This is a genomic window from Streptomyces fildesensis, from assembly GCF_016107395.1.
Classification (GTDB): Bacteria; Actinomycetota; Actinomycetes; order Streptomycetales; family Streptomycetaceae; genus Actinacidiphila; species Actinacidiphila fildesensis.
The window spans coordinates 1-87,554 of sequence record NZ_JAAIKO010000037.1 but is presented as its reverse complement, the minus strand read 5'-3'; the positions used below and the strand labels follow the sequence as shown (position 1 = coordinate 87,554).

General features: G+C 71.0%; 76 protein-coding genes and 2 pseudogenes. 29 read left to right on the top strand and 49 right to left on the bottom strand.

From position 1 onward, the window contains the following. Window positions 1-777: SAM-dependent methyltransferase (locus tag C6N31_RS32690; protein WP_198358831.1), on the top strand; the 777-nt coding region annotated here is incomplete at its 5' end. Window positions 778-822: 45 nt separating this feature from the next. Beyond that, a complete protein-coding gene (locus C6N31_RS32685) occupies window positions 823-1,974 on the top strand; it encodes an NADH-quinone oxidoreductase subunit D (protein ID WP_138355892.1) in 1,152 nt (383 codons plus the stop codon). A gap of 42 nt (window positions 1,975-2,016) precedes the next feature. On the opposite strand, the gene C6N31_RS32680 is transcribed toward C6N31_RS32685, so the two are convergent. The 4 genes from C6N31_RS32680 to C6N31_RS32665 form a co-directional block, all read right to left on the bottom strand. Further along, window positions 2,017-3,021: a hypothetical protein gene (locus C6N31_RS32680; RefSeq protein WP_138355891.1), complete on the bottom strand. Its 1,005-nt coding sequence runs from the start codon at window positions 3,019-3,021 to the stop codon at window positions 2,017-2,019. Between the two features lie 243 nt (window positions 3,022-3,264). Beyond that, the gene (locus tag C6N31_RS32675) at window positions 3,265-4,209 is read right to left on the bottom strand and encodes an ABC transporter substrate-binding protein (RefSeq protein WP_138355922.1); all 945 of its coding nucleotides are present in this window, start codon (window positions 4,207-4,209) and stop codon (window positions 3,265-3,267) included. Between the two features lie 61 nt (window positions 4,210-4,270). Then, a complete protein-coding gene (locus C6N31_RS32670) occupies window positions 4,271-4,993 on the bottom strand; it encodes an ABC transporter permease (protein ID WP_138355890.1) in 723 nt (240 codons plus the stop codon). Then, window positions 4,993-5,670: an ABC transporter permease gene (locus C6N31_RS32665; protein ID WP_138355889.1), complete on the bottom strand. Its 678-nt coding sequence runs from the start codon at window positions 5,668-5,670 to the stop codon at window positions 4,993-4,995. Before C6N31_RS32665 ends, C6N31_RS32670 begins: the two co-directional genes overlap by 1 nt. A 197-nt stretch (window positions 5,671-5,867) precedes the next feature. On the opposite strand from C6N31_RS32665, the gene C6N31_RS32660 reads away from it, so the two are divergent. After that, window positions 5,868-7,028: a betaine/proline/choline family ABC transporter ATP-binding protein gene (locus C6N31_RS32660; protein ID WP_138355888.1), complete on the top strand. Its 1,161-nt coding sequence runs from the start codon at window positions 5,868-5,870 to the stop codon at window positions 7,026-7,028. Here C6N31_RS32660 and C6N31_RS32655 read toward each other — a convergent pair. The 8 genes from C6N31_RS32655 to C6N31_RS32620 all read right to left on the bottom strand — a co-directional run bounded on the left by C6N31_RS32655 (window position 6,997) and on the right by C6N31_RS32620 (window position 12,607). Continuing rightward, complete coding sequence (locus tag C6N31_RS32655; protein ID WP_138355887.1) at window positions 6,997-7,470, bottom strand: rhodanese-like domain-containing protein; 474 nt, start codon at window positions 7,468-7,470, stop codon at window positions 6,997-6,999. The genes C6N31_RS32660 and C6N31_RS32655 overlap by 32 nt on opposite strands. Further along, complete coding sequence (locus C6N31_RS32650; protein WP_381585070.1) at window positions 7,467-8,003, bottom strand: cupin domain-containing protein; 537 nt, start codon at window positions 8,001-8,003, stop codon at window positions 7,467-7,469. Before C6N31_RS32650 ends, C6N31_RS32655 begins: the two co-directional genes overlap by 4 nt. Before the next feature lie 306 nt (window positions 8,004-8,309). Next, a complete protein-coding gene (locus tag C6N31_RS32645; RefSeq protein WP_138355920.1) occupies window positions 8,310-8,789 on the bottom strand; it encodes a DUF3180 domain-containing protein in 480 nt (159 codons plus the stop codon). 115 nt (window positions 8,790-8,904) lie between these two features. Next, window positions 8,905-9,495 carry a 2-amino-4-hydroxy-6-hydroxymethyldihydropteridine diphosphokinase gene (gene folK / locus C6N31_RS32640; RefSeq protein WP_138355886.1) on the bottom strand — a complete coding sequence of 197 codons (591 nt, stop codon included), beginning with the start codon at window positions 9,493-9,495 and terminating at the stop codon, window positions 8,905-8,907. Next, window positions 9,492-9,851, bottom strand: coding sequence for a dihydroneopterin aldolase (gene folB, locus C6N31_RS32635; RefSeq protein ID WP_138355885.1), 360 nt, complete (start codon window positions 9,849-9,851; stop codon window positions 9,492-9,494). The genes folK and folB overlap by 4 nt, the downstream gene beginning before the upstream one ends. Before the next feature lie 281 nt (window positions 9,852-10,132). Next, complete coding sequence (locus C6N31_RS32630) at window positions 10,133-10,603, bottom strand: nuclear transport factor 2 family protein (RefSeq protein WP_138355884.1); 471 nt, start codon at window positions 10,601-10,603, stop codon at window positions 10,133-10,135. Beyond that, on the bottom strand, window positions 10,600-11,472 hold the full coding sequence (gene folP, locus C6N31_RS32625; RefSeq protein WP_187144924.1) for a dihydropteroate synthase: 873 nt from the start codon (window positions 11,470-11,472) through the stop codon (window positions 10,600-10,602). Before folP ends, C6N31_RS32630 begins: the two co-directional genes overlap by 4 nt. A 28-nt stretch (window positions 11,473-11,500) precedes the next feature. Next, window positions 11,501-12,607, bottom strand: a complete 1,107-nt coding sequence (locus C6N31_RS32620; protein WP_138355883.1) for an alpha/beta hydrolase — start codon at window positions 12,605-12,607, stop codon at window positions 11,501-11,503. Window positions 12,608-12,772: 165 nt separating this feature from the next. On the opposite strand from C6N31_RS32620, the gene C6N31_RS32615 reads away from it, so the two are divergent. Further along, entirely contained in the window at window positions 12,773-14,653 is a 1,881-nt protein-coding gene (locus C6N31_RS32615; RefSeq protein ID WP_138355882.1) for a phosphatidylglycerol lysyltransferase domain-containing protein, read from the top strand. Window positions 14,654-14,746: 93 nt separating this feature from the next. Here C6N31_RS32615 and folE read toward each other — a convergent pair whose 3' ends face one another. From folE to dacB, 6 genes are all read right to left on the bottom strand, one after another. Beyond that, entirely contained in the window at window positions 14,747-15,352 is a 606-nt protein-coding gene (gene folE / locus C6N31_RS32610; protein ID WP_138355881.1) for a GTP cyclohydrolase I FolE, read from the bottom strand. A 147-nt stretch (window positions 15,353-15,499) separates the two neighbouring features. After that, window positions 15,500-17,575: an ATP-dependent zinc metalloprotease FtsH gene (gene ftsH / locus C6N31_RS32605; RefSeq protein WP_138355880.1), complete on the bottom strand. Its 2,076-nt coding sequence runs from the start codon at window positions 17,573-17,575 to the stop codon at window positions 15,500-15,502. A 239-nt stretch (window positions 17,576-17,814) separates the two neighbouring features. Then, window positions 17,815-18,354: a hypoxanthine phosphoribosyltransferase gene (gene hpt, locus C6N31_RS32600; protein WP_138355918.1), complete on the bottom strand. Its 540-nt coding sequence runs from the start codon at window positions 18,352-18,354 to the stop codon at window positions 17,815-17,817. A 35-nt stretch (window positions 18,355-18,389) separates the two neighbouring features. Continuing rightward, the gene (gene tilS, locus C6N31_RS32595) at window positions 18,390-19,385 is read right to left on the bottom strand and encodes a tRNA lysidine(34) synthetase TilS (protein ID WP_138355879.1); all 996 of its coding nucleotides are present in this window, start codon (window positions 19,383-19,385) and stop codon (window positions 18,390-18,392) included. 144 nt (window positions 19,386-19,529) lie between these two features. Further along, the gene (locus tag C6N31_RS32590) at window positions 19,530-20,690 is read right to left on the bottom strand and encodes a zinc-dependent metalloprotease (protein ID WP_138355878.1); all 1,161 of its coding nucleotides are present in this window, start codon (window positions 20,688-20,690) and stop codon (window positions 19,530-19,532) included. 100 nt (window positions 20,691-20,790) lie between these two features. Further along, on the bottom strand, window positions 20,791-22,200 hold the full coding sequence (gene dacB, locus C6N31_RS32585; protein ID WP_138355877.1) for a D-alanyl-D-alanine carboxypeptidase/D-alanyl-D-alanine endopeptidase: 1,410 nt from the start codon (window positions 22,198-22,200) through the stop codon (window positions 20,791-20,793). Window positions 22,201-22,287: 87 nt separating this feature from the next. On the opposite strand from dacB, the gene C6N31_RS32580 reads away from it, so the two are divergent. After that, window positions 22,288-22,791 carry an inorganic diphosphatase gene (locus C6N31_RS32580; RefSeq protein ID WP_138355876.1) on the top strand — a complete coding sequence of 168 codons (504 nt, stop codon included), beginning with the start codon at window positions 22,288-22,290 and terminating at the stop codon, window positions 22,789-22,791. Window positions 22,792-22,861: 70 nt separating this feature from the next. On the opposite strand, the gene C6N31_RS32575 is transcribed toward C6N31_RS32580, so the two are convergent. Together C6N31_RS32575 and C6N31_RS32570 are read right to left on the bottom strand one after the other, a co-directional pair. Further along, the gene (locus C6N31_RS32575; RefSeq protein WP_138355875.1) at window positions 22,862-24,529 is read right to left on the bottom strand and encodes a threonine/serine exporter family protein; all 1,668 of its coding nucleotides are present in this window, start codon (window positions 24,527-24,529) and stop codon (window positions 22,862-22,864) included. A 98-nt stretch (window positions 24,530-24,627) separates the two neighbouring features. Next, window positions 24,628-25,332, bottom strand: coding sequence for a DedA family protein (locus C6N31_RS32570; protein WP_138355874.1), 705 nt, complete (start codon window positions 25,330-25,332; stop codon window positions 24,628-24,630). 256 nt (window positions 25,333-25,588) lie between these two features. Between C6N31_RS32570 and C6N31_RS32565 the strand changes: the two genes are divergently transcribed. Then, a complete protein-coding gene (locus C6N31_RS32565; protein ID WP_198358829.1) occupies window positions 25,589-26,947 on the top strand; it encodes an ABC transporter ATP-binding protein in 1,359 nt (452 codons plus the stop codon). Between the two features lie 106 nt (window positions 26,948-27,053). Beyond that, entirely contained in the window at window positions 27,054-27,419 is a 366-nt protein-coding gene (locus C6N31_RS32560) for a YbjQ family protein (RefSeq protein ID WP_138355872.1), read from the top strand. Between the two features lie 93 nt (window positions 27,420-27,512). Here the strand turns inward: C6N31_RS32560 and C6N31_RS32555 are convergent, their stop codons facing one another. Next, window positions 27,513-28,271, bottom strand: a complete 759-nt coding sequence (locus C6N31_RS32555; protein ID WP_138355871.1) for a MerR family transcriptional regulator — start codon at window positions 28,269-28,271, stop codon at window positions 27,513-27,515. 99 nt (window positions 28,272-28,370) lie between these two features. Here C6N31_RS32555 and leuE point away from each other — a divergent pair, with 99 nt between their 5' ends. Beyond that, entirely contained in the window at window positions 28,371-29,039 is a 669-nt protein-coding gene (gene leuE / locus C6N31_RS32550) for a leucine efflux protein LeuE (RefSeq protein WP_138355870.1), read from the top strand. A gap of 145 nt (window positions 29,040-29,184) precedes the next feature. Then, complete coding sequence (gene gad, locus C6N31_RS32545) at window positions 29,185-30,591, top strand: glutamate decarboxylase (protein WP_138355869.1); 1,407 nt, start codon at window positions 29,185-29,187, stop codon at window positions 30,589-30,591. Window positions 30,592-30,705: 114 nt separating this feature from the next. On the opposite strand, the gene C6N31_RS32540 is transcribed toward gad, so the two are convergent. Continuing rightward, a complete protein-coding gene (locus C6N31_RS32540) occupies window positions 30,706-30,972 on the bottom strand; it encodes a hypothetical protein (RefSeq protein ID WP_138355868.1) in 267 nt (88 codons plus the stop codon). 188 nt (window positions 30,973-31,160) lie between these two features. On the opposite strand from C6N31_RS32540, the gene C6N31_RS32535 reads away from it, so the two are divergent. The 4 genes from C6N31_RS32535 to C6N31_RS32520 all read left to right on the top strand — a co-directional run bounded on the left by C6N31_RS32535 (window position 31,161) and on the right by C6N31_RS32520 (window position 33,066). Then, a complete protein-coding gene (locus tag C6N31_RS32535; protein WP_138355867.1) occupies window positions 31,161-31,403 on the top strand; it encodes a hypothetical protein in 243 nt (80 codons plus the stop codon). Continuing rightward, the gene (locus C6N31_RS32530) at window positions 31,375-31,890 is read left to right on the top strand and encodes a DUF6879 family protein (protein ID WP_138355866.1); all 516 of its coding nucleotides are present in this window, start codon (window positions 31,375-31,377) and stop codon (window positions 31,888-31,890) included. Before C6N31_RS32535 ends, C6N31_RS32530 begins: the two co-directional genes overlap by 29 nt. A 26-nt stretch (window positions 31,891-31,916) precedes the next feature. Further along, the gene (locus C6N31_RS32525) at window positions 31,917-32,765 is read left to right on the top strand and encodes a helix-turn-helix domain-containing protein (RefSeq protein ID WP_138355865.1); all 849 of its coding nucleotides are present in this window, start codon (window positions 31,917-31,919) and stop codon (window positions 32,763-32,765) included. Window positions 32,766-32,829: 64 nt separating this feature from the next. Further along, window positions 32,830-33,066 carry a hypothetical protein gene (locus tag C6N31_RS32520; protein WP_138355864.1) on the top strand — a complete coding sequence of 79 codons (237 nt, stop codon included), beginning with the start codon at window positions 32,830-32,832 and terminating at the stop codon, window positions 33,064-33,066. A 377-nt stretch (window positions 33,067-33,443) separates the two neighbouring features. Here the strand turns inward: C6N31_RS32520 and mreB are convergent, their stop codons facing one another. Together mreB and C6N31_RS32510 are read right to left on the bottom strand one after the other, a co-directional pair. Continuing rightward, complete coding sequence (gene mreB, locus C6N31_RS32515; RefSeq protein ID WP_138355863.1) at window positions 33,444-34,472, bottom strand: rod shape-determining protein MreB; 1,029 nt, start codon at window positions 34,470-34,472, stop codon at window positions 33,444-33,446. Beyond that, window positions 34,469-34,951, bottom strand: a complete 483-nt coding sequence (locus C6N31_RS32510) for a DUF7144 family membrane protein (protein ID WP_138355862.1) — start codon at window positions 34,949-34,951, stop codon at window positions 34,469-34,471. The genes mreB and C6N31_RS32510 overlap by 4 nt, the downstream gene beginning before the upstream one ends. Before the next feature lie 238 nt (window positions 34,952-35,189). On the opposite strand from C6N31_RS32510, the gene C6N31_RS32505 reads away from it, so the two are divergent. Beyond that, window positions 35,190-36,869, top strand: coding sequence for a SpoIIE family protein phosphatase (locus tag C6N31_RS32505; protein ID WP_244809234.1), 1,680 nt, complete (start codon window positions 35,190-35,192; stop codon window positions 36,867-36,869). Between the two features lie 94 nt (window positions 36,870-36,963). Here C6N31_RS32505 and C6N31_RS32500 read toward each other — a convergent pair whose 3' ends face one another. Together C6N31_RS32500 and C6N31_RS32495 are read right to left on the bottom strand one after the other, a co-directional pair. After that, window positions 36,964-38,241: a murein hydrolase activator EnvC family protein gene (locus tag C6N31_RS32500; protein ID WP_138355861.1), complete on the bottom strand. Its 1,278-nt coding sequence runs from the start codon at window positions 38,239-38,241 to the stop codon at window positions 36,964-36,966. Window positions 38,242-38,507: 266 nt separating this feature from the next. After that, window positions 38,508-38,723, bottom strand: coding sequence for a dodecin (locus C6N31_RS32495; RefSeq protein WP_138355860.1), 216 nt, complete (start codon window positions 38,721-38,723; stop codon window positions 38,508-38,510). A gap of 210 nt (window positions 38,724-38,933) precedes the next feature. On the opposite strand from C6N31_RS32495, the gene C6N31_RS32490 reads away from it, so the two are divergent. The 3 genes from C6N31_RS32490 (at window position 38,934) to C6N31_RS32480 (ending at window position 42,649) form a co-directional block, all read left to right on the top strand. Next, window positions 38,934-40,010 carry a PP2C family protein-serine/threonine phosphatase gene (locus C6N31_RS32490; RefSeq protein WP_138355859.1) on the top strand — a complete coding sequence of 359 codons (1,077 nt, stop codon included), beginning with the start codon at window positions 38,934-38,936 and terminating at the stop codon, window positions 40,008-40,010. Window positions 40,011-40,112: 102 nt separating this feature from the next. Beyond that, window positions 40,113-41,201 carry an AI-2E family transporter gene (locus C6N31_RS32485; RefSeq protein ID WP_198358827.1) on the top strand — a complete coding sequence of 363 codons (1,089 nt, stop codon included), beginning with the start codon at window positions 40,113-40,115 and terminating at the stop codon, window positions 41,199-41,201. Window positions 41,202-41,353: 152 nt separating this feature from the next. Next, a complete protein-coding gene (locus tag C6N31_RS32480) occupies window positions 41,354-42,649 on the top strand; it encodes a sensor histidine kinase (RefSeq protein WP_138355917.1) in 1,296 nt (431 codons plus the stop codon). On the opposite strand, the gene C6N31_RS32475 is transcribed toward C6N31_RS32480, so the two are convergent. From C6N31_RS32475 to C6N31_RS32465, 3 genes are read right to left on the bottom strand one after another with little or no spacing between them, the layout of a single operon-like run. Continuing rightward, entirely contained in the window at window positions 42,633-43,787 is a 1,155-nt protein-coding gene (locus C6N31_RS32475; protein WP_198358825.1) for a PDR/VanB family oxidoreductase, read from the bottom strand. The genes C6N31_RS32480 and C6N31_RS32475 overlap by 17 nt on opposite strands. Before the next feature lie 27 nt (window positions 43,788-43,814). Next, window positions 43,815-44,690: a metal-dependent hydrolase gene (locus C6N31_RS32470; protein WP_138355857.1), complete on the bottom strand. Its 876-nt coding sequence runs from the start codon at window positions 44,688-44,690 to the stop codon at window positions 43,815-43,817. Further along, window positions 44,687-45,634 carry an alpha/beta fold hydrolase gene (locus C6N31_RS32465; RefSeq protein ID WP_198358823.1) on the bottom strand — a complete coding sequence of 316 codons (948 nt, stop codon included), beginning with the start codon at window positions 45,632-45,634 and terminating at the stop codon, window positions 44,687-44,689. Before C6N31_RS32465 ends, C6N31_RS32470 begins: the two co-directional genes overlap by 4 nt. Window positions 45,635-45,874: 240 nt before the next feature. On the opposite strand from C6N31_RS32465, the gene C6N31_RS32460 reads away from it, so the two are divergent. Beyond that, window positions 45,875-47,590 (top strand): vWA domain-containing protein, encoded by a 1,716-nt coding sequence (locus C6N31_RS32460; protein WP_138355855.1) that lies wholly within the window; start codon window positions 45,875-45,877, stop codon window positions 47,588-47,590. Window positions 47,591-47,630: 40 nt separating this feature from the next. Here the strand turns inward: C6N31_RS32460 and C6N31_RS32455 are convergent, their stop codons facing one another. From C6N31_RS32455 to C6N31_RS32445, 3 genes are read right to left on the bottom strand one after another with little or no spacing between them, the layout of a single operon-like run. Continuing rightward, a complete protein-coding gene (locus tag C6N31_RS32455; protein ID WP_307811572.1) occupies window positions 47,631-48,929 on the bottom strand; it encodes a DUF2786 domain-containing protein in 1,299 nt (432 codons plus the stop codon). A 46-nt stretch (window positions 48,930-48,975) separates the two neighbouring features. Continuing rightward, window positions 48,976-49,944 (bottom strand): M56 family metallopeptidase, encoded by a 969-nt coding sequence (locus C6N31_RS32450; RefSeq protein WP_307811571.1) that lies wholly within the window; start codon window positions 49,942-49,944, stop codon window positions 48,976-48,978. Further along, on the bottom strand, window positions 49,941-50,393 hold the full coding sequence (locus C6N31_RS32445; RefSeq protein WP_198358819.1) for a BlaI/MecI/CopY family transcriptional regulator: 453 nt from the start codon (window positions 50,391-50,393) through the stop codon (window positions 49,941-49,943). Before C6N31_RS32445 ends, C6N31_RS32450 begins: the two co-directional genes overlap by 4 nt. A gap of 115 nt (window positions 50,394-50,508) precedes the next feature. Here C6N31_RS32445 and C6N31_RS44425 point away from each other — a divergent pair, with 115 nt between their 5' ends. Both C6N31_RS44425 and C6N31_RS44420 read left to right on the top strand, forming a co-directional pair. Next, a complete protein-coding gene (locus C6N31_RS44425) occupies window positions 50,509-51,282 on the top strand; it encodes a DedA family protein (protein ID WP_232485926.1) in 774 nt (257 codons plus the stop codon). Next, entirely contained in the window at window positions 51,279-51,866 is a 588-nt protein-coding gene (locus C6N31_RS44420; RefSeq protein WP_244809240.1) for a phosphatase PAP2 family protein, read from the top strand. Before C6N31_RS44425 ends, C6N31_RS44420 begins: the two co-directional genes overlap by 4 nt. On the opposite strand, the gene C6N31_RS32435 is transcribed toward C6N31_RS44420, so the two are convergent. From C6N31_RS32435 to C6N31_RS32410, 6 genes are all read right to left on the bottom strand, one after another. Continuing rightward, entirely contained in the window at window positions 51,853-56,691 is a 4,839-nt protein-coding gene (locus C6N31_RS32435) for a DNA repair ATPase (RefSeq protein WP_244809242.1), read from the bottom strand. The genes C6N31_RS44420 and C6N31_RS32435 overlap by 14 nt on opposite strands. Window positions 56,692-56,757: 66 nt before the next feature. Further along, the gene (locus C6N31_RS32430) at window positions 56,758-58,830 is read right to left on the bottom strand and encodes an SPFH domain-containing protein (RefSeq protein WP_138355851.1); all 2,073 of its coding nucleotides are present in this window, start codon (window positions 58,828-58,830) and stop codon (window positions 56,758-56,760) included. A 142-nt stretch (window positions 58,831-58,972) separates the two neighbouring features. Further along, a complete protein-coding gene (locus C6N31_RS32425; RefSeq protein ID WP_307811570.1) occupies window positions 58,973-59,650 on the bottom strand; it encodes a hypothetical protein in 678 nt (225 codons plus the stop codon). 198 nt (window positions 59,651-59,848) lie between these two features. Beyond that, window positions 59,849-60,931 (bottom strand): PucR family transcriptional regulator, encoded by a 1,083-nt coding sequence (locus C6N31_RS32420; protein ID WP_138355849.1) that lies wholly within the window; start codon window positions 60,929-60,931, stop codon window positions 59,849-59,851. Between the two features lie 94 nt (window positions 60,932-61,025). Then, window positions 61,026-61,268, bottom strand: coding sequence for a Sec-independent protein translocase subunit TatA (gene tatA, locus C6N31_RS32415; RefSeq protein WP_138355848.1), 243 nt, complete (start codon window positions 61,266-61,268; stop codon window positions 61,026-61,028). A 253-nt stretch (window positions 61,269-61,521) separates the two neighbouring features. Next, window positions 61,522-62,154 (bottom strand): response regulator, encoded by a 633-nt coding sequence (locus C6N31_RS32410; RefSeq protein ID WP_138355913.1) that lies wholly within the window; start codon window positions 62,152-62,154, stop codon window positions 61,522-61,524. A gap of 149 nt (window positions 62,155-62,303) precedes the next feature. Between C6N31_RS32410 and C6N31_RS32405 the strand changes: the two genes are divergently transcribed. Next, the gene (locus C6N31_RS32405; protein WP_198358817.1) at window positions 62,304-64,883 is read left to right on the top strand and encodes an ABC transporter permease; all 2,580 of its coding nucleotides are present in this window, start codon (window positions 62,304-62,306) and stop codon (window positions 64,881-64,883) included. 45 nt (window positions 64,884-64,928) lie between these two features. On the opposite strand, the gene C6N31_RS32400 is transcribed toward C6N31_RS32405, so the two are convergent. The 3 genes from C6N31_RS32400 to C6N31_RS32390 form a co-directional block, all read right to left on the bottom strand. Next, complete coding sequence (locus C6N31_RS32400; protein ID WP_138359609.1) at window positions 64,929-66,245, bottom strand: hypothetical protein; 1,317 nt, start codon at window positions 66,243-66,245, stop codon at window positions 64,929-64,931. Between the two features lie 135 nt (window positions 66,246-66,380). Next, on the bottom strand, window positions 66,381-66,890 hold the full coding sequence (locus C6N31_RS32395; RefSeq protein ID WP_138359607.1) for a SigE family RNA polymerase sigma factor: 510 nt from the start codon (window positions 66,888-66,890) through the stop codon (window positions 66,381-66,383). A gap of 96 nt (window positions 66,891-66,986) precedes the next feature. Then, complete coding sequence (locus C6N31_RS32390; protein WP_306665042.1) at window positions 66,987-67,631, bottom strand: GtrA family protein; 645 nt, start codon at window positions 67,629-67,631, stop codon at window positions 66,987-66,989. Window positions 67,632-67,750: 119 nt separating this feature from the next. On the opposite strand from C6N31_RS32390, the gene C6N31_RS32385 reads away from it, so the two are divergent. Then, window positions 67,751-68,299, top strand: coding sequence for a GNAT family N-acetyltransferase (locus C6N31_RS32385; protein ID WP_232485925.1), 549 nt, complete (start codon window positions 67,751-67,753; stop codon window positions 68,297-68,299). 127 nt (window positions 68,300-68,426) lie between these two features. On the opposite strand, the gene C6N31_RS32380 is transcribed toward C6N31_RS32385, so the two are convergent. The 3 genes from C6N31_RS32380 to C6N31_RS32370 form a co-directional block, all read right to left on the bottom strand. Continuing rightward, entirely contained in the window at window positions 68,427-69,404 is a 978-nt protein-coding gene (locus tag C6N31_RS32380; protein ID WP_187144926.1) for a zinc-binding dehydrogenase, read from the bottom strand. 115 nt (window positions 69,405-69,519) lie between these two features. Next, a complete protein-coding gene (locus tag C6N31_RS32375; RefSeq protein WP_198358815.1) occupies window positions 69,520-70,422 on the bottom strand; it encodes an aldo/keto reductase in 903 nt (300 codons plus the stop codon). Between the two features lie 32 nt (window positions 70,423-70,454). Then, window positions 70,455-71,423 (bottom strand): NAD-dependent epimerase/dehydratase family protein, encoded by a 969-nt coding sequence (locus C6N31_RS32370; RefSeq protein WP_232485924.1) that lies wholly within the window; start codon window positions 71,421-71,423, stop codon window positions 70,455-70,457. Between the two features lie 87 nt (window positions 71,424-71,510). On the opposite strand from C6N31_RS32370, the gene C6N31_RS32365 reads away from it, so the two are divergent. Beyond that, on the top strand, window positions 71,511-72,044 hold the full coding sequence (locus C6N31_RS32365; RefSeq protein WP_187144927.1) for an Lrp/AsnC family transcriptional regulator: 534 nt from the start codon (window positions 71,511-71,513) through the stop codon (window positions 72,042-72,044). 122 nt (window positions 72,045-72,166) lie between these two features. Here C6N31_RS32365 and C6N31_RS32360 read toward each other — a convergent pair whose 3' ends face one another. Further along, window positions 72,167-72,430 carry a hypothetical protein gene (locus tag C6N31_RS32360; RefSeq protein ID WP_164295113.1) on the bottom strand — a complete coding sequence of 88 codons (264 nt, stop codon included), beginning with the start codon at window positions 72,428-72,430 and terminating at the stop codon, window positions 72,167-72,169. 230 nt (window positions 72,431-72,660) lie between these two features. On the opposite strand from C6N31_RS32360, the gene C6N31_RS32355 reads away from it, so the two are divergent. Both C6N31_RS32355 and C6N31_RS32350 read left to right on the top strand, forming a co-directional pair. Next, window positions 72,661-73,035, top strand: a complete 375-nt coding sequence (locus tag C6N31_RS32355) for an LPXTG cell wall anchor domain-containing protein (RefSeq protein ID WP_198358835.1) — start codon at window positions 72,661-72,663, stop codon at window positions 73,033-73,035. A gap of 63 nt (window positions 73,036-73,098) precedes the next feature. Further along, window positions 73,099-73,704 carry a class F sortase gene (locus C6N31_RS32350; RefSeq protein WP_198358813.1) on the top strand — a complete coding sequence of 202 codons (606 nt, stop codon included), beginning with the start codon at window positions 73,099-73,101 and terminating at the stop codon, window positions 73,702-73,704. Window positions 73,705-73,923: 219 nt separating this feature from the next. On the opposite strand, the pseudogene C6N31_RS47045 reads toward C6N31_RS32350, so the two are convergent. The 4 genes and pseudogenes from C6N31_RS47045 to C6N31_RS32335 form a co-directional block, all read right to left on the bottom strand. Continuing rightward, window positions 73,924-74,052, bottom strand: a pseudogene (locus C6N31_RS47045) (helix-turn-helix domain-containing protein); the annotation flags it as partial. A 187-nt stretch (window positions 74,053-74,239) separates the two neighbouring features. Then, window positions 74,240-75,484 carry an acyltransferase family protein gene (locus C6N31_RS32345; RefSeq protein ID WP_198358811.1) on the bottom strand — a complete coding sequence of 415 codons (1,245 nt, stop codon included), beginning with the start codon at window positions 75,482-75,484 and terminating at the stop codon, window positions 74,240-74,242. A 325-nt stretch (window positions 75,485-75,809) separates the two neighbouring features. Then, entirely contained in the window at window positions 75,810-77,453 is a 1,644-nt protein-coding gene (locus C6N31_RS32340) for a trypsin-like serine protease (protein WP_198358809.1), read from the bottom strand. 166 nt (window positions 77,454-77,619) lie between these two features. Continuing rightward, on the bottom strand, window positions 77,620-78,060 hold the full coding sequence (locus C6N31_RS32335; RefSeq protein ID WP_232485923.1) for a hypothetical protein: 441 nt from the start codon (window positions 78,058-78,060) through the stop codon (window positions 77,620-77,622). Window positions 78,061-78,562: 502 nt separating this feature from the next. Between C6N31_RS32335 and C6N31_RS32330 the strand changes: the two genes are divergently transcribed. From C6N31_RS32330 to C6N31_RS32315, 4 genes and pseudogenes are all read left to right on the top strand, one after another. Continuing rightward, complete coding sequence (locus C6N31_RS32330; protein ID WP_198358807.1) at window positions 78,563-82,519, top strand: polymorphic toxin-type HINT domain-containing protein; 3,957 nt, start codon at window positions 78,563-78,565, stop codon at window positions 82,517-82,519. A gap of 57 nt (window positions 82,520-82,576) precedes the next feature. Next, the gene (locus tag C6N31_RS32325; RefSeq protein ID WP_198358805.1) at window positions 82,577-82,816 is read left to right on the top strand and encodes a hypothetical protein; all 240 of its coding nucleotides are present in this window, start codon (window positions 82,577-82,579) and stop codon (window positions 82,814-82,816) included. A 703-nt stretch (window positions 82,817-83,519) separates the two neighbouring features. Continuing rightward, a pseudogene (locus tag C6N31_RS45710) lies at window positions 83,520-84,564 on the top strand (tyrosine-type recombinase/integrase); the annotation flags it as partial. A gap of 919 nt (window positions 84,565-85,483) precedes the next feature. Beyond that, window positions 85,484-87,508 (top strand): NACHT domain-containing protein, encoded by a 2,025-nt coding sequence (locus C6N31_RS32315; protein ID WP_198358803.1) that lies wholly within the window; start codon window positions 85,484-85,486, stop codon window positions 87,506-87,508. The last annotated feature ends 46 nt before the right edge of the window (window positions 87,509-87,554 follow it).

Genomic DNA, 87,554 nt, shown 5'->3' with positions numbered 1-87,554 from the left:
CTGCCGGCCGAGGTGGCGGCCCGGGTCGCCCCGTACGCCGTCGAGCGGTCCGCGCCCCCCGCCGGGCTCGACGGCCGCATCGGCTGGACCGCCGCCCCGCCGCGGGGTGTGCGGGGGCTGCTGTTCGCCAACGAATGGCTCGACAACATTCCCGTCGACATCGCCGAGACCGACGAGGCGGGCGAGCCCCGCTACGTCCTGGTCCGCCCCGCCGACGGCAGGGAGCACCCCGGCGGGCCGCTGAGCGCCCAGGACGCGGAGTGGCTGCGCCGCTGGTGGCCGATCGCCGGGACGCCCGGCGCCCGCGCCGAGATCGGGCTGCCCCGCGACGCCGCCTGGGCGGCGGCCGCCGGTTCGCTGGACGCCGGGCTCGCCGTCGCCGTCGACTACGCCCACGAACGGGCCGCGCGGCCCCCGTACGGCACCCTCACCGGCTTCCGCGACGGCCGCGAGGTGCCGCCGGTGCCGGACGGCTCCTGCGACCTCACCTCGCACGTCGCGCTGGACGCCGTCGGCGGCGGGGTGCCCCTCGTCACACAGCGCGCCGCCCTGCGGGCCCTCGGCGTCTCCGGGGCCCGTCCGCCGCTCGCCCTGGCCACCACGGACCCCCGCGGCTATCTGCGCGGCCTCGCCGCCGCGGGCGAGGCCGCCGAACTCATCGACCCCGGCGGCCTCGGCGCCTTCCGCTGGCTCGCCACCCCCGTCGGCGACGCCTGCCACGGCCTGCTGCCGACGGGACCGGAGACCGGGCCGGCGACGGGGCCGGCCGGGGACTGACGCAACCGGCCGCCCGCAAGCGGGGTTGGAGGGCGGGCTGACAGAATGCCGTCCATGACGGAGACCACGATCGGCATCGGCGGCCAGGCCGAGGGCACCGACATGGTGCTGAACATCGGCCCGCAGCACCCCTCCACGCACGGAGTGCTGCGGTTGCGGATCGTGCTGGACGGCGAGCGGATCATCACAGCGGAACCCGTCGTCGGGTACATGCACCGCGGCGCGGAGAAGCTGTTCGAGGCCCGGGACTACCGCCAGATCATCATGCTGGCCAACCGTCACGACTGGCTGTCGGCGTTCTCCAACGAACTGGGCGTCGTCATGGCCGTCGAGCGGATGCTGGGCATGGAGGTCCCGGAGCGCGCGGTGTGGACCCGTACCCTCCTCGCCGAGCTGAACCGGGTGCTCAACCACCTGATGTTCCTCGGCTCGTACCCCCTGGAACTGGGCGGCATCACCGCGGTGTTCTACGCGTTCCGGGAACGCGAGGAACTGCAGAACGTCATGGAGGAGATCTCCGGCGGCCGCATGCACTACATGTTCAACCGGGTCGGCGGCCTCAAGGAGGACCTGCCGAACGGCTGGCTCGGCCGCGCCCGGCACGCCGTCGCGCAGGTCAGGTCCCGGATGGGCCGCTTCGACGACCTGGTGCTCGGCAACGAGATCTTCCGCGGCCGTACCCGCGGTGTGGGCACGCTGTCCGCCGAGGCGGTGCACGGCTTCGGCGTCAGCGGGCCGATCGCCCGGGCGTCGGGCGTGGACTTCGACCTGCGCCGCGACGAGCCGTACCTGGCGTACGCGGAGCTGCAGGACACCCTGAAGGTCGTCACCCGCACCGAGGGCGACTGCCTGGCCCGCTTCGAGGTGCTGCTCGCGCAGACCCACAACGCGCTGGACCTGGCGGACGCCTGCCTGGACCGGCTCGGCGAACTGCCGCAGGGCCCCATCAACCAGCGGCTGCCGAAGGTGCTGAAGGCGCCGGAGGGCCACACATACGCGTGGACCGAGAACCCGCTGGGGCTGAACGGCTACTACCTGGTCTCCAAGGGCGAGAAGACCCCGTACCGGCTCAAGCTGCGCTCGGCGTCGTACAACAACATCCAGGCGCTGACGGTGCTGCTGCCCGGCACCCTGATCGCGGACATGGTGGCGATCCTGGGCTCGATGTTCTTCGTCGTCGGGGACGTCGACAAGTAGGTCGGCACGTGGCCGGCGCGGGGCCGGCGACAGGACCGGCCGTCAGGACGAGTGCGCGCGCAGGCCGCTGACGTCGATCTGCTCGGTCTCGTCGTGCTCGGTGAGATCGATGACCTCGGCCGCGAGCTGCGCCTCGTGCTCCGCGTACGCCTCCTCGCCGACGACGTCCGCGAGGTCCTCCTGCGCGGCGCCGGGCTTCTGCGTGCCGAAGAAGTCGAAGCCGCCGAGCGCCCGGCTGGCGGACCCGCCGGCGCGGTGCGGCTGCGCGTAGGGCAGTACGGCGGCGGCCACGGCCGGTACGAGGCGGTGCTCGCGGATCGGCAGGCTGGCCGCGGTCCTGGGGCCCTTGGACTCCGGGCGGGTGTGCGTCGCGGCCGGCTCGGCGGCCTCGGCCGCCGCGTGCCGTCCCTGGGGTTCGTCGTCACCGTTGCCGGCGCTTTCGGCGGCCGCGGCGTCACGGCGCCTGGCCTCCTCCACGGTGCGCAGCGCCTGCTGGCGGGCGGCGTTGCGGCCGAGGTTGAGGAGTGCCTCGTCCGCCTTCTTGAACGCGGCCGGGCCGACGGGCGAGGAGGCGATGGCCAGCGGCGCCTTGGCGGCTTCCAGCGCGAGCTGGCGGCGGCCTTCGAGGGCGCGGGCCCGCTCGCTCTCGGCGGTGGCGTAGCGGCGGAGCAGATCGGCGTGTTCGGTGCGCAGCCGGCCCAGCTCGGCGCGCTTGGCGCTGAGCTTGGTGTCGAGGCGCACGCGCAGCTCGCGGGACTCGTCGAGGTCCGTTTCGAGCTCGGCTATCCGCTCGTCGGCGTGCCATTCGTCACGGGCGCGGGCGGTGGTGAGGTCGGCGACCCGGCGGCCGGCGGCCCGGTCCCACGTGCGTGCCATGACCGCACCGCCGCAGGCGGCAGCCGCGGCTGCCGCGACGACCGCGCGCAGCACCATCGGATCGGAACTGATCCAGGCGGCGGCGACGCAGGCCACCGCGGACCCGGCCAGCGTCAGCGGGGGCAGCAGCCGGTGCAGCGGGGGTGAATGGCGGTGGCGTCCTCGTGGCATGGCTCGAAACTAGCGTGCGACGGGGACGCGTGGGGCCTGGGGTCCGATTTATCGCCGTCTCCCCGGCAATGGATGGCGCGATGAATACGGAGGGCATCCGGATAGACACCATGTGTTTCCGCAATGCCCTCCGTACCCCGCCAGAACCCGGTTATGGATCTTGGCGCCGCGGGCCGGCCGACACCGGGCCGGCCGGCGGCGCCGGGCCTTCGGCAGGAGCCGTCAGCCCTTTGGCCGGAGGCGTCAGCCGGTGACCAGACCCTTCGACTTCAGATACGCGGCCGCGACATCAGCCGGCTTCTGGCGCTCCGCGTCGACCTTCTGGTTGAGGTCGGTGAGATCGGCGGTGGTGAGTGCCTTGGTGAGCTTTCCGAGGACGGTAGCGATATCGGCGGAGCCGGCGTCCTTGGCATTCACCACGGGAAGCAGGTTGTCCGCGTTCTGCAGCTTCTTGTCGTCCTCCAGGAGCACCAGGTTGAACTGGTCGAGCGTGGCGTCCGTGGTCGTGGTCAGCACCAGCTGGTCGGTGCCGTCCTTGACGGCCTGCTTGGACTGCACGGTGCCGACGCCCTTGGGGTCGATACCGGTGATGTTGATGCCGTACTTGCTCTTCAGGCCCGGCGAGCAGAAGGGCCGGTCCGGGCATTCGTCGCCGGCGGCCAGCTTGACCGGGACCTTGGCGGCACCGAGGTCGCTGAGGGTCTTCAGCTTGTGCTCGGCGGCGAAGTCCTTGTTGACGGCGAAGGCGTTCTGGTCGATGGCGGGACCGGCGTCGAGGACCTTCAGGCCCTTGGGCTCGGCGAAGGTGGTGAGCGCCTTCACCGTGGCCACCACATCGGCGGAGGCCACCGGGGCGGCCTTGGGGCCGTTCGCCTTGGTGTTGAAGTATTCGGCGAGTGTCGCCGCGTACTCGGGAACGATGTCGATCTGCCCCTTTTCCAGGGCCGGTTCATAAAGCTCGCGGTTCTTCAGCGTCTGTACCGAGGTCGGGTAACCGGCGTTCTTGAGGACCTGCGCGTAGAGCTCGGCGAGCACCGTGCTCTCGGTGAATCCGGCGGAGCCGATCACCAGCGCGCCCTTCTTCTCCCCGGACGACGGGGAGGCGGCGTCGGAGCCGGACTTCTCCAGGCTGTCGCCGCCGCAGCCGGTGACGCCGGTGAGGAGCAGTGCGGCGGCAGCGGCCACCATCGTGACGCGCAGCGTCGGGTTCATCGGTTCTCCATCCACAGTGCAAGGAAAGGCATGACGGTCAGGGTGTCGCGGGGGTCGCGGGGCTCGAGGCGGGGACGGCGCTGCCGGACCGGGGGCGGCGACGGCGCCGCATCGGGTCGAGCAACCACTGCAGCGCCATGAAGATTCCCTCGATCAGCAGGGCCAGTCCTGCCACCAGGACCGCTCCCGCCACCACCTGCGCGGTGATCTGCCGGTTGAAGCCGGCCGTGATGATCCGGCCGAGGCCGCCGCCGCCCGCCATGGCGGCGATGGTCGCGGTGGCCACCACCTGGACGGCGGCGGACCGCACACCCGTCCAGATCAGCGGAAAGGCCAGCGGCAGCTCGATGCGGAACATCAGCTGACTGCCCGTCATCCCCATGCCGCGGGCGGCCTCGACGACATCGCGGTCAGCCTCGCGCATACCGACGTAGGCGTTGGTCATCAGCGGCGGCACGGCGAACAGCACCAGCGCGATGATGGTCGGCCAGTCGGTGCCCGAGCCCATCGCGAACATCAGCAGGACGAGGATCGCGAACGTGGGCACCGCGCGGCCCACGTTGGAGATGTTCACCGCGAGCGCCCCGCCCTTGCCGAGGTGGCCGAGGACGATGGCGATCGGCAGGGCGATCAGACAGGCCAGCGCCAGGCAGACGACGGTGAAGTAGACATGCTCGCCCAGCCGGTGCCACACACCGTCCGTACCGTTCCAGTTGGCGCTGTCGTTCAGCCAGTCCCACGCGCCGGATACCGCGTTCATCAGGCCGCCTTCCTGCTCCGCGCCCACGGGGTGAGCAGCCACTGCACACCCAGCAGCAGGACGTCGGCCGCGATGGCGATGGCCACGCAGATCACCGAGGCGGTGAGCACCTGCGCCTTGAAGATGGTGTCGATCCCGGTGTAGATGAGGTTGCCGAGGCCGCCGTAGTTGATGATCGCGCCGACCGTGGTCAGCGCCACCGTCGAGACCGTGGCGATCCGCAGGCCGGCCATCAGCGCGGGCAGCGACAGCGGCAGTTCCACGGCGAACAGCAGCCGCAGCGGCCCGTACCCCATCCCGCGGGCGGCCTCTCTGACGTCCTCCGGAACGGATTCCAGGCCGGCCATGATGTTGCGCACCAGAATCGTCAGGGAGTAGAGCACCAGGCCGGTGATGACGACCGCCGGGGAGATCCCGAAGACCGGCAGCAGCAGCGAGAACATGGCCAGCGAGGGCACGGTGTACAGAACGGTGGCCAGCCCGAGCACGGGGCCCGCGAGGGGCCGCCAGCGCCGCGCGACCAAGGCCACCGGGAACGCGATGAGCAGCCCGATGGCCACCGACACCGCGGTGATCCACAGGTGCTGGACGGTGGCATCGGTCAGCTCATGACTGCGCGTACGCAGGTATTCACCGCAGATCCAGTCGTTGGATACCAGACAGTTCCGCTTCGCCATGCCCCTCACCTCCCCCGCTCCGGGCCGTACATTCGTCCGACATCAGCACTGCGGTCGTCACGTGGCCCGACCCTATCCGGCAGGTACGACAATCAGGCCGGCCCGCCATGCAGCTGCAATACTCCCGCCACAATTCCGGGCCGGAACTCGGGAAGAGTACGGTCGTGAGAACCCGGCAGTGAGGATTCCAGGCACCGATGATCCGATTCGAGAACGTCACCAAGCGGTACCCGGACGGCACGACCGCCGTCGACGACCTGTCGTTCGAGGTCGCGGAAGGGGAACTGGTCACGCTGGTGGGGCCGTCCGGCTGCGGCAAGACGACGACCATGAAGATGGTCAACCGGCTCATCGAACCGACCTCGGGCCGGATCCTGGTGGACGGCGAGGACATAGCCTCCATCGACCCCGTGAAGCTGCGCCGCCGGATCGGCTACGTCATCCAGCAGGTCGGCCTGTTCCCGCACAAGAGCGTGCTGGAGAACACCGCGACCGTGCCCGCGCTGCTCGGCTGGAAGCGCGGCCGGGCCAGGGACCGCGCCGCCGAACTCCTCGACCTCGTCGGTCTGGACCCGTCCGTCTACGGCGACCGCTACCCCGACCAGCTCTCCGGCGGTCAGCGGCAGCGCGTCGGGGTGGCGCGCGCACTGGCCGCCGACCCGCCGGTGCTGCTGATGGACGAGCCGTTCGGCGCCGTCGACCCCGTGGTGCGCGAGCGGCTCCAGTCGGAGTTCCTGAAACTGCAGGCCACCGTCCGCAAGACCGTGCTCTTCGTGACGCACGACATCGAGGAGGCGGTCCGGCTCGGCGACCGCATCGCGGTCTACGGCGAGGGCCGTATCGAGCAGTACGACACGCCCGCCACCGTGCTGGGCGCGCCCGCCACCCCGTACGTCGCCGACTTCGTCGGCGCCGACCGGGGGCTCAAGCGGCTGTCGGTGACGGAGATCCAGCCCGCCGACCTGGAGCAGCCGCCGACCGTACGGCTCGACGACCCGGTGGAGACGGCCGCCGCGCGGATGCGCAAGGAGGGCTCCCGCTGGGCGGTCGTCCTGGGCGAGGGCGGCGCGCTGCACGGCTGGATCACCGTCGAGTCGCTGCTCGGCAAGGGCTCCACGGTCCGTGACCACGCCCGCCGCATGGAGGCGTGGGTGCCGATCGGCGCGACGCTCAAGCAGGCGTTCAGCGCCATGCTGCAGTACGACGCCGGGTGGATCGCCGTCGTCGACGGCGATCACTTCCTCGGCGTACTGACCCCGGCACGGCTGCACGAGGCGCTGCGCCGCTCGATCGACGCGGACGCGAACGGCGCGGACCGCGCCGACGTCACGATCGAGTCGATCGAGCGGGCCGGCTAGAAGCGTTCATGGTCCCGCCGGACGGGCTCCAGGACCCTTCCGGCGGGATCACCGGCAGTCCGGCCGCGCGCCATGCCTGGAATCCGCCGTCCAGGTCGGTGGCCCGGTGCAGACCGAGGTCCTGCAGCGAGGCCGCGGCGAGGCTGGAGGCGTAGCCCTCGTTGCAGATCACCACGACCGTCAGATCGTGCCCGGTCGCTTCCGGCAGCTTGTGGTCACCGAGCGGGTCGAGCCGCCATTCCAGTTCGTTGCGCTCCACGACGAGCGCGCCGGGGATGAGCCCGTCCCGGTCGCGCAGCGCCGCGTAGCGGATGTCGACGAGGACCGCGCCGTTCGCGGCGGCCTCGGCGGCGGCCGGTGCGTCGAGGCGCTCCAGCCGGGTCCTGACGCGCTCCAGATGGTCGTCGATGCTGCGGGCGGTACGGGCAGCGGGCTCGGTCACCAGGTCTCCGGGTGTTCCACGACGTCGAGCCGCAGGGTGCGGTCGTCGCGGAGGTAGCGGCGGATCAGCGGCAGGGGCGGGTAGTAGGCGTGCACCGAGATGGCGTGCCGCTCGGCGGAGCGGTTGACGACCTGGTGCACATGGTTGCGGCCGAAGGCGCGGCCCGTGCCGGCCGGCAGGGCGCGGGTCCGGTCCAGGCCCTCCGCCAGTTCGAGCGAGCGCCAGCCCTCGGACGGCAGCGGCACCGCCAGCGACTCCTCGGTCAGCTCGCCGCCCGCGGTCACGAAGGCGCCGTACGAGCCACCGTGGTCGTGCCAGCCGGTCTCGGTGCCGGGCGGCCAGCCCAGCAGCCACGCTTCGGCGCCGCCGGGCCCCTCCAGCCGGATCCAGGTGCGGTCCAGCGGGTCCAGCGCGAGCTGGGCGACCTTCTCCGGGTCGGAGGCGATGGAGCGGACGAAGTCGAGCAGCTCGGCCGCGGTCGGCGCGGCGGCGGGCCGCGCGGCAGCGGGAGCGGAGGCCGGTTCGGTCAGCACGGCCGTGACGGGAGACGCGACGACGGCCGCGGAAGGGGATGCGGAAACAAACGCTGGTGCGGACAACGGGACCACCCTGGAGGGAGGCGCCGGCACGGCGCCGCACCGACCGGGGAACGGACGGCGGCGGCAGGCTACGACGCGGAGGTGAGCGGGGAGGCGGGGTTCAGCGTGAACCCGGACACACGCAGCCCGCGTACCGGACGAGGTCCAGGTGCACTCGCCGGTGAAGTCGCCGTCCGATACCACTCACATCGAAGACTGAATCACGCCATCCTCAAGACGGTCAACATTTGAGCTCGCGTCTCAGATGCCGGGCACGGTGTCCTCGGGGTCCTCGGGGAGCTTGCAGACCCGCTCCAGGAAGATCGCGGCGGCGACCACCGCGAGGCCCGCCAGCACCGCGAAGCCCGCGTAGACCGCCTGGTCCCGGCGCGGCGGGACGTCGAACTGGTACATCAGCAGGAAGGCGCCGGCGCCGCCGTACATCCCGGCGACCAGCGAGGCGACCAGCGCACTCGCCTGGCCGAAGACCACCGCGCGCGCCGCCAGCAGCGGGTCGACGCCCTTGGCGCCGGGGACGCGGTCGCGCTGGGCGCGCAGCCGGGTCCGCAGCGACAGGGCGGTCGCGGTGAGCACCACCGCGATCAGCGCGAGCACGATGGGCGCGGCCAGCGGGACGCTCGGCAGGGTGCCGAGCGAGTCCCACAGCTTGGCGCCGGCCCAGGACAGCACCCCCGCCACCGCGAACAGCCCCAGCAGCGTTCTGATGCGCAGCGCCTTCACCGAGTGTTCGCCCCTCACATGGTTCATCTGCTGGTTGTGGTCCTGCTGGTCCTGCTGGTCCTGCTGGTGGTGCGGTCGGTGCCGGTGGCACCCGCCGTGCCCGACCGCTTAACGCTTATTCGGGCAGCCTGAGTTCCACGTCACCGCGGGCCTCCACGCCTGCGTTGCCGACCGCTGCGAGCAACTCTGCCACCTCGCCGTGGCCGGGGAGCTCCGCCGACGGGTCCACATCGTGCCAGGGCGCGAGAACGAAGGCCCGCTGGTGCGCTCGCGGGTGCGGCAGCGTCAGGTCGGGATCCTCCGAGACGATGCCCTGATAGGCAACGATGTCGACGTCGATGGTGCGCGGGCCCCAGCGCTCGCTGCGCACCCGCAGGAACGCCTCCTCGATCGCCTGGCCGCGTTCCAGCAGGGAGGACGGCGGCAGGGTGGTCTTCACCAGCACCACCGCGTTGAAGTAGTTGGCCTGGCTGCCGGGCTCGACGCCCCACGGCTCGGTCTCGTAGACCGGCGAGATCGCCTTGACGCGCACACCCGGGGTGTCCTCCAGGGCGTCGATGGCGCCCTGCAGGGTCTCCAGCCGGTTGCCCAGGTTGCTGCCCAGCGCGATCACGGCCCGCTGGGGGTTGTGCAGCGTCGTGTCGGCGGCGTCGACCTGCGCCACCACGGACGGGTGGACAGGCTGCACGGTGGGGTCGGAACTCACGGGCGCCTCCGGGTGATGGTGATGGTCACGTCGTCGAACGGAACGGTGATCGGGGCGTCCGGCTTGTGCACGGTGACCTCGACCTCCTGGACCGCCTCGTGCTTGAGGCACTGGTCGGCGATGCGCTGGGCGAGGGTCTCGATCAGGTCGACCGGCTCGCCCTTGACGACATCCACGACCTCTTCGGCCACCACGCCGTAGTGGACGGTCTTGGTCAGGTCGTCCCCGGCCGCGGCAGGAGCCGTGTCCAGGCCGAGCACCAGGTCCACGACGAAGGTCTGGCCCTCCTCGCGCTCCCTGGGAAACACGCCGTGGTTACCGCGGGCCTTGAGGCCGCGCAGCGTGACACGATCCACGAGATCACTCCTGCTGATGGTTCGGACGGACGGACAGGGTCCCGCCATGTGTACGGGCCCGCCCGGAATCGAATCTACCCGCGACTACCGACAGCACGTGCCGACGGGTTGTCCGGGGCCGGTCCGGCGCAGGTCAGAGCGGGCGGACTCCAGCCCTTTACCCACCAGCCGGTCGGCTACCCGTCCGCCGGCGGATTCTTGGCGCGAACGGGTGACAAGGTCGCCAACACGGCCGGATCCCGGGCCGGGTGGGTGAACGCGGGGTGGTCGGACGGTGAGGTTCAGGCGCCGGGGCCGGCGGTGTCCTCATCGTCGTCGTCACCGTCGGCGAGCACCGGGGACCCGTGGTGCACCCACAGCCGCCAGCCCTCCGGTGTGCGCCGGAACACATTGGTGGCGACCACGAGGGCGCCGACCAGAGTGCCCGCCGAGCCGTCCTCCTCGGCCGGTCCCCCGGTCAGGATGTTCTCGGTACAGGTGACCAGGGCCGTGTCGCCGTCGACCGCGACCTCGACATCGGTCAGGAAGAACTGGATGTACTCGGTGCTCGCCATGATCAGCGCGTAGGAGCGCATCACCTCGCCGCGCCCGCGCAGCACCGGCCATCCCGGGTGCACCACGGAGACCGTCTCGGCCAGCGGCCCGGTCAGCACGATCTCCTCCAGCGCGTCCAGGTCCGAGGTCTCGACCGCGTCGTAGAACGCCTGGTTCGCCTCCTCGACCTTCGCGGCCTCCGCCGTACGAGGCGTCACGCGGCACCCGCCGTGCCGGCCGCGCCTTCGATGGCCCGCGACACCCGGACCGCGTCCGCGCTCGCGTGCACCTCGTGCACCCGCACCGCCCAGGCGCCCTCGCGGGCGGCGATCGCCGAGACCGCGGCGGTCGCCGCGTCGCGTTCCCTGGCCGGCGGCGGATCCCCGGCCGATCCGGCCAGCACCCGCCCCAGGAACCGCTTACGGGACGCGGCCACCAGCAGCGGGCGGCCCAGTTCACGCAGCTTGCCGAGGTGCGCCATCAGCGCCAGGTCGTGCTCGGCGTTCTTCGCGAAGCCCAGGCCCGGGTCGAGGATGATCCGGCCCGGGTCGATACCGCCGGCGACCGCCCGCTCGCAGCCCTCGCGCAGCTCGGCGACGACCTCGTCGACCACGTCGCCGTAGACCGCCCGGTTGTTCATGTCGATGCTCTGCCCGCGCCAGTGCATGACGACGAACGGCACCCCCGCGTCGGCGACCACCGGGATCATCGCGGGGTCGGCGCCGCCGCCGCTCACGTCGTTGACCAGCCGCGCACCGGCCGCGACCGCCTGCCCGGCGACGGCCGCCCGCATCGTGTCCACGCTGACCAGCACTCCGGCGGCGGCCAGCTCCCGCACCACCGGGATCACCCGGCGCAGCTCCTCGGCCTCCGAGACCCGCGCCGCTCCGGGCCGGGTGGACTCCCCGCCGACGTCCACGATGTCCGCGCCGGACGCCACGAGGTCCATGCCGTGCTTGACGGCCAGCTCCGGGTCGAACCACTGGCCGCCGTCGGAGAAGGAGTCCGGCGTGACGTTCACCACGCCCATGACCGCGCAGCGGTCCCACTCAGGAAGGCCGTCCACGAAGCCCCGCAGCGTATTCATACGCCAAGCGTAGGCGCTGGCCGGTCGACTACTGGTCGCTGAGCCGGCCGCTCAACCACTCCAGGGCGGGCGGGATCTCCCGGCCCCAGGTGTTGAAGTTGTGGCCGCCGCTCTCCAGGATGATCGACGACATGTGCGTCGGCGCCTTCGCGGCGCCGATCAGCTTCAGCGTCTCCTTGTAGTTCGGCTCGCCCTTCTTGCTGCTGGTCACCAGGAGGTTCACCGGCGGGTGCGGCAGGTTCTTCAGCCGCCACGCCAGGTTGTTCTGGAGTTCGAGCTTCCTGTCGCCGCCGAACAGGTCGCCGGTCGTGCGGTCGCGCGGCGCCTTGTAGTCGGCGGACAGGCCGACCGCGGTCGAGTACGCCTCGGGGTGCCGCATCGTGAGCTTCAGGGCGCAGTAGCCGCCGGTGGAGTCGCCCATGATTCCCCAGTTCCGGGCGTTGGTGCCGACCCGGAAGTGACCGGACACGGCGGCGCGCAGGTCCTTGGTGAAGAAGGTCTCCGTCTGGGGGCCGCCGGGGATGTCCATGCACTCGGTGTCCCGCGGCGGGGCCACCGTCGGCCGCATCATGATCAGTATGGTCGGCTTGGCCTTGCCGTCCAGCACCTGCTGGTGGGCGATCGACGGGTACTTCATCTTCTTGAAGAGCGCCTCGGCGGTGCCCGGGTAGCCGGTGAGGATCACGGACGCCGGGAACCTGCGCTTGGCGTCCTGGAAGTACTCGGGGGGCAGATAGACATACGCCGGGGTGGTGATGTCGGACGCCCCGCCCTGGAACACCACCTTCTGGATCTGGCCGCCGACCTTCGGAACCGAACCCCCGGGCACGTTGACGTACTTGTGGCCGACCACCTGCAGTTGGTTCGCGGCTCCCGAGTGGTTGACGACGACGCCCGGCTCGGACTCCTGTCCGAACAGGTCGGCCCAGGAGGCGTAGAAGCCGAACGAGTAGTTGGCGGCCAGCCCGAGCGCCGCGATCATCGACAACTGGGTGAAGAGCATCATCCCGACCCGCCCCAGCACCACCGGGAGACTCCGCTTGGACAGCCGCGGCCAGAGCCATACGGTGGCCACGAACAGCACTACCGCGGCTATGACCGCCAGCAGTAGAACCTTCTTACTGGTGAGACCCATGTCGAGTGACGTACTTTCCTGTCTGCGGCCCGGTTCCGGCTCCTTCTGACGGAACCTAAGGGCCTTCCTTCGCGTCCTAGAGGGCGCAAATTGTTCATTACGAGAGCTGTTTGCGGAACATATCCCGCAATGTTGGGGCTTGGTGACCCATGTCTGTACAGGTAGATGGAGAACTCGGCTTCCGGGTTCCCTGGGCAGGTGCCCGTGTCTACTGATCGCGCAAACGCCGGCACGCGGCGTCCGCGGTTCCTCCGCTCCTCCTCCGTCCCCTCGGTCGTCGGTACCGCCGGGGCCGTAGTGGGGCTGCTCGACGTCGTCTCCGGCGTGTTCCCCGGTTTCCGCAACGGCCGGATGCACCACATGGCGATGGTCTTCCCCGGCACCATGAGTTCGCTCGCGGCGGCCGGGTCGGTCGTCACCGGCATCCTGCTGCTGATGCTGGCTCATGGCCTCAAACGCGGGAAGGTGCGCGCCTGGTGGGCAGCGGTGCTGCTGCTGCCGACCGGTGCCGCGACCCAGTTGGTGTACCGGCACTCGGGCGTCGGCGCGATCGTCTCGCTGGGACTGCTCGCGCTCCTGATCGTCCACCGGGCGCAGTTCAACGCGCTGTCGGACCCGCGCACCCGCTGGCGGGCCGCGGCCAACTTCGTGCTGCTCAGCGTCGTCGCGCTCGCGCTGGGGCTGCTGATCGTCAGCGCCCACCCCCGCGTCGAGATGGGCGATCCCAGCCTGATCGAGCGACTGCAGCACGTGCTGTACGGGCTTTTCGGTTTCGAGGGCCCGGTGAGCTATACGAGTGACCGGGCCTCGGACGTCGTGGCCTACTCGCTCGGCGGGCTCGGCTTCCTGATCGCCGGCACCACCGCGTATCTGATCCTGCGTCCGGCACGGCCGGTCGCCGAGCTCAGCGGTGCCGACGAGGACCAGCTGCGCGAGCTGCTGGCCAAGCACGGCGCCCGCGACTCCCTCGGCCACTTCGCACTGCGCCGCGACAAGAGCGTGGTGTTCTCACCGAGCGGCAAGGCCGCCGTCTGCTACCGGGTGGTGTCCGGGGTGATGCTCGCCAGCGGCGACCCCATCGGGGACGTCGAGGCCTGGCCGGGCGCCATCGAGCGCTTCATGGAACTGGCCCGGGCGCACGCCTGGATCCCGGCGGTCATGGGCTGCAGCGAGACCGGCGGCGAGGTCTGGACCCGCGAGACGGGCCTGGACGCGCTGGAGCTGGGCGACGAGGCGATCGTGCGCACCAGCGCCTTCACCATGCAGGGCCGCGCGATGCGCAACGTCCGGCAGATGGTGAAGCGCATCGAACGGTCCGGCTACGTCTGCAAGGTGCGCCGGGTCCGCGAGCTGTCGGACGCCGAGCGCGAGCAGGTCCGGCTGGCCGCCGACGCCTGGCGCGGCACGGACACCGAGCGCGGCTTCTCCATGGCGCTCGGCCGGTTCGGCGATGTCGAGGACGGCGACTGCGTGGTCGTCACCGCCCACAAGGAGCGGGAGGACGGCGTGGAGTCGCCGCTGGGCGACCTGCGGGCCGTGCTGCACTTCGTCCCCTGGGGCAAGGACGGCATGTCGCTGGAGCTCATGCGGCGCGACCGCAGCGCCGACCCGGGGCTCAACGAGCTGCTGATCGTCGAGGCGCTGCAGCACGCACCGGAGCTGGGCGTCGAGAACGTCTCGCTCAACTTCGCGATGTTCCGCTCGGCGCTCGCCCGCGGTGAGCGGATCGGGGCGGGTCCGGTGCTGCGCGGCTGGCGGGGACTGCTGGTCTTCCTGTCACGCTGGTTCCAGATCGAGTCGCTGTACAAGTTCAACGCGAAGTTCCAGCCGGAGTGGGTGCCGCGGTTCCTGGTGTTCCGCAACTCCCGGGACCTCCCCCGGATCGGCTTCGCCGCCATGCAGGCGGAGGGCTTCGTCACTCTGTCGCTGCCGCTGCCGGACGCGCTCCAGCGGTTCCTGCCGGGCCGGGCCAAGCGGGCCGCGCACAGCGCGCCCGGCTATGCCAACAGCTCGGAGCCGGAGCGGGTGGTCAAGATCGTCGCCTGATCGCTCCGTGACCACTGGTCACCACGGAAACCGGCCGGCCCCCTGTCATCAGGGGGCCGGCCGGTTTCGTCGTGCCCAGCGCGGCAGCCGGTCTCAGCGGCCGATGATCAGGCTCATCGCCTCGGAGCGGGTCGCCGAGTCCCGCAGCTGGCCGCGCACCGCCGAGGTGATGGTCTTCGCACCCTGCTTGCGCACCCCGCGCATCGTCATGCACATGTGCTCGCACTCGATGACGACGATCACGCCGCGCGGCTCCAGGATGCGCATCAGCGAGTCGGCGATCTGGGTGGTGAGCCGCTCCTGGACCTGCGGGCGGCGGGCGAACACATCGACCAGCCGGGCGAGCTTCGACAGCCCGGTGATCTTCCCGCTGGCGGCCGGGATGTAGCCGACGTGCGCGACCCCGACGAACGGCACCAGGTGGTGCTCGCAGCTGGACATCACCTCGATGTCCTTCACCAGCACCATCTCGTCGTGCCCGAGGTCGAACGTCGTGGTCAGGACGTCCTCCGGCTCCTGCCAGAGGCCGGCGAATATCTCCTTGTAGGCGCGGGCCACCCGGCTCGGTGTCTCCCGCAGGCCCTCCCGGTCCGGGTCCTCGCCGACCGCGATGAGGAGCTCGCGCACAGCGGCCTCGGCGCGCTTCTCGTCGAACTCACCGATGGCCCCCTCGCCATCCAGCGTCACCGGGTCGGTCATCTGTGCCTCGTTCCTCGTGCGGACCTGCAGAACCTGATGTGCGGGCAAAAGCGGAAGGCCGCGCCCCCAAGGCTAAAACCTTGGGGACGCGGCCTGCATTCCGGGATCACCTTCGCCGGCCGGCTGACGCCGACCGGTTTCCGGTGGTCAGCTGTCGGTACCGCTGCCCGAGTCCTCGGGAAGCTCCACCGTCTCGGTGGCCTTCTCGATGGCCGGGGTGGCGGTGCTGCTGCCGTTGGCGGACTGGCTGCCGTTGGTGAGCGCCAGCTCCTTCGGCGAGAGCACCGGCGGGCGGGTCGACGGCGTACGCCGCGAGGACCCGGTCCACGCCGGACGCGGCGGGCGCCTGACGATGGCCTTGAAGATCTCGGCGATCTCCTCCTTGTTCAGCGTCTCCCTCTCCAGGAGCGCCAGAACGAGGTTGTCGAGAACGTCGCGGTTCTCGACCAGGATCTCCCACGCCTCGTTGTGCGCGGTCTCGATGAGCTTCTTGACCTCTTCGTCGACCAGCCCGGCGACCTCTTCCGAGTAGTCGCGCTGGTGACCCATGTCACGGCCCAGGAACGGCTCCGCGTTGTCCGAGCCGAACTTGATCGCGCCGAGCCGCTCGGTCATCCCGTACTGGGTGACCATCGCGCGCGCCGTCGCGGTCGCCTTCTCGATGTCGTTCGAGGCGCCGGTGGTCGGGTCGTGGAAGACCAGTTCCTCCGCCGCCCGGCCGCCCATCATGTAGGCGAGCTGGTCGAGCATCTCGTTGCGCGTCGTCGAGTACTTGTCCTCGTCCGGCAGGACCATCGTGTAACCGAGGGCCCGGCCGCGGGAGAGGATCGTGATCTTGTGCACCGGGTCGCTGTTCGGAGAAGCCGCCGCGACCAGGGCGTGTCCGCCCTCGTGGTACGCGGTGATCTTCTTCTCCTTCTCGGACATGATCCGGGTCCGCTTCTGCGGTCCGGCCACGACCCGGTCGATCGCCTCGTCGAGGGTCTCGTTGTCGAGCAGCTTGCGATCCCCGCGGGCCGTCAGGAGCGCGGCCTCGTTGAGCACGTTCGCCAGGTCCGCGCCGGTGAAACCGGGGGTGCGGCGAGCGACGGCCCGGAGGTCGACGTTCGGAGCGACCGGCTTGCCCTTGGCGTGGACGTTGAGGATCTCCAGCCGGCCCATGAGGTCGGGGCGGTCCACGGCGATCTGCCGGTCGAAGCGGCCCGGGCGCAGCAGCGCCGGGTCCAGGATGTCCGGCCGGTTCGTGGCGGCGATCAGGATGACGCCGCCCTTCACGTCGAAGCCGTCCATCTCGACGAGCAGCTGGTTGAGCGTCTGCTCGCGCTCGTCGTGACCGCCGCCCATACCGGCACCGCGGTGCCGGCCGACGGCGTCGATCTCGTCGACGAAGACGATCGCCGGAGCGTTCGCCTTGGCCTGCTCGAACAGGTCACGGACACGCGAGGCGCCGACACCCACGAACATCTCGACGAAGTCGGAGCCCGAGATCGAGTAGAACGGCACGCCCGCCTCACCCGCGACAGCACGGGCCAGCAGGGTCTTACCGGTACCGGGCGGCCCGTAGAGCAGCACGCCCTTGGGGATCTTGGCGCCGACGGCCTGGAACTTCGCCGGCTCCTGCAGGAACTCCTTGATCTCGTGGAGTTCCTCGACCGCCTCGTCCGCCCCGGCCACATCCGCGAACGTGGTCTTGGGGGTGTCCTTGGTGATCAGCTTGGCCTTGGACTTCCCGAACTGCATGACGCGGGATCCGCCGCCCTGCATCTGGTTCATCAGGAAGAGGAAGACCACCACGATCAGCACGAACGGCAGCAGTGACAGCAGAATGCTGACGAACGCGTTCTGCTTGGACGGCGAGACGGTGTAACCGTCGGGCAGCGTGCCGCCCGCGTCCGCCGTGCCGTCGACCTTCTTCTGGAGATCAGCCGCGATGGCGGTGCTCTGGTCGGCGCTGACGTAGCTCGCCTTGAGCTTGGTGCCCAGGTCCTTACCGCCGACCTTGGCACCGTCGACGAGCTCGACCTTGATCATCTGCTCGTCGCCGGTGGTGATCTCCGCCGACTTGAGAATGTTGTCCTTGCTGTGGATCGCTTGCACGACCTGGCCGGTGTCCACCGTCTTGTAGCCGCCGGAGGAGCCGACGACCTGCATGAGGACGACCACGGCGATGACAGCCAGCACGATCCACATGACTGGCCCACGGAAATAGCGCTTGACGTCCATCCATGCGGGGCGCGGACGCCCCGTCCCTCCTGCCACAGTGAGGCAGCGCGGCTCGATGGCCGCGCGCACATCCGGTGTATGACCCGACCTTCGGACGGTACCTCAGCATTGTCCACCGAGGCGGCCGCCAACCGTTAACAATCCCGGCTTCCCCTGCTCCAACGGCGGGAAACGGTGCGGGGTTCCCCGTTGTCGGCACGGGCTGCGCCGAACGGGGACATCTTCGGACGAATCGGGCGTCAGCCGCCGTATACGTGCGGGGCGAGTGTTCCGACAAATGGGAGATTGCGGTACTTCTCGTTGAAATCGAGTCCGTAACCGACGACGAATTCATTGGGAATGTCGAAGCCGGTGTACTTCACATCGATCTCGACCTTGGCCGCCTCCGGCTTGCGCAGCAGCGTGCAGACCTCCAGGGAGGCCGGGCCGCGCGAGCCGAGGTTGCTGATCAGCCAGGACAGCGTCAGACCGGAGTCGATGATGTCCTCGACGATCAGCACGTCGCGGCCGGCGATGTCGGTGTCGAGGTCCTTGAGGATGCGGACGACGCCCGAGGACTTCGTGCCGGCGCCGTAGGAGGACACCGCCATCCAGTCCATCGTCACGTTGGTGGACAGCGCGCGTGCCAGGTCCGCCATGACCATCACCGCGCCCTTGAGCACGCCGACGATCAGCAGGTCCTTCCCGGCGTAGTCCTTGTCGATCTTCGCGGCAAGCTCGATCAGCTTGGCGTCGATCTCTTCCTTGGTGATGAGCACCTTTTCGAGATCGGTGCCCATGTCGTTCTCGTTCACCTGTTTTGGTTCCTCAAGGTCTACGACGGTGAGAAGAACAGTCTGCCATTGCGCCGACGGGCCTCGACGCCGCCCGGCAGGTTGAGACCTTTCTGCCCGCGCCAGTCGGTGACCAGCCGGTCGACCTCCTCGATATGGCGGGCGAACAGGAATCCGGGCGGGGAACCGGCCGCGATGACCGCGCGGCGCAGGATCCGGCGGCGGACGGCGGTCGGCAGGACGTACAGCCGGTCCGCGTCCAGGGTGCCGTCGCCGTCGGCAACATCACGTTCTGCGGTGGCCGCCCACTGGTCCAGGGCGTCCGCGTCGTCACGGGAGAGCTGGGCGGTGCGGGCCAGTGCCTCGATGACGCCCTTGCCGAGGGACTTCTCCAGCACCGGCAGCGCCTCGTGGCGGACCCGGGAGCGGGTGTACGCCGGGTCGTGGTTGTGCGGGTCCTCCCACACGTCGATGCCCTGGGCCAGGCAGCCCTTGCGGACGGTGTCGCGGTCGAGCAGCAGGAACGGGCGGCGGTAGCGGCCGCCGGCGCCCGATACGGCGGCCATCCCGGACAGCGAGCGGGTGCCGGAGCCGCGGGCGAGGCCGAGCAGCACCGTTTCCGCCTGGTCGTCCCGGGTGTGGCCGAGCAGGACGGCGGCGGCGCCGCGGGCGTCGGCGGTGGCGTCCAGCGCGCCGTAGCGGGCGTCACGGGCGGCGGCTTCGGGTCCGCCCTGGCGGCCGACGGTGACACCGACGGCGTCCACGGGGTCGAGCCCGAGGCCGCGCAGGCGCGCGGCGACTTCGAGGGCCCGGCCGGTCGAGCCGGGCTGCAGCCCGTGGTCGACGGTGACGGCCCCGGCGCGCACGCCGAGCTTGGGGGCCTCGAACGCGAGGGCCGCGGCGAGCGCCATGGAGTCGGCGCCGCCGCTGCAGGCGGCGAGGACGAGGGGGTTGGGGGCGGGGGTGGCGATGAGGACGTCGTGAAGTACGCGGCGGACCGCCAGGCGTATCGCGGCGACCGTGGGGTGGGGACCCATGTCCGGTTCCCTCCTATGGAGGCTGTGAGGGTGATAACGCAAAGTAGCTAGATGGTGACAGAAGCTGGGGCAGTACCCGAGCATCGCACGCCTTACCCTGCGCTTACGGTCCCTCGGACGGGTGAACCGGGAGGCGTTGGGTGGTCACGAATCGCTACGGCGGTGCACCCTTGCGACCCATTCCGCCGGTTTGGCGATCTCCGACTTCGTCGGGAGCGTGTTCGGCGACGTCCAGACGCGGTTGAAGCCGTCCATGCCCACTTCGTCCACGACGGCGCGCACGAAACGCTCGCCGTCCTTGTACTGACGCAGCTTCGCGTCCAGCCCCAGCACCTTGCGCAGCACCTGGTCCATCCGGCCCGCGCCGCTGGCGCGGCGCTGCTGGAACTTCTCCCGGATCTCCGCGACGGACGCCACGACATCGGGGCCGACGCCGTCCATCACGTAGTCCGCGTGGCCCTCGAGCAGCGACATGACGGCGGTCAGCCGCGCGAGGATCTCCCGCTGGGCGGGGGTCTGGACGAGATCGACGAGGCTGCGGCCCTCGTCGGCCTCGTCCTCCTCCTTCGCGCCGCCGCCGGCGGCGAAGGACTGGGCGGCCTCCCTGAAGCGGTCGATGACGGTGGAGGCGTCCATCTCGGTCTCGCCGAGGAATGACTGGATCTCGCCCTCGATGTGGTCGCGCAGCCACGGCACGGCGGTGAACTGCGTGCGGTGCGTCTCCTCGTGCAGGCACACCCACAGCCGGAAGTCGTGCGGATCCACGTCGAGTTCCCGCTCGACGTGGACGATGTTCGGAGCGACGAGCAGCAGCCGGCCCGCGCGGGGCTCTCCCGGGCCGGGGACGACGGGGCCGGCCGGCAGCTCGCGGGTGGCCGGGGCGAACGTCTCGTACTGGCCGAGCACCCGGGACGCCAGGAACGACAGCAGCATCCCGACCTCGACGCCGGTGACCTTGCCGCCGACCGTGCCCAGCGCCATCCCGCCGATGCCGCCGGGGCGGCGGTCCTGCATCTTGCCCAGCAGCGGCTTGAGGATCTCCCGGAAACCGGCGACGTTCGCCTTCACCCAGCCGACCCGGTCCACGATCAGCACGGGCGTGCCGTTCGTCTGCGCCTCGGCGTCCCCGTACATGCGGGTGAACCGGCGCACGTGCTCCTCCGAGGAGCGCGCGTGCTTGCGCAACTCGGCCACGATCGCCCGCGCCTCGTCCCCGCTGACCTCAGGTCCCGGCCGCATCAACCGCTGTGCGGTCGCCACTGCGAGATTCCAGTCGACCATCTCGGCACCACCGATGCTCGTCATGCCTTCACGGTACGTTGCCGCCCCCGCTTTGGGGGTCGGATAACGCCCGGGGTCCGGGGGCGCGGCCGGGACGGGGGCTGAGAAGGGGCTGGGGCGGGGCTCAGCAGCCGCAGGCGGCGAGGGCGGACGCCAGCCGGTCGAGGGCGGATTGGGCCGCTGTCGCGGACGTGGTGCCCTGGGTGAGGAACGCGAAGGTGAGCAGCCGGCCGTCGGCTGCGACCACCGTGCCGGTGATGGCGTTGACGCCGGTGAGGGTGCCGGTCTTGGCGCGGATCAGGCCGGCGCCGGAGGCGGGGCCGCCGCGGAACCGGTCGGAGAGGGTGCCCGAGAAGCCGGCGACCGGCAGGCCGGTGAGGATCGGCCGCAGTTGGGGGTGCCGGGGTGACGCGGCCAGCGCGAGGAGCCGCGCGAGCTGTTCGGCGGACAGCGCGTCGGCGCGGTTGAGGCCGCTGCCGTCGGTGAACTTCGCCCCGGCCAGCGGCAGGCCGAGCCGCCCCAGGGCCGCGGCGACCGCCTGCTGCGCGCCGCTGAAGCTCGCGGGCAGGTGCGCGGCGATCGCGGTCTGCCGGGCGAGGGCCTCCGCGATGTCGTTGTCGCTGTTGGTCAGCATCCGTTCGACGAGCGAGGACAGCGGTACGGAGGCGGCCTTGGCGAGCTGTGTGCCGGACGCGGCGGCGGGCGTCCTGGCGGGGGTGCCCGTCACCTTGATGCCGCGCGCCCGGAGCAGCTTCGCGAAGGCGGTGGCGGTGTCGGCGGCCGGGTCGGTGGAGCGGTCGGCGGGGCCGTGGTCGCTCGTGTCGAGGCGCCCCTCGTTGAGCATCAGCGAGGTGACCGGCGCGATGTTCTCGTTGTTGCGGCCGATCGGATGCTGGACGGGGCCCGAGTAGAGCGAGAGGTCGTAGCCGAGCGAGGTGGCGGTGGTGCCGCGCGCGGTGAGGGCGCGCGCGGTGTCGTCGGCCAGGGTGCGCAGCGCGGCGGCGGTGAGGGTGGGGTCGCCGCCGCCCACGAGCACGGTGCTGTGCGGCCCGGTCGCCAGCACGGTCGTGGATATCCGGTGGTCCGGGCCGAGTACGGACAGCGCGGCGGCGGCCGTCGCGATCTTTATCGTCGAGGCCGGCACGGACGGGGTCGCGGCGCCGGAGCCGTACAGCAGCTTGCCGGTGGCCGCGTCGATGACGGCGCCGGTGCGCAGTGTGCCGAGGGCCGGGTCGCGCAGCAGCGGTGCGAGCCTGGCCGCGAGCGCCTGCTGGGTGGGGAGCGTTCCCGGGTCGGCGGCGGGCGCGGTGAGCACCTTGGCGGCGGGCGGGGCCGCGGCCTCGGCGGGCGGCCGCCGGCGCGACCCAGGGGCGCTGCGGCTGTCCGGGTGGTGACCCCGGGAGGCGGCGGCCGCCCGTTCCGCCGTACGCTGGCCCGACTCCCACGGTCCGGCCACGGCCACCGCCGCGAAGGAAACGGTCAGTCCGACTGCGGCCGACCCCGCCACTACCTGCCATGTTCTGGCGTCCGGCACCCCCGACCAGCCCCTTTCGCGACCACACACCTGCGTGGGAGACACTTAACCACCAGAAGTATGTGCTGATCATGGAGGAGTAGGGCCTTGGAGTTCGACGTCACGATCGAGATCCCGAAGGGTTCCCGGAACAAGTACGAGGTGGACCACGAGACCGGTCGTATCCGCTTGGACCGCCGGCTCTTCACCTCGACCAGTTACCCGGCCGACTACGGCTTTGTCGAGAACACCCTCGGCGAGGACGGCGACCCGCTGGACGCGCTGGTCATCCTCGATGAGCCGACGTTCCCCGGCTGCCTCATCAAGTGCCGCGCCGTCGGTATGTTCCGTATGACCGACGAGGCGGGCGGCGACGACAAGCTGCTGTGCGTGCCGGCGTCCGACCCGCGCGTGGAGCACCTGCGTGACATCCATCACGTATCGGAGTTCGACCGCCTGGAGATCCAGCACTTCTTCGAGGTCTACAAGGACCTGGAGCCCGGCAAGTCCGTCGAGGGCGCCAACTGGGTCGGCCGTATCGAGGCCGAGGCCGAGATCGAGGCGTCGTACAAGCGCCTGAAGGACTCGGGTCAGACCTTCCACAGCCACTGACACCCAGAACGACCGGACGCCGGGCGGGCCCTTCACGGGCACGCCCGGCGTTCGCGCGTTCCACCGCCGCTCAGAAGCCTCGGGTGCGCTTGGCCGCGCGCCGCCGGGCCGGGTCGGCCGAGCCCGGGGTCTTGAGGAACATGCGGGCGATCTCCCCGCCGAGGTTCACACCGATGGCGACGGCGAGGGCGAGCGCCGCGGCCTTCGTCAGGGAGGCGAACCCCTCCGACGTGTGGTTCTGGGTGAAGGCGAGCAGCCCGAAGTACGTCGCGGAGCCGGGCAGCAGCGGGCCGATCGCGGCCGTGACGTACGGCAGGACCGACGCGTACCGGTAGCGGGCCATCAGCTGGCCGAAGAGGCCCACCAGGCCGGCGGCGGCCGCGGTGGCGACGACGGGGTTGGCACCGAGCTGCTGGTGGAGCACCCCGTAGACCGTCCAGGCGACCCCGCCGTTGAGCATGGCGAGCAGCAGCACACTGCGCTCGCACTGCAGCAGCACCGCGAAGGCGAGGGTGAGGGACATCGCGGACAGCAGCTGCACCCAGGGATGGTCGTAGGCGCGCAGCGCCTGTTCCGGGTTGAGGTCGGCGCCCAGCCGCACCCCCGCGTACAGCACGATCGTCACGCCGAAGACGATGCCGACGACGAGGTACATGACCTCCAGCAGGCGTGCGGACGCGGTGATGTAGAACCCCGTCAGGCCGTCCTGGACACCGGCCACCAGGGCCCGCCCGGGCAGCAGCGTGAACAGTCCACCGGTGATCACCGCGGACGCCTGGAGGTCGGTGGCGCCCGGCAGGTGGTCGGCGTAGAGGTTGACGACGATGCCCATCGCGGCGGCCGGCATCGCGGCGGCGGCGAACTGGTAGAACTCCGGCAGCCCGCGTCCGGCGCAGAGCCAGGCCAGCCGGTCGCCGAGCATCGCGGCGAGCGCCGCCGCGAAGAAGATCAGCGGACCACCGCCGACCAGGATGCTCGCCGAGCCGGCCAGCAGCCCGGCGGCGCCGGTCAGCACCCAGCCGCTGTACGGGTGCCGGTTACGGCGGATGGTGGCGAGCCGGCCGTAGGAGTCCTCCAGCGTCGCCTCGTGCGCGGTGATGTCGTCCACGAGCTGGAAGACGGCCGCCAGCCGCGTGTAGTCGGTGCCCCGGCGGCGCACCGTGCGGCTCGCGCTGACCGGCGGCTCGACGAGGGACGGCTGGTACGAGATGCCCAGCAGCGTGAACGTGACCGTGGGTTCCACGCGGGCCAGGCCGTAGGCGTGCGCGACGCCGAACATCGCCGCCTCGACGTCCTCGGCGCCCTCACCGCCCGCGAGCAGCAGCTCGCCGATGCGCAGGGTGAGGTCGAGCACACGGGGCACCGGCGGCCCGGACTCCGGCTTGTCCGCGGGCAGCTCCGGCACCGGACGCTCGGTGACGGGCATCCGGACCAGCTCGCGCATCCGGTCCTGCCAGGGGACGACGCCCTTGGTGAGCCGTATGACGGGGATCCCGTCGGGGGGTGTGAACGCGTTCCCGGCTCCGCCGTGACCGGCGCCGTAGGCGGCTGAGGAGACGGGCGCGGTGAAGGCGGAGCCCTCCGCCTCGGGGCCGGCCGGCAGCTCCACGCCGGTCGGCGCGGCGAACTCCGAGGTCGTCGAACTGTCGGATTCCGGGGCAGGCGGCAGCGGTACGCCCACGGGCGGGGTGAACTCCGACCGCGATTCGTCCGAGTCCGGCTTCTCTTCGTCCGACACGTTGACCGACCACCTCCGGTGATCAGTGTGCAGGGCGCACGGCACCCACCGCGATTCCCGCCCCGATCACCGCACCGGCGGCGGACGCCGGCCCTCCGCTACTTGGCCCGGTGACGGCCGCCCCGGCCGGCGGTGCCGACGGGCGGCGGAGGCAGGTCGGCGGGGGGCCGGGGGCCCTCCTTCTTCGACTTCGCGCGGGCCCGGAGGAACTCGATGGCGATCGGCACGACCGAGACCAGCACGATCGCGACCAGGATGAGCTCGATGTTCTTGTGGACGAACTCGATCTGGCCGAGCCAGTAGCCGAGGAGGGTGACGCCGCCGCCCCAGAGCGTTCCGCCGATGATGTTGTAGGTGACGAAGGTCCGGTAGTTCATGCGGCTGACGCCGGCGATGATCGGCGTGAACGTGCGGACGATCGGCACGAAGCGGGCCAGCACGATCGACTTCGGACCGTGCTTCTCGAAGAAGGCGTGCGCCTTCTCGATGTTCTCCTGCTTGAAGAGCCGGGAGTCCGGCCGCCGGAAGAGCGAGGGTCCGACCTTGCGGCCGAAGAGGAAGCCGACCTGGTCACCGACGATGGCGGCGACGATGATCAGCACCGTCACCAGCCACAGCGGGGTCTTGAGGGTGCCGCCCGCGACCAGGAGTCCGGTCGTGAAGAGGAGCGAGTCCCCGGGCAGGAAGAATCCGATCAGCAGGCCCGACTCTGCGAAGACGATCAACAGCACGCCCCACAGGCCGAACGAGTTGATCAGGTGGTCGGGATCGATCCAGCTGGGGCCCAGGGCAATGTTGGTCACCGTTTAAAAGTACCAACCGAATCGTTGCGCCCCCTGTGCGTGACGGCCGGGCGCCATCTGTGCGTGACAGCCGGCCCCCGTCCGTGCGGACTCCGTGACGGGTCGGTGAAAGATCGGCGTCGTAGAGATCGCGCCAACCGTCTTGGCCGAAACGTTCCCCAACGCAGGGGCGGTGCATTACGTTCTCCGCAACGCCACGCGTGCACCACTGGCAAGTCTCCTGTCGCAGCATCTGAACCTTCTGGCGGATCCTGTTATGACGCGCGCCATCTCCCTGCACGATCTTTCGAAGACCTACCCCAAGCAGCCCGCCCCGGCGGTCGACCGGTTCTCCCTGGAGATCCCCCCCGGCGAGTTCCTGGTGCTGCTCGGTCCCTCCGGCTGTGGCAAGTCCACCGTGCTGCGCATGATCGCCGGGCTGGAGGACATCAGCTCCGGGGAGCTGATGCTCGACGGCGAGTACGCCAACAACCTCGCGCCCGGCGACCGCCGGATGGCGATGGTCTTCCAGAACTTCGCGCTGTACCCGAGCATGACCAGCCGGCAGAACATCGGGTTCCCGCTGCGCTTCGAGATGCCGGGCGAGGACCAGAACCCGCGGGTCGAGGAGACCGCGCGGATCCTGGGCATCGAGGAGATCCTGGACCGCTACCCCGGGCAGCTGTCCGGCGGCGAGCGGCAGCGGGTCGCGATGGGCCGCGCCATCTCCCGGCATCCGTCGGTGTTCCTGATGGACGAGCCGCTGTCGAACCTGGACGCCAAGCTGCGCTCGCATCTACGCGCCGAGATCGCCCGGCTGACCCGCGGCATGGGCGTCACCACCGTGTATGTGACGCACGATCAGGCGGAGGCCATGTCGCTCGGCGACCGCGTCGCGGTCATGCGCGGCGGGGTGCTGCAGCAGGTCGGCAGCCCGCGCGACACGTACCACCTGCCCGTGAACGTGTTCGTCGCCGCGTTCATCGGGACCCCGCGGATCAATCTGCTGCAGGCCACGGTGCTGGCGCCGCTGGGCGGCGGCATGTGGATCGACTTCGGGCGGCAGCGGCTGGGACTGCCGGAGCCGCTGAGCCTGGACCACCAGATGCTCCGCATCCAGCAGGGCCGCGACATCATCGTCGGGCTGCGCTCCGAGGCGGTCCGGATCGCGGCCCCGAGCAGCGCGCACGCGGGCGAGGTGGTGCTCAGCGGCATCGTCGAGCACGTGGAGTACCAGGGGCACGAGTGCCTGGTGCATCTGAACACCGGCGCGAAGCCGGCGGTCGTGCCGGAGCTGGAGGCGCCCCGGCTGCCCGCCCAGCGCACCCGTTCCGCGGCCCGGCGGGCGGCCGCCGGCCCCGGCGGGCTGGGGAAGCTGGCGCGCAAGGCCGCCGGGCGGTTCCCGGGGCTGCTCCAGGAACCGGACAGCGCGGGCGCGGTCAAGGTGCTGGACCCGCCGCCGGCCGACCGCGCGGAGCAGCCGACCGGCGACCTGGTGGTCCGCACCGGACCCGACATCCGGGTCCGGCCCGGGGACCGGGTGCCGCTGCTGGTGGACCTGGCGCACCTCTACGTCTTCGACAACACCGGCCGCCGGATCTGCCCGGCGCCCGCGGAACAGCCGCGACTGGAGTAGTGCGGGGCGCGACCGGAGTGGTCCGGCGTCGCGACTGGAGCAGTGCGGCGTCGCGACTGGAGTAGTCCGGGGTGCGGCGGGCGCCCGCAGGGGTGACCGTTCCCTCATGGGTATCGATGATTTCGGCGGCGGCCAGTCAGAGCACTCCGACGTCCTGGTGGTGACCACGAACGAAGCGCCCGGCTACCGGGTCGAGAAGGTGATCGGCGAGGTGTTCGGGCTGACCGTGCGCTCCCGGCACATCGGGAGCCAGATCGGCGCCGGGCTCAAGTCGATGATCGGCGGCGAGCTGAAGGGTCTGACGAAGACCCTGGTGCAGACCCGCAACCAGGCGATGGAGCGGCTCGTCGAGCAGGCCCAGGCCCGCGGGGCGAACGCCGTGCTCACCATGCGCTTCGACGTGACCGAGGCGGCCGACGTGGGCACGGAGGTGTGCGCGTACGGCACCGCGGTGGTGCTGGTGCCGGTGTAGCCGCTGGTCTTGCGGCAGCGGGCTGTAGCCGCTGCGCTTACGGCAGCGGGTGCAGCCGCTGCTCCTACGGCCGAACGCCGTCGGACGTTGCCGTCAGACGTTGCGGACGGCGTTCGCCAGGATCGCCTCGCGGAGGTACCCGGCCAGGCCGGGGCGGACGGCGTCGTAGGTGGCGGTGAAGCGCGGGTCCGCGATGTACATCTCGGCGAGACCGACGTGGATCTCGTAGCTGCAGTCGTAGTGGAAGCGCCGGATCTGTTCGCGGTGCTCCTCGGCGAGGTCCATCGCCGGGACGGAGTCCGGCTCCGCGCCGGAGTCCATCAGCGCGACGAACCGCCGGTTGAGATCGTCGGCCTCGTTCCTGATCCGCAGCCAGTCCTCCTTGGTGTACGAGGCGGCCCGGCGCTGCGACTCGGCGTACGCGTCGGTCCCGCCCCAGCGGCGTTCGGCCTCCTCGGCGTACCGGTCGGGGTCGTGGTCCCCGAAGACCTCGAACTTCTCCTCGGGTGTGAGGTTGATGCCCATCTTCTTCGCCTCCATGGCTCGTTCCACGGCGGCCGCCATCTCGCGGAGCCGGGTGATCCGGTCGGTCAGCAGCCGGTGCTGGCGGCGCAGGTGCGCCGAGGGGTCGGCGGCCGGGTCGTCCAGCAGGGTGGCGACCTCGTCCAGGGGGAAGCCGAGCTCCCGGTAGAAGAGAATCTGCTGCAGCCGGTCGAGGTCGGCGTCGTCGTACCGCCGGTGGCCCGCGTGGCTGCGGCCGCCCGGGGAGAGCAGCCCGATCTCGTCGTAGTGGTGCAGGGTCCGCACGGTGATGCCGGCGTAGCCCGCGACCTCTCCCACGGAGTAGCCCATCGCTTCCCCGCTCCTTCCCTCTGCCGCTGCCCTGCCGCGCTTCCGGGGTCCACCGTGACGCCTCACGTCGCGTGAGGTGCAAGTGGCACACTTGTTCGCATGCTCGGGATAACTGATCTTTCTACGTACCTGGCGGGGCTGGCCCTGATCATCCTGCTGCCGGGGCCGAACTCGCTGTACGTGGTGTCGGTGGCGGCCCGGCTCGGGCCGCGCACCGGCTACCGGGCGGCGGCCGGGGTGCTGTGCGGCGACACCGTGCTGATGACGCTGTCGGCGGGCGGGGTGGCGTCGCTGCTGCAGGCCAGCCCGCTGGCGTTCACCGTGGTCAAGTTCGCCGGTGCGGGCTATCTGACCTGGCTCGCGGCGGGCATGCTGCGCGGGGCCGTGGCGCTGTGGCGCGGGCGGACCGAACGGAGCGCTGCGGCCCCGGGCGGGGACGGCGCGCCGGCGAAGCAGGAGAAGGCGGAGCGGCCGTTCCGCCGGGCGCTGGTGGTCAGTCTGTTCAACCCGAAGGCGATCCTGTTCTTCGTCGCGTTCTTCGTGCAGTTCGTCGACCCGGGGTACGCGCACCCGGCGCTGTCGTTCCTCGCGCTCGGCGCCTGGGCCCAGCTGTTCAGCTTCACCTATCTGACGGTGCTCATCTTCAGCGGCACCTACCTGGCGGCGGCCTTCCGGCGGCGCCGGCGGCTGACGGCGGGGCTGTCGGCGGGCGCGGGGGCACTCTTCCTGGGCTTCGCGGCGAAGCTGTCGCTGGCCGGCACGGTCTGACCGCGCGGGAGGGGCGTGGGTGACCTCTTCCTGACGGGCGGGACGGCCACGGGCGCCGTATCGTCCCGATGGGAACCCGTTGAGGAGGCACCATCATGAGCACTCCCGTGAACGCCGCCGTCGTCCGCTGCCCGGCCACCGTCTGATGGCGCTGCACAAGGGAGCCGGGGACTCCCGTCCGCTCGCGGTCAACCCGTTCTTCTACGGCGACGCCGACCCTGTCGGCAGCATGCGCACCGCGCCGCCCAAGCACCGGCTGCCGGACGGGCCGATGTCGCCGCACACCGCGTACCAGCTGGTCCATGACGAGTTGATGCTCGACGGGAACTCACGGCTCAACCTGGCGACGTTCGTCACCACGTGGATGGAGCCGCAGGCCGATGTGCTGATGGTCGAGTGCCGCGACAAGAACATGATCGACAAGGACGAGTACCCGCGCACCGCCGAGCTGGAGCGCCGCTGCGTGGCGATGCTCGCCGACCTCTGGAACGCGCCGGACCCTGAACAGGTCATCGGCTGCTCGACGACCGGCTCCTCCGAGGCGTGCATGCTCGCCGGCATGGCCCTCAAGCGGCGCTGGGCGAACCGCAACGCGGACCGCTATCCGGCGACGGCCAGGCCCAACCTCGTCATGGGCGCCAACGTGCAGGTGTGCTGGGAGAAGTTCTGCGCGTTCTGGGAGGTCGAGGCGCGCCTGGTGCCCGTCCAGGGCGACCGGCTGCACCTGGACGCCGAGTCGGCCGTGGCGCTGTGCGACGAGAACACGATCGGCGTAGTCGCCGTGCTCGGATCCACCTTCGACGGATCGTACGAACCGGTCGCGGAGATCTGCGCGGCCCTCGACGCGCTCCAGGAACGTACCGGCCTGGACGTACCCGTCCACGTGGACGGCGCGTCGGGCGCGATGGTCGCCCCCTTCCTCGACGAGGACCTCATCTGGGACTTCCGGCTCCCCCGCGTCGCCTCGATCAACACCTCGGGCCACAAGTACGGGCTGGTCTACCCCGGCGTCGGCTGGGCGCTCTGGCGCGACCACGACGCCCTCCCCGAAGAGCTGGTCTTCCGCGTCAACTACCTCGGCGGCGACATGCCGACCTTCGCCCTCAACTTCTCCCGGCCGGGCGCGCAGGTCGTGGCGCAGTACTACACGTTCCTGCGCCTGGGCCGCGACGGCTACCGCGCCGTACAGCAGAGCAGCCGCGACGTGGCGATGTCCCTGGCCTCCCGCATCGAGGCGCTCGGCGACTTCAAGCTGATCACCAAGGGCGACCAGCTGCCGGTCTTCGCCTTCACCACCACCGGTGAGATCAAGAACTACGACGTCTTCGACGTCTCCCGCCGCCTCCGCGAAAGTGGCTGGCTCGTCCCCGCCTACACCTACCCGGCGGACCGCGAGGACCTCGCCGTCCTGCGCGTGGTCTGCCGCAACGGCTTCTCCGAGGACCTCGCCGACCTCCTCGTCGAGGAACTCTCCCGCCTCCTCCCCGAACTCCGCCAACAGGACGGCCCCCTGGACCGCCCGGCAGCGGAGGCAACGGCGTTCCACCACTGAGGGCGGGGGGCGCCGTTCGCCGGCCGGGTTGTGGTTCAACCTGCCCGGCGATGGGGCGCGCCCGCTGAGTTCAGCGGACCTTCAGTGGACCGTTACCGTGATTCCGGACTCGGCTTAGGAAGCCGGGTTGTCGGTGCTGAAGGCCTGCGCCAGCCACTCACTGACAGCGCGTCCGCTCTGTTCGACGAGCTCCCTCCGCTCCTCGGCATCCTCGACGCCCGCCAAGTGCGTCGCCAGCGCCTCGTCGAGCGCGTCACGTGCAGTCCCCGCGTAGTCCGTCACGAGATCACCGGCAACGGGCGGATCCACGAGGCTCAGCACCCAGTGAACGCTGCGCTCGGCAGGGACAACGAATCCATGCATGGACCTCGGTTGGCTCATGTCCGCGAGCATAGGAGTCCCTCCCGGCTATCCACGCGGATCCCGTGGCTCCGGCATCGGCTGTCCGAGGAACTCCTGCGTGGCTGCTCCGTCCCAAGAGCGTTGCAGCGAGGCTTCCTTGACGAGTGTCAGCGTTGGAGGTGATGGTGGTGCAACCTGAAGCAACCCATCATGCGCGGGAGTCCGACATGGATCTTCAGTTCATCGGCATGGACCCTGAGACCGACACCGACCACTGCCCCACCGTGTGGGTGGATGCGGAGGGGGGCGACTTGGTACTGCAGGGCTGGAAGGCCGACGACGCGACCGAGGCGAAGTGCCAGGAGACCGGTTCGCTGCCCGACTACGAAGCGGTGATTCGGATTCCGGCGCGCATGGTGCCGTTGCTGAGAAGGGCATGCGATGACGCAGAACGTTCCGCCCTTCGCTGATCTGCTGGCCGCCTGTGAGCGGTCGGCCGTTCATCTGGAGATGCGCGACGCCTACGGCGACAATGAGCGCTTTGCGGCGTGGCGGGCGGGGCACCGGACCAACTGGGAGGATCGCGCATCCTGGTGGCAGCCTTTCCACGCGACCATCTCCGATGCGGTGGCGCGAGGTGTTGAGATCCGCCGGGCCCGGATCGTTTCGGAACCTGTTTCCGAGTACATCCGCTGGGAGCACTACGTAACGACTGCCAACGTTGCGGCAGGCGAACAGGTGCGTTGGATTCCGCGTCGGATGACTACGGATCTACTTCTGCCAGGAAACGATTTCTGGGCATTCGATGGGAAACTCCTGCGAGTTCATCACTTCTCCGGCGATGGTGCCGTAGTGGAAGACGAGCTGGTTGATGATGTGAGCGTGGTGGGCCTGAACGCATCCGCATTTGAGGAAATCTGGAAGCGGGCCGTTCCGCACGAAGAGTTCGCCGTCTAGAGAAATTTTCAGGCAGATACCGGATCATGTCACCATCTCCCTCCTCCAGTGTCCGAGCCGCCCGTGAAGCCCTCGCCGCCCGCCTGCGCGAGATCCGGCTGGATGCCGGAATCACGGGGCGGGAACTGGCAGTACGCGCCGGCTGGAGCGAGTCGAAGTCGTCGCGGATTGAGAATTCCAGGACGCCACCATCGGATGCAGACATTCGTGCCTGGTGTCGGGTCTGCGACGCCGAAAATCAGTCGGCCGACCTTATTGCCGCGAATCGTACGGCCGACTCGATGTACGTGCAATGGCGGCGAGTTCAACGTACCGGACTGAGTCGGGCCCATGCGGCGAGCATCCCGCTGTACGAGGAAACGCAGCATTTCCGTGTCTACTGTTCGAACGTCGTGCCGGGATTGTTCCAAACTCCGGAGTACGCGACCGCGCTGCTGTCATCCATCGTCGCGTTTCGCGGGACTCCGAACGACGTGGCTGATGCCGTAGCGGCGCGGATGGCACGGTCTCATGTCATCCGAGAGGGCGACCACCGGTTCGCCGTTCTGGTCGAAGAGTCGGTGCTGCGATATCGGGTCGGCGACCCGGAGGTGATGGCAGGTCAACTCGGTCATCTCATAGCGGTGATGGCGCTGCCAGCTGTCTCCCTGGGCGTGATTCCCTTCACGGCCAGGCGTGACATCTGGCCGCTGGAGACGTTCTCGGTGTTCGACGACCGGCGGGTGCACATCGAGTTGTTGTCGGCCGCCGTGACCGTCACCGAGCCAGGAGAGGTCTCCCAATACGTCGACGGATTCAGCGAGTTGGCTGCGATCGCTGTGCATGGGGCTGCCGCAAGATCGCTCATCACTGCGGCGATCGACGCTCTCAAGTGAACTGAGATGCAAGTCGCTGCAAGGACGTAGAGGGCGATGAGCCGCTGTTCCTAGCGTGGTGTCCATGGCAGCGGCGAACTTCTGCGAGGGCGAGTACGTGACCGATGAGGCCGGGGATCTGGGACCCGGTGTGGTGGTCAGAGATCTGGACGGCGGACTTCTGCGCGTGCGCTTCGAGCACTACGAAGCAACCGTGAACACGAACCGTCTGCGTCCGGCGACCGATGATGAGACGCGACGTGTGACGGCGACGGAGGAACACCGTACGTCGACGGGCTCCGAGCGGAACGGGGGCCGCTAACCATGTGGGCCACACAGCCGGGCGTTAGCGCACTGTCCCCGCCTCCGGCCAGGGATCGCTACATCACGATGTGGTCTGCCACGCGCCACCGATACGTGATCGCCGACCGGGTCATGCGCGACGTCTGCGCGCTGCCCGACGCCGATGGCGTGTGCCGGGTTCTGGTGTTCATGACCGATGCGGTCGCTACCGCGTATCTGCAGGGCTGCTACCAAGTGTGGGGGGAGCGACCGAAAATGGGGCGCCGGCATCCCGCTCCACTTCCGCGTGAACGCTGAGACTCCGGTCCCCTGATCCGGCTGCGGCTGTCGGCCGGCTGCCCACCCCGGACGTGGTGCAGGCAGCCGGCCGGCGCTCACTCGCGAACGACTACGCGCTCACGCGCTCAGCGGTGCCAGGGCCATCGGGCGGACGCGGCCCTCGATCATGGCGCCGAGGCCCTGGACCGCGCAGACGTCCGGGCGTTCGGCGATGGTGACCGGGATGCCGGTGGCGTGGCGGAGCATGGCGTCGAGGCCGGGCATCAGGGCGCTGCCGCCGGCGAGCATGATGCCGCGGTCGGCGAGGTCGGCGACCAGGTCGGGGGGGCAGCGGCGCAGGACGGTGCCGATGGCGTCGAGGACCGCGGTGAGCGGGGTGCGCATCGCGTGCCGGACGCCGTCGGTCTCGACCAGGACGGTGCGGGCGAGGCCGCTGACGACGTCGCGGCCGTAGACCTCGGTGCTGTCGAGGGTCGGGCCGGTGGTGCCGAGCACGTGGTGCAGCGGGCGCACGGACTGGCTCGGGAGCATCAGCTCGTGCTGGCTGCGCAGGTGCTGCACGACCGCGTGGTCGATGGCGTCGCCGCCCACCGGCACGGTCTCCGCCGCGACGATCGAGCCGAGCGACAGGACCGCGATCTGTGTAGTGCCGGCCCCGCACACCACGATCATGGTGGCCTCGGGGTGTTCGACGGGCATTCCGCAGCCGACCGCCGCGGAGATCAGCGTGTCGACGAGTTCGACCCTGCGGGCGCCGAGCCCGAAGAGCGTCTCGGTCGCTGCGCGCTGCGCGAGCGGGTCGCTGCCGTTCGGCATGCAGACGGCGGCGCGCACCATCGGCGCGCGGCGCCAGGACTTGCGCAGCTTGTCGCCGAGGAGGTGCTTCAGCATCCGCTGGGCCATGGCGATGTCGACGATGGTGCCGTTCGACACCGGCCGCACCACGCGGATGTGCTCCGGGGTGCGCCCGGCCATCTGCTCGGCGCGGGCGCCGACCGCGATCAGCGCGCCGGTCCTGATGTCGACGGCGACCACGCTGGGTTCGTCGACGACCAGACCGGTGTTCCTCAGGTAGACGCGGGTCCTGGCGGCCCCGATGTCGAAGGCGACCGAGCAGCGGCGGAGTTGGTCGAGGGTCGGGTTCACAGCAGCGCCTCCGCGTCGTCGGTGGGGCGGTAGCTAGCGAGGGCCCAGATGACGAAGACGTCGATCGCGATGAGCGTGATCGCCCAGACGGGCTGGTAGGGCAGGAACATGAAGTTCGCGAAGATGCTCAGCGAGGCCAGGGCGATACCGGTGACCCGCCCCCACGCGGAGCCCGTGAGCACGCCGTAGCCGACGACGACCGCGATGACGCCGATGATGAGGTGGATCCAGCCCCAGGACGTCAGATTGAAGCGGAAGGCGTAGGCCGGGGTGGTGAGGTACACGTCGTCCTTGGCGATGGCGACGATGCCCTGGAGGATCGCCAGCACACCGGAGACGAACAGCATGATGCCGGCGAAGACGGTGCCCCCGGCGGCCAACCCGTTGGCGGAGGAGTCGGCCGGTGGGCGGCTGCCGCCCCAGGCACCCCCCTGCGGTGTGGGTGGCGGTGTGGACGCGGTGGGTGAATCCTGGCTCACAACGGGCTCCCGAGATCGCGACGACGAGCGCGACGGGAGCATTGATCATGAAACTCCCGCCTTAAAGACAAAAGGATCAGCTGCCCGGAAAGGTCCCGCCACCGGAGATGGGCCGTCCGGGGGGTGCGGCCCGCTCCGGGCCGCCAACGGATGCGCATTCCGGCCCGTCGGCCCACGATGGATGGTGGCTGGGCCGTCCTGCCTGCGGTGACGGACTGACGGCGAGGGAGGCGGACGCGTGCACCCTGACGCCGACGCGGACTCGAACGTCATCCTGCGCGGAATCCTGGAGGGCACCTCGGCCGGCGTGGGCATCCTCGACCCCGGTATGCGCTACGTGTACGTCAACCCGGCGCTGGCCCGGATCAACGGCGTGCCCGCCGAGGCGCACCTCGGCCGGACCATCGCCGAGGTCCTGCCCGGCATCGACAGCCGCGAGGACGTGCTGCGCGCCGTACTCGCCGACGGGCTGCCGCGCGAGGTGACGTCCAGCGGGCACACCCAGGCACCGTCCGGGCTGGAGCGGCGGTACTGGCACGGCGCCTACCACCGGCTGGTGGCGGAGGGCGTGGTGATCGGCATCGTCGGGATCGTGCTGGAGGTGACCGCCTCGCGGCAGCAGCAGCGCGATCTGGAGCAGGCCCGCGAACGGCTCACCCTTCTGGACGCCGCCGCCACCCGCATCGGCACGACGCTCGAAATGGACGCCACCTGCGGGGAGCTCGCGGACTTCCTGGTGCCGCTGCTCGCCGACGTCGCCTCCGTCGAGGTGCTGCCGGTCACGCAGGGGGAAGGCAGCGGCCGCCCGGCGCCCGGGTCGCTGCGGATGCGCAGGACCGCGCTGTCGTCCGTGCCGAGGCTGCGGGAGCGCGTGCAGGTGTTCGGCGTGCCGGGGGAGTACGTGGACTACCAGGCCGGCTCCGCCATTCCGCGCTGCCTGGAGACGGGCAAGCCGCTGATGCAGAACCTGCTGTCCGACGAGGATCTCGTCCGGGCGGCCCCCAACACCGAACGCGTCGCCGCGTACCGGGCGGCGGGCATCCACTCCGCGCTCGTCGTCCCCCTCGCCGCGCGCGGCCAGCCGATCGGCACCGTGACCCTGGTGCGGGCCGGGGACTCCCCGGGCTTCACCGCCGAGGACGTCGTCGTCGCCCAGGACCTGGCCCGCCGGGCGGCCATCAGCCTCGACAACGCGCGCCGCTTCACCCGGGAGCACGACATCGCGCTCGGGCTGCAGAGCGCCCTGCTGGCGGAGCCCAGCAGCCCGCACCCGAACCTCGAGGTGGCGTCCCGCTATCTGCCGGCCGGCAGCAGCGCGCTGGTCGGCGGCGACTGGTTCGACGCGGTCCAGCTGCCGGGCGGCAGAACGCTGCTGGCGATGGGCGACGTCATGGGGCACGGCGTGGAGGCGGCCGTCGACATGAGCCACTACCGCGCGATGCTGCGGGTCGTCGCCGCCGACGACGAGCCCCCGAACCGCATCCTGGAGCGGCTCGACGCCCTCATCGCCTCGACCGAGTCGGGCCGCCCCGCCACCTGCATGCTCGTCCTGGTGGATCCGCCGCGCGGCTTCACCTGGTACTCCAGCGCCGGCCATCTGCCGCCCGCCGTCCTCGGCCCGGACGGCAGCGCCGACCTGATCCGCGTCCCCGCCGGCCCGCCGCTGGGCACCGGGTTCGGCGGCTACACGCTGGCCAGGGGCCGCTGCAGCCCCGGCTCGGTCCTGCTGCTCTACACCGACGGCCTCGTCGAGCGCCGGGGCGAGGACATCGACGTTTCCCTGGCCCGGCTCGCGGCACTGCGGCTGACCCCGGAGGGCAGCCTGGAAGAGCTCCTCGACCAGGTGCTGGAGCGGCTCGTCGACAGGGCCATGGAGGACGACGTGGCGGTGCTGGTGGCCCGGGTGGTCACGTCGTAGCGCGGTGGCTGCGGTAGCCGCGCCCGTCAGTGGGCTTCAGCCGGCTTCAGTGGGCGGGGGCGGTGGCTGCGGTAGCCGCGCCCGTCAGTGCGCTTCAGTGGGCTGGAGTCGTGGGGATTGTGGAGACCGGAGGGACCGCGGCGACCGGGGGCGTTGACGGGCTGGTCACGGCGGGGGCCGGCGGCGCGAGGGTGATGGCCGGGGCCGTGGGTAGCTGGGTGACGGCGGGGGCCGTGGACGGGGCTGCCACGGACTGGAGGCGCACGCCGTGCTCGCGCAGCCACGGCACGGGATCCACCCCTGACCCCAGCTCGGGCGTCACCCGCACCTCGAAGTGCAGATGCGGACCGGTGGAGTTGCCGGTGCTGCCCGACAGCGCGATCTGCCGGCCCGTCAGCACCCGCTCACCGACCTTGACCTGCATCAGCGACAGATGCGCGTACTGCGAGAAGTACCCGTTGCCGTGCCGCAGGACGATCTGGTTGCCGAACCCGTCGCCGCACGTCGTCCGGACGACCGTTCCGGCCCCCACCGCGCGCACCGGAGTGCCCTCCGGCACGGCGAAGTCCTGGCCGGTGTGGCGGTTCGCCCAGTGGTCGCCGGGCGCGTCGAAGCCGGCGGACAGGGTGTAGTGGTCGACGGGCGCGATCCAGGGGGCGCGCACCCGGATGGCGGTGCCGGGCGACGGCATCTCCTCGGGGATCGCGTGCGCGCACTCCTGCGGGGAGGCCAACCGGGCGGATCTGGCGGCCTCCAGCCGCCGCAGCAGTTCGCGGGCCCGTGCCAGCTTGGCCGTGATCTCCTTCTGGAGCCCGGCCTCGCGCGCGGTCTGCTCGTCCAGCTCCCCGAGCGCCCGGTCGGCCGCGGTCCTGTCCCGTCGCAGATGGGCGGTCGTCGTCGCCACGGTGCTGAGCAGCGCCGTCACGGCCTCGTCGCTCTTGCGGAGCCGCCCCATCCGGTCGAGCAGCTCCTCGGGGGAATCGGACAGCATCAGCGCGGCGACGGCCGGCAGCCCTCCCGAGCGGTACTGCAGCCGGGCCAGCAGGCCGATGCTCTCGTGCAGCCCGTCCATCTTCCGCTGACCGAGCGTCACCGACCGCCGCAGCCGGACGGCCGTGGCCCGCTGCTTGTCCGCGGCCCGCCGGGCCTTGTCGTACGCGGTGGTGGCGTCGGCGGCCTGCCGGTACATGGTGTCCACCTCGGCGGACACGTCCCCGAGCCGGTCGTCGGCGCGGGCCTGCCGCCCACCGAGGGAACCGTGCGCGGGATCAGGCAGGAGCGGCAGGACCGGCAGCGCCGTCAGCAGTCCGGCGCAGAGCAGGACGGCGAGCGACCTGACGGCCGACCCGCGGACGGACGCGGTTCCTGGCATCGGAGGATCATCGCGCCACGACCGCCGCCCGCGCCCGCTGGACACGCCGCGGGCCGTCCGCTCTCCGCCGTTCGGCCGGTACCGCGAAGGCGCGTCACCGAGGATGGTTACTTTCCGTGGTCAAGGCAGACAAACTGTTGTCTCCGTGGCCGTCGCCGGATCCCGGGACGGTCTCCCGGTGGCGGTCACGGCCCTGTCGTCCTCCCGCGCCCGCCCGCGCCCTTCCCTGCTGCCCGGCGCTCTTCGGTGTCTCCTCGCCGCTTGCGCTATTCGGAGTCCTCCAGCCGGAATCCGACCTTCAGCCCCACCTGGTAGTGCTCGATCTCGCCGTCCACGATGTGGCCGCGCACCTGGGTGATCTCGAACCAGTCGAGAGCGCGGAGCGTCTGCGACGCCCGGTGGATCCCGTTGCGGATCGCGGCGTCGATGCCTTCGTGCGAGGTGCCCACGATCTCGGTCACGCGGTACGTACGGTCGGTCATGGCGTTCTCCCGGCGTAGTGAGGGGCGGTGGGGGGCGGCGTGTACGTTCCGTCCTTCCGTCCACGGTGCCCGAAGGGCCGCCACTCCGCATTCCCGCAAAAGCGGACATAAGATCATGTACTCGACCGTGTTCCGGTGGATGCGCTGGAGCCATGGTCTGCGAGCGACGGCGTGCAAGCGAAGACGTGTGAGTGATGACGGAGGAAGCGCGTGGACCGCCTTTCCGGCCGCTGGCCCGTCCCCGTCCGCTTCGTCCCGCTGGCCGTCGTCCTGATCGGCGTCTGCTTCGACCTCCTCACCCCCGTCGACTACCACGGCGGACCGCTGCTCGCCGTGGCCTGCGTGGCGGCCGGGGCGACGCTCTCGTTCGGCTCCACTCTGCTGCTCTCCGCCGTCTCCCTCGGGGCGATGGTCGGGCTGACGGTGTGGCACGGGTCCTTCGGCCACGTCCTGGGCGCCGCCGAGATCGCCAACGTGTTCCTCGCGGGTCTCATCGGCCTCGGCGTGAACCGGCTGATCGACCGCTACGGCCGGAGCCTGGCCACCGTGCGGACGGTGGCGGAGGCCGCCCAGCGCGCCATCCTGCCCACCCCGCCCGAGCGGATGGGCCCGCTGGACATCGCGGTCCGCTACCGCGCCGCGCAGAGCGAGGCGCGGATCGGCGGCGATGTCTACGCCGTCGAGGACACCCCGTTCGGCACCCGGCTGCTGATCGGCGATGTGCGCGGCAAGGGGCTGGGCGCGGTCGGGGCGGTGTCGGTGCTGCTCGGCGCCTTCCGGGAGGCCGCCGAGTGGGCGGCCGACCTGCCGGAGTTGGCGGAACGGCTGGAGCACTCGCTGATCCGCGAAGGGGTCCGCCGGGCGGGTGAGGACCAGACGGAGGGCTTCACGACGGCGCTGCTCGCCGAGTTCTCCGCGGACTGCCGCACGCTTCGGCTGCTCAACCGCGGCCACCCCGCTCCGTATCTGCTGGTCGGCGGCACGGTGTCGGCCCTGGACGCCGCCGAGCCGGATCTGCCGCTCGGCATGGGCGGGCTCAACGGCTCCCGCTCGGCGCCGGACGCCCACCCGCTGCCGCCCGGCGGCACCCTGCTGCTGGTCACCGACGGGGTGACGGAGGCCCGCGACAAGGCCGGGGTGTTCTACGACCCCGTCGTACGACTGGCCGGCCGCGGGCCGTTCCAAGGTCCGCAGGAGGTGATCGACGCGCTGGTGTGCGACGTCGAGGAGTGGTCCGGCGGCCGCGGTACGGACGACATGGCCGTACTGGCCGTCAGCTACCACTGACCGGACCGGTGGTGGGCCGGTCCTCAGGGGGGTGAGTCGGCGCGGTTGGGCCAGGTGCGCCACAACATGCGACGTACGGATGAATCGCGTGAAGATCTCCGTATGGACGACCAGCGCGAGGCGCTCCCGGCTCCGGTCCTGCGCATGGCGCGGTGGTGCGCGGCGATCCTGCTGGGCGCCGCCGTCGTCGCGCTCGGGCTGTGGGTGTGCGTCGAACTGCGCGCGGCCGTCGTCCCCGTACTCCTCGCGCTGCTGGGCGCCGCGCTGCTCGGGCCGTTCGCCCGGCAGCTCGTGGCGCGCGGGCTGCCCCGGGCCGCGGCGGCGGCGCTGACCTGTGTGGTCCTGATCGCGGTCGTCGTCTTCGCCGGGTGGGTGATGGTCCACACCCTGGTGACCAACGCCGCCCAGCTCTCCGCCTCCCTCGAAGAGGCGGGTCAGCGGCTCGCCGACGATCTCGGCTCGGCCGGCGACACGATGAACAGCGCCGCGCAGGGACTCAACAGCCTCGGCGCGCAGCTGGGCGGTGCGGTGGCCAAGGGCTTCGTCAGCGGGCTGGGTGTGGCGGCGCAACTCCTCATGGGGCTCGTGCTGATGCTCGCGATGCTGTTCTTCCTGCTGCGTGACGGCGACCGGTTGCCGGGCGCGGTCCGCACGGCGCTGCCGAGCCCTGTGGCGGAACGACTGCTATGGGTCGGGCGGCGCGCGTTCGCCGCGATGTCCGGCTACATGCGGGGTACGACGATCATCGCCGCGATCGATGCGGCGTTCATCCTGATCGGGCTCGCCGCCCTGCGCGTACCCGGCGCTCCGGGGCTCGCCGTGCTGGTCTTCGTCGGCGCGTACGTGCCCTACGTGGGTGCCTTCCTGTCCGGAACGGTCGCGGTGCTCGTCGCTTTCGCCGACCAGGGGCTGGGGACCGCGCTGTGGACGCTCGGGGTGATCCTCGCCGTGCAGACGATCGAGGGCGCGGTGCTGCAACCCGTGGTCCAGAGCCGTACGGTCCGGCTGCACCCGGCCGCCGTGATGCTCGCCGTCACGGCGGGCGCGGCGGCGGGCGGACTGCTCGGCACCCTGATGGCCGTACCGGTGGCGGCGGCCGCCTTCGGCGTGCTGTCCGAACTGCGGGACGAGCGGCGGGCGGAGCCACCTGAGCCGCCGGGACCTCCCGAGGCGGCGGTCGCGGAGGAGTAGAGCAGGAGTAGAGCAGAAGTAGGGCAGGAGTAGGGCTGGCACTACCGCGCCCGTCCCGCCCCGGCGCCTACCGTGGCCGGGTGCAGCCCCTGAACACGCAGAACGCAACTCCACTTCCGCGCCCGCGCCCGCTCCCGAGCGCCTGGCAGGCGATGGCCGACCCCGCGTTCGTCCTGTCCGGCCGGCCGTGGCGGTCCGCGGCGTATCTCCTCACCGGCGGACTCGCGGGCGCCGTCACGTGTGCCGTCCTGGTCCTGGGCACGGCCGTCGGCGGATCGCTCGCGCTCGTCCTCGTCGGGCTGCCACTGCTGGCCGCACTCGCCCTGGCGGGCCTGCCGTTCGGTGCGCTGGAACGCCGCAGGATGCGCTGGATCGACCCCCGGCCCGCGCCCAGCCCGCACCGGACCCCGGACCGCACCGGCCTCACGGCCTGGGCGCGGCTGCGGTTCCGGGAGCGCGCCACGTGGTGGGAGCTGGGCTACACGGTGCTCACCGCGTTCGTCCTGTGCTGGTGCGATCTGCTCGTCCTCGGGTTCGCCCTCGCCGTTCCCGGTGCGCTGATGGCTACGCCCGCACTACTGGCCACCGAGGGCGAGGTGCACGTGCTCAAGACGCTGCACATCGACTCGTACGGCAACGCCTGGGCGCTCGCGCTCCTCGGGGCCGTGCTGCTGGTCGCCTTCTCCTATCCGCTGACGGCGTTCGCCGGGGTACGGGCCGAGCTCGCCCGTTTCCTGCTGGTGCCCGGCGACGACAGCTCACAGCGGCGGATCACCGAGCTCACCGACTCGCGGGTCCGGCTCGTCGACGCCTTCGAGGCCGAACGGCGCCGCATCGAACGCGATCTGCACGACGGTGCGCAGCAGCGTCTCGTGGCGCTCTCCATGACGCTCGGCCTGGCCCGTCTCGACGCGCCGCCCGGCAGCCGGCTCGCCGGGCAACTGGCGGTCGCGCACCGGGAAGCCGGCCAGGTCCTCACCGAACTGCGCGAACTCATCAACGGCATCCACCCGCAGATCCTCACCGACCGCGGCCTGCCCGACGCCGTCGCCGACGCCGCCGACCGCTCCCCGGTGCCCGTCGACGTCTCCTTCGACCTCCCGGGCCGACTGCCCGACGCCGTCGAGACCGCCGCCTACTTCGCGGTCTGCGAGGCCCTGGCCAACGTCGCCAAACACAGCGGCGCCACCCGCGCCACCGTGACCGGCGGCCACGACGGCACCCACCTCGACGTACGGATCCACGACAACGGACGCGGCGGCGCCGGCCGGCCGGCCGGGCCTCCGGCAGACCCCGCGAAGCAGGGCGGCACGGGTCTCACCGGCCTCGCCGACCGTGTCTCCGTCGTGGCCGGCACCCTCGACGTCACCAGCCCACCGGGCGGCCCCACCTTGCTGCACATCCGCATCCCGGCCCCGGCCGCACCGAGGCCTACACGTCGAGCGTGATCCTGCCGCCCTCGGACGCTGCCCTGGAGACGCAGATCAGCATGTTCGTGTCCGTGCGGCGGGCCGTCGGGCTGCCCGCGTGGGCCACTTCGCCCGCCAGGACCGGGAGGCGGCAGGTGCCGCAGAAGCCCTGGCGGCAGGAGTAGCCGGTTTCGGGGCGCTGTTCGGCGAGGACGGAGAGGGCGGAGCGGTCGGCGGGGACGGGGAGGACCGGGCCGTCGGGGCCGAGTTGGAGTTCGAAGGGGGTGCCGTCGACGACCGGGGCCGCCGCGAAGCGCTCGAAGTGGAGGCCGCCGGCGCCGGTCGTGGGGAACGCGTCGCGCACGGCGGTGATGAGGGGCGGGGGTCCGCAGAAGTAGACGGAGGTGCCGCGGCCCGCTCCGGACAGCAGTTGTTCGGGGGTGGGGATGCCGTCCGTGTCGTCGGTGCGGACGGTGACCCGGCCGGAGGCACCGGCCATCGCGCCGATGGCGTCGATCTCGTCGAGGAACGGCAGGGTCGCGCGGCTGCGGCCGGTGTAGACGAGCCGCCAGTCGGCGCCCGCCGCGGCGGCGGCGCGGACCATGGGGAGGATCGGGGTGATGCCGATGCCGCCCGCGATGAACAGGCAGGCGCCGCCCGGTGCGTAGGCGAAGGCGTTGCGCGGGCCGTGGGCGCGCAGTTCGGTGCCGGGGGTCAGCGTCTCGTGGATCTCGCGGGAGCCGCCGTCGCCGTGCGCGAGGCGCCGTACGGCGATCCGGTACGTGGTCCGGTCGGCGGGGTCGCCGCAGAGGGAGTACTGGCGGCGGCGCCCCGACGGCAGGTCGAGGTCCAGATGCGAACCCGGGTGCCAGCCCGGCAGCGGGCTGCCGTCAGCTGCTGTGAAGCGCAGGCTGACGACGTCCTCGGCCTCCTGCCGCACCTCGGTGACGACGAGCCGCAGCGAGCGGTCGACCGGGCGTGGCTCGCGGCGCTTGCGGCGGGCGCTCTGCCACAGCAGGAAGGGTGTGACGCGCGCCAGCAGGGCGAGGATCGGGTCCGGGCGCGGGTCGGTGGCGCTGCGTGGTGGCGGCGTCCGCAGGTCGTCCCCGGTCCCGGCTCCGGTCCTGGTCCGTGACCCGGTCCTGGTCTCTGTCCCGGTCTCTGTCTCGGTGCTCACGTTCGGTCCTTCGACGAGTGGAACAGGTCAGCGGTGGGCGGCGCGCGCGGCGGGCGAGGCGGCGAGGTAGGCGACGGCCTGGGTCGTCGAGCCGTACTGCGAGGGGTGGTAGCCGGGGCGCAGATAGCCGAAGTACAGCCGCACCAGGCTCTTCGGGCTCGGCAGCACGCCCTTGCGCGAGGCCCGGAACCAGTCGCGGAAGCGCGGCTTGTCGCGGCCCGCGATGCGCTCGGGGTCGGCGGCCATCAGGTAGCGCAGGCCCCGGACCCACCAGTAGACGAGGACGGGGAAGGCGACGACATGGGCGCGGACGCGGTTGCGGTAGCGGCCGTCGAGGTGCGTGAACAGGTCGTAGGCGACCGCGCGGTGTTCGACCTCCTCCGCGCCGTGCCAGCGGTACAGGTCGAGGATCTCGGGGTTGTGGTCGGTGCGGTCGATCGCTTCGGCGTTGAGGATCCAGTCACCGAGGTACGCGGTGACGTGCTCGATCGCCGCGATGATCGCGATCCGGTCGATGATCCAGCCCTGCGCCTTCTTCCCGGTCAGCTCCCGGTCGCCGAGCATCTTGCTGAAGAACCAGCGCAGTTGGTCGGTGTAGGGCGAGGTGTCGAAGCCGACCTTCCTGAAGTGCGTGAGGACGGTCTGGTGCGAGGCGGAGTGCGTCGCCTCCTGGCCGATGAACCCGATGACGTCCTCGCGCAGCCGGTCGTCCTTGATCATCGGGACGGCCTGCTGGAAGACCGTGATGAACCAGTCCTCGCCCTCGGGCAGCAGGATGTTCAGCACGTTCGCGAAGTGCGTGGTGAACGGGTCGCCGTCGATGTAGTGCATCGGCAGGCCCGTCCAGTCCCACTGGACATCGCGGGGGGTGAGAACCAGGTTGTCCGGTTCGGTCGCGGTCATTCCTGCCCTGCCTTCCGTGCGGCGGTCGTCCTTGCGGCGGTCCGCTCGGGCGTCGTCACGCCCGGCGTCCGGTCGATCCGGTCGATGAGCCGTGCCGTGAACTCCGCGACCAGATCGGGGCGGAACGCGGGCAGCCAGTGCCCGCCGTCCACGATGTGGATCTCGGTGTCCGGCGCCCAGTCGGTGATCTCGGTCTGCCACGGCACGAGCACGAACATGTCCCGCCGGGGCGCGAGGACCTGCGCGGGCAGCGCGGCGTGGCGGGTCCGGGGCCGGAGGGTGCGGGGCAGCACATTGGCCCGGTAGAGCTTGAGTCCCGCACGGTTGCGGGCGGCCAGTCCCGGGCCGTAGCCGGCCGGCGGCTCACCCGTCTCCAGCCGCTGCGCGGCCTTGGTCACCGCGTCGAGGAGTCCCGCGCGGCAGGCGAGTTCCGCGATGCCGGGCAGATGGAAGAAGCCCACGTAGCCGGAGGCGAGCGACTGCCGGGTGAAGTGCCAGAGCTTGCGCGGGCTCGGGCGTAGCTGCGCCCGGAACCAGCGGCCGGTGTGGTCCAGGTCCGGGCCGGAGATCGAGGTCAGCGACGCGAAGCGGTGGGCGGTCGCCGGCACGGTCACCGTGTGCCAGCTCTGCACGGAGCCCCAGTCGTGCGCCAGGACGTGCACGGGCGCGTCCGGGCTGACGGCGTCGGCGACGGCGGTGAGGTCGGCGGCGAGCTGCGGGAGCCGGTAGTCCTGGTTCCTGCGCGGTACGCCGGAGGCCCCGGAGCCGCGCACGTCGTACGTCACCACGTGGAAGCGGTCCGCGAGGCGCCGCACGACGCCGTCCCAGACACCGTGGTCGTCGGGGAAGCCGTGCACGCACACGACCGTCGGTGCGGCCGGTTCGCCGTGTTCGTAGACGGCCAGCCGGACGCCGTCCGAGGCCGTGACCCATCGCTGCGACATGGCGGTCACGATGGCAGCTTGTTGACGCCGTGTCTACTAGTGGGCGGAGACTCGTCCGGCCGGATCCGCCGGGCGGGAAACGGGGTCCGCGGGCGGAGTACCGGGCCCACTCCCGGACGACCCGGGGCATACCGACCGGCCGTTGCCCCATCGAGACGCTTCCGCAATTCCTCCGATGCCTCCGTCACGGGCCGGCGTTCGTCACAGGGGCAAAGGCCGACGAGTCCGTGGGGGAATCGCATGAAGCGGTACGAGCAGCGGTACGGCAAGGGGTACGGGACGCGCTCCGGAACGCAGGACGGGACGCGTTCCGTAACGCAGGACGGCAAGCGGGCGGGGAAGCGGGCCGGGAACGCGCGCCGGGTCGCCGTGGCGGCGGCGGTCGCCGGCGGGCTGCTGCTCGCCGGGTGCAGCAGCGGAACCCCCGACGCGTCGCGGAACGGCAGCGCCGACCGAGCCCCCGTACGACCGGCGCCCGCACCGCCGAACCTGAACGGCGGACCGGCCGCGTCGGCGGCCCCGGACGGAGCGGCCAAGGACAGCTCCGGCGAAGCGCAGAAGCACAGCCAGGCGGTGCCCAGCTATCTGTCCACCTTCGCGCTGGACGTCGACACCGCCTCGTACGGCTACGCCCGACGCACCCTGGCCGGCGGCCGGCTGCCGGCCCCCGAGACCGTGCGCCAGGAGGAGTTCGTCAACAGCTTCCGGCAGGACTACCCGCAGCCCGAGGGCGACGGATTCACCGTCACCACCGACGGCGCCCGCACGGACGGCGAGGGCATCTACACCAAGAACGACACCCCGAACGACGTCAAGGGCACCGACAGCGAGGGCAGTTGGTCGCTGCTGCGCGTCGGCCTGGCGACCCGCTCCGCGCAGAGCGGGAGCCGGCCGCCCGCCGCCATGACGTTCGTCGTGGACGTCTCCGGCTCGATGGCCGAGCCCGGCAGGCTCGACCTCGTGAAGCAGGCGCTCGGCAGCTCCATCGACTCGCTGCGCCCGGAGGACTCCCTCGCCATCGTCACCTTCAGCGGCGAGGCGCGGGTGGAACTGCCGATGACCCGGCTGGGCAGGGTCGAGAGCCGCGGCCGGATCCACTCGGTCGTCGACGGCCTGGAGCCGCGCGACGAGACCAACCTCGCCGCAGGCGTGCAGGCGGGCTACAACGAGGCGGTCAAGGCCGCACGGCCCGGCGTCACCAACCGCGTCGTGCTGCTCTCCGACGGCCTCGCCAACTCCGGTGACACCACCGCCGCCGCGATCCTCGACCGGATCGGGACGGCCCGGCACGACCACGGCATCACGCTGTTCGGGGTGGGCGTGGGCAGCCAGTACGGCGACAAGCTGATGGAACAGCTCGCCGACAAGGGCGACGGGCACACGAGTTACGTCTCGGAGCCCGAAGCGGCCCGCAGGCTCTTCACCGAGCAACTGCCCGCCAATGTGGACCTCAGGGCCCGCGACGCCAAGGCGCAGGTCGCCTTCGACCCGCAGACCGTCAGCGAGTACCGGCTGATCGGCTTCGACGACCGGACCGTCGCCAACGGGGACTTCCGCAACGACGCGGTGGACGGCGGCGAGGTCGGCCCCGGGCACACCGTCACGGCCCTGTACTCGGTCCACCTCAAGCCCGGTGCCTCGGGCCACGTCGCCACCGCCACCGTCCGGTGGCTCGACCCGTCCACCCGGGCTCCGCACGAGCAGTCCGGCACGATCGAGGCCGCCGCGCTCACGTCCCCGCTCTGGACCGCCGCCCCGAAGCGGCTGCAGGTCGACGCCCTGGCGGCCTACTTCGCCGACTGGCTGCGCAACCGCGGCGACGCCGACCGCCTCCCCGGCGCCCCGGAGCTGCCGGTCCTCGCCGAGCACGCCACCACCCTGGCGAGCAGCACCGAGGACCCGGCCGTCCGGGACCTCTCCCAGGCGGTGACGCAGGCACGGCACCTGACGGGCTGACGGGCTGACGGACCGACGGACCGAACGGGCTCGGAAAGCGCTACTGGCGGCCGCCGAGTACGGCGCGGTCGGCCGCCTCGGTGCCGTGCGTCCAGCCTTCGTGGTCGCGGCCCTTGAGCCGGTGCGAGGTGGTGGTGGGGAACATGCGGGTGGTGGTGTCGCGGACCGCGACATCCCGCGCGGCGAGAGCCGGCAGCAGGCGTTCCGCCGGGAGGTCGGGGGCGTGGGTGGCCTGCTCGGTGGCGTCGGCGAGGCGTTCGCGGATACGGCCGGCGTAGGCGATGAGGAAGGACTGCCGGAAGTCCTTGGAGCGCGAACCACCGTGCCGGGCCTTGCCGTTGCGGCCCTTCCCCGAGCCGTTCCCCGCACCCTTCGCGGTGCGCAGCATGGCGGCGTCCGCCTGGACGAGCAGCGAGGTGTAGAGCAGCTCGACGGCCTCCAGGTCGGGCTCGAAACCGACGACCGTCGAGAAGCCGACGTCGCCCGCCCACACCGCCTGGCAGCGGTTGGCCGCCGCCACGGCGTCGAGGAGCAGCGCCTTGGCGCCCTCGTAGGGCTGGTCGATGCCGATACGGCAGGCTCCCGGACCGTCGGAGCCGCCCGCGCCCGCGTCCGAGGCGATGAGGGCCTCGTCGATGCTGTGCCGGGCCATCAGTTGCTGGGCCTTCGAGCTGAGGGCCTCGGCCTCCTCCGGGAAGTCGGTGGATTCGGCCTTGGCGAGCAGGGCGCGGATCCGGCCGAGCAGCGGGGCCGCGTGGCGGTGGGCGGCTGCGCAGGCCGCCGTGGGCGCCGCCACCGGCGTGATGCGGGGCAGCCGTCCGAGCAGCCGCAGCAGTTCCATGACGGAGACGGCGGCGGAGAAGCCGTCGAGCCGTTCGCGGCGGCCGTGGGCGGCGAGGAGCGTGCCGTCGCCGTTCCACGGGCCGGCCGCCGCCAGCTCGGCGAGCTGGGCGGCCCAGCGCGGGTCCTTGGACGCGGCCGCCGCGGGGGCCGTGCGGGCCTCGGCGGTGATCAGGTCGGCGGCGAGGCGGGCGTGCCCGTCCGTGAGCCTGCGGCGCGCGATACGCACCACGTCGGCGGGCTGCCAGCCGCGGGTCCAGCAGGACCGTACGAGCCGGTCGGTGAGCGCGAGCAGCGCGTCGTTCGCGGCGGAAGCGGCTCCCGAGGCGGCGGGACCGGAGCCGGCAGCGGCCAGGGCCGAGGCGCTGAGGTCGACGGCGTCCTCGGCGTCGGCGTCCGCCGCGTTGAGCGCGCGGAGGTACGCCCGCTCGATCACGTCTGCCACGTCGTTCTCCGCCACGTCCGCCACGTCCGCCGCCTCGCCCTTCAGCTCTCCCACCCGGTCTCCCATTCTGCGGGAGAGCCGGGAGCGGGAGAACCGGGAGCTACTCGCCCTGGGCGATCTCCACGCTCTCGTGGAGATCGGTGGCGGCCTCGACGGCCGCCGCCGCGGACACCAGGAGACAGCCGGCGAGGAGGGCGGCCACGAGGCGCCGGCCACGGGCCTGCCGCAGTCCGGCCGGCGGTGTGGCGTGCAGGAGCGCCGCGACGCGGCGTGGGACGGGGCCCGTGGTGGCGGCGAGCGCGGCGCTGGGGCGGGCCGAGCCGGTCGTGCGGGCCGCCAGGGCGGCGCGGCCGACCGCGCGGGCCGCGAGCCGGCGGTCGCCGACGGCGGACGCGGCGGACTCGTCGGCCCAGCGCTCCAGCGCGTACGAGAGCGGCGCCCGCAGCCCGCGCAGCAGCGGATGGCAGGTGGCGGCGAGCGCGGCGACGACGATGAAGCGGTGGTGGTGGCCGGCCAGATGCGCCCGCTCGTGGGCGAGCAGCGCCTCGCGCTCGCCGGGCCGCAGGGCGCGCAGCATGCCGGTGGTGACGACGATCCTGCCGGGGCGCCCCGGCAGGGCGTACGCGTCGGGGTCGCTGTCCTGGAGGACGGCGAGCTCGCCGGAGGCCACACAGGTGCCGGTGGCGGCGCGGGCCCGGGCCATCTCGGCGCGGAAGCGGTGGCCGGCGAGGGTCACGGCCCCCGCGCAGACGGCGAGCAGCACCGCCGCGACACACGCGGCGGGAACGGTCAGGCCGGCGCTGCCGAGTCCGGCGAAGCCGCCGAGCCCGTCGGTACCGGCGGTGAGCAGCGGCAGCGTGAGATGGCCCAGGGCGGCGACCGGAGGCAGCAGCAGCGCGCCCTGGGCGGCCAGCAGGACCAGGGCCAGGGTGCTGCTCGCGGCCAGGACGGCGGCCGTGCAGGCCAGCAGCCAGGCGGCGGAGCGCGGTGCGAGGGACGCCGCGAGCCGGCGGGCGACGGGGACCGCGAGCAGCGGCATCAGCAGCGGTGGCACGAGATCGGGGTTCACCGGGAACCGCCCCCCTCCCCCGTACCCGATGCCGCGTCCACACCCGACTCCTCCCCCGCACCCGACTCCGCGTCCGTACCCGACTCCGCGTCGTCCAGGAGGGCGCGCAGCAGCTGCTCGTCGTCGGGGCTCAGCTGCGACACGAAGCGGGCCAGTACGGTCTCCCGGTCCTCCTCCTTGTCGAGCTCGGTGCGCATCCGGCGGGCGGCGAGGCCCGGCGAGTCCTGGGTGGGGGTGTACGCGTAGCCGCGCCCGGACCGGGTCCTGGCGACGGCGCCCTTGTCGTGCAGCCGCGCGAGGATGGTGGTGACCGTGGTGCGGGCGAGCGCACTCCCGAGATCGCGCTGGACGTCGGCGGGGGTGAGCGGTCCTTCGGCGGCCCACAGCGCCGCCAGGACGCTCGCCTCCAGCTCGCCCGGCGGGCGACGCGCCGGATGTGTCTCTGGCATGGAACGCCCCTTCCACCTGATTCGTCTACAGTGCTGTAGACCGTCTACGCGACTGTAGTCGGACGGGTGCGGCGCAGCTCGCCCCCGCAGCCCATTATGGGAGGGCCCTCCGCCAATGCCCCTGCCCCTCGCCACACCCCTGCTGGACGCCGTTCCCCAGGCAGCACCGCTGGCGGTCAACGTCCTGGACGCCCACGACCTGCTGGCGACGTTCGGCGCGATCGGCATCGCCGTCGTGCTGTTCGCGGAGACCGGCCTGCTGATCGGCTTCTTCCTGCCCGGCGACTCGTTGCTGTTCACGGCCGGTCTGCTGTGTGTGCCCGGCGCGTCGGACGTGGTGCATCTCTCACTCTGGCAGGTCCTCCTCGCCGCCGCCGCGGGGGCGCTGGCCGGTGCGCAGACCGGCTACTGGATCGGCCGGCGGGGCGGACCGCCGCTGCTCGCCCGGATCCGCAATCCCCATCTGCACGACGGCGTCGGCCGCGCCGCCGAGCTGCTGGAGCGGTACGGGCACGCCAAGGCCGTGGTGCTCGCGCGCTTCGTCCCGGTCGTCAGGACCGTGCTCAACCCGATGGCCGGCGTGCTGAACGTGCCCGCGCGCACCTTCGCCCTCTGGCAGATCATCGGCGGTCTCGTCTGGTCGGTGGGCCTCGTGCTCGGCGGCTACGCGCTCGGCTCCTCGGTGCCGCACGTGGACAAGTACCTGCTGCCGATGGTCGCGCTCATCGTCATCGTCTCGCTCACCCCGCTCGCACTGGAGCTGTACCGCTCACGGAGCCGCGTCAAGGCGGCCGGGGCCGGCGCCGGGGCGGGCGGCGGCACCGGAACAGGGGCGTCCGGAACAGGGTCCGGGGTGGGGCCCGCCGCCGACGCACCGGAGGGCCTGTGAACTCCGGCATCGACGCGGGTCTCTACTCCTGGATCACCGCTCTCGCCCAGCGCGTACCGCGACCCGTCGACACCCTGATCCAGGCGTGGAGCGACTACGGGCTCGCGGTGTTCGCCGTCCTCATGCTCGTCGCCTGGTGGCGCGCCCGGCAGGGCGACGCGGCCCGGATGGCGACGGCGCTGTCCGTGCCGGTCGCCGTCGTCGTCGCCTACGCCGTGAACGACGTGCTCAAGATGGTCTTCGACGAACAGCGGCCGTGCCAGACGCTGCGCGCCGTCACCATCGAGGCCTGCCCGGCGCCCGGTGACTGGTCCTTCCCCAGCAACCACGCCGCCATCGCCGCGGCGGCCGCCGTCGCCCTGCTCGTCATCGACCGCGGTCTCGGCTACCTCGCGGTGCCCGCCGCGCTGTTCATGGCCGCGTCCCGGGTCTGGATCGGGGTGCACTACCCGCACGACGTGCTCATCGGGGTGATCGTCGGCGCCCTGGTCGCCCGGCCGCTCGTACTGCACGCCCACCGCGCCGCGCCGGCCGTCGAGCGGCTGCGCGGCACGAAGCTGAAGCCGCTGCTCAGAGCCGCATAGCGGCCGCGCCGGAGCCGGCAGAGACCACGGTCGCACCCTTCACCTCGGCCCAGCGCGCCGCCTGCTCCGCGGTCTGCCGGCCGCGGAGTGCGGCGAGCTTCAACAGCGCCGCCTCCGCGCCCCCCGCCAGCGTCTGCGCCTCCGCGCGGTAGTGGTCGTCGATCACGGCCTCCACCTCGGCCTCGTTCATGGCCGGCACGATCCGCTCGCTCAGCTTGTTCATGTTGCGGTACGAGCCCTGCAGCAGGAACGGCGGTTCGGTGCGCGTCGCGTCCGCCTGCCCGGCGGAGACGATATACTGCGCGTTCACCGCCAGGACGGTGCCGCGCACCCGCAGCAGATGCCGCAGCACGGCCAGGATCCGGTCCAACTCGCCCTGTTCGTAAGGGTGGACGAGGCGGTCGGCGCGCGCGGTCGGGTCGCCCTCGGCGAGCCGGACGAGCAGTTCGAGGTCCGCGCGGTCCCGGGTGGACAGCGGGGCGAGCACCTCGTTCGAGGTGAGGGCGTTCTCCAGATAGCTGAGCGCGAACAGCGCCTCGCGGCCGGTCACGGCGTCGCCGAGGTTCCAGACGTCGGCCCGGTTGGCGAGCATGTCGGGAACGCGGAAGACCCGTCCCGACTCCGTGTACGGGTTGCCCGCCATGCACACCGCGAAGCGCTTGCCGCGCAGGTCGTAGCTGTGGGCCCGGCCGTCCCGTACGCCCTCGACCCGGCGCTGCGCGTCGCACAGCGGGATGAACTTCTGCAGCAGTTCCGGGGACGTGTGCTGGATGTCGTCCAGGTACAGGAGCGTGTTGGTTCCGAGCTCCAGCGCGAAGTTGATCTTCTCGACCTCGCGGCGGGCGGTCGCGTCCGGTGCCCGCTCCGGGTCGAGGGACGTGACGGCACTGCCGAGCGCGGGCCCGTCGACCCGCACCAGCACCAGGCCGAGGCGGCTCGCCACGTACTCCATCAGCGTCGTCTTGCCGTAGCCGGGCGGCGACATGAGCATCAGCAGACCCATCCGGTCCGCCTTCTCCCCATCACCGGCGCCCGCCGCGCCCGTCGTCCCCGCCGTGCCGAGCTGCTTCGCGAGGTTGTCGCCGATCAGCGGCAGATGGACCTCGTCCAGCAGTCCGTTGCGCACGAACCCGTTGAGCGCGCGCGGCCGGAAGTCCTCCAGCCGCAGCCGCGCCCGCTCGGCCGCCACGAGGGCGGCGCGGTCGTGCTGGTACGCGCGGTACGCCGGTACCTCCTCGGTCCTGAACCGCCCGGTCCTGGTGAGCACTTCGTCCAGCCGGACGGTCATGGACCGGCCGTCGATCCGCGGGTGCGCGCCCAGCAGCCCGTCGACGGTGGCCGACAGGACGGCCTCCGACTCGTAGCGCGTCAGCTCCTCCCCGCACACCAGCGCGGTCACCGCCTCCGCCCGGTCCTCGCCCCCGCCGAAGCTCCCCAGCCAGGCCTCCGCGAGACGGTAGCGGGCCGCCAAGTCACCGCCGAGCGCCTGCAGATCGTCCGTGAACTCCTTGTACGGGACGGCCTGCGGCCCGCCGAGTGCCCCGGCGAACCGCTCGCGCAGCACCCGTGCCGGCGCACCGCCGATGAACCCCTGCCGGGGCGTGGCGAGTTCCTCGACGAGGTACTCGCCCAGGAGACCGAGCCCGTCGCGAGGCCGGGGTACATCGGCGAGACCCGCCCCCGCCAGGAACTCCCCCGCGCAGGCGGCCAGTTCCTCCGCCAGATCGGCGAGAGCCGGAGTGGGTCCGAACAGGCCGCGGGCCCGGCTCAGGGACGTGGCGCGGGTGGTCCACGCCGTGCGGGCAGCGGCGTCCGGGCCGTACGTCCAGAAGAGCTGCGCGGCGGCGCGGACGGCGGAGGGGTAGCGGAGCAGGCCGGCCGTCGAGTGCAGGTCCAGCAGCGCGCGCAGCAGGGTGACGGTGTCGTGGTCGTGGACGCCGCGCTCATAGCCCTCGTCCAGGCGGGACGAGGCGGCGGCCCGGACGAGGGCCGCCAGTTCCCCGTCGTCCGCGCCCGGCGGGACCTCCGGCAGCAGCGTCGCCGCGAGGTACTCCGCGCGGTAGACGTCGGGGGACTCGGAGACCAGCGGGCGGTCCCAGAAGCGGCGGGTGGCGGCGAAGGCAGCGTCCCGCACCGGCGCGCGGTAGTCGGTGCCGGTGACGGTGAACGCGAGCCCGCCCTCGTGCGGGACCAGCGCGAGGTCCAGGGGCTGGGTGTTGACCGCGAACCGGTGCCGGCCGAGGCGGATGGCCGCGCCGCCCGTGTCGTACAGGTCCAAGCGGTCGCGCAGCGCGCGGCCCGCGTCCTGGCGGGCGGCGGCGAGGTGGCCGTCGAGCTCGGTGCCGCGCGCCGGGTCGCCGAGGGCCCGCAGCTCGTCCGCGACCTTGCGGACCTTGGCGGCCATGGGGTCGGACGCGAAGTAGGTGTTGATCTCGTCGAGGGTCGCCAGGCCCGCCGCGCGGCGCCGTACGCCGTCGAGGATGCGGGCGGCGGACCCCGCCAGCCGCTCGGTGCGCCGGGCCCGTTCGTCCGTGAGGGTCTGCCGGCGCGCGGAGAAGGTCTCGTGGATCTCCTCGCGCCGGGTGCCCAGCTCGGCGAGGTACTCGTCCCATTCGGCGAACCGCGCTTCGAGGTTCTCCAGCTGGACGAGGAGCCGCCCGAGCTGTTCGTCGCACGCCTCCGGCGTTTCGGCGGCGGCGCGGGCGCTGCTGACGGACTGCGCGAGCAGGGCGAGTTCCGCGGCGAACTCGGCGCGGCCCTCACTGGTGAGGAGTTCCCTGCGGCGGGCGTCGAGGAGCGCGCGGGCCCGGTTCACACCGCCGAGGACGTCGGCGATCCGCGCCAGGATGCCGGTCCTGACGGTGGCGTCGGCGATCTCCAGGGTGCCGACGATCCCGGTGACGGTCTCCAGCGCGGCGGCCTGCTCGGCGAGCCGTTCCGCGACCGGTACCGCGTCCGCGACGACCGCGATGACCTCCGCCTCGGCGCCCGCGCGCTCGACGCGTTCCCGGTAGTCGGCGAAGGCGTCCTCGCGGGAGAGGTGCGCGACGGCGCGGTGCGCGGCGGCGGTGAGGTCGGCGTCCAGGCCGGCCGCCAGCTCGCCGATACGGTCCCGGTCGGCGTAGCGCAGCTCGCGCAGCGTCTCCAGCCTGCCCTGCCCGGCGCGCAGTTCCGACAGCTGGTCCACCCAGTCGGCGGCCGACTTCGGGGCCTCGCCGCGCGCCCGCCGCACCACCGACGCGATCCGGGCCGCCGCCTCCTCCACGGCCTCTGCCGCCCGCGCGGTCAGCGACTGCACCTGCTCGTACTCGGCCAGCACCTGCTCGGCAGTGCTCCGCACCTCCTGCAGCGGCCCGCGCAGATCCCCCGACTCCGCTTCGCCGAGCCAGTGGTAGCGGTCCAGGACCCGCGCGCACAGGGCGGCCAGCGCCGCGAAGACGGCGGCGGCCGGTGCGGTGTCGGCGACGGTGGCGGCCACCGAGAGGCAGTCGGAGATGCCGCGCACCAGGTCCGGGTTGCCGATCCGCTCCAGCGGTCCGGTGCCGACCGGCTGCGCGGCGGCGTAGCTGTCGGAGAGGTACGGGGTCTGCCAGCGGTGCAGCGGGTGCACCCGGGTCGGCTCGTCGCCGGCCGCCCGCATCGTGACGAGCGTGCCGTCCTCGAACAGCGCGTAGCCGTGCGTCCGGATCGGCGTCGCCACGGCCATGCTGATCATGTTGTACGGGAGCAGCAGCCGGCGTCCCGTGGCGGCGGCGTGGAACACGTAGAGCAGGTCCTCGCCGTTCGCCGAGCGCACCAGCCGCTCGAAGGCGAAGCCGCTCTCCGGCTCCAGGTCGCCGACGTCACCGGCATCGTCGAAGGTGCGCATCGCGCCGGTGGCCAGGCAGTAGCCGCCGGGGAAGATGATCCCCTGCTCCTCGGGCAGCCGGCGGCACGCCTGCCCGATCGCGTCCAGCCGCGCCACGTCCCCGGTCCGGGTGTGGACGACCAGGTGGCGCCACGCCGTCTCCTTGTACGGGCGGACCCGCAGCACGAGCAGCGGCCCGACGACCGCGTACGCCACCTCCGCGTCGGCCAGCGACTGCAGCGGCTCGTCCACCGGCTCGGTGTGGTCGTTGACGGTGAGCGTCCCGCCGGCCACCGAGACCGAGACACCGCCGGGCAGCGCGATGTGCGGCTCACGGGCCTGGACGCCGGGAGTACCCGGAACGCCGGCAGTGCCAGGGACGCCCGTCGTGGCGGGGGCGCCCGGGACGTGGTCCTCGCGGGTCGCTTCGGTCCAGGTGAAGTCGTGCGTGGGCGGCACCACATGGTCGCGCTCGCCGCGCGCGTCGACGTACGTCGCGGAGCCGTCCACCGACAGCCGCCAGCGCAGCACGCGGACGTCGTCGACGGCGGGACCGGTCCGGAAGACTGCCAGCAACCTGCCGTCCAGCGGGCGCAGCCGGGTCAGCCGCGTCTGCCGGTAGTAGCGGTACAGCTCGTCGAAGTCCCGGACGAAGCGCGGGTCGTCGAGCAGCCCCGGGACGGGCTCCCCCTGCACGCTCAGCACCTCGCCGACCGCCGGCTGCCCGTCCGTCCGGCCGCCCGGCGCCGGGTTGGCGCCGAACAGCAGCCGTTCGCCGACGGGCGCGATGTCGCACGGCACACAGGCGTGCCCGGTGCTGATCCGGTCGGTGCCGGCGAGCCGCAGTTCGGCCGACCCGAACACCTCCTGGCGGCGCGCGTTCAGCGCCTCCGCGCGCACCGCCAGCGTTCTGGCGGACGCGGCCAGCCGGTCCCGCAGGACCTCGTAGGTACCGGCATCGATCCGGGTCTCAGACACTTCCAGCCTCGTTCACCGATGTGTTCACTGACGCGTGCGCCAAGGGGTGCGTGCGGGTGGTGCTGCTCAGTTGCGCGCGGCGGCCGGCTTGGCACCGTTGACCGCGGGAGGGGCGGCGGCGGGGCCGGCGGCAGGGGCCGCACTGCCGAGCGCGTCCAGCGGGAGCTGGCCCAGGCCCAGCGAGTTGGCCTGGTCGAGCAGCTGCTGGAGTCCGCCGGACTGCGGGCCGCCGGACGCGATGAGCCGCATCAGGAGCGCGGACACCGTCAGGTTCTGGACGCCGCCGCTCCCGAGGGAGCCGAGCACCCGGGTGGCGTCCTCGGTGAAGCGCGACGATCCGTCCAGCCACGGCCCGGCCAGCGCCTTGACGGCGTCGGAGCTGTCCACGAACGCGTCGACGCTCTTGCCCAGCGACATCGCGCCGACCACCCGGTCGAAGAAGACGCTCTCGCCGCCGACGATGCTGATGGTCGCCGACTCCAGGCCGGTGGCGAGCACCGTGGCCTGCGCCTCCGCCACCTGGCGCTGCATGTCCAGGCTCGCGAGCCGGATGTCCTTCTCCGCCGCCAGCCGCAGCCGGTACTCCTCGTGGCCGCGTGAGGCGTCGTCGAGCGCGGCCATGGCGGCGGCCTTGTCGGTGAGCCCCGCGGCCTCCTCCTTCAGCCGGCGGCCGATGCCCTCGGCCTCGACGGTGTTCTTCTCCCGCGCGACGGCCGCCTCCGCCAGTCCGACCTTCTCGATCGCCTCGGCGCTGCGCTCCCGCACCTCGACCTCGGCGAGCCCGGCGGCGGCCGCCTCGGCCCGCATGCCCTCGGCGAGCCGGATCTTGGCCTGGGCGTCGAGCTCGGACGCCTGCTTGCGGGACTCGGCCATGGTCAGCGCCTCACGCGCCCGGTGGGTCGCGGACTGCTCGGCCGCCTCCGCCGCCTTGATGTCCTTGACGAGCTTCTCCTGCGCCTGGCCCTCGGCCCGCACGATGAGCGCCTGCCGCTCCCGTTCCGCCTCCTGCACCAGCCGCAGCGCCTTGATGCTCTCCTCCTGCTCGGCGACGGTGCGGTCGACGGCGATGCGCTCGCGGATCACATCGGCGACCTCGCGGCGTTCCGCCTCGACCTCCTTGTCCTTGGAGATCCGGGACAGCTCCGTCTCGCGCTCGCGGGCGATGACCTCCAGCAGCCGGTCCTTCTCGATCCGCTCGTTCTCGACGGCGATGACCCGTTCACGGTTCTTCTGCGCCACGGCGATCTCGCGGCCCTGGTTCTCCCGCTGGATGCCGAGCAGCTCCTCGGTCCGGATGAACGCGCCCTGCGAGCCGAGCCGTTCCTCCTCCTGGACGCGCATCGTGGACGACTCCTCCTTGGCACGGAGTGTCTCGACCTCCCGGCGCTGCTTGATCTCGGCCTCGGCCTGCCGCCGTTCCAGCTCCAGGATGGTCTCGCGGGCCTCGACGTTCTGCCGGGTGATCTCCTTCTGCTCGGTGCGCTGGAACTCGTTGGTGCGCACGTGCTCGATGGCGGTCAGCTCGGTGATCTTCCGGATGCCCTGCGCGTCGAGGATGTTGGCGGCGTCCAGCTGGGTCATCGGGGTCTGTTCGAGGAAGTCGATCGCGGCGTCCTCGAGGTGGTAGCCGTTCAGGTCGGTGCCGATGACCTGGATGATCTGGTCGCGGAAGTGGTCGCGCTGGGTGTAGAGGTCGACGAAGTCCAGCTGCTTGCCGACGGTCTTGAGCGCCTCGGAGAACTTCGCGGCGAACAGCGCCTGCAGCGTCTCCTGGTGGCTCGCCCGAGCCGTACCGATCGCCTGGGCGACCTTGATGACGTCCTCGGTGGTCTTGTTCACGCGGACGAAGAACGTCAGGTGGATGTCGGCGCGGATGTTGTCCTGGCAGATCAGGCCCTCGCGGCCGGTGCGCTTGATCTCGATCGTCTTCACCGAGATGTCCATCTGCTCGGCGTTGTGGAGGATCGGGAGCACCACGGCGCCGGTGAAGGTGACGTCCACGTGCTTGGTCCTGGAGATGATCAGCGCCTGGCCCTGCTCCACCTTGCGGAAGAGCCGGCTGACGGTGAACACCACACCGAGCGCGATGAGCAGGAGGACGGCGATCAGTACGCCGATCCCTATGGCGGTGGCATCCATGGCGGATCCTCAGTCGAAGAGTGCGGAGAGTGTTCGGTGGTGGATGGGGCGGTGGGCGGTGCGGGACATGACGGGGTGTCACGTGTCGTCGGACACGTGTCAGGTGAGGGATCGGGGTGGCGGCACGGGCTATGTGACCGGGCTATGTGACCGGGTCGAAGGGTGCGACCCAGAAGAACTCGCCCGCCGGCTCGTACTCGTAGAGAAGTGCGGTGCTCCCGGAGGCGAAGGTGTCCTCACCGGTCTGCCGGACCTGGACGACCGCGGACGAGCCGTCCGGCGCGGTGACTTCGGCCTGGCCGAAGTCCGTACCGACCCGCCCGGTGCGGATGACACACAGGCTGCCGACGAAGTCCTCCCGCGAAGGCGGCCGCACCTCGGGGAAGAGCCGGCGCAGCGGCCGCACCAGTACCCAGGTCGCGGACCACGCGCCCGCCAGGGCCACGGCGAGGACCGCGATGCCGAGCAGGACGCGGACGGGCCCGTGCGCGCCGGTGCCGTCCAGCAGCGCGCTGCCTGCCAGGCTCACGAACCAGGCGACGGTGGTCAGCAGCGAGAGGACGACCGTGACCGGCACCCCGTCGAGCCCGGCAGCCGCCAACAGGCCCTCGCCGCCGGGGTCGTGGCCATCGTGATGGCCACCGTCGTTCCCGTGTCCCCCATGACCGTGACCGTGTCCCCCATGGCCCTGACCGTGTCCGGCAGGTCCCGCGTGGCCGTGGGCGGAGACGCCGCCCATCAGTGCCAGCAGCCAGAAGCCGATGACGACCAGGAGCGCGAAGCTGAACAGGACGGTCGGGAACGCCAGCGCAGTTCTCACGAACTCCCCCATGGCACTGACCCCCCGATTCCCAACCGTCCGTCACGGGAGATGGTGGCACCGGGTGCCGCGCGGCCACATTGCCCGATCCCGGCAGTCTTGACGCGTCTCTGACGTCCTACTAACGCCCCTGGGGCCCTGCCGCCTCGCCGGCCTCGCCGGCCTCTCCGGCTTCGACGAACCGATCAACAGCCCGTCCTACAGCGGTCGTTGCGGCCAGTCCAGCAGACGGGCGCCCAGCGCTGCCGTCTCCAGGGTGTAGCGCTGGAGGGCGTCGTCGGGGTCGAACCCGGTGAGGGCCGCGATGCGTTCGATGCGGTAGCTGAGCGCCCGGACGCTGAGATCGAGACGGCGGGCCGCCTCGGCGCCCACATAGCCGGCGGCCGCGTACGCCCCCAGGGTCTGCAGCAGCGGCAGAGCGCCGCCGCGGGCCTCCTCCAGCGGGCCGAGCACGGCCCGTACGAGGTCGGCCATCGCCGCGCGGTCACGCATGAGGACGGGGAAGACGAGCAGGTCCGCCGAGTTCAGGACGCGGGCGTCGAGGCCGAGGCGGTCCCCGAGGTCGAGGGCGCTGAGCGCCTCCTCGTAACTCCGGACCACCCCGCCGGGACCTCCGTGGGGGCGGCCCAGCGCCACCCGCACCTCGCCGGCGAGCTTGACGAAGGCGTCCAGGACGGCCTGTTCCGAGGCGGGCGCGATGCACACGAACCGGCCGCCCTTGGTGGCGAGCAGCACATCGTGGTCGCCGAACCGTCCGGTCAGGTCCCGTTCCACGCGGTGGACGAGGGGATGGCCGTCGTCGTACGCCTCGGTCCCGGTGGCGACGGCCACCACATGGCGGCCGGCCAGCCGGAGCCCGAAGCGCTCGGCGCGCTCGGCCAGCCGCCCCGGGTCGCTGCGCCCGTACAGCAGATCGTCGACGAACTCCCGGCGGGCGGCTTCCTCCTTGCGGACCGCGAGCCGGTGCGACCGCTCATGCCCTTCGGCGAGTGCCGCCACCCCGGCCTCCACCGCCGCGAGGACGGATTCGCCGACGTGGCGCAGATCGGCCGCGCTGCGGGCCTCGGCGACGCCGGGCAGCGCCGACCAGGACCGGCGGGTGGCACCCAGATAGGCGTCGACCAGCTCCCGCAGGCCGTAACCGGCGTCGGCGGCCCGCTCCCCCAGCTCACGGCGGGCCTCACGCTCGTCGCGGCGCAGCGCGCGGCCGCTGCGGGAAATGTCGGCGAGGAGCTCCTCGTACCCGTCCACGTACTCGGGCGGTATACCCCGTGCTGCCACTGCGCGTCCCCCGCCACTACCGCGAACTTCCGACGCCCGGCTTCCGGGCGTCAGGAACCTATCAAGACTGCCGGAATCCGGAAGGGCGGACCCGCTACGAGGTGTGGGTGTGCGCCTCGGGTGCGGGGGCCGGCTTGGCGTCCGCGGGGGTGGCCGTGGCGGCGGTCGCGGTCGCGGCGGCGTCGTCGGCCTTCAGCGCACGCGCCTCGGACTTCAGGATGCGCATGGACTTGCCGAGACCGCGGGCGGCGTCGGGCAGCTTCTTGGAACCGAACAGCATGATCAGAACCAGCGCCACCACGATCAGGTGCCACGGCTCCAGCCCGTTTCGCAACACGGGGATCCTCGCTTCGCGTAGAGATGGGCCAGGGGTGCCCGGGGATATGCGTCGACTGTCGCATTGTCACCCGGACGTGCGTCCAATCAGCCCCTCAGTGCTCAAAGCATCGGCAAAGGCTGGGCATACCTCCGATGACGCCGGCGGCCGGTCCGGGGGTGGCCCAGCGGCTCGTCAGGCCTTGGCCAGGCCCGGCTCACGTCCTGGTCGGGCCTTGCTCAGGGCCCTGCTCAGGCCCTGAGCAAGGCCCTGGTCAGGCCCGTAGGAAGGCCAGGACCGCCAGGACCCGGCGGTGGGTCTCCTCGGCGGGCGGCAGGTCCAGCTTGCTGAGGATGCTGCCGATGTGTTTGCCGACGGCCGCCTCGGAGACCACCAGCTCACGGGCGATCGACGCGTTCGACCGGCCCTCCGCGATCAGCCCCAGCACCTCGCGTTCCCGCGCGGACAGCCGCTCCAGCGGATCGCGCCGGCGGCGCAGCAGCTGGCGGACGACCTCCGGGTCGACGACGGTGCCGCCGTCCGCGACCCGGCGCAACGCGTCGAGGAACTCCTCGACCTGGCCCACCCGGTCCTTGAGCAGATAGCCGACGCCGGACCCGTCGCCCGAGTCGAGCAGCTCGGCGGCGTAGCTGTGCTGCACGTACTGGCTCAGGACGAGCACCGGCAGCGACGGGCGCTGTGCGCGCAGCGCGACGGCGGCGCGCAGCCCCTCGTCCTGCAGGCCGGGCGGCATGCGCACATCGGTGACGACGATGTCCGGGTCGTGCTCGGCGACCGCCGCCATCAGCGCCTCGGCGTCCCCGACCGCCGCGACGACCTGGTGCCCGAAACGCGCGAGCAGGCCTACCAGCCCTTCGCGGAGCAGGACGCTGTCCTCGGCGAGCACGATGCGCAGTTCTCGTTCCACGCGCTGGATTCTGCCAGCCGGCGCGGACCGGACGGAGGCCCAGCGGCCTCGGAGGTAGGGCCAGGCATACCCGAGGACTCCGTCCTGCCGTGCTGTGCGGGCGGCCCGCCGCCGATTGGCTGGAGCGCATGCTGAACATCGCGCTGCGCACCCTCCGCGCCCGCTGGGCCACCTTCGCCGGCAGCTTCGTCGCCCTCGCGCTGGGCGTCGGCCTGATCGCCACGATGGGCCTGGCGCTGGCCGCCACCCTCAATGCCCCGCACCGGGCGCCCGAACGGTTCGCGGCGGCCCCGGTGGTCGTGCGCGGCACGGACACGCTGCGGGTCACCACCGCGCACGGGGTGCGCGAGAAGCGGCTCGACCGCCCCCGGCCGGTCCCGGCGGCCACCGCCGCCGCGCTGGCCCGGCTCGGGCGCACCGTCCAGGACCGTACGTTCCCGGTGCGTGCGGACGGCACCCCGGCCGGCACGGTCGGCCACGCCTGGTCGGCGGCGGCCTTCACCCCCTACCGGCTCACCGCCGGCCGCGCGCCCGCGACCCCCGGCGAGATCGTGACGACGGGCGGCTGGGCCGCACCGGGCGCCCGAGTCACGCTGCACACCCCGGACGGTGTCAGCGCGGCCCGGACGGTCGTCGGCACCGTCGTCAGAACTGTCGTCGGAACGGCTCCGGACTCGGGTTTCGAGGACCCGGGTTTCGAGGACCCGGGTTTCGAGGACCCGGGTTTCGAGCACGCGGGTTTCGAGCACGCGGTGTTCTTCACGGACGCGGAGGCGGCGCGGCTGGCGCCCCGGATCGACACGGTCGTGGTGTACGCGGACCCGGCCGCCGTACGGGCCTCCGCGCCCGGGGACCTGGACGTCCTCACCGGTGACGACCGGCGCCGGGCCGATCCCGACCCGGACCGCGACAGCGAGGCGCTGACGACGGTGAACGCCCTGCTGGGAACGGCCGGCGGGGTCACCGGGTTCGTGTCGGTGTTCGTCGTCGCGTCGACGTTCGCCTTCGCCGTGGCGCAGCGGCGGCGGGAGTTCGCCCTGCTGCGGGCGGCCGGTGCCGCGCCGCGGCAGCTCCGGCGGCTGGTGATCGTCGAGGCCGCGGTGGTGGGCGCGGTGGCCTCGGCGGCCGGCTGCGTCCTGGGACGGTTCGGGGCGCCAAGGCTGGCGGCGTGGCTGGTGGACGCCGACATCGCACCGTCCTGGTTCGCGATCGGCGGCGACGCGTGGCCGTACTGGACGGCCTTCGGGACGGGGCTCGGCGTCGCGCTCGCGGGCGCCTGGGCGGCGAGCCGCCGGGCCGGGCGCGTGGGTCCGATGGAGGCGCTGCGCGAGGCCTCGGTCGACCGCCGCACCATGACGGCCGGGCGCTGGGTGGCCGGCGGCGGACTGCTGCTGCTCGGCCTCGGCCTGCTCGTCCGGCAGGTGCTCACCGATCCGTCCGACGCGCTGCACCGCAAGACGTACACCACCCAACCGATGCTGCTGATCACGGCGTTCGCGCTGCTCGCACCCGTCGTGGTGGGGCCGCTGACGAAGGCGCTGGCCTGGCTGCCCGCTCGGCTGCCGGGCATCGCCGGCCGGCTCGTACGGGAGAACGTGCTGGCCGGGGTGCGGCGTACGGCGGCCGTCGCCGCGCCCGTACTGATCACCGTCGCCCTGGCCGGGTCCCTGCTCGGGGTCACCGCGACCGTCAACGCCGCCAAGGCGGCGGAGACGCGCGCGCAGTCGGCGGCCGACTTCGTCGTGACGTCGGATGCCGGCGGCCTCGACGCGGCGACCGTCGCACGGGTCCGCGCACTGCCCGGACTCGACGCGGCCGCCATCGCGCCGACCACCGTGTGCCGGCTGGAGGACGGAGTGGCGCTGGTCAAGGACGAGGCCCGTGCCGTCGACCCGGCCGCCCTCGCCGCCGTGACGAACCTCCCGGTGACCGCAGGAAAGGTCACCGATCTCGACGACCGGAGCATCGTCGTCAACGAGGAGTGGCCCCAGCACACCGTCGGCAGCCAGGTGGACGTCTGGCTCGGCGACGGCCGGCGGACGTCACTCCGTATCGCCGCCGTGCTGCGCACCGGCACGGGCGGCAACGGCGCCTACGTCACCCCGCTCAACGCGCCGGGCGCGTCCCCCGACCGGATCGACGTCCGGCTCCGGGCGGGGACGGACGCGGGCCGGGCGGGGACGGACGCGGGCCGGGCGGCCGGCGCGGCAGCCGCGCTCCGGGCCGCCGTGGCGCCCGGCGGCGGTCACGTGCTGAGCAAGGAGCAGTGGCTCGCGGTGAGTTACCCGGCCACCAGCAGGCAGACCCGGATCGGCACTCTGCTGGTGCTCGGTATCGCCCTGCTCTACTCGTGCATCGCGCTGGCCAACACCCTGGTGATGGCGACCGCCGACCGCGTCCGCGACCTCGCCGTACTGCGCCTCGCCGGGGCCACCCTGGGCCAGGTGCTGCGCCTGGTGGCCGCCGAGGCCCTGCTCATCGTCGCGGTGGGCACGACCCTGGGCGCCGGCGTCGCCGCCCTGAACCTGCTGGGCGTCAAAGCCGCACTGGCCGCGCTGTCCGTACCGTCGTCCCCGGTCGTCATCCCCTGGACGGCCACCGGCGCCGCGGTGGCCGTCTGCGCCCTGCTCGCCGTGCCCGCCGCGGTGATCCCGGCCCGCCTGGCCCTGCGGGGGCGGGCGGTCGGGCTGGTGGGAGGGCGGGAGTAGCGGACGACAGCGCCGGGGCACACCATCCAGGCACGCCACCCGGGCTCAGTCCAGCTTCTTCCAATCGGGGCTCAGCGCCATCGACTTGAGACGGTCGATGGTGAACACCGGCGCGGTCCGGGTGGCGGGCTGGTGATAGCCGCCCGCGTTCAGCTCGGCGACGACGATCCGCCGGCCGTTGGGGCGCAGGATCTGGGCGACCCACCGCACGGTCCCGGCACCGCCCTTCTCCGCCGACCCCTGGGAGACCAGCACCCGGGTGCCGTCGGCGAGCTTCTCGCCGCCCGAGAAGAACGCCAGGGTGTCGGGGTCCTTGACCGGCCAGTGCTCCACGTTCACCTCGATCAGGGTCCTGCCGTGTCCGTCGTCCACGGTCACATGGGCGAAGCCCTCCGAGTCGTCCGCGTCACTGCGCTTCATACCGGCCGGGATCAGCCCCTTGAGAACGGCGCTGATCGCGGGGCCCGGCACCGAGGAGCTCGCCTCGGCGAGGGTGGGCGGGTCGGCCGGGGACCGGGTGGCCTGGCCGGCCGGGGCCCTGGACGGGCCGAGGGCGTCGAACACCGGCTTCCAGATCGTCATGTTCACCACCGCGGTCAGCTGCGCGGCGGTCAGCGGCGGGTCGGGCCGGGTGTCCGGGGCGCCCTTCTCCGCCGGGGAGTTCCACTCCATGGCGTCGACGACCTGGCCGTCACGGGTGGTCAGGGTGGCCCGCCAGTTCTTGGTGTTCACCCGGTGGTCCGGGTACTCGTACCCCTTGAGCAGGACGAGTACGGAGCCGTCGGCGAGCACGGACCGGTCGCACGAGTCGAACGGCACGTACACGCGGTCCGGGCACCGGGTACCGGCACCGGGGCCCACGCCCTGCCCCGAAGGTGCGTGGTTCAGGCTGACGCTGACCAGACCGGGGCCGTGTCCGTCGTCGTAGACGACTTCCGCGTACGGGGCGCCGATCGGGTCGCCGGTCCCTTCGGCTCCGGTACCGCGTCCCTGCTCACCGGTGGTCACGCCCGGTGGCAGCGCCGACTTGAGCAGGTTGATCATGTGCTGCGCGGTGACCCGCTCGCCCGACGCGACAGCGACCGAGCGCGGTCCGCCCTGCGCGGCCGGGTCCTCCGCGACGTGGTGTCCGGCCGAACCCGACATCCCGCCCGCCATCAGCCCCCCGACGGCGACCAGCGTGAGCGTCGCCGCACCGCCCGCGACCGCGGCCCTGCGGCGCAGCCGCATCACCCGGCCGCGGGCCGCACCACCGTCCACCAGCGCCCTGTTGTCGGTGAAGAAGGTGCCGGCGGTACCCCGTATGGCTTGGCCGAGATCATCCTCGAAGGGGTCCGAGGGCGCGAAGGGGTCGAAGGGCATGGGGAACCACCGTTTCGTATGGCGTATGGCGTATGGCGTATGGCGTATGGCGTGGGGGGCGTGGGGCGAGCGGCGTGGGGGCGTAGGCGTGGGGGCGTAGGCATGGGGATCGGTGGAAGTGGGAAGTGGGTGGCGTCAGTTCGCGGCGAATTCGGCAAGGGAGCCGCCGAGCAGTTCCCGCAGCTTCGCCAACGCCCTGACGGAACGCGTCCGCACGGAGCTGGACGAAGCGCGCATCGCGTCGGCGGTCTCCTCGATGCTGCGGTCCTCCCAGTACCGCAGCACCAGCACCGCCCGGTCCTTGGGCGCCAGCCGGCCGAGCGCGTCGAGGAGCGTCAACCGCAGCGTCGTGTCGACGCCCGCCTCACCCGGCACGTCCGGCAGGTCGGGGGTCGGGCGTTCGCGATTGCTGCGGCGCCGCTGGTGCGAGAGGAAGACCCGCACCAGGACGGTCTGCGCGTATCCGGCCGGGTTGTCGATCTTGGAGGCCCGCCCCCAGACCACAAACATCCGGCCGAGGGTCTCCTGGACGAGATCCTCGGCGAGATGAGTGTCACCGCTGGTCAGGAGGCATGCCGAACGGAAGAGGTGCCCCGCGCGGTTCGCGGCGAAGTCCAGATAGCCGTCCTCCTGCGTCTGCCGCATCCACCCCCCATTCGCCGTGTACACCTCATTGACGCGCCAGAGGTGCCTGAATGTTTCACGGCCCGGGAGGATTTCCGCAAGGTTCCCGACGGCCCGCTACGCGGCGACCGCCACCGATCCCTGGCCGAGCGCCGAGGCGAGGGCGGGGGCGAGGGCGGGGGCGAGCGCCGGGGCGAGGGCCGGGGCCGGAGCGACGGACGGGGCGACGGACGGAGCGGCGATCGGGGTGGTGGCCGGAGTGCTGACCGGCGCGGTGACCGGGGTGGCAGCCGCGATGGCCGTTGGTGCGTGGGCCGCCTTGGCGCCGCCCTTGGCGAAGACGATGACCCGCAGGGCGACGAAGCGGCCGACACCGGCGAGGCCGGAGGCCGACAGATACACGCTCTGCTCCAGCAGCGGACCCGGGTTCGGGTGCACCGCGTGCAGCACGAGCAGCGCGGCGGTGGTGAACAGGTAGCAGATCGCCGCGGTGGCACCGGACTTGATGTGGTCGCTCAGCTGGGCCCGACCGGCCCGGAAGGTGAAGCGGCCGTGCAGCTCGGTGGCCAGCAGGGTGGAGGCGACGGTCACCAGCGCGTTGGCGACCACCAGGGGCAGCGGGCCCGACAGCAGCAGCATGACGGCGCTGGACAGCAGCCCCACGCCCCCGCCGCACACGACGAACCGCACGAAGGCCGCGATCGGCCCGGTCCTGCCGGTTGGGTGGTCGGTGCTCCGCTCGATGCTCCCCGTGGTCTTCATGTCTCCAAGACTCCCGTACGCCACTGACAGCGCGCTGACTTCCGCTGACCGGTCACTGACCGCCCGCTGACACGGTGCCCGCCGAGCTGTCACGATGGGTGTGATCGCAGGAGGAATGCATGACAGAGGTGTTTCTACGGCGTCTGAGCCGGTGGCAGGCCGAGGCGCAAAGGGAGGCCTTCGCGGACCTCTACGTCGAGTCCTACCCCGGCGCCCAAGGCGAGGAGTTCCACAGCCGGCAGAGCTTTCTGCGGCGCTTCGCGGAGCATGTGCAGCACCCCGGATTCGATATGACGATCGCCGGCGACCCTGCGCTCGTGGGCTTCGCATACGGCTTTCCTCCCGATCGCGGCGGCGAGTGGTGGCAGGGATTCGTCGGTGGGGTCCCGCAGGACCTGGAGGAGCACACCGCGTCCGGCCAGGTCTTCGCTGTCGTCGAGCTGCTGGTGCTCCCCTCCCACCGCCGTCTCGGGGTCGCGGGCCGGCTGCAGGACATGCTGCTGTCGCGCAGCGACGCGGCCGTGGCATCCGTGCTGGTGGAGACGCCGAACGTGCCGGCGCTGGCCGCGTACCGGGAGTGGGGCTGGTCGAAGAACGGTGAGGTCCATCGCCGGCACGACCATGTGTTGACGGTGCTGGAATCGTGGAGCCGCAGCCTCGCGGATTAGCGGAGCCGGGGGTGGCGGAGCGGACAGAGGGGGCAGAGGGGGCCGAGGGACTGGCGTAGCGGCAGGGACCCGTGCGTCGGGGAGAGTCCGGCTGCCGGACCGTCGTCACGGCAGCACCGGACCGTCGTCACGGCAGCAGCAGGGTCTTCCCGACGACGTCGCGGGCCTCCATCGCCCGGTGCGCGTCGGCGGCACGCTCCAGCGGGAACGTCTGCCCGATGACGGGCCTGATCCGTCCCGCCACGGCCTCCGACAGCGCACGCTTCAGCAGCCGACGGGCGACGTCGGGCGCGAACTGCACCTGCTCGATACCGCGTACGGTCACCTCGCGCCGGCGCGCCTCCTCCGGGTCGACGGGCGCGAAGCCGCCGGCGGCCGCGCCGTGCGCGGAGAACTGGCCGCCGCGGGCGGTCAGTTCGAACGCGGCCAGCCCGAGCTCCCCGCCGACGCCGTCGTACACCATGTCGGGACCCGCACCGCCGGTCGCCCCGCGCACCCGCTCCTCCCAGCCCGGCAGCGAGTAGTCGACGACGGCGTGGGCACCCAGTTCGCGCAGCAGGTCCAGCTTCTGCTGGCCGCGAGCGGCCGCCACGACCCGTTCCCCCGCCGCCAGGGCCAGCTGCACCATGAGGATGCCCAGCCCGCCGCCGGCCCCGGTGACCAGGACCCACTCCCCCGGCTGCGTGCGGGCGGCGTCCGCCAGGCCCAGCGCGGTGGTGCCGTCGTGGAGCAGCGCGGCGGCCTCACGCGGGCCGAGCCCGTCGGGTACGGGGATCAGCGCGGCGGCGGGCGCCAGGGCCCGCTCGGCGTACCCCCCGCGGTCACCGACATGGACGGCGACGGACCGGCCGATCCAGCCGGGCTCGACGCCCTCGCCGACGGAGAGCACTCGCCCGGCCACCGCGCCTCCCGGCACGTACGGCGGCCGCACCGGCATGAAGTCCTGGGCCAGGCCCTCGCGGATCCGCGCCTCGAAGAGGATCACGTCGGCGGCCTCCACCCCCACGACCACCTCACCGGGACCGGCGACCGGATCCGGCAGCTGCGCCGTCACCAGCACCTCGGGACCACCGAACCGCGTCACCTGTACTGCTCGCACACCCATCACTCCCCGCGTCCGCCACCTGCTGTTCCGTCCACGGAGCAGTCTCAGACGTGAACCTAAGTTCATGTCAAGGGGCGCCCGGGTGCGAGGCGGGGCGTGTGGCGGGGTGCGCGGATCACCGGACCGCGTCGAGCCGTACGAACTCATCGGCGGTGAGCGTCACGTCGCCGGCCGCCGCCGAGTCACGGATCGTCCCGGGCCTGCTGGCGCCCGGGATGGGGACGGCGACCGGGGACTTCGCCAGCAGCCACGCGAGAGTGATCCGCTGCGGGCTGACCCCGTGATCCCGTGCGACCTCGTGGAAGGCGGCGAAGGGCGGGGCGGGTGTCCTGGAGCCGGCCGTCGGCGGGGCGTCGAGCGAGCTCCGGGAGATGCCGCCGAGCGGGCTCCAGGGCAGGAAGGCGATCCCGAGCTCGTCGCACAGCCGCAGCTCGGCCGCACTGTCGCGGACTGCGGGCGAGTACTCGTTCTGCACCGAGGCCAGCCGCCCGCCGAGGATCTCGTCGGCCTGCCGGATCTGACCGGCGTCCACGTTGGAGACGCCCACCATCCTGATCGTGCCCGCATCGAGCAACTCCCGCAGCGCGCCGACGGATTCGGCGAACGGGACCCGGGGGTCCGGCTTGTGGAGCTGGTACAGCCCGATCGCCTCGCCGCCGAGCCGCCTCAGCGACTCCTCGCAGGCCCGCTTCAGATGCTCCGGGGTGCCGTTGACGGTCCACGAACCGTCGCCGGGCCGCCCGCGGCCCCCCTTGGTCGCGACGAGGACGTCCGACGTGTCACCGCCGTAGGCGGCGATGGCGCGGGCGATCAGCTCCTCGTTGTGCCCCCGCTCGTCCGCGTGCCAGTGGTAGGAGTCGGCCGTGTCGATGAGCGTCACTCCCGCGTCGAGCGCCGCGTGGACCGTGGCGAAGGCTCTGGCCTCGTCCGGCCGCCGCTCGATGGACAGCGGCATGGCCCCGAGGCCGACCGGACCTACGGTGACGTCACGGATCCGGCGCGCGTTGCTGCCGCTCATCCCTGTCATCCCTGTCATCCCTGTCATTTCTGTCATTCCTGGACTCCCGTCTCGGCGATGGCGCCGGGCAGCCACTCCGAAGTGGTCGAGAACGGGAAACCCAGCTCGGTGGCCCGCGAGTTGTCCATCGCGTAGTAGCGGTCGAACGAGAACGGCGACACCTCGTCGCCCGCCCGGGATCCTGTACGCGTGAACGTCGGCCGTTCCGAACCGAGTTGTGCCGCGACCAGCTCGCTCAGCTCCGTGGCGCTCAGCTCACCGTGCGAGTTGGCGTTGACCGGCCCGGTGAAGTCGGCGCCGGCCGCCCAGAACAGGAACTCGGCGATCTCGCGGTCATGGATGAACGTGGAGGGGTGCTCCTCGGCGTGAACGACGACCGGCCGTCCCGTACGGACCCGGTCCACGTAGTGGTCCAGCCGCCCGGTGAACTCCTCCGCGCCGCCGCCCAGCACATGCGCGCTGCGCACGGAGACGAACGCGAACGCCGGGTCCTGGCTGAACACCGCCTCCGCCTGCCGCTTGCCCTCGGCGTAGTGCCGGGCGTCGCCGAGCTGCTCCCTGAACGCCTCCTCCCCCCAGGGGAGTTCGAGGTCGACCGGCCACGTTCCTGGATCCACCGCGCCCTCGCCGACCGGACGATGGGGATGGGGCGAGCCGTCAATGGTCGCCGGGTCATAGACCTCCATCGTGGACGTCATGACGTAGCGCGTGGTGCGGTCGCGGAAGACGCGCTTGGCGATGGCCGCCTGTCGCGGTGTGTAGCAGACCTGGTCGATGACGACATCGAAGTGCCGGTCACCCAGCGCGGCTTCGAGCGCCGCCTCGTCGTCACGGTCCGCGACGAGATGCGTGACGCCGGGCGGCGCCGGTGACGAGCCGCGGTTGATGACCGTGACGTTGACCCCCTCGTCGCGCAGCCGCAGCATCAGCCGCTTGCCGAAATACCGGCTGCCACCGATGACACAGACGTCGCGCAGGACGCCCCCCGTGGAGTCGCTCATTCCCTCAGAACCTTTCCCACCAGGCAGGACACCCCCGCCACTGGGCTCAAGTGTTACCGTCTCGACCCGGCATCTGAAGGGGAGATCATGGGAGATTCAGCGGCGCTGCCGAAAGAACCACGCCATGTGCGGGGCCTCGCCCACGATTCATCGGTGGCCCTCGACAGCGTCGACACGCGGCTGCTCGAACTCGTCCAGACCGAGGGCCGCATCACTCTCAGTGAACTGGGCCGCCGGGTGAGCCTCAGCCCGGCCGCCGTGGCGGAACGGATCCGCCGGCTGGAGAGCAACGGCATCATCACCGGCTACTCCGCCGTGGTCGCACCGGACCGGCTCGGCTACGCCATGCTCGCCTTCGTCCGGGTCTCCCCGCACGGCGGCTACACGCTGCGTCACCCCAGGACGCTGGAACTGATGGCACGCCCCGAGGTCCTGGAGGTGCACCACGTCGTCGGCGAGGACTGCTGGATCCTCAAGGTCGCCGTGGCCGACACCTCGCACCTCGAGGAGATGCTCGAACAGATCTCGGCCCTCGGCCGCACCACGACATCGATCGTGCTGTCCTCCCCGGTCGAACGGAAGGTCATCACCCCGATCGACCGCACCGGCACAGCACGTTAGAGAGCAGCACGTCAGAGAGCACCACGCCGGAGGGCACCACGTCAGAGAGCAGCACGTCGGAGGGCAGCACTTGGCGAGCAGCGCGCCAGGAAAGAGGCGCGCCACGATCGAGGCTCACCCGGTCAGGAGGAGGAGCCGTCCGCAGACCGCCAGGCGTCGGCCCCGGCGTGGGTGGCGGCCTGCGAGGCCACCTTCGCCTGCCGGAAGGCGCGGGCCGCCAGCTCGGACGGCGGTACCTCCATGTGACGGACGTATCCGCGTCCTGCGTTCAGCAGCGTGACACCGATCATGACCGTCCCGGCCAGCCCCAGCACCGCCGCGACCCCGGTAACGGCCACGCCCACCGCGAGCGTCCGCGTGTCGATGTCGATTCCGTGCTCAGTCATCCGATTGATCGCCATACATCCAGCCTGAGCGCCCGCGCCGTCTTCCGCACGCCGGGCGGAGCCGTCCGGGGCCCTGATCCCCCGACCACAGCGCTCTGACAACTTCTTCACAGGTGCCTGCCAGCCTGTCGATCATGCCGGCCGCCGCGCGGCAGCCGCCGGACGCGGCGAGCGCCGGACGCGGCGGCCGCTCCGACACCGATCGACCCCCGTCAACGGAAGGCACCACCATGTCCTACCTCCGCATCCTGCGCACCGCCGCCGTCACCGCAGTCATCGCCGGCACGGTGCTGCTCCCGGCCACCGGAGCGTTCGCGGCGGACGCGAGCGCCAAGCCCACCCCCGCCCCCTCCGCCACCCCCGGCGCGGCCACCGACGCCCCCCGGCCCACCCCGTCCGTGAGCGCCCCCGGCGGCACCCGCACCGGCGCCGCCCAGCCGACCGCCGCCCCGATGCCGCGCGGCGGCGTCGCCGCCGGCGAGCAGCCGGCCGGGAGCACGGGCACGAGCAACGCCACCATCGCCGGCTCGGCCGCCGCGGCCGCCGCACTCGCGGGTGCCGGTTTCGTCATCGTGCGCCGCCGGGCAGCCCGCCACGACGGCTGATCCTCCGATCCACGTGGTGCGCCGCCCGACCGGGCGGCGCACCACCCCCTTATAAGGACACCCATGGCCCGCATCCCGAACCCGGCGCGCGCCCTGCGAGCCCCGCTCATCGCGCTGACCCTCACCACCCTGGCCGCCTGCTCGTCGGGCTCCCCCTCCGCCACCGCCCCGGACGCACCCGCCCCCGGCGCATCGACCCCGCCCCCCGCGACGGCGCCCAGCACCCCCGGTGACCCCACTCGCGTGGTGATCCCCTCCATCGGCGTGGACAGCTCCCTCCTACGGCTCGGCCTCAACGCCGACCAGACGGTTCAAGTCCCGCCGCCGGACCAGGGCATGACCGCCGGCTGGTACACGAACAGCGCGGTACCCGGCCAGCGCGGCTCCTCCGTCGTCATCGGCCACAACAGCACCCGGTACGGCAAGGCCGTCTTCCACGATCTCGCGAAGATCAAGAAGGGCGCCGACATCGCCGTCCGCGGCGCCGACGGAAAGACCGTCCACTTCACCGTCACCACCACCCAGACGGTGAACAAGAAGACCTTCCCCACCCAACAGGTCTACGCCCCCACCCCGACCCCCACCCTCCGCCTGATCACCTGCGACGGCTCGATAGACCCCCAGGGCCACCCCGTCGACAACCTCATCGTCTACGCAACCCTGACCTGAGCCGGCCCGACACCGGGTGGAGAGTGTCGGGAGGAACACCTGGATGCCGCAGGCCTCGTCGTGGTCGAACGGGGACAACTGGGCTCAGGGGTGCGGTCACTCCTGGCACCGTGATGCCGATGCCGACCGGGTCGATCACGCCGGTCGGCTCGGCCACCGCCGGACAGCGCGGCGCACCGGCTCGGTGATGGCGTGTCCCACCGAGAAACAGGTACGGATCCCCCGTTCGCGCAAGTGACGCCAGCGCTCCACCGACCGCTCACTGACCCGCAGATCCTTTGCGATTATCGCGGTCTTCTCACCGCGAGCGGACTGCCCGCCCACCTCGCACCGAATCCGCTCGCGCAATCACCTCTGCTCCAGGGTCAGTCCGCCCCCTACGCCTAACGAAGGGATCAGCGCAAATCACTCCGCGAACTCTCCGAAGGGACCAGTCATCGAGCAGTTCGCAGTGATCGTCCGGCAGGACTGAGACGCGACCATCGCCGCCGTCCCCACCCTTCTGCGGCCCGACGTCTTGCGGTGGTCATGATCCTCAAGCCACGTGTGAGGGTTGACGAATTGGGTGGGTGTCGAGGTCGGGTGTTGTCGCCTCGTGGCGACGATCATTCCGGCGGCGAGCTCCGAGGTCTTTCAGCCGCATGGCCGGGCGTTCCACCAGGTGCCAGGAGAGCATTGCCACGATCAGGGTGCCGCCCATGGCGAGACCCAGGTAGGCGCCGAAGCCCCAGCGTGCTCCACCTAGCGCGGCAAGCGCTTGTTCCACCACGAAGCCATAGATGTAGATGCCGTACGAGTAGTCGTGCTTGCGGCCTATTCGCTGGAACGGCTTCGGCAGCCGGATGGCCAGCCACAGCAACAGATAGGCGAAAGCCGGGACGCCGAGGGCGAAGAAGTAGCCGTAGCGCAGGGTCAGGAGCAGTACGAGGCCGGAGACGACGCCCAGTGGATCGCTGACCGGTACGCGCTCCTTGTACAGCTCGATCAGCGCACCGAGGGCGAAGGCGAATCCCAGGTAGACCACCCAGTCCACGTCGAGCGCGCCCATCAGGGGAACGTCGAAGAGCCCGCCGTGCTTTGCGGCGGGGGCTCCGTACATGTATCGGTTGCCGATCGCGTCGCTCAGGATCAACCCGCCCAGGACCACGGTCACCGCGAGGACGGCGCGGCGGGCGCGGGTCAGGGATCCGGTCAGGGCGAGCAGTGCCACCCCGAGGTAGCAGAGAACCTCGTACTTGAGGGACCACAGGGCGCCGTCGAAGGCCGTGTTGAATGCCAGCCCTTTGGCTGTGGCTGTTTCCATCACACCGGAAACGCCCCACTGATCGATGCCGACGGCCCAGTTCGCCCGCAGGTAGGCGAACGGACCGTACGCCTGGTCCCGGAAACCCGCCAGGCCACCGTGCTGCCGCCAGTACAGGAACGGGGCCACGACGAACGCCGTGACCGCCAGGCAGACCCACAGACCCGGCAGCAGTCGCAGTCCGCGATGCCACAGGAAGCGCCCGACGGGGAGCCGGTTTCCGCTGCGCGTCACGAGAATGCCGGACAGGAAGAAGAACCCGAACACCGACATCTTCCCGAGGTCGATCTGCCCACCCGAGAACGTGTGGCCGAACTCACGGCCGCCGAACCCGAGGATCCGTGCATGAGAGACCACGACGGCTGAAGCCAGCAGCAGCCGCAACAGGCCCAGGCTGTTGTTGCGACCGGAGAACAGGTCGGAGACAGGGCCGAGCGACCAGCGGAAACGGGACAAAGGGGCACTACGGCCGTGCATGGCGCTCCTCGCGAACGGTTCCCAGAGGGGCGCTCTGCTGTTGTGACAGGACTGATCAGTTTGTGTGGAGAACGTATGGGTGTCAAAGGAAGATCACAGCTTGCGGGCTCTGCACCGTCGTGACCTGCCGCATCGCCGGTCCCAGGCCATCGCTCCCGGCGACCCAGGACGGCACACGCCCAGGCATGACCGCGCCCGCCTAGGCCGGTCGGCATAAGGGGCGCTGGTAGAGCTTCATCCGGCCCGGACGCTGCACGAGGGCGGGCAAGCATCCCATGGGGTGCTTGCCCGCCCTCGTGCCTGTGTCGATGAACCGTGTGGGGTGTTAGTTCCAGCTGCCGGTGATGGCGACGGTGGTGGGGGTGCCGGGGATGCCGGTCGGCTCGTCCGCGGCGTCCCACTGGCGGTTGGCGTGACGCAGAGTGTGCTTGATGTGCCCGTCGGCGGTGACGACCGCGGTCTGGAACTCGCCGTCCACAGCAGCCGCGTCGATGCTGATCACCGGGTCCTGGCCGAGAACGCCGCTGAGGTCACCGAAGACGCTCCAGGTGCCGTTGGCTGCCCGGGTCGAGTGCTGGATGCCGCCGGTCGCGTTGGTGACGACGACCTGCAGGTCGCTCCCGATGCCGGCGAAAGCCATGCCGGTGACCGGACCCAGTGTGCCGGCGAGCTGCTTGAGCTCGCCCCACGCGGACCAGGTGCCATTGGCGTGCCGAACAGCGTGGAAGGCCTTCTTGTCCGCGACGACGCCGATCTGGAGTTCATCGCCGGTCTGCGCGGTAGTCACCTGGGTGGCGTTGCCGAGCACGCCGAGGGACGCGGTGACGTCTCCCCACTTGAGCCACTTGCCGCTCGCGTCCTGGATGGTGTGGTAGATCCGGCCGTTCGCCAGAGCGATCAAACTGACCTGACTGCCTGCGGACGTGGCCGCGATCTTCGTCAGGCCCGGCAGAGCACCGGTCTCGGCCGTCAGATCGCGGAACTTCACCCACGTGCCGTTGGGATTACGGGCTCCCTCGTAGACGTGGCCGTCTCCGCCGATGGCGAACACATAGTTCTTCCCCGAGATCGCGGCGTCGGCGGTGACCTTCACCTCGCCGATGCTGCCCGCGGCCTGCTGTACGTCGCCGAACACCGACCAGTCGCCGTTGCTGTCCCGCGAGGAATGGAACAGGCCGGTGCTGGTCGTGGTGAGCATCTGCAGTTTCCATGGCGTCAGCGTCGCAGCGACGGCCTGACGAATCCATGCGTTGATGTCGTCGACACGGGTGGCGACCGCACCGGTGCGGGTCTCGTCCGAGCCCAGGCAGCCACCCTGCCAGGAGGTGCTCGCGACAGCCGCCAGCTCGAAGTTGCCGTTGACGGCGCGGAACGCCGGGGCGCCGGTGTCACCCTTGCAGACCGCGGTACCGTCGATATTGACCGAGGTGCCGTTGACCTGGGTGGCGGTAAACGCCGCGGTGTGGAGGGTGCCGGGAACCCAGATGTCCTTGGTGCGACCGTAACCGGCACCCTTGAGCGCCTCGCCCTGGGCCGGGGCAGTGGTCGCCGGGTGCAGGGGCCTGACACCGATAACCGGGGCATCGAGCTTGGCCAGCACCAAGTCCCGGTCCTGACGAGGCACCAGATCCACGATCTGGCGCACTGCGCCCGCGGTACCGGTCAGGTCGGTGCGGCCGATCGTCGCAGTGGCCTTCAGCTTCGGGGCGCCGGCCGGGAGTGTCTGCGGCTGGGCAGGGTCATCGGCGAAGCAGCTCGCAGCGGTGATGATCCACTGGTTGTTCAGGAGAGTTCCGGTGCAAGAACGCTGACCGCCACCGATGTCGAGCTTCGTAGTGAATGCGAACTGTCCGTTTGCCGTGGCGTCGCCTGTTACGGCCTGGGTCGACGGGGCGGCGGGCACTCCGGCGGCGACGGTGATTGCGAGGAGTCCGGTGGTCCAACCGGTGCGTGAATGTATGCCTGCCACGATGTGCTTCCTTTATGCCAAAAGTCTGGGGACCGCCGAGGCGGTGGAGGGTCTGCTCCGAAGAGGCCGAAGCAGTCCGAAGAGCGCCGACGGGAGCGCGGGTCAGGATTCAGACGTTGGGGAATCCCGGTGTTGTCCGGTCGGTGTGGTGGAATCCGATCGTGTTTCAGCCGGTGACGCGGAGGGCGACCAGGACCGAGGGGGCGCCGTCTGCGGTTCCTTCGCCGACGCTCTTGGCGCTGCCCTTGGCGACGTCGACCGTTTGGGTGGTGCCTTCGGCGGTGAGGTCGGCGCTGATGGGGTGGTCCGCGGTCTGCAGGCGAATGACGTCGGGCACTTCCAGCGTGAGGTTGCCCGTCTTGGCGTTGGCCTGGAAGCAGATCTCCGAGGCGCCCGTCCAGACCTTGATCTGCTGGGCGGAGGTGCCGCATGCGTCGAGGAGCAGGATGTGGCCGTCGCCCTTGATGAGCTTGATGCCCCGCTGCTGGAGAATCTTCGCCGCATCGGGGTACTGGAAGTCCTCCACCGCGGAGGGCGGCGCCGTGTCAGCGGCTCCTGCCGTGGCAGGAGCGGAAGTGGTGGAAGCCAGGGCAGGTGCACCGACCAAGGCTGTGAGCACACTGACGATTCCAGCGGCAAGTATCAGTCTGCGGGCGCGAAATGTCACCGACGAATTCCTTCCGGACGTGGGCGACTGCCTTATCCGCGGCCCCCCACAGATGTAATCAATACGTAAAGATACGGCAGGAAAATAGCACACCGGATCGCTGCCCCCTCGGAAGCCACCGAGGCTTACGGGCGCGGGGTGTTCGATGCTAGGCAGTGCGGTACGGTGCACTTCGCCGCAAGTCTGAGACTGTACCTGGACTCGGTCCGGACGGCACGCACCGCAGGTCGATCACCGGGGGAACACGGTGTCACCGTTCGGCCGGTTCTCTCCCCGGCCGAATCTGAATGTGTGAAGACTTCGTAAAGCAGGCACGGTTATGCTCACGGCGCCGAGATTCGGTATCTGGCAACGGGAGTTGTCAGTCAGTGAGATGAGTATTCCCTTGCGGCAGAGACTGCATTTGAGTCAAAATAGAGGGAGGACATCTCACGCTACACGCGTGCTGTGCCTGACCTTGCTGCTCCTGGCGTTCGTGGCGAGCCTGCTGGGGCCCACACCCGCCATCGCCGATGATGCTTCCGTCAGTGACGGGACTGTCAGTGGTGTACCGCCTACCGAGCGGGGCGCTGTCGTCGAGTATTGGAAGGCTGGGGGGCCAGGGGTCAAGGCCGCTGCGGAGGTGGCTCTGACCGGTACCGACGAGGACGTCCAGCGCTTCCTGGGTCTAGCGGAGAATGAGGCGTTCCGGGATGATCGGGTGACTGCTGCCCAGATCGGCAGTGTGGGTGGTCGGCGTCTGCAGGAAGCCGTGAACACGGCGTTGTCAGGGACCCCAACTGCACTGGAAGAGTTCCTGCAGAACGGTTGGCGTGTTCCGTACCAGCAGGATGAGCGGGTGCGGGTGGCGCAGGTCGTTGATGTGGCGGGTCGTCGTGTGCAGGCGGCGGGGAATGCTGCGTTGAGCGGTACGCCGGCTGATGTGCAGGCGTTTTTGAGTCAGGGTCAGTACACGTTGCGGGATCAGGACGAGCGAGTGCAGCTCGTGCAGATCCTGGATACGGCGGGTCCTGAGGTGCAGGCGGCCGGTGAGCTGGCGTTGAACGGTTCCGCGGATGATGTGCGGGAGTTCTTGCAGGTCGGCCTGTATGTGGCGCGGGCGCATGACCAGGAGTACACCAGTGTCGTGCAGTTGGCGGAGCAGGCGCGGGTGGCGGGCCGTCAGGCCAAGGCTGAGACCGTGGCCGCCAAGGATGCCTCGGCACGTGCGGTGACCGCGTCGCAGTTGGCGAAGAACGCGGCCAAGGAGGCCGCCACGGAGGCCAAGGCGGCCGGTGGTGACGCGAACAAGGCGGCGTCCGCGGCCGGGCGTGCCGCGTCCGCGGCCAATCAGGCTGCGAGTGCTGCGCAGCAGGCGATCAGTGCGGCGCGGTCGGCGAACAATTCGGCGCGGGTTGCGGCCAATGCGGCAGCGCAGGCCGCGTCGGCGGCGGCGGGGGCTGCTCAGGCGGCGTCGCGGGCGCGTAGTGCGGCGGCCGATGCGGCTGTTGATGCCGGCAAGGGTGTGGCTGCGCATCAGGCGGCCGATGTCGCACGGGCTGCGGCTGCTGCGGCAACGACGGGGGCCAATGCCGCTGAGGAGGCGCGCAAGGCGGCCACCGATGCGGGGGATGCGGCGCTGGCTGCGGTGGGGGCGGGCGTGGATGCTGGTGCGGCTGCCGATGCGGCCGAGGAGGCCAGCAGTTACGCGGACCAGTCCGATGGGCACACCGCGCAGGCCAAGGCTGCGGCCGCGGCCGCGCGTCGTCATGCCGGGGAGGCCCGGCGCGCTGCGAACGCTGCGGTGATTTTGGCCCGTAAGTCCGCGGTGGCGGCCGGTGAGGCGCGTGATGCGGCCCGGTCGGCTGCCACGCACGCGTTGGCCGCCGCGGCGGACGCCGACAAGGCTGCCACTCTCGCGCATGACGCGGTCACCGCTGCCAACGAGTCGACCCGGCATGCCAATGAGGCCACCGCCGCGGCCAACGACGCCGGCGCCGCGGTCGCCAAGGCCCAGACCATTTACGCGCTGGCCCGTGAGGTCGACGCCGAGGAACTCCTGGGCCGTACCAACGCCGGGATCGAGCAGGCCCAGGACCGAAAGGCGACCGACGCCAAGCAGACAGCGGACCGGGCGCGGGCGGTCCAGCAGAACAAGGACCTCGCCGCCCAGGCAGTGCAGTTGGCCGCCCAGGCCGCCGCGCCGGGTGTCGATCCGAAGGTCGTCGCGGCCAAGGGCCGCAAGGCCGCCCTGCTGACTATGCAGACCGGCAGGCCATGGGCTGTGGCCGCCGCCGAAACAGCGTTGTCCGGGTCCGACGAGGACGTCGTGGAGTACTTGCGTACCGGCGGGCAAGGGGCCACGCAGCAGGACGAGCGTGCGGCGGTGGCCGATCTGGCCGGGCAGAGCCCGCTGGCATCGGTGCGTTCCGCGGCCGAGGAGGCCCTCAAGGGCGACGCGGCCACGATCACCGCGTTCTTGACCACCGGCCAGTACCAGGCCGCGGTCCGGGACTTCCGCCTCTACATCGCGCAGGTCGCCTCCACCGGCGGGCGCCGCGTCCAGGACGCGGCCAATGCCGCTTTGAGTTCGGAGTCCGTCGAGCAGTACCGGCAGTTCATCACCGACGGGCAGTACACCGCCCGCTCCCAGGACGAACGTGTCCGGGCCGCCCAGCTGATCGACAGCAGCAGCCCGGAGGTGAAGTCCGCGGCCACCATCGCGCTGGAAGGCCCGCCGCAGCTGCTGCACGACTTCCTGCAGGACGGGCAGTACAAGGCCCAGCGTCAGGACCTGCTCACCATCACCCATACCGCGCAGGTCCAGCAGCTGATCGCGGAAGCCGCCGGTATCGCGGCCATCGCCCAGCAGAACGCCGCCGAGGCCCGCAAGGCCGCAGCCCTCGCCCGCAAGGCCGCCGCCGAAGCCACCACCGCCGCGAACCAGGCCAAGGCCTCCGCCGCCTCGGCCGCCGGCTTCGCCGCGCAGGCCAAGGCCTCCGCCAAGGACGCCGAAACCTCCGCAACCAGCGCCGCACAATCGGCCAGGACCGCCCGGCGAGCCGCCGCCGACGCCGCGACCTCTGCCGCCAAGGCCACCAACTCCGCCACCGAAGCGGCGATCTCCACCGCGACGGCCCACGCATCGGCCACCGGCGCCTGGAACGCCGCGAACGAGGCGCGTGCTTCCGCGCTGGCCGCCGGCAAGGACGCCGCCGGCGCCCAGCAAGCCGCCCACGACGCCTTTATCACCGCCACCGCCAAGGTCAAGGCCGACGAGGAAGCCGCCGCCAAGTTCGAACGCGAAGACCCCGGAGCGATCGCCCGCCGCCAATACCGGTGCGACACACCCCTGGGCTGCTACGTCGAAGACCCCCACTTCTGCCAGCACAACGACGGCGTCTGCCAAATCATCAACTACGGACCGGTCGTCCTCGACGCCGCGAAGAAGCTTCTCGCGGTCGAGGAAATGGTGATATCCCTGTCACCGAACGGCGCCGTCATGCTGTGCGTCGCACAAGTGACCGGCGGCACACCGGACAACACCGACTGGTGCGACCTCCTCCACCCCGACCAGTTCACCGGGGAAAAACTCCACCTCCTGACCGCGTTGATGAAGAAGCTGCGGCACATCCCGTGCCCGAAGTGCTTCCTGGCCGGCACCAAAGTCCTCATGGCAGACAACTCCACCAAGAACATCGAGGACGTCCACAACGGTGACAGCGTCCTGGCCACCGACCCGATCACCGGTGAAACTGGCACCCGCAAAGTCACCCGCCAGATCGTCACCGACGACGACAAACACTTCAACGAACTCACCCTCACAACCCGCAACGGACCGCAAAAGCTCACCGCCACCAACGAGCACCCCTTCTGGAGCCCATCAGCACACCGCTGGCTCCAGACAAACGAACTCACCCCCGGCACCACACTCCTCAGCAACGACAGAACCACCGTCCCCGTCCAGGCCAACCGCGCCTTCGACCAGCACGCCCGCACCTACAACCTCACCGTCGACGACCTCCACACGTACTATGTACTCGCAGGCGACACACCCGTACTAGTACACAACAGTGGTCCCGGGTGCGGATCAAATTGGATATCACCCAGCGCACTTCCGCACCACTATATGCGAACGAACGACAAGGGCATTATGCACGCCGAGGAGTTCGGCGTAAAGGGTCCCTATAACAAAGCCAATGCCGAAGCATTCATTCGCGCCATTGAGCAGTTCGTGAAAAATCCTGGAACGCGAAAAATCGAAGGTACATTTCGAGGACAAGCCGCCGCCCACTATGTCGACGACACAGGACTTCACGCATCATTTGCCACAAGCGGTCCGAATATCGGAGAATATCTTGGGGGATGGCGATCCGACGGCGCGCAGCTAGAGTTCCTGCTCCGAGACGGGAAGTTGTAGCGCCGGTAATTCGCGTGATGGACTCGCCCCGTTCGAGGATTCGAAAGGAATGTCGCTGTGAAGATTGAGCTGTCGGATGACCAAGCTCTCGTCCTGTTCGACTGGATAAGCCGCGTCCTGCAGAGAGAGGACTTCTCACTGCTCGTTGATGACCGAGCTGTCTGGTCGGCTCTGTTCAGAATCAGCGGGACGCTCGAGACGCAAACGTCGACAATCTTCGACTCCAATTACTCCGCACTGTTGGAATCAGCACGTCAACGACTGATCGGCGAACTCGGAGAATTTGGTAATCAATGAATTGACGGATGCCACAATGGCTTTCGTCAATAAATGGCGCCCGTCTCCGAGCAGTTGATGTCCGAGAACTCACGTTCGGCAGCGCCTTAGTAGGGTCGGGGACTGGAATCGGAGCACCAACCACCGTGCCAGTCCCCGACCCTACTGAGCTACTCACGCGCAGGGTCAGCGGACCTCATGCGCGTGGTGCTTGCTCTTCGGGCACGTGAGAGTGGCCGGCTCCGCCTGCGCGGTACCTCGTTTCCAACGGTGGTTTGTGTGGGAGGCACGGTCCTCTCACGGCTGACGGGCATACTCAGGTCAACGCAGGTTCCTATGCGAAGTTGGAGCGTAAGCGGCCGCCGGCGATGTGGGCGAGTGCCCTGGCGTGGCATGGGACTTTGTTGTCGGGGATCTCGTCGAACGCGCACCAGACGAGGCTGCCGCACTTGTCCGGCTCTGCGTTGTACGGCTCTCCTCCCATGACATGGCCTGGTAGAAGGCGCCGAGGCGGGGTTCCTCTCCCGGAGGCCGGTGTATGAAGTGCGCGAACTCCAGGCCTTGGGAGGCGACGCGGACACCGATCTCTTCCAGCCCCTCGCGGGCGGTCCCGCCGTGTGCAGGTTCCCGGGCCGCCAGGTGCCCGGCCAGAACTTGCCAAAGTCCCGCGTCGTATCCGCCCTTGCGCAGGCTCAACAGCAGCTGATTGTCACGGACGAGGAGATGGACTTCGCAGACCGACGCCAACACCGAGATCCTGGCGCAGAACGCCCAGCTGCATGCCGTCGTGAAGGAGTTGGCGACCGTGCCATGGAAGGGGCTGAAGAACTGTGCGCCGCAAGGCGCTGACTGCGGCGATCGACGCGATGTCGCCCTTCCGCCGCGTCACCGGCCCTGCCACGCGGCAGCACATCAAGGCCACGCTCCGCGCGTCCCTGAACGACGCGATAGGCCAGCAGATCATCACGTTCAACCCGGCGGCCCACGTCGAGATCGACCCGGTGCGCAAGCCCAAGGCCCTGGTGTGGACGGACGAACGGGTCGCCAAGTGGGAGCAGAGCGGCGAGAAACCATCGCCCGTCATGGTCTGGACGCCCGAGCAGACGGGCGCGTTCCTCAACTTCGTCGCTGGCGACCGGCTGTACGGGATGTGGCACCTGATCGCCTTCCGCGGCCTGCGCCGGGGCGAGGCGTGCGGACAACCCTGGTCGGAGACCAACCTCGACCGGCATGCCCTCACCGTCATGGTCCAGCTCGTCCAGGACGGCTGGGGGGTCGAAGCCTCGGAGCCGAAGACGGACAGCGGCTTTCGGGTCGTCGCCCTCGACGACGACACGGTGGGCGTCCTGGAGCGGCACCGCAAGCAGCAGGACGCGGACCGTGAGGAGTAGGGGCCGGCCTGGGTGGAGACCGGGCACGTCTTCACGCAGGAGGACGGTTCGTGGCTGCACCCCGGCAAGGTGACCGATCACTTCGAACGGCTCGTCGCGGCTTCGGGCCTCCCGCCGATCAGGCTGCACGACCTCCGGCACGGGGCGGCCACGCTCATGCTCGCCGCCGGCATCGACGTGAAGATCGTGTCGGACACGCTCGGGCACAGCGACACCCGGATCACGCGTGACATCTACCAGAGCGTCCTCCCCCGCGTCGGGAAGAGCGCCGCCGAGGCGATGGCCAAGCTGATCCCCCTTCAGCGCAAGGCCGATGAGGAGAAGGCCCGTAAGGCCGCCAAGAAGGCCAAGCGGAAGAAGGCGAAGAGCAAGGGCTGACGCGCTCGCGCTCACGCATCGCTCACGCACGGGATCTCGCGCCTTGGCCGCCGCATGCGCTGAATCACCGCGGACAAGCAAAAGGCCCAGGTCACGGGCTATGTGACCTGGGCCTTCTTGGGGCCGCCTTCGGGATTCGAACCCGAGACCTACGCATTACGAGACCATGGGGGTTCGTGATACCTGGTTCCGGCTCGTGCTGCCTGATGCTGTCTTGCCTGATCAGAGCACGTGCGGACGGTTCTTTCATGACACCCTGTGTTGCCTCGTCCAAAGGCGTCCGGCCACACTCCGGCCGCACATGGCCACACATGTAGGGGTACCAGCCCGCCCCAGCGGCATTGTCGCTGCTCTACAGGGTAGCCACCGCGCGCACGAGAAGCTGTCAGAACGGACTCTCTCCACGATCGCGCGCCCACCACGCAGTAGGCGTTTACGCCTACCGACGTTCGCGGGCACTGGCCAGCACGGGCTCGGTGTGTTCGATCGCGAGGTAGGTCTCGGCAGTCGTTCCCTCCAGGAGCCCGCTCTCCTCCGGGTCCTCCAGGGACACCCCGACCTGGCGCCCCGGCAGAAGATCGCTCCAGGGCCGTGTATCAGCCCGCGCGAATCCGTGATGTACCTCTGCGCGCAGGCGTGGGCCTCGCTCTTCCTCCCGCTCGTACCAGGCCGGCGGGTGGCGCGGCGGAGCCGCCTGGAACGCCCTCACCAGCGCGGCGGAAGGTATCCGAGCCAGGCGGCGCACCCGTAGGCGTGCCCACCGCGTCAGCGGCCTGTCCCATACGTCGCACCCACTTTGTATGCGCCGTGTCGCTCCACGTCTTCGCTGGCCCATGAGGACTCGGTAACGCCCTTGGGACTCCTTATGGCTTCTGGCAAGATCGCGGTCATGAGCCGGAGGCAGCGAGGCCCCAGATTTATGTTCACTTTCACCGCCCTTGCCTGTGTGCTGGCAGCACTCTGGCTCGGCGGAAGGCTATTTGGGAGCCGGGGCCTGGATACGCAGCTCAGTTCTGTGAGTCTGCTTCTTGCTGTCGTCGCGCTCCTACCAGGTGCTTGGACCTTCCTGGTGGACCGGCGCGAGGGTGACCGCTCCACACCGCTCCCGGAAGTGGCCGATCTGCTCGCTCATCGAATGAAGCAACGCTGGGACGCCATGGCCGACTTCCACGGACTCAACGACGCGTCCGCCCTGTCCGTCAGCTGGCATGGCGAGGACTCCGGATTGACCGATGACCTTCCGAGTCTGCACGCCATGGCCAGCTCTTGGTCACCAACCGTGCGTCCAGTCGGAACCGTGGGCGGTTCCACTGCTGTGGACATCTCCGGCGAAGGAGCTGATCTGGGTTCGGTGCTCACAGAGCTGATTCCCACCAAGCGAATGGTGATCCTCGGACCGAGCGGCTCCGGTAAAACAGTTCTCATAGGGCGGCTGATGCAGTACCTGCTGGAGGTGCGTCAAGCGGGAGGTGCTGTACCCGTACGCTTTCCCATGAACACCTGGGAAATCGGCACGGTCGATTTCCAAACATGGATGACGGACCGAATAGTCGAAGAGGAGCCCACGCTCGTGCACCGCGCCCCGGTATTGTGCGGAGATCACACACGAGCCGAAGCACTCGTGGAATGGGACCTCATCATCCCCGTATTGGACAGTTTCGACGAGCTGGAACCGGCAGCGCGAGCAGCAGCGCTGGAGGAAATCAACTCCGTTGTTAAGCAGGGCCAGATCATAGTCATGGCAAGTCGCTTCGATGAGTATCGCGCCACGGTGACAGGGGGATCCGGTCAACAAGCGCTCGGACTCCATGGAGCCGCAGGGGTTGTGGTTCAGGCCGTCACCGCTGAAAGAGCTACCGAGTATCTCCGTCAGGCGCGAGGCCCCTGGGACGAACTCTGTCCCGCCCTTGAGACCGAAACCCCAGCCGGTCGGGCTTTGCGAACTCCGCTGACGCTATTCCTCTGCCGGACAATCTATGCGGAGCACGCACAATCAGGTCGGAGCCCGCGGGAACTCCTTGACCAGCAGCGGTTTCCCGATGAGGCGGACATCCGCACTCACCTCTTCGCCGCTTTCATTCCAGCCGTCTACCGGACGACGCGCCTGGGCACGAGCCGGTATTCTCCGGAGCAGGCCGAGCGAACGCTTCGCTTCCTCGCCCGTCATTCCCTTTATACGGACCACGGTAGCGGAAGTGTGCAGCTGTCCTGGTGGCGTATGCATCACCTCTCAGCGCAGCAGCGACGACGCGTTTCCTGGACCCTGTCCGCCCTCGTCGCTGTCCTGGCTCTCCTGCTCTGCGGCTCTGCCAACTTGGGCGCCGCGATCTTGGTCGCGCTCTTCATCGGCGGCGCCGCTAAACTCCACCTCTTCACCGCGCCCATGACGCGCTTCCCGGGCGCCGGACTCAGTTGGCGCCCGCGATGGCTCGTGACGGCTGTTGGGGGCGCCGCTGGCATCGCCATGGTGGATACCCAGTCCCCGCCCGGTCGCTACCACCCGGCGTCTTCTACGTATATCGCTGCTGCCATAGGCGGCGCCCTCGTCGGACTCATTGCGTTCGGCTGGCGAACGAGAGAGGCGGACCGCAGCCGTCCGGTCACGCCTCGGTCATTGCTCGTCCAGGATCGGCGATCCTTCCTGATCGTGACGTTCACATGGGCCCTCGCTTTCACCGTCGTGCTCGCGCTGCTACTGACCGTGGCGCTGACCCGCGGCGACTCAGTGCCGGACTATGTGGGCTTCAGCGATCTCTTGATGCCTGCCTTGATCGTTCTGACACCGACGTTCGGTATCGGACTTGTCTTTGGCGCAGGTATGGCCTCGCGGCAAACAGCGTGGGGCGCCTTCATCGTCGCACGCGTCCTCCACGCAGTATTCCGCCGTACGCCCATCCGGCTACTTAGCTTCATGGAAGAAGCGCACACCCGAGGTCAGGGCTGATGCGTTCTCAGCAGATGATCTTGAGTAGTGCGGTGGCGTGGTCGGG

Bases quoted from the DNA above. Each gene is read 5' to 3' on its own strand.
- C6N31_RS32685 (WP_138355892.1), top strand. From the start codon at position 823: ATGCCGTCCATGACGGAGACCACGATCGGCATCGGCGGCCAGGCCGAG.
- C6N31_RS32680 (WP_138355891.1), bottom strand. From the start codon at position 3,021: ATGCCACGAGGACGCCACCGCCATTCACCCCCGCTGCACCGGCTGCTG.
- C6N31_RS32675 (WP_138355922.1), bottom strand. From the start codon at position 4,209: ATGGTGGCCGCTGCCGCCGCACTGCTCCTCACCGGCGTCACCGGCTGC.
- C6N31_RS32670 (WP_138355890.1), bottom strand. From the start codon at position 4,993: ATGAACGCGGTATCCGGCGCGTGGGACTGGCTGAACGACAGCGCCAAC.
- C6N31_RS32665 (WP_138355889.1), bottom strand. From the start codon at position 5,670: ATGGCGAAGCGGAACTGTCTGGTATCCAACGACTGGATCTGCGGTGAA.
- C6N31_RS32660 (WP_138355888.1), top strand. From the start codon at position 5,868: ATGATCCGATTCGAGAACGTCACCAAGCGGTACCCGGACGGCACGACC.
- folP (WP_187144924.1), bottom strand. From the start codon at position 11,472: ATGAATACGCTGCGGGGCTTCGTGGACGGCCTTCCTGAGTGGGACCGC.
- C6N31_RS32620 (WP_138355883.1), bottom strand. From the start codon at position 12,607: ATGGGTCTCACCAGTAAGAAGGTTCTACTGCTGGCGGTCATAGCCGCG.
- C6N31_RS32615 (WP_138355882.1), top strand. From the start codon at position 12,773: ATGGAGAACTCGGCTTCCGGGTTCCCTGGGCAGGTGCCCGTGTCTACT.
- folE (WP_138355881.1), bottom strand. From the start codon at position 15,352: ATGACCGACCCGGTGACGCTGGATGGCGAGGGGGCCATCGGTGAGTTC.
- ftsH (WP_138355880.1), bottom strand. From the start codon at position 17,575: ATGGACGTCAAGCGCTATTTCCGTGGGCCAGTCATGTGGATCGTGCTG.
- hpt (WP_138355918.1), bottom strand. From the start codon at position 18,354: ATGGGCACCGATCTCGAAAAGGTGCTCATCACCAAGGAAGAGATCGAC.
- tilS (WP_138355879.1), bottom strand. From the start codon at position 19,385: ATGGGTCCCCACCCCACGGTCGCCGCGATACGCCTGGCGGTCCGCCGC.
- C6N31_RS32590 (WP_138355878.1), bottom strand. From the start codon at position 20,690: ATGACGAGCATCGGTGGTGCCGAGATGGTCGACTGGAATCTCGCAGTG.
- C6N31_RS32565 (WP_198358829.1), top strand. From the start codon at position 25,589: ATGACGCGCGCCATCTCCCTGCACGATCTTTCGAAGACCTACCCCAAG.
- C6N31_RS32560 (WP_138355872.1), top strand. From the start codon at position 27,054: ATGGGTATCGATGATTTCGGCGGCGGCCAGTCAGAGCACTCCGACGTC.
- C6N31_RS32555 (WP_138355871.1), bottom strand. From the start codon at position 28,271: ATGGGCTACTCCGTGGGAGAGGTCGCGGGCTACGCCGGCATCACCGTG.
- leuE (WP_138355870.1), top strand. From the start codon at position 28,371: ATGCTCGGGATAACTGATCTTTCTACGTACCTGGCGGGGCTGGCCCTG.
- gad (WP_138355869.1), top strand. From the start codon at position 29,185: ATGGCGCTGCACAAGGGAGCCGGGGACTCCCGTCCGCTCGCGGTCAAC.
- C6N31_RS32540 (WP_138355868.1), bottom strand. From the start codon at position 30,972: ATGAGCCAACCGAGGTCCATGCATGGATTCGTTGTCCCTGCCGAGCGC.
- C6N31_RS32535 (WP_138355867.1), top strand. From the start codon at position 31,161: ATGGATCTTCAGTTCATCGGCATGGACCCTGAGACCGACACCGACCAC.
- C6N31_RS32530 (WP_138355866.1), top strand. From the start codon at position 31,375: ATGACGCAGAACGTTCCGCCCTTCGCTGATCTGCTGGCCGCCTGTGAG.
- C6N31_RS32525 (WP_138355865.1), top strand. From the start codon at position 31,917: ATGTCACCATCTCCCTCCTCCAGTGTCCGAGCCGCCCGTGAAGCCCTC.
- C6N31_RS32520 (WP_138355864.1), top strand. From the start codon at position 32,830: ATGGCAGCGGCGAACTTCTGCGAGGGCGAGTACGTGACCGATGAGGCC.
- C6N31_RS32500 (WP_138355861.1), bottom strand. From the start codon at position 38,241: ATGCCAGGAACCGCGTCCGTCCGCGGGTCGGCCGTCAGGTCGCTCGCC.
- C6N31_RS32495 (WP_138355860.1), bottom strand. From the start codon at position 38,723: ATGACCGACCGTACGTACCGCGTGACCGAGATCGTGGGCACCTCGCAC.
- C6N31_RS32485 (WP_198358827.1), top strand. From the start codon at position 40,113: ATGGACGACCAGCGCGAGGCGCTCCCGGCTCCGGTCCTGCGCATGGCG.
- C6N31_RS32480 (WP_138355917.1), top strand. From the start codon at position 41,354: ATGGCCGACCCCGCGTTCGTCCTGTCCGGCCGGCCGTGGCGGTCCGCG.
- C6N31_RS32470 (WP_138355857.1), bottom strand. From the start codon at position 44,690: ATGACCGCGACCGAACCGGACAACCTGGTTCTCACCCCCCGCGATGTC.
- C6N31_RS32465 (WP_198358823.1), bottom strand. From the start codon at position 45,634: ATGTCGCAGCGATGGGTCACGGCCTCGGACGGCGTCCGGCTGGCCGTC.
- C6N31_RS32460 (WP_138355855.1), top strand. From the start codon at position 45,875: ATGAAGCGGTACGAGCAGCGGTACGGCAAGGGGTACGGGACGCGCTCC.
- C6N31_RS32445 (WP_198358819.1), bottom strand. From the start codon at position 50,393: ATGCCAGAGACACATCCGGCGCGTCGCCCGCCGGGCGAGCTGGAGGCG.
- C6N31_RS44425 (WP_232485926.1), top strand. From the start codon at position 50,509: ATGCCCCTGCCCCTCGCCACACCCCTGCTGGACGCCGTTCCCCAGGCA.
- C6N31_RS32430 (WP_138355851.1), bottom strand. From the start codon at position 58,830: ATGGATGCCACCGCCATAGGGATCGGCGTACTGATCGCCGTCCTCCTG.
- C6N31_RS32405 (WP_198358817.1), top strand. From the start codon at position 62,304: ATGCTGAACATCGCGCTGCGCACCCTCCGCGCCCGCTGGGCCACCTTC.
- C6N31_RS32400 (WP_138359609.1), bottom strand. From the start codon at position 66,245: ATGCCCTTCGACCCCTTCGCGCCCTCGGACCCCTTCGAGGATGATCTC.
- C6N31_RS32395 (WP_138359607.1), bottom strand. From the start codon at position 66,890: ATGCGGCAGACGCAGGAGGACGGCTATCTGGACTTCGCCGCGAACCGC.
- C6N31_RS32390 (WP_306665042.1), bottom strand. From the start codon at position 67,631: ATGAAGACCACGGGGAGCATCGAGCGGAGCACCGACCACCCAACCGGC.
- C6N31_RS32385 (WP_232485925.1), top strand. From the start codon at position 67,751: ATGACAGAGGTGTTTCTACGGCGTCTGAGCCGGTGGCAGGCCGAGGCG.
- C6N31_RS32380 (WP_187144926.1), bottom strand. From the start codon at position 69,404: ATGGGTGTGCGAGCAGTACAGGTGACGCGGTTCGGTGGTCCCGAGGTG.
- C6N31_RS32375 (WP_198358815.1), bottom strand. From the start codon at position 70,422: ATGAGCGGCAGCAACGCGCGCCGGATCCGTGACGTCACCGTAGGTCCG.
- C6N31_RS32370 (WP_232485924.1), bottom strand. From the start codon at position 71,423: ATGAGCGACTCCACGGGGGGCGTCCTGCGCGACGTCTGTGTCATCGGT.
- C6N31_RS32365 (WP_187144927.1), top strand. From the start codon at position 71,511: ATGGGAGATTCAGCGGCGCTGCCGAAAGAACCACGCCATGTGCGGGGC.
- C6N31_RS32360 (WP_164295113.1), bottom strand. From the start codon at position 72,430: ATGACTGAGCACGGAATCGACATCGACACGCGGACGCTCGCGGTGGGC.
- C6N31_RS32355 (WP_198358835.1), top strand. From the start codon at position 72,661: ATGTCCTACCTCCGCATCCTGCGCACCGCCGCCGTCACCGCAGTCATC.
- C6N31_RS32350 (WP_198358813.1), top strand. From the start codon at position 73,099: ATGGCCCGCATCCCGAACCCGGCGCGCGCCCTGCGAGCCCCGCTCATC.
- C6N31_RS32345 (WP_198358811.1), bottom strand. From the start codon at position 75,484: ATGCACGGCCGTAGTGCCCCTTTGTCCCGTTTCCGCTGGTCGCTCGGC.
- C6N31_RS32315 (WP_198358803.1), top strand. From the start codon at position 85,484: ATGTTCACTTTCACCGCCCTTGCCTGTGTGCTGGCAGCACTCTGGCTC.